Below are 115343 nucleotides of genomic sequence, written 5' to 3' on the forward strand. Positions count from 1 at the left end.
GCACCTGAGCAAGTTGGCTATAAGCTTGATGAAGTTATGCAAATGGCAAAAGAGATAGGTTATACACGATATGCTGTTTTTAGAAAGAAAGAAAGAGAGTTGGTAAATTTCACTATCTAATTTTTAGTTTACACAACAAATAATTTTTGATCTGTCTCTTCCATAATTCTTTTTTTCGCAAGTTCACAATACTCTTGACTAATATCCACACCAACTCCATTTCTATTTAACAGCGCACTTTCGATGAGAGTTGTTCCACTCCCCATAAAAGGATCAAATACAGTATCTCCAACATAACTAAAAAGTTTTATGCACCTTCTAGGAAGTTCTCTAGGAAAAGGGGCTGGATGGCCAACTCTTTTTTTACTTTCTCCACTAAAAGTCCATAATCCGTTTGTCCACTGCATAAACTCTTCTTTTGTGATATCACTTGTCCCTTTATAAACTTTTTTCCATTGTTCTTTGTAAAAAATAACAATAAGCTCAACCGGAGCTATAACATAGGGTGCTGAAGCGCTCATCCAACTACCCCATGCTGTTCTTCTTGAAATATTTCCTTCATTCCAAATAATTGTACTTTGATACTTCCATCCAGCCTTTTGGGCAATATTTGTAATATCTGCACCTACAGGTTTCAATCCACCTTTATTCTTATCAAGTGGTATATTTAGACAAAGTCTTGCACTCTTCTTGCTCCATTCATAACAATTTTTTAGCCATTTATGACTAAAATCAAGATATTCTCCATAACTCATAGCATCATGGTGTGAATCATAATTGATATCAACATTGTATGGCGGTGAAGTTACAATTAAATCAATAAATTCTTTGTCAAATAGATTTTTATCTAGAATATCGGCATTATAGATTTTTATATTATCTTTTTTCCAAAAAATCACAATAATTTCTCCAAATCATCAAAGAGATTCTCTATAGATTTTACTTTATCGCTTCCCTCAAAATCTTCCTTTGCAAGATATATACCATCGAGTTCATATTCCATTACAATTCTCGCTTTTCTTGGTCCTCTTTGTGATGTTTTAAAACTTATTTCATTATCTTTATCTGGAGTTATCATAAAAACTTTTATATCTTCAGTTATTTTATCTTGTAATAATTTTAGTTTCCAATAAGGTGTTTCCGTATAACGTTCTCTAAATGAATTTTTTATAGAAAGAATAGCTTTTACCCAAATAGGATCTGTTGTATAAATTACTATATCAGCATCTGGCAAAAGCATATATTCACCAAAATTTACAGAAATTTTTCTTTTAACCTCAGATAATTCTGGAGAAAGTTCCTTTCCTTTTAGTATTTTATCTTTTGTTATTTTGTAGCCCTTGTTTGTACAAAAATCCTTTATCATTTCTTCAAAAATCGTCTCTAAGTTATGGCCTACATAGCTTACCCATCCTTGTCGTATCTCATTTTCCGTTTTTCCATCTTTTTTACCTAATTCATAAAATCTTCTCTTTTCATTCTCAAGAAAATCTGAAATTTTTTTATAAGGATTTTCTGTATTGTTTTTAAAATGTTTAAATCTTTCTATCACAACAATATCTCCGAATTTATTGATTATAACAATTTAAAAGCGTGTATATTAATATTATTGGGGCAGAGCCCCAAAATTAGCAAGAGTAGGTAGTAATGAATTCGTATGGGTGCGGTCTTCCTTCCCAAGGCCAGATAGATGTTTCAAATTTGTAGTGCTGATATGTTTGGATAAACTCTTCAGTCATAACATCGCCAACTTTAAAGAGATCTCTGTTTGCAAGCATATTCTCGATCGCTTCTCTAAGCGTATGAGGCATCTGCTGGATACCTTTTTCACGAATCTCATCAAGAGTGAGTTCGAAAAGATCCATCTCCATAGGATCACCTGGATCGATTTTGTTTTTTATGCCATCGATACCAGCTAGAAGCAGTGCAGTGAATGCAAGATATGGGTTACCAGAGCTGTCTGGGAATCGGAACTCTGCTCTTACACTCTTCTCTCCCGCTCCCCAAGGAATACGACAACTTGCACTTCTGTTTTGTGCTGAGTATGCAAGAATTGAAGGCGCTTCAAATCCAGGAATAAGTCGTTTATAAGAGTTGGTAGAAGCGTTTGTAAAGGCTGCTACAGCTTTAGCGTGCTTCAAAACGCCACCGATGAAGTATTTACCAAATTGGCTGAGGTTTGCATATCCGTTTGGATCATAAAAGAGATTTTTGCCATCTTTCCAGATAGAGATGTGTGTATGCATACCGTTACCGTTATCGCCATAGAGTGGTTTTGGCATAAATGTAGCAGTTTTACCGTTGATGTGCGCAACGTTTTTGACTACATATTTGAGCTTTTGCACATTGTCAGCTGCTTCGATGAGAGTTCCAAACTTCACACCAATTTCACCTTGTCCCTGTGCAACTTCGTGGTGCAATACATAAGTCTCAAGACCGATCTCTTCCATAACCTGACTCATCTCAGCTCTTAAATCCATCATGGAGTCTACTGGAGGAACCGGGAAGTATCCACCTTTTGTACCAGGTCTGTGGCCGATGTTGTAAACATCATATTCGGGATTATCAACACCTCTATTCCACTCACCTTCACTTGTGTCTACTTCATAGTATTGACAGTTGATTTCATCTCGCACTTTTACATTGTCAAAAACGAAAAATTCATTTTCTGGACCAAAGTACGCAACATCACCAATACCACTCTCTTGAAGATATTTGAGTGCTTTTTTTGCGATACTTCTTGGACACTTCTCATATGGCTGATTTTTATAGATATCAAATACATCACAAATAACCACTAACGTTGGATCAGCAGTAAACGGATCAACAAACTCAGTACCTGCTTCTGGAACCAAAACCATGTCAGATTTGTTGATTGGCTGCCATGCTGGAAGAGAACTACCATCAAATGGAAGACCATTTTTGAAAGTATCTTCATTGACCGCTTTGACATTGTATGTCACATGGTGCCATGTCCCTTTGATATCAGTAAAACGGAAGTCTACAAACTGTATCTCCTCCTCTTTGATAGTATCGAAGAGTTTTTGTAGTTTAGCTTCATCGACTTGAAACATCTATGCTCCTTTGTTTTTTGTTTCCAGCATATTATATCTCAATCAAAATAAGAAAATTGTTTAAAAGTTAAGCAATATGCTCAATTGCATCTATTTTGTTTCTAAAAGAGCTTTTTGAACATTTCCATAGCTCTTTAAGAGTCTATTTGCAAGAGAAACTATTAAGCTACAGCAACAGTATCAGCAACTGCATGCAAAGCATAATAACAATAATTCTTCTTACGTAGTAAACCTATAAAATTCACCAACTTCCAATCACTTTAATAATTCCCATTCTAAGCACCATCGCTGTAAAGCTTTATAGCAATAAGAACTATCAATCTTCTAAAACAATCCTTATCTTCTGTCCTGGATAGATTTTGTTGGGATCTTTTATCACTTCTTTATTATCTTCAAATATCTTTTTGTATTTATTACCATCTCCGTAGAATTTCTGTGCTATAGCCCAAAGAGTATCCCCCTCTTTAATCTCATAGATTTCAACCTTCTTATTCGCAGTCTCTTTAACTTGTACTTCACTAGTATCTACTTTTTCCACTCCTTGAACATTTCCAGCCATGAGTGCTACTTTTTCTAGTGCTGCTTGATCTTTCGCTTCTCCTTTGATACTTACATTGCCCTCTTCATTGACAGTAACTTCGAGATTTTCGATACCTGGATTATCCTCTTCAATATGTTCTTTGATCTTTTCTGGAGCCTCTTCATGATGTGAAAAGAGCTTTTTGCCTATATTTTTGATAAATTCGAACATCGTATCTCCTTTAAAATAGTTTTTTTATCATATCCATAGCCCCTTGGAGACCACCTACTTGTGAGAGAAGTTGCTCAGCCAAAGAGGGGTCTTCGTTGGTAGCTTGATCTACAACTGCTGGCAAAGCATCAGCTAAAGCCTTTTTAGCACTTTCTTGGGAAATTCCTAACTGCTGCGCAAGCTGCTGGACTTTATCATTTGAAACAAGCTGCGTCACCGTATCAGGATCGATAGGAGCATTTTCCCCACTTCCTATCCAGCTACTCACAATCTCCATCAAACCACCACTTTGTGCTTTGGCTATAAGTGAAGTAATATCTATGCTTCCACCTTCTCCACCTAAAACTCCCTGCAAAGCCTGTGTTATATTTTCTACATCTATCCCCGTAGTGCTCTCATCATCATTGTTTTGTATATACTCTGCACCAATTTTGATAATTTGCATCCAATCCATAGCATCTCCTTGGAAGATTGTATAAATTAGTATACCATTAAAATGTTACATTATTGTTGCAAAAGGTTTAAAGTGGAACAGTTCTGGATATTACTTGCGGCTATCCTTTTAGCCACTGGACTCAATATATTCTTAAAAAAATTCGATCTACCTACGGCTATTGGCTACATTTTTACAGGTATCATCATCGCAAATATCCTCCATCTTAATGTCCATAACTCAGAAGTTTTGCAATATATTTCAGAACTAGGCATTGTGCTATTGATGTTCACTATCGGGCTAGAATTTAGCTTCCAAGAACTCAAAATTATGAAAAAAGAGGTGTTTTTTTACGGCGCTGCACAAGTATTGATAAGTGGGCTCTTTTTTGCTAGCTTAACATATTTGTTGGGATTTGAGCTCAAAACTGCGATTATTATAGGATTTGCACTCTCGCTTTCTTCTACTGCGATAGTTTTGAAGATTCTCAATGAAAATGGTGATATCCATGCAAGCTATGGACGTAAAGCTTTAGGAGTTTTACTTTTTCAAGATATTGCAGTTATTCCGCTTCTTTTAATGATTGAAATTTTTACAAAAGATGTCTCTTTGACAACTCTACTCCTACAGACTCTTATGAATATGATCTTCTTTTTTCTCTTGCTCTATCTTTTGGGACATTTTGTAATTGACAGGTTTTTACAGTATGCGGTGACTACGAAAACCCAGGAGATATTTTTATTAGCGATATTTTTCATAATTTTTCTCAGTGCTGAATTAGCCCATTTTTTTGGATTTTCTTACTCTCTTGGTGCTTTTTTTGCAGGTATGCTCCTTGCAGAATCAAAATATAAATACCAGGTAGAAGCAGACCTTGCTCCTTTTCGTGATCTTTTACTTGGTGTATTCTTTTTCTCAGTTGGAAACCGCATAAATTTCATAGATATTATGGATAATCTCTTCCTCATTATAGCAGCAACTTTTACTATCATGCTTCTCAAAGCACTGCTTATCTTCTTGATTCTTTTTAAATTTGAGCAAAAGCGCACAGCATTTAAAACAGCCCTAGCCCTCTCGCAAGTTGGTGAGTTTTCTCTGGCTCTTTTTCTCTTGGCCAACTATAATAATCTTTTAGATAACCACTGGATGCAGATACTCTCTTCTATTGTCATCATATCAATGATTTTGACTCCTTTTGTACTCAAAAAGATCAAAATACTTGCTGATAGATTTTTCAAAGAGCCTACAAGAGAGATCAAAATAGTATCCACTGGCCTCAAAAACCATGTAATTGTATGTGGATATGGGCCCCTTGGCAAGAGGATGTGTGAAGAGCTTAAAAGAAGAAATTTTGAATATGTGATAATTGAACACGATCTAGCCCTCTATGAAGAGGCACTGGCAAAAGGTGAGCCGATATTTTTTGGCAATGCAGCGCAGCGTACAGTATTAGAGAGTCTCGATCTCAAAAACGCTATAGCAGTGGTGATCACATTTCACAATCTTGAAAAAATAAGACTCGTAAGTCAATCAGTCTTGGATCTTGCGCCCCATGCGCATATTGTAGCACGTGTTAGAGATGAAAAAGAGGCAAAGACACTAGAAGATTTACACATCAAAAGCCTCGTTATTACCACGCAAACACTGGCCAAGGAGATGATCCAGCAGCTCTTTTACTGTACTCTTTAAAAGAGTAGATCTTCGCTCTCTTTCTCCTGTGGTGTGGTATCAAGAGGTTTTGGCTTTGATATGTCGGTAAAGTAGTAGCGTTTTCCATCAATAGTGAGACTATAGACTCCTGCTGGAACGGTGAAATTTTTACGCAGTTGCGGCCATAAGGCATAGATACGTTTAATTATGCGTCCAACGACCGGTGCTGCAGCTTTTCCACCAGACTCACTATGCTTCAAAGGAGTATTATCATCTTGACCATACCAGGTCACTACCTCAAGATCTGGCGTAAATCCACAAAACCATGCATCCATATAGTTATTTGTCGTTCCAGTTTTGCCAGCAACTTCTACTCCAGGTACTCTTGCTTTACGTCCTGTTCCTCTATTGACCACATCACGCAAGATATCTATCATTAAAAATGCCTGCTTTGGCTCTTCAAGTTTTTTGCTTTGCGTCTCTTGGGCAAAGATCTCATTGCCTTGAAAGTCCAAAACTCTTCTAATCAAAATCGGCTCTGTTTTTTTGCCATAATTGGAAAAAATAGTATAAAAACCCGCTAACTTCAAAGGTGAGAGGGAGACAGTTCCAAGAGCTAAGGAGAGGTTGTGAGGGAGATTTTCAAATCCATACTCTTGGAGCCTTTTTATTACATTTTGGAGTCCCAACTGCTCTACAAGATTGATTGTAGCAAGGTTGCGTGAATGCACTAGTGCTTCTTTGAGTGTCACAACCCCTTCAAAATTCTTCTCATAGTTTTTTGGCTTCCAGATCTTCTTTTGTCCATTGATATAGTATGTATATGTCTTCGCTATATCTGGAATTTTAGAGAGCTGCGAATAGCCCATATCAAGAGCGATCTGATAGATAAAAGGTTTGAATGCACTCCCGGGTTGGCGCTTTGCTTGTGTGACTCTATTGAATGCACTTTTTTGATAATCAACTCCTCCTACAAATGCAAGTATCTCGCCACTTTGCGGTCGCACAACTACACTCGCTCCATTGAGGCGAGCGTAGTTGTACCCAACTCCTCGTTTCATAATCTCTTCATAGCCCCTTTGAAGCTCCTCTTTGACAATATCTTGCAATTCTAAATCAACGGTAGTATAGATCTTATATCCAGCTGTTTTAATATGAGGCAAGAGGCTGCTGTAGCTACGCACTATTTCGTCAACTATATACGGAGCTCTGTTTTCATAAACTGTCTTTTTATACACTTTTGGCTGCTCTGCAATTGCTTGGACAAAAGTCTTCTCATCGATCCAGCCAAGCTCATACATGCGATTGATAACTCTATCTGCCCTCTTAAGAGCCTCTTGATAGTTTCTTGTTGGATCATAGTAACTAGGAGCCCTTGGAAGCCCCACAAGCATTGCTATCTCTTTGAGAGTGAGTTTTGAGAGAGGTTTATGGAAGTATCCCTTGGCTGCGCTCTTGATACCATAGTAGCGATGACCAAAATAGATCTGGTTGAAGTAGCGCTCAAGTATTTGCTCTTTTGTTAAAGCGCTCTCTACTTTCATCGCTATGAGGATCTCTTGGAATTTGCGGCTTAGCTTCTTTTTGCGTGTAAGTACCATATTTTTAACAAGTTGCTGCGTGATAGTGCTTGCTCCCTCTACAAATTTTCCAGCTTTTATATCCTTAATAGCAGCGCGAAAAATTGCATCAAAATTGATCCCTCTATGCTCGAAAAACTTTGTATCCTCAATCGCTAGTAGCGCTTCTATCATGCGGCCTGGAATCTCATCATATTTAACATAATCTCTATTTTCTTTATAAATCGTTGCTATGAGATTGCCATTGCGATCATAGATTTTTGTAGCAAGATTTGGATGATACTCTATGATCTTTTGCGCTTTTGGTGCAACTTTGGAGTAGAGCTCCCCTAGATAAAAAAAACCAAAAATAACAGTCGCTAAAGTAGCAAGAAGTATCACACTTGCAAAAAACTTCAAAACCTTTTTCATTGTCTAAACTCTCTATATGCAAAATTGGATGCGATGAGACTCTTTGTATACTCTTGTTGAGGATTGCGCAACAACTCCTGTGTCACACCAGATTCGATAATTTTACCATCTTTAATGACACTCATCTCTTTGCAAAGTTTTGCAGCGCTATCGATATCGTGTGTAACAAAGAGCATCAAAAAGCCAAGTTCGTGCTGCAATTTTTGCAAAAGATTGATAACGAGATCTTTGAGTTTGGGATCGAGTGCGGTTGTGGGCTCATCAAGCAGTAGAAGTTTTGGCTCATTGAGCAAAGCCATTGCAATCACAACACGCTGCAACTGTCCGCCACTTAGCTGTGGAGGATAGCGCTCAAAAAATGCAGTATCTAGATCAACAAGTTCGAAAAAGTATGCTGCTTTTTCTCGTTCAATAAAGAGCTGATTTTTGATTTTTGTAAGGGGACTAAGGGCTGTGAAAGGATTTTGAGGCACGAGAGAGACAGTTTTACCCCGTTTTAATTCATACTCCCAGCTATACTCTAGCTCTTTTGCCAGATTTTTAGGCAAGAGATCAAGAAGCGCTTTGAGTGTGATACTCTTGCCACTTCCACTCTCTCCCACTAGTGCCAAAGACTTGTTGATACGAAATGCAATATCCACAAGCTGTCTCTGTTTGACTAGATCAGTAATGACTAATCTTTTACACTCAAAGCTCACGTATTAGCTCCAGCAAAACTTCTAGATCCTCTTGGCTCTCTCCCACGCGTGCAATTATACGCACTATGGGATGAGGTACTGTCGGAGGCCTGATAGCTCCTACCAAAAATCCTCTTTTTATAAGCTCCTCTTGAACTCTTAGTACATCTTTTTTGGGAATGTCTATTATCAAAGATTGGCTCTCATAGCCAAATCTTCTAGCAATCTCTTGGCGTTTTTTTATCGCATCTTTGTAATATGCAAGATTTTTTTGCATCTCTTGCATTCCCTCATGCGCTAATGCTACATCCATCAAAGAGAGAGCTGTTGTATAGATGATGCTTTTTGCCCTGTTTTCAAGATACTCTATGATGTGAGCACTCGCTAAGATATAAGCACCATAGCTTCCAAGAGCTTTGCCAAGGGTTCCCATTTTGATGTAGTTTGGTTTGATCTCTTTGCCATCAAGAACTCCCAACAGTCTCTCACCAACCACACCTACGCTATGAGCTTCATCTACTATGAATAGACATTCATCTCCGACTACATCTACTATTTCGGGATGCAAAACATCTCCACTCATCGAGTAGACCCCCTCTACAGCTACTACAACTCTCCCTTTTGCCTCTTTGATCGTGCACATCAAATCATCAGGATCATTGTGACGAAATATTTTGACATTTTCTACAAGACGGCTTGCCAAAATACCGCTGGCATGAAACTCTTCATCCATAACAAGTGTATCACCTTTGCGCACAAGTGATTCAATGAGTGCGATATTGGCCAAAAAGCCGCTCCCTACTGTTATACAATCTTCAAATCCACTCAACTTGCTCATATAGTGCTCAAAATCATAATGGATTTGGGTATAGCCATTGATCAGTTGTGAAGCTTTGGCAGCATTGAGAGGAAAGTTATAGATCCTTTGGTACGCTAGATCCAAAAGCTCTTTTTTGTGTGCAAGTCCCAAGTAATCATTGGAAGCAAAATCTTTAATCTCTAAATCAAAAAGCTGGCGTTTGCGAAGTCTATTTGCTCGCTTGAGAGCGCGCAACTCTTTGTCATAGCGCATCGATAGCCTCGTATAGCAGTTCTAAAGCTTTGGTTTTATTCTGTTTATAGAGTTCGATGAGATCGAGAGAAACAACATCTCGCATATAAAATCCGATAAATTGCAAAACATTTCGTGGACTTTTACTCCACTGCGCTCTTTCAAAATCTATAACGCACAATCCCTTTTTGGTAGCTATGAAGTGGTAGTAGCGTCCTAACTCTCGATGATAGATGCCCGCTTTATCAAGCATGTAGCATATTTGTAGCGCATCTTTGAGTGCTACTTTGCGATTTCTTTGCAAAAGTGATTTGAAACTAAGCCCTTGCAGATACTCCATGATAATATAATCAGCTCCCACTTCATACACCATTGGAGCTATCCGCAAAGGCTCAAGATATTGCAAAATTTTTGCTTCTTTGATCAGTGTATTTGGCTTATCAATTTTACGCTTTTTTAAGATAGCCTCTTTTCCAAAATAGTCTACAAGATAGATCTCGCCACGATTACCTTCAAAGATCTTTTGCAATTTTGGCCAACCTTTCTACCTGCAATCCCATCGCAGTCGATTCTTTGCCTTTCACATCTTTAATATATTTTTTGCAAAAGCCCTCTACCATGCAAGCTCCTGCTTTGCCTCTCCACTCACCACTTGCAAGGTAGTTATCCAAATCTTTTGGATCAAAGGGTGCAAAATAGTAGCTTGTGGTATCGAGATCTTCGATAGTGCGCTCTTTATCTTTATAGATCATGCATGTGATGATATCTACGCGATTGCCGCTTTGCTTGAGCAGTATCCTCTTCGCATCCTCTGCGTCTTTGGCTTTACGCAGTATCTCATCTCCTACCGCAACTACTGTATCAGCAGCAACAATGGGAATATCAAGTCCATACTTTTTGATCGCTTCTTGGAGTTTGCCTCTTGCAGCAGCACAGACAAATTCGCGAGGATTTTTGTAAATTTGCAAGAGCTTTTCTTCATCAAAATTTACAGGACTTTGTATAAACTCTATACCTGCATCTTGCAAAAGTTTAGCACGCGTTGAACTCGTACTGGCTAATCGAATCATCCTATCTTTTTATCCTCGCAACTGCCTTTGATACAGCTTCCACCAGGTTTGTGGCGAAGATCGGGAATATTAAGAACTCCCCGTAAAATAGTCTCTACAGTAGCATTTTGCGTTTTGAATACCGCTTTGAGGTACTCATGGGCTTTCATAGGATCCACATGGTCTCCACATGTAAAAACATCAACTGCTGCAAAACCATACTCTGGCCATGTGTGAATGGTCAGATGCGATTCACTGATAACCACTACTCCACTCACTCCATAGGGCTCAAATCGATGAAAAGATTTTCCAATAACTGTAGCTCCTGCGATCTCGGCTGCAGTTACAAGAGCCTCTTCTACTTTCTTTACATCATTGATAGAGTTTTCATCGCAGCGATAGTACTCAGCCAGAAGATGTTTGCCTAACGATTTCATTACATTCCTTTAAAAACCTCGTAAAATAAGACCAAAATAGATAGCAGCTAATCCCAAAAAGATATTGACTGGCAACATATATTTTGCTATGGGAGCTAAATAATTTTTTGCCATCATAAAATTTCCAGCCAGATAGTAGCTTTGGGCTTTGAAGCGCAACCAAACCATGGCACTATAATTGAGAGCCATAATAAACCAGATAGCCTCCTTGAGATGAACAATTTTGCTCAAATCTGTATGTCCACGAAATCCAAAGATGTACGCCATATAAAGTCCAGTAGCGATCAAAAGTATGATAAATGGCAACACCAAAGCAAAGAGCCGTCCCGTAATCTCTAGCGTTCTTGCAAGGCGCACCTCATCATCGCTGATGTTTTGCAACGCTGGATGCACAGCAAACCGCACAGCTATCATTCCACCGATCCAAATAACCGCACCAAGAATATGAAAAAAGACCACATATATAAGAAGTGAAGCCATTACTCTCCTTCGAGCTGTTTTTTTACATACGCTAAGGCAGCCTCTTTGGCCTGGGCAATTTTTGAGGGATCTTTACCACCAGCTTGGGCAAAATCTGCTCTGCCGCCACCTCCTCCTCCAACAATTGGAGCTATCTCTTTAACCCACTCACCTGCCTTGATATTTGCACCTTTGACGCCAGCTGCGATAAGCACCTTCTCGCCTTTTTTCTGAAAAAGCATGACTGCAATTTTTTCATGGGCATTTTTGAGATCATCTATAATCTTTTTGATATCTCCCGCGTCAACCTCATCTATAACAACTTTTACACCATCAATATCGTAACTTGCAAGCTCTTTTTTATTTATGCTTGTAGCATTTTTGAGCTCATCTTTGAGCTGTTTTATTTCGTTTTTTAGTTTTTTGATGCCAACAAGCACATCTTTATTCTTAACCTCTTCTTTGGCAACTGCAAGTTCTTGACGCCAAGTTTTTGCAAGATTAAGAGCGCTCATCCCACATACTGCCTCAATGCGGCGCACTCCACTACTTACTCCAGACTCTTTTTTAATAAAAAAACTTCCAATCTCAGCACTATTTTTCACGTGGGTTCCACCGCAAAGTTCAACACTCACATCGCCAAACTCTACTACACGCACAACCTTGCCATACTTTTCACCAAAGAGTGCCATGGCACCCTTCTCTTTGGCTTTGTCAATTGGCATCTCCTCTACATGCGCTTCAATTCCTTGTGCTATTACTTCATTGACAAAGTCTTCTATGCGAGTAAGCTCATCACGTGTAAGAGGTTTTGGATGAGAAAAATCAAAACGGAGCCTAGAAGCCTCCACAAGACTTCCTTGCTGTGTCACATGTTCACCTAATATTTTGCGCAGTGCACTATGGAGAATGTGAGTCGCTGAGTGATGCTTGGCAATTTCTCGGCGAGATTTATCAACAATCGCTTCCACGGCCTCATCCACTTTTACCTCTTGTAATGCCTCTATTTGTGAAAGATTAAGCTCAAAGAACTTCTTTGTGTCTAAAACACGGGCAATAACATCACCCTCATAGAGACGAATCTCTCCTCTATCACCAACCTGCCCACCACTTTCGGCATAAAATGGAGTCTCTTCAAGAAGAACCCATCCCTTTTGTCCAGGTTGAAGAGTATCAACCTTTTTAAACTGCTCATCTAAAAGAGCAAGAATAATAGTATTGGATTTGAGACGTTCGTACCCCACAAACTCATTTTTGAGACCAACAAGCTCTTTAAAATCGCCCTGCAATGCAGCATCTCCACTCCCTTTCCAGGCTGCTTTGGCTCTTTGGCGCTGCTCTTGCATACGCTTCTCAAACCCTTCTTTATCAAGTTTTAGGCCCTTTTCTCTAAGCATATCTTCAGTCAAATCGAGAGGAAATCCATAAGTATCATAAAGCTTGAATGCTACATCCCCACTAAAAATAGTTTTTGTTTTTGCAAGTTCCTCTTCAAATAGACGCATACCAGCTTCAATAGTCTGATAAAATCGCTCCTCTTCAGCCTTGATCTGCTCTTGTATAACAGGAAGTTTCTCTGGAAGATAATCGTAGTGCTTGCCCATGAGATCTGCAACGTTTTGTGTCAATTTATACATAAAAGGCTCTTTGAGACCAAGAAGATAGCCATGACGTACACCACGACGTAAAATTCTGCGCAGCACATAGCCTCGTCCCTCATTGCTAAACATTACACCTTGCGCGAGCAAAAAACTCACAGCCCGGATATGATCAGCAATTACACGAAAACTTGCTCCCTCTTCATAGATATACTTTCTCTTTGCCATCTCACTTATTGCTTCAATGAGAGGCATAAAAAGCGAGCTATCATAGTTACTCAAAACTCCCTCTTTGATAGCAGTAATACGCTCGAGTCCCATACCTGTATCAATACTCGGTTTGGGTAGCGGTAGAAGTTCTCCAGCTTCATTGCGCTCATACTGCATAAAGACAAGATTCCAAATCTCTAAAAATCTATCACCATCGCCGCCAAGGTAGTCTTCTGGTCCCTTGAAATGCTCTTCACCTTGATCATAGAAAATTTCGCTACAAGGACCACATGGACCTGTATCACCCATCTGCCAGAAGTTGTCTTTGTCACCAAATCTTTTAATACGCTCTGGTTTTACATATTTTTGCCAAATCTTCTCGGCCTCTTCATCGCTCTCGTGCACTGTCACCCAGAGTCTCTCAATTGGTAGTTCTAAGACTTTCGTTACAAACTCCCATGCGTAAGCTATGGCTTCCTCTTTAAAATAGTCACCAAAACTAAAATTGCCAAGCATCTCAAAAAAAGTATGGTGACGGGCTGTATAGCCAACATTTTCTAAGTCGTTATGCTTTCCACCAGCACGGATACATGTCTGACAGCTTGTTGCGCGTGGAGTTGGTGCTGGCATCTCACCAGTAAAGATCTTCTTAAATGGCACCATCCCTGCATTGGTAAATAGGAGTGTGGGATCCTGTGGTACAAGGGGTGCACTGGGATAGACTCTATGATCTTTGCTTGCAAAATAGTCCAAAAAAGCCTTACGTATATCCATCAGTTCCTCATTGTGTTATAAAGTTTGATGATATTTTACCAAAATTACTCAGAAGCCTCAGGCTGGAGGTAACCTTCGTTGATTAGCTCGATAACAATATCACGAAATACAGGAACGGCAGTTTGGGAAGCAAAATGTTTTGTTTTTGGACGAATTACTGTCACACCGATTGTATAACGGTGTTTGGCATCATTGGCAAAACCGAAAAAGGAGCTATTGTAGTTATGCCCATACCCTCCTCTTGTAGCAATTTGGGCTGTACCAGTTTTCCCACCAATTATCAGTCCTTCTATCTTGGCAACAGTACCTGTACCTTTTTCAACTACTTTTTGGAGAATATTTTTCATTGTTGCCGCTGTTGCCACCGAAATTATTCGCCTTTTTTTAGGTGGATTCAAATACAGTTTCTTTCCTTCTGCAGTACTTAAAAAATCAGCAATACGTGGTTGTACTTCAATTCCTTCGTTGTTAAAAACATTATAGGCTTTAAGCAGCTGCATAAAAGTAGTCCTGATACCATATCCGTAAGCCACAGTGGCTTTATATATTTGACTACGAAATTTTACTACCGGTATGAGTGTACCTGGAAGATCTCGTGGCAAATCCACTCCGCTGGGCCTTCCAAATCCAAAATTTTTCAATCCTTTATAAAAATCAACTGGCGTCAAGCGCTGAGCAAGCTGTGCTATACCGATATTACTCGAATAGATAATGACATTCTCTGCACTAAGCCAGTCAAATTTATGCTCATCGGTAATGGTTTTGCGCCCAATTTTAAAGCGACCATTGTGACCATTAATAACCTCATAGGGGTTGACCATTTTTTTTTCTAAAAGGAGCGCAAAGGTTATCGGCTTCATAACTGAACCAGGCTCAAAAATATACTCTACAAATTTAGCGTTAAGCGAAGATATATCTCTTTGGCGGATATTTTTCGGATCATATCGGCTCGTTGAGGCGATAGCTATGATTTTGCCGGTTTTTGACTCCATTACCGCTGCGATAATTTCATCAGCATCTTGATCAAGTCTGTGAATATCAAGAATATGCTCTAGGCTCTTTTGCAAGAGCATATTCACATTGAGATGGACATTGTATCCATCGATACGCTTCTTGATAAAGGCCTCTTTGTTGAGAATAATATTGTTTCCAATATCTCGTCTACCTCTTATTATCCCATCTTGCTTTGGCGAGATGGAGCGCTCATAGAATTTTTCTATTCCCTTGGCACCCTTAATGCTCGTATATCTTCCATCAACCTTTTTCACATACCCAACCACAGGAGTAAGAGCATCTTTGTAGGGATAGACCCGCGTCTCTCCACTCTCTACAATCTCCATTCCTCTTTTGTAGACTCTATTGCCTACTTTGAAAGGGACAAAAAAGTCCATCTGATAAAATTTTCGTGCAAGGATTTTGAGCTGATAAGCGGTTTTTGTGTCGATATTGTATGAGATAACAGTATAGCCCTTCTTGCGCAACGCTTTGCGAATCTTTTTTGCCTCTATCCCGCTATAAATAGAAAAGAGCTTGATGAAGATCTCTTTTTTGGCTGGATCGATGCTGCGGGTATCTACAGCAACTTTGTAGAGTTTATTAGAAAATGCTACCTGATATCCGTCAGATGAGATAATTGAGCCTCGTATAGCTCGGTTTTTGTCTGTTACAAAGAGAGCTGGAAGGTGCCTGTCTTGGACTATTATTTTGAGGACCACAAACAAAAAGATGGAAAAAAAGAAGACAAAGAGGAGAAAAATTCCGATAATAGTAGCAGATTTTGTATTGCGATTCATATGAAATCTTAAATATTTTCTTTGTTTTTTGTGGGTACAATAATACTCTTAAACCTATAAAGATAGACTTAAAGATATTTTATGGATAGAAAACTCTTCTACATTGCTGCGGCAATTATGATTCTTAGCATTTTCAGTGCTTATTCACTTACAACTTATACTATTTTGTTTTTTAATTACTCCCAATACCATTTCTTCATACGCCAACTTGTTTTTGCTCTCTTTGCAATACTTCTCATGTGGGGCGTCGCCCAGCTTGATCCTGATAAGTGGGGCAATAAACTAGGAGTTGGACTCTTTTTGCTCTTTTTTACGCTCATGCTGCTCATGAGTGTACTGCCCCACTCGCTTGTCACAGCTGTAGGTGGAGCGAAGCGGTGGATTCATATAGGGCCAGTGAGCATTGCACCTGTGGAGTTTTTCAAAGTTGGTTTTATCTTCTTTCTTGCTTGGAGTTTTACTCGCAAATTTGACCGCACACAAAGAGTACGAAAACTCTGGAATGAGATCAAACTCATAGCACCCTATCTCTTTATTTTCATAGTTGCAGTTGTCTCTATCGCAATATTCCAAAACGATATTGGACAGGTAATGGTACTTGGAGCGACCCTTGCATTTATGTTCGTTCTAGGTGGACGCAGTCTCAAGCTCTTCTTTATCTTGGTTTTTATGGCTATTGGAATGTTTATCCTCTTCGTCTCAATCTCAGCACATAGGATCGCACGTATTAAGATGTGGTGGGCAAGTGCACAAAACTACCTCCTCTCCTATATGCCAAGCTGGATGGCGCAAGAGCTCAAACTCGACAACGCAAAAGAGTCCTATCAGATAGTCAATTCCCTCCATGCTATTCATCATGGTGGCATACTTGGCCAAGGACTTGGCAATGGTCAACTCAAACTTGGATTCTTGAGTGAGGTGCATACAGACTTCGTCCTTGCCGGACTCACTGAAGAGCTTGGATTTATCGGAGTAGCTGCTATTATGTTTTTATATCTTCTCCTCATACAAAGGCTCCTGCGCATCGCAAATAAGTCGCAAAATATGACAATTTCTCTCTTTAGTGCAGGAGTAGCAATGCTCATAGGCTTTTCCCTTCTCATCAACTCTTTTGGAATCAGTTCAATTGCTCCTATCAAAGGAATTGCTGTACCGATGCTCAGCTACGGAGGAAGTTCCATTGTAGCTAATGCCCTCGCGCTTGGAATGGTGTTGATGTTTAGTAAAAAGGTGAGAGTGTGAAGCTCCTTATCACTGGCGGTGGAACAGGCGGCCATCTTTCTATTGCAAAAGCTATCAAAACTGAGCTCAACTCCAGAGGTTTAGAGCCTGTGTTTGTAGGATCCACTGCTGGACAAGATAGGGAGTGGTTTGAAAACGATAGCGGCTGGGAGGTGTGCTACTTCTTGCCAAGTAGTGGAGTTGTGAATAAAAGGGGATTGCAAAAAGGTGCAGCCGCACTCAATATCCTTAAACTCTCATGGCAGTGTCGAGAAATTTTCAAAAAACACAAAATTGAAGCAGTGCTCAGTGTAGGTGGCTATTCAGCTGCTCCAGCATCTCTTGCTGCAATTACTCTGCGTACTCCACTCTTTATCCATGAACAAAATGCGATTCTTGGCCGCCTCAATAGGCTCTTGCAGCCACTGAGCAAAGAGCTCTTCAACTCCTTCATACCACCATTTTACCCCTATCCCACACACCCAGATTTTTTTGCAAAGAGGCGCATCCGTAAAAGTGTAGAAACAGTGCTCTTTTTGGGTGGAAGTCAAGGAGCAAAGCAGATCAACAATATTGCAATCTCTCTGGCTCCACTACTGCACAAAAGAGGTATAGCAATTATCCATCAAACTGGGAAGCAAGATTTTGAGAGAATAAAACAGTTTTATGAAGAGCAAAATATTGCAGCTGAAGTTTTTGCCTTTGATAAAAATATCGCATCAAAGATGAGCAGAGCTGATCTAGCAATTGCGCGTGCAGGAGCAAGTTCCTTGTGGGAACTGGCTGCAAATGCCTTGCCAGCAGTATTTGTACCCTACCCTTACGCAGCAGCAAATCATCAATATTACAATGCAAAATTTTTTGTTGATAAGGGCGCAGGATATCTGTATAACTCCAACGAAGATATTATTGCACTTCTAGATAGCTCTGTTGAAGATGTTAGTCAAAAACTTATACAGATTACAAAGCCAGAGGGTGCCAAGATTATAGTTGATCGCATTTTAGAAGCTATTTGATAACTACTCTGTTTTTCCCCTCTTTTTTAGCCTGGTAGAGCGCCTCATCTGCTCTTTTTATCACATCTTTTACACTATCACCTTCTTGACGCTGCGTTCCACCAAAACTCGCAGTAAAATGGATATATCCATTTTGCTCAACTTTATAGTCTCTATTCTCAATCACATCACGGAGTCTCTCACCCACAATTTTGGCTGCTTTGAAATCGCCATTTGGCAAGAGAATTACAAACTCCTCTCCTCCATAGCGATAGGCTTTTGTATTTTGACGCAAATAATTCTCAAGAATCTCTCCCATGACTTTTAGAATCTCATCTCCCACAAGATGTCCATAGGTATCATTAATCTTTTTAAAATTATCGATATCAAGAATGAGTATGCTATAAGAAGCATTGAGTTCGTGAAGTTTTTCTATATCTATATCAAATGCACGTCTATTCAAAAGACCTGTCAAAGCATCACGCTCAGCTTCTTGCTTCTGTTTGACAAATTTTTCTTCTATAAATTCCAACTTTTTGCGGTTTTGTTCAAGAAACTTTTTGAGTTTTTGATTCTCTGCCTCTAAATGCGCAATTTTATCTTTGAGCTGGGCCATTTTTGATTTATCTTGCTCATCAATCGCTTCGATACTCTCATCGATGTAGCTTGAGTGTGCGGTGATATTATCTTCAAACTTATCAAGAGCTTTTTCACTCCCTTGCGCCAAAGATTTCAAGCTCACTGAGAGCTCTTTGATCTCTTCAATATCTTCGATGAGAGGATCCTCTTTGAAATATTTATCATGGAGAATCTGGAGGTTTTTGTCACTGAGGTGATGATTTTCTGTAAGAGCCTTACAGATGACAAAAAACCACTCCTGGTAGTTGGTAGGCGTGATAGGAATCTTGTGTTTTGCCAGATATGAGAGAGTTTTTTTAGCTATCTGTGCAACAAATTCATTATGTCCCTCTCCCTCTATCTCTTTAGCAAGGAGGAGTTTTTTACAATCCATTATCTATATCCATATATTATCTATTAATCGTGTTGAGCCAACATAGCCGGCAACTAATATTATCGTATCACCTATCTTGATTTGGTCAATTTGATTAAATTCCCTATCTACTATTTCAACATAATCAAGCTTAATCGGCTCTAAAATATCGTACATCCGCTTCTTGATCTCTTCGGCATCTATTACACCGCTTTGTACCATTTTTGCAGCTTTTTTTAAAGATTTTGCAATGAGAAGCGCTTTTTGTCGCTCCTTTTGGGATAGATAGACATTGCGACTGCTAAGAGCCAATCCATCTTGGTCTCTAACAATATCGCAAGGCACAATTTGCGTATCGAGAAAGAACTCTCGCACCATTTTTTGTACCAAATAAAGCTGCTGGGCATCCTTTTTGCCAAAATAAGCGCGTGTGGGATTGGTGATATGGAGCAGCTTATTGACTACTTGCAAAACCCCATCAAAATGTCCTGGTCGAAAATGTCCCTCTAAGATATATCCTTTGATTTTTGGTGCATACATACCTACCTCATCCTTTTCATACATATCCTGTGGGGTTGGCATAAAGAGCAGATCTACCCCAGCTATTTCACAGATTTTTTTATCCGCTTCGTAGCGTCTTGGATACTTTTCAAAATCTTCACCTGGCAAAAACTGGGTAGGATTGACAAATATTGAGACGATAGTATGATCATTTTCAAGTTTTGATCGCTTAATCAAAGAAAGATGTCCCTCATGCAGAGCACCCATAGTAGGTACAAAACCTACACTTCCTTTGAGAGTTTTTCTTAAACTTTTAAGCTCTTGAGGAGAGTGCACCAGCTTCATTGCATGCCTTTTGATATAATTTCAATACAATTTTACCCAAAATTAGGAGAGACTTTTGGATAGCTACGAATATAGTGAACTTCTCAAAAAACTTGAAAACAAAATAGAAAATATCAAAAACATTATCAAACCCGATCAGATAGAAAAACGTATCGCAGAAATTGAAAAGCTTGAAAATGATCCCAACTTTTGGAACGATGCGAAGAAAGCGGGAGAGATACAAAAAGAAAAAAACCGACTTTCCCGCATTTTAGCAAAGTATAACGAAGCAAAAAATGCAGTCGAAGAGAGCAAAGAGCTTTTTGAGATGGCGAGTGAAGAGGAAGATAGTGAAACTCTTGCAATGCTTTTTGAAGAGGCTCCAGCTTTAGAAGAGAAGGTGAACAAAGTAGAGATTGAAACAATGCTCAGTGGTGAAAATGATGATAAAAATGCAATTATCTCTATACACCCAGGAGCTGGAGGAACTGAGTCACAGGATTGGGCGAGCATCCTCTATCGCATGTATCTGCGCTGGGCAGAACGCCATGGATTTAAGGTGGAAGTGCTTGATTATCAAGAGGGTGAAGAGGCAGGCATCAAGGATGTGAGTTTTATCATAAAGGGTGAAAATGCCTACGGATACCTCAAAACTGAAAACGGCATCCACCGCTTGGTGCGCATTAGCCCATTTGACTCAAATGCTAGACGCCATACATCTTTTGCCTCAGTTATGGTGAGCCCTGAAGTAGATGATGATATCGATATTGTAATAGAGGACAAAGATATTAGAGTAGATACATACCGTGCAAGTGGTGCAGGTGGACAGCATGTGAATAAAACAGATTCAGCTATTCGCATCACTCACATCCCTACAGGTATCGTGGTACAGTGTCAAAATGACCGTAGCCAGCACAAAAACCGTGCAACTGCAATGAAAATGCTCAAATCTCGCCTCTATGAATTAGAACTTGAGAAGAAAAAAGCTGAACAAGAGGGAATAGAAAAGAGTGAAATTGGATGGGGACATCAAATCCGCAGCTACGTCCTTGCTCCCTACCAACAGGTCAAAGACAACCGTAGTAACAAAGCCTACTCTAATGTAGAAGCTATTCTAGATGGTGATATCGATAAAATAATTGAAGATGTACTCATTGCCGAAGCACAAAAAGAGGAGAATCATTAACTTGTAGAGTTGTGAAATTTTTCACAACTCTCATCGTATCATCTAAATATTTTATATTCTTCATCAAATTATCTCATTAATAAACTCTCTCTTACTTTGTCCTCCTTTCAATAACCCTTTTTACTACCTTATTAAGGTGCTTTTAAAGGGATAGTAGTTACTATCTTTTTATCAGTAAAAAGAATGTTTCACTCTTTTTACTATATAAGCAATTCTAATATATAATATAAGGAGGAACTATGGCACCATCTGAAATTTTAGGAATCGTCTATGCAGCATTGATGGGCATATCGTCAGTTATGTGGCTAGGATTTAACGTAAAAAAATAATCCTCTATTACAATGGCTCCAGACGTTGCTCTTGGAGCCTAAAGATTCTATCACATCTCTTTGCCAGCTCCATATCGTGAGTCACCAAAAATAGTCCAGCTTCGTAGCTATTAACATAGTCAAAGACCCCATCCATCACTTCATAAGCTGTTTTTCTATCAAGATTTCCGGTAGGTTCATCTGCAAAGAGGAGCTTTGGTTTTTTTGTGAGAACCCTTGCGATACTCACACGCTGCTGTTCACCTCCACTAAGCTGTGTGACTCTTTTGTGAATAACTCGCTCAATCCCAAAGGCCTCTATGAGCTCATTGTCAATCTCTTGCTTGCTCAAAAGTGCGGCAACTTCTATGTTCTCTATAGCACTAAATCCTTTGAAGAGGTAGTGGGATTGAAAGACTATTCCGATTTTTTCTCGACGAATTTCGATAAGTTTTTTTTGATTCTTTTTTGCATATATATCGGTACCGAAGAGCTCAACTCTTCCTTTATTGGGAGCTAGAAGTGTTGCTAAAATATGCAAAAGCGTCGATTTGCCACTTCCGCTTACACCTACTATCGCTACACTCTCCTTGGCAGCTATAGTGAGATTAATATCATGAAAGAGTGGATAGTCGAATGCATGGGAGAGATTGGTTGCTTGTAGTAGCGTCATGATTTCCCTTTTCTTTGGGAAGCTAAAAAGAGGCAAAGGACAAGCAGTTGTCCTTCACAAAAGCTTTTGGCTCTTGGCCACAAACTTTGCTTCTTTATATTTTTGAACTTAATCGCAAAACTTCGTTCGCTTCACTCACTTGCTTTACTTCAAGGTAACCCAGCAGCTCCCATGCTCATCACAAAATTCCTTGAATTTCGGATTTGCATATAGTCGCTGCTTTCAGTGAGGCACGAAGAACAAGTAGTTGTTCTTCTAAGAAGCCTTCGGCTTCTTGCCTCACTTCATCTGTGCAGCAACTTCTGCAGCGAAATCCTCTTCTTTCTTTTCAATTCCTTCACCAAGTTCGTAGCGGATGAATCCTACAATTTTTGCACTGCCGCCAGCAGCTTTCGCAACTTCATTGAGAACTTGCTCTACGCTCTTCTTATCATCTTTGACAAATTTTTGTCCTAGAAGTGTGTTCTCTTCGATAAATTTTTTGATTTTTCCAGGAATAATCTTTTCGATAATATTTGCAGGCTTGCCCTCTTTTTCAAGCTGCGCTGCTGCGATCTCTTTCTCTTTTTCGATCACTTCAGCAGGAATTGAACTTGCATCGAGATATTTTGGATTCATAGCAGCGATATGCATTGCAACATCTTTGAGGAAATCTTTGATCGCATCACAAACCTCTTCTTTATCACATGTTGCAGCTACAATAACCCCAATTTTACCACCCATATGGAGGTATCCGTTGACAACGCCAGGACCTTCAACGCAGAGTCTATCAAATCGTCTTACAACAATGTTCTCACCGATTTTTGCAATCTCAGCTTTCATATACTCTTCAAAAGTTGCATTATCGATTGTAGTTTGATAGAGCTCTTCTACGCTCTCTACACTTGCAGTAGCTACATGTCCTTTTACTTTTTCAACCAAAGCTTTGAAGTTTTCGTTTTGCGCGACGAAATCTGTTTCAGAGTTTACTTCTACGATTGTTGCACATTTATAATCTGGACTTACTTCTACTGCTATTGTCCCCTCGCTTGCAACTCTGTTAGCCTTTTTCGCAGCTTTTGCAATCCCTTTTTTGCGAAGGATCTCAATAGCTTTGTCCATATCTCCATTTGCTTCTTGCAAAGCTTTTTTACAATCCATCATACCGGCGCCCGTGCGCTCGCGAAGCTCTTTTACTTGTGCTGCTGTGATTGCCATTACTCTTCCTCCTTGGCTGTTTCTTCGCCTGCTTCTTCTTGTGCTATCTCTTCACGTGCTTCTTCGATAACCTCTTGCTTCTCCTCTTCTGTTACAGGAGTGCTCTCTTCTTGCTCTTCACTCTCAAGCTCTTGCTCTCTGAGCTCTTTTCCTTCGATGATTGCGTCTGCAATTTCGCGGCAGAAAAGCTGGATACTTCTGATCGCATCATCATTTCCAGGAATTGGATAGTCGATCAAGTCTGGATCACAGTTTGTATCAAGAGGTGCAACGATAGGGATACCGAGCTTATTTCCCTCTTTGACAGCGATATGCTCTCTTACTGCATCGATGATGAAAAGCATATCAGGAATCTTTTTCATATCACGGATACCGCCGAGGAAATTCTCTAGTTTCTCTTTTTTTCTGCGAAGCATCAAAGCCTCTTTTTTTGTAAGAAGGTCGATCTGACCCGTCTTTTCCATCTCTTCGATTACTTCGAGTTTTCTAATAGATTTTCTAATTGTATTGAAGTTTGTAAGTGTTCCACCAAGCCAACGTGCATTGACATATGGCATACCACATCTTTTTGCATGTTCTTCGATAGCGTTTTTCGCCTGTTTTTTAGTCCCAACAAAAAGGATTGTCTTGCCCTCTTTTGCCGCATCTCTTACGATATTGTATGTATAGCGGAAATAGCGAAGAGTCTTTTGTAGGTCGATAATATGGATGTTTTTTCTTACACCAAAGATAAAAGGTTTCATCTTTGGATTCCATCGACGTGTCTGGTGACCAAAGTGCACACCGCACTCAAGCAAATCTTTCATTGTAACCATAGGTTCTCCTTGTTTGAATTAGGTTTATGCCTCCGCAGTCATCAACGGCTTATGCCGCAACCCGTCAAGGATTACTGCGTGTGAAATAAAAGGCAGCTTATAATACTCAAAAAGAGCTTAAGAGTTTATTAGCTCTTTGAGTTTTTCCAAAACCTTTTCTACATGCCCCTTGACACGCACTTTTGGCCACACAGCAGCCACTTTTCCTTCTGGATCGATAAGATATGTGGTACGAATCACCCCTTCATACTCTTTGCCGTACATCTTCTTCATACCCCATGCGCCATATTTTTTGAGCACCTCTTTGTCTGTATCGCACAAAAGTGTGACCGCAAGGTTTTTTTTCTCGATAAACTTTTGATGACTCTCGCAACTATCCGGACTCACGCCAAGCACTACTGCACCTAGTTTTTGAAACTCATCCAAATGAGCTGTAAAATCGAGGGCTTCAGTAGTACATCCTGGAGTATTATCTTTTGGATAGAAGTAAAGAACCACCCACTTTCCTCGCAAATCTTTGAGACAGATCTCTACTCCTTGCGCGTTCGGCAAACAAAAATCTGGTGCACCTTGTCCAACTCCGATCATTTCCTTCCCTCCCTTTCATAAAATTTAGTTTTTGGATAGAGCTTTTTGAGCTCTTTGGCAAAGATTCCTTCGCCTTTGTCTGTTACGAGGTTTTTATCTTTATCATACACCCTTGCGCTGCACAGAGCACAGCTGGGTGATTTTGATTTGAGATATATCGCATCGAAACTGCTAGCTTTTTTCTGTAGAGACCTTGCCTGCTCTTGCAGCTGCTTTGTATAGTCTTTGCCACTCTCGTTTCCGATGGCTCTACTTTCAATGATATCGATAGTCTCACGGGGAGTACCTAGGATATTCTCCTCAGGACAAAAGGCTATAATGTGAGCATCTTTGAGCTTTTCTATAAGATCAAAATCAAATTTGTTGCCACCATTATAGCGACAGTTTTGCCCAAGAAGACATGCACTCACGAGCACCTTTTTAGACAACTGTAACTCCTCTTACTTTCTTGGCCTCATAGAGCTTCTCATCTGCTTTTTGGATGATATCTTCTAAGCGATCGCCGCTATCGCAAATCCCGCACGAGAAGTTGTAGCGAATCTCAGACCCATCATAAGCAAGTATCTGCTCAGCAACTCTCTTTCTCACCCTTTCTTCAATGATCTGATAAGCATACTCTTTGTTACAATTACCCAAAAAGAGCAAAAACTCTTCGCCACCATAGCGAACCACAAAATCACTCCCCCGAATTGATTCTTGTAAAATCTTTGCAAAATCTTTGAGCACCATATCGCCGGCTACATGGCCATAGGTGTCGTTGATCTTTTTGAAGTGGTCAAGATCGCATATTGCAATACTCACACTCTTATCGGCACGCTTGAGCGTATAAAACAACTTCAAACCAGCATCAAAGAGGTAGCGCCTGTTGTAACATCCTGTGAGGTAGTCTTTGTTGGAGTAATTTTTGATCTCGTCAAACTGGATGAGGGATTTGACGATGTTGTCTATACGGCAGACAAATTCGAAATTGTTAAAACTTTTGTTGAGAAAATCGTTTGCACCACTTTTGAGAAAGCGCGCCATGATATTGTTGATATCCAAAGCGGTAAGAGCCACAATAGCCACATCATCAAAGAGGTAGTTTTGGCGAATCTCCTTGACAAGTTCAAGGCCGTTTGTGTTATTTGCCAAGACATAGTCGGTAACGACCAGGCGGATAAAGTCATCATTATTGACAAGGATCTCCATCGCTTCATTCTTATCACTTGCAACCATGATATTGGCATAAGGGTAATAGATCTTGAAAAAGTTGTAGAGGTATCTTCGATAACTACTCGAGTCTTCCACCACAAGCACGCCGTAATTTTCCATAAATTGGAGGATTTTGAGCTTCATTATGAGGTATTCCAGGCGCACCATATCGTTTTTGATCACATAGTCTATAATGCGCTTGCGATTGTAGCGTTCAAAGACCTCATTATCTTCTGAAGCTGTAATGATAATCACCGGCTTTTGTTTTTCTAGGAGCTCATCTACAAGCCCACAATCCATGCAGTCTTTTAAAAAAATATCCAAAAGTACATATTTATACTCATCAAGGCTTGGCAGAGCCTTATACTCCTCATAGCCGTGCACTACATCCACTTCGTAGCCAAGACGCTCTTGAATGAATATTTTGAGCTGTTTGGCGTAGAATTTATCATCTTCGATTACTAAGAGTTTCATACAATGACCACCGATTTTATTTCAGTAAACTCTTCTAGAGCAAATTTTGGCCCCTCTCTTCCAATTCCTGAGAGTTTCACGCCACCATAAGGCTGGATATCGAAGCGTAGAGTAGGGATGTCGTTGACAACTACTCCGCCAGCTTCAGCATCATCCACAAAACGCTTGATAAGTTCGATATCTTTGGTAAAGATTGAAAACTGCAGACCGTATGGTGAATCATTCATTTTGGCTATCGCTTCATCGTAGCTTCTCACTTTCACAAGGCTCACAATCGGTGCAAATACCTCTTCGCAAACGATTTGCATATCATCTGTCACATCAGCCAAAATCGCTGGATAGAAGTAGCGCCCTTCTCTTTTGCCTGGCAAAATAGCTCTTGCTCCTTGCTCTATTGCACTTTTGACCCAGCGCTCAGCTCGCATTGCAGCCTCTTCATTGATCAAAGGTCCCATAAAAGTATCTGGCTCATACGGATCACCCACTTTGAGCTTCTTCGTATCCTCTGCAAGTGCTGCTGCAAACTCCTCATACACATCCTCATGGACATAGATGCGCTGCAAACTGATACATACCTGCCCGCTATTGACAAAAGCACCAACCGCACAGCGACTAGCAGCATGAGCGATATCAGCATCTTTATCGATAAACGTAGCAGCATTACCACCAAGCTCAAGGCTTACCTTCTTGATCCCTGCATTTTTCATGATGATTTTGCCAACAGGCACACTGCCAGTAAAACTGATCTTGCGAGGAATATCGCTCGTAACTAGCGCTTCACCAACTTCTGCATCACCATAGACGACACTGAGCATATCTGGCAGAGCATGCTCACTCTCTATGAAGAGTTTTGCAAGTTTATATCCAGTAAGTGGAGCTTCAGGAGTTGGCTTATAGACAACGGCATTGCCAGCAACAAGGGCAGGTGCAAGTTTGTGTGCAGAGAGGTTAAGTGGGAAATTGAATGGAGTAATGGCGACAACTACTCCAACTGGCACCCTTTTATAAAAGGCCATAGATTTGCGACCACTTTGCGTTGCATCAGTATTGATAGTCTCGCCCACCAAAGAGGTAGCAAAATCTGCACTCAGCTCTATTGTCTCAATTGCTCGCTGTACCTCAACACGGCTAAATGTGATAGGCTTGCCAATTTCTTTGGTGATTGTGAGGGCAAACTCCTCTTTTTGCTCTTTGAGCTTCTTTGCCACATCTCGAAGCCACGCTATGCGCTGAGCAAGCATTGCATGGAGATTTCTTTGGAATGCATCTTTTGCTATTTCTAAAGCTTTTTTCGCATCTTCAGCATCGCAGATTGGATAGGTAGCGACCACTTTATCATTGAAAGGACTGCGAATTTCTCCCTTTTGCTCTTTTGTTGCCGGAGTCGAGCCCAAATATATTTTTGCCTCTTCCATAATCTCCCTTTCTTAAAGAGTTTGCATGCTAGCCTCTTCAAACATTGTAATTATTATATTTTAACCATTATTTTGATAGACTTAAACCTACTTTTGCAATAAGGAAAAGGACAGAATGGAAAAAGCAAAATATATTTGGATGAACGGCGAGTTTGTTAACTGGGATGATGCAAAGGTACATATTCTCACACACACACTCCACTATGGCAACGGGGTTTTTGAGGGCACCAGAGCATACAAAACCCAAAAGGGACTCGCTATTTTTCGTCTCAGAGACCATACAAAACGCCTTTTAAATTCGGCAAAAATTACAGCTATCAAGACTCCTTATACACTCGAAGAGCTTGAGAAAGCACAGATTGAGCTTTTGCGCAAAAATGATTTTGATGGCAATGTCTATATCCGTCCTCTTATCTATCTTGGCTATGGAGTTATGGGACTTTACCATATCAATGCTCCTGTTGAAGTTGCAATTGCAGCATGGAAATGGGGAACATATCTTGGCGAAGAGGGCTTAGAGAAGGGAATACGCGTTAAAATCAGCTCTTTTGCAAGAAACAGCGTCAAATCTACTATGGGTAAAGCCAAAGCAGTAGCCAATTACCTCAACTCGCAGCTTGCTAAATATGAAGCGATTGAGGCAGGCTATGAGGAGGCGCTCTTGCTTGATGAAGAGGGATTTGTAGCAGAAGGAAGTGGTGAATGTCTCTTTATCGTTCGCGATGGAGTCCTTATCACTCCACCAAACGATAACTCTCTCGAATCGATCACACAAGATACAGTCTTGCGCATAGCAAGAGATAAAAATATTCCAATTGAGCGCAGACGCATTACTCGCGACGAGGTCTACATCTGCGATGAAGCCTTCTTTACAGGAACTGCTGCAGAAGTTACACCTATTCGAGAGGTTGATGCAAGAGTAATCGGCAATGGAGCAAGAGGTCCCATAACAAAAGAGCTCCAAGAGGCCTACTTCGATGTGGTTTATGGACGCAACGAAGCATATGAGCATATGCTCACATATATTTAAGGAGGCACAATGCCAGCAGACATGAATGACTATTTTAAAAATAAATTAGAAAATAACAACGAACCACCGAAATTTTTGAAAGAGTTTAGTAAAAAAGCAACGATCCTCTACGTAATTTTGGCTGTTATCGTTTTGCTCATTATCGCTAAACCTTATGAGATTATCCAATCAGGTGAAGTGGGTATCAAGGTTACAGCAGGGAAGTTTGATCCAATTCCTTTGGGACCTGGTATACACTTCTTCATCCCAGGCATCCAAAAGATTATCAAAGTCGATACAAAGGTGCGCATCATCAACTACAAGAGTGAGAGAGATACCGCCTTTGGCGATGTGAATGAGGGTATTATTGAAAAGCCTTCTATCTCTGTGCTTGATGCGAGAGGTCTTCCAGTCAGTATCGACCTTACTGTCCAGTATCGCCTCAATCCGGCCAACGCGCCACAAACCATAGCAACGTGGGGGCTTACTTGGGAAGAGAAGCTCATCAATGCGGTTGTGCGTGAAGTTGTACGCAATGTTATAGGCCGCTACAAAGCTGAAGAGCTTCCAGTCAAAAGAAACGAGATTGCAAAAATGATCGAACAAGAGATTCGCCAAAAAATCGAGAGTTTCCAAAACAAGCCTGTTATCTTAGAGTCTGTACAGCTAAGAGAAATCAACCTGCCTCCAAAAATCAAAGAGCAGATTGAGCGAGTACAAATTGCCAAACAAGAGGCAGAGCGCGTGAAGTATGAGGTAGAAAAGGCAAAACAAGAGGCTGAGAAGAAAGCAGCTCTTGCTAAAGGTGAAGCAGAAGCCAAAAAGATCCGTGCACAAGGTGAAGCTGAGCGCATCATGATCGAAGCAAAAGCGCAAGCCCAAGCAAATGAAGTGATAGGCAAAAGCATCACACCTGAGCTTCTCAAACTCAAGCAGATCAATGTGCAGGGTAAATTCAACGAAGCTCTTCAAAACAATAAAGATGCCAAGATCTTCCTCACACCTGGTGGAGCAGTGCCAAATATCTGGCTCAACGCAGAAGATAACAAAAAGGCTACAAGCATAGGACGCTAAAGCGTCTTATGCCAAAGGAAGCAGATGCAGTTTTCAATAGATTGGCAAAAGCATCCTCTCATCCCAGCAATCGTGCAAGATAGCAAGAGTGGTGAAGTATTGATGCTTGCTTACATGAATGAAGAGGCTTTGCAAAAGAGCCTTGAGACTGGATATGCGCACTACTACTCTAGAAGCCGCCAAAAGCTATGGAAAAAGGGTGAGAGCAGCGGGAATGTCCAAAAAATTGTAGATATCAAGCTCGATTGCGATAACGATACAATTCTTTTGCAAGTAGAGCAAAAGGGGCCAGCTTGCCATACAGGACGCAAGAGCTGCTTTTTTAAGAATCTCTCAACAGGCACAATCACGAGTGAGCCGATACAAGATCCAAACAAGATGTATGATGACGTGATCGATCGCCTCTATCATATTATCCAGGAGCGCAAAGAGGCTGATCCCCAAAAGTCGTGGACTGCAAAGCTTTTTGCGAAGGGTGAGAATACAATTTTGAAAAAGGTAGTCGAAGAGGCTGGTGAGTTTTGCTTTGCTATAAAAGATAGAGACACAGAGCAGATTATCTATGAGTGTGCCGATCTCGTCTACCACTGCCTCGTAGCACTTGCAAGTAAAGATATCTCACCAGAACTTGTGCGACAAGAGCTTAAACGCCGCTTTGGAATGAGTGGCATTGAGGAGAAGGCTGCAAGAAAATGATGAAAAAACTACTCCTCTCTGTCCTCCTTGCACTCAGTGCACTAGCAAGTGAATATGTGCTCGCTATCAACTGGTATCCGAGTGTTTGCAAAGTGCACCACTATAAAACCTGCAAAAAGCCTCTACCCTTTTGGCAAAACCACCTCACTCTCCATGGGCTGTGGCCCAAAAAGCAGTATTGCAACGTGCCAATTCGCTGGAAGCTTCTTGATAAAAGAGGTTACTGGAATCATATCGATCTCAAACTCCCTCCCCAGCTCCAGGCACTCCTGCTCCAATACATGCCAGGAAGTGCAGTGGGACTGCACAACCATGAGTGGGTTAAACATGGAAGCTGCTATAGCCATGATCCACAAAAATATTTCCTCGATGCAATTTCACTTGTAAAAAAGATCAACGATTCACCAGTACTCTCTTTTATCCATGAACACAGAGGGCATCGCATCCAAACCTATAAGATTCGTAAAATTTTTGATGGAACCTATTTTAGTGGTGCTGGGAAGCGTGTGAAATTTATCTGCCGCAAAGGTTATCTTACAGAGATTCGCATCAACCTCAAAGGCCGAATAACTCCAAAAACTCCACTCTCTTCCCTTTTGCAAAGAGCACGCAAAACAGGTATGGGCTGCTCTAGAGGTTTCATAGCTCGCTAATTGTTACATTTTGTTACATCTGCAACATATGTTGCAGACAGAATCACCTCCTTAAGTGTATAATATCGTAACACTTTTAAAGGAGGTAACAATGAGTGAAAGACTCAAAGAGAACAAAGAAGTAACAAAAAAAGTGCAAGAGGCAAAAGATAATTACGTAGAGGAAAAAGATAACAAAATCGCTGATGAAGCAGTAGATGCTGTCAATCTTGTCGTTGATGTCATTGAGCACCTTAAAAATAAGAAAAAAGATGAAGCGCTCACAACAATAGAAAAGGCTCTTGGAAAGCTTGAGCTTCTTGTAGCTCGCGATCCAAACTTGCAGTTAGTTCCTGTCAATGTACAAGAGCAGATTATCGATTTTCCTGGAACTATCGATGATGTGGCTGCAGCAAAAAATGAGGTTGTATCCCTCATAGAAGCTGGAGAAGTACAAAAAGCTAGAGACATTATGCTCAATCTAGCTAGTGAGCTCGATATCATCATCACAGCTCTACCAATTGGCACATACCCAATAGCAATCAAAGCAATAGTGCCACTCATTGAAGAAGAGAAGTATGATGAGGCAATAGCACTGCTTGCAAAAGCGTTGGAGACACTTGTTTTAGAAAAGATTATTATTCCACTCCCAATTTTGCGCGCTGAGCAAGCGATCAATAGAGCAAGTGAACTTACAAAAAATAAAGAGGATGCAAAAAAAGAGGAGCTCAAAGAACTGACAGCGTATGCAAAAGAGCAGCTACTTCTTGCGCAAGCTTTGGGATATGGAAGAGTGGAGGAAGATTACAAAGATCTTCTCGCTGAAATTGAAAAGATCGAAAAAATTTTGGAGAGCGAAGAGAGCACAAAAGATATCTTTGAAACACTCAAAGCAAAACTCAACACCTTCATGGCAAGCTTCAACAAAGCCCACAAACCTCACGATATGCCAAAGGCTAGTAAATAAGGCCTTTGGCTAAGAGGGCTTTGCGAATAGCTAAGAGCTGACGGTTTTTATCAGCACACCATGCAGGTGCTAACAGTGAGCTATCGCCGATACCGGCGGTGAGCCGCTGCACTACTATATCTTTTGGTAGGATTTCAAGGGCTTTGAGGAGTGTATCGATATACTCTTCTTGCGTAATAGGAGTAAATTTACCTTTCATAAACTCAACTGCCAAAGCTGTATTTTTCACAACATAGAGCGGATGGATTTTAATTGAATCGATACCCCACTCTATTGCTTTACGAATAGTCTCAAGCATCATCTCCTGATTCTCTCCAGGCAAGCCAAAAATCACATGCCCGCAAACACGCAATCCCCTATCTTTTGTCTTTTTGATCCACTCTTCCACATTCGCACTATCATGCCCTCTGTTGATGCGCTCCAAAGTCTCATCAAAAACACTCTGGATCCCATACTCTACCCACACTTCATGCTCACTATCAATCTCTTGCAAAAGATCAAGTACCTCATCACTGACACAATCACTGCGCGTCCCGATACTCAAACCTATACAGTCTGGCTGCTTGAGTGCATGGGAGTAGAGAGTTTTGAGAGTATCGATTGGGGCATAGGTATTGGTAAAAGCTTGAAAATAGGCCAGAAACTTCTCATATCCTCGTCTTTTATAGTACTCTGCAGTTGCACTATATTGAAAATCGATCTCTTTGAGCTGCTTTTGTAAGAGTGGATTCTCTTTGCTCTCGGGACTGAGGAAGATTTTTTTGGTTTTAGCAAGATTGGGGGCAAATGATTCATTCTCACAAAATGTGCAACCACCTTTGGCAACACGTCCATCAATATTGGGGCAGGTAAAACCAGAGAGCCCCAATGGAATCTTTTTGACTCTTCTGCCTATACATTTTTTATAGTATCTCCCAAATGTCAGAACTTTTCGCAATCTTTTCCTTACTCTTTTGGCAATATCGGATAGTTTCCATCAAAACATGCCATACAGTAACTTAAGTCATTACCAACACTGCGAAGTAATCCATCGATTGAAAGATAGGCTAACGAATCTGCTCCTATATATTTTTTTATCTCTTCTACTGACATACGAGAGCTTATGAGTTCCTCTTTTGTAGGAGTATCGACACCATAGTAGCATGGTCCAGTAGTAGGAGGTGCAGAAATGCGCATATGCACCTCTTTGGCTCCAAACTCTTTGAGGATATTGACAATTTTTCTACTTGTCGTTCCTCGCACTATACTATCATCGATAACAATGAGGCGCTTACCTTTAATCACATTCTTGATAGGGTTGAGCTTCATTTTTACTTTGAGATCGCGGATCTCTTGCGTTGGCTCAATAAATGTGCGTCCCACATAGTGGTTACGTATGATTCCAAGTTCAAATGGAATCCCACTCTCTTCAGAGTACCCAATAGCAGAAGCCACACCACTATCTGGTACAGGCACAACCATATCTGCTTCTACCGGATACTCTTTTGCAAGTTCCCGTCCCATAGCTTTGCGTAGTTTATAGACATTTTTACCAAAAATATTGCTATCAGGTCTTGCAAAATAGATATACTCAAAGATACATTTGGTTGGTTTTGGCTCAAACACCTGAATGGAGCGTGGCTCTTTGCCCTCTTCAAAAACCACAAGCTCACCAGGTTTGATGTCTCTTACAAACTCTGCACCAATGAGATCAAAAGCACACGTCTCACTTGCCACGACCCAGCCATCGCCTAGTTTTCCCATAGATAGCGGACGGAATCCGTTGGGATCGCGCATAACAAACATCTTTTTGCGGCTAAGGAGAATGAGAGAGTAGGCGCCCTCTACTTTATGCAACGCTTCAATAATGCGATCGTAGAGCTGCTCTTTTTTGCTTCTGGCAATAAGGTGAATGAGGTTTTCAGTGTCCATATAGGTCTGAAAGATTGCCCCCTCTTTGATAAGCTCTCTTCTTACCTGCAAAGCGTTGGTGAGGTTGCCATTGTGCACAACAGCAATCTGTCCAAGATCGTAGCGGGCAAAAATCGGCTGTGCATCAAGCATTGAGTCTTCACCAGCAGTGGAGTAGCGTGTGTGTCCTACTGCACTATTGCCGATAAGCTTTTTGAGCTTTGCTTCATCAAAGACTTGAGTCACAAGTCCTCGCCCTTTTGCTATATGGATCTTCTCTCCATCACTGCTTGCAATCCCAGCAGCCTCTTGTCCGCGGTGCTGAAGCGAAAAGAGACCAAAATATGCATACTTTGCAGCTTCAGGAACGTTAAAAAGCCCTATAACTGAACACATTTTACAATCCTAAACAATCATCTATCGTATAGAGACCCGGCTCTTGGGAAACCACCCATTTGGCTGCCTTAATAGCACCCTTAGCAAAAGTATCGCGACTCGTAGCAGTATGGTTGAGTTCAAGATACTCTCCATCATTGTAAAATCCCACGGTGTGACGTCCAACAATATCTCCACCACGCAGCGCAAAGACACCTATCTCATCTTTTGTGCGCTCACCAATATTGCCATCACGGCCGCTCACGCGCACTTTGTCAAGTTCAAGACCTCTTGCTTTTGCTGCAAACTCTGCTAGAGTCAAAGCCGTTCCACTTGGAGCATCCTTTTTGTAGCGGTGGTGCATCTCAACGATCTCTATATCAAAATCGCGAAGCTTATCACTGGCTAATGCCACAAGGCGCTTGAGTATTGCAATACCAAGGCTCATATTTGTTGCATACAAGACTGGCGCTTTTGTTGCTAGCTCTTTGAGAAGATTTTGCTGATGGAGTGAGAGCCCTGTAGTTCCACTCACAAGAGGTTTTGGCTTTTGCAAGAGCTTTTCTACAAGCGCCTGCGTCCCTTCTGGAAGTGTAAAATCTATAATCACATCACAATTATCTATAAAAGTATCTAGATCATTTGTCACAACTGCACCAGGTACTTCACTCTCAAGCTTTTCGAGCGCATGCACAGCACTCACTTTTGCCACATCGTCATTTGCTAAATTTTTAATCAGAAGAGTCCCAACTCTTCCGCTTCCACCATATATTCCGATATTGAGCATACTACTCCCCCATCTTTTCGATATAGCTTATGACATCAATTGCTGCAGCTGCACCATCTCCAGCAGCACAAACTACCTGCTTTGCAGCATCTTCGCGTACATCTCCAGCAGCATAGAGACCAGGGACTGAAGTACGCATCTTCAGATCCACCTTCACCTCTCCCCACTCATTCACATCACACAAAAATGATCCATCCTCTTGCTTGAGGACTTCATTGTTCACATTCATACCTACAAAGACGAAAACTCCAGGAACCTTGAGATCGATCTCTTTACCCTCTTGATCGATTATGACTCCTTGCACACCGCTTTGGTCTCCATAGACCTTCTTTACTTTTGCATTGAGAATGAGCTCAATTTTTGGATTGTTCATCACTCTCTCAACAGTTGAGGGTGCTGCGCGAAATTTATCGCGTCTATGAATGAGATAGACCTTTTCGACAATATTTGCCAGATAGAGTGCCTCTTCAAGGGCAGTATCTCCACCTCCTACAACTGCTACTTCTTTGCCTTTGTAAAAGAAGCCATCACATGTTGCACAAGTACTCACACCCTTGCCAATGAACTCCTCTTCACCTTCAAAGCCGGCTCGCTTTGGAGTGCTTCCGGTTGCGACAATCACTGCTTTTGCCTGCTCTGTTTTGCCACTGGCAAGCTCAAGGGTAAAGGTGCCATCCTCATTGCGCTTTATACGTTCAACCTTCTCCATCTCATGCTTGAGCCCAAAACGCATAGCCTGCTTTGGCCAGCACTCCATAAGCTCCATTCCTGTAACAACTTCACACACACCCGGATAGTTCTCTACTTCGCTACTTTGCGTGATAGCTCCTCCGGGCATCCCCTGCTCATACATTACTACATTTTTCAAACCGCCCCGTGTTGCATAGAGGCCGGCTGTCAATCCTGCAGGACCTCCGCCAACAATTGCTAAGTCGAGCATAGATTTCCTTTTATTGAGAGTAAAGAATGAAGCAGCCTTGACTCTTTACTCCCAATATCTGGGGCAAAGCCCCAAATATTAGCTCAAAAGTGCATCAAGCTTTTGCTTGAAAACATCTTTGCTTGCTGCACCAACCATCTGATCAACAAGCTCACCATTTTTGAAAAACAAGATTGTAGGAATTGAGCGAATTCCGTAGCGAATTGCAATATCTTGCTCTTCGTCAGTATTGACTTTCGCCACAACTGCTTTTCCTTCATACTCCTCAGCAAGCTCATCGATAATTGGAGCGATCATTCTACATGGCCCACACCAAGGTGCCCAAAAATCCACCATTACAACTTCATTGTTTTTGATAGTATCATCAAAATTTGAAGCATTGAGTTCAACATATTTTCCCATTTTATTCTCCTTTTTCTAAATTATCTTTAAGGTTCATATTATACTAACTTTTCCTTAACATCATATTGAAATATTTTCTACTAGTTCGATTTGAGAGTTTTTCACAAGTATTGCATCTACTTGGTATGGAAGCGTTATATTGTTCTTCATCAAGTAGTATTCTATAGCTTTGTAAATCTTTTGCATCTTTGCTGGAGTTATAGCAAAAATCGGCTCATATCTACTCGAGGTTTTGACTTCAAAGAAGTGAATAGTGCCATCTTTTTTGGCAATGATATCAATCTCTCCAAACTTAGCATAGAAGTTGCGCTCAACTATCTCATAACCATGCTTGATAAGATATACTACTGCCCTCTCTTCGCCCTCATTTCCTGTAATTTTTGCCTCTTTTCCCATTAGACTATCTTGACCTTTACACTCTTAAAGCGCGCAGTTTTGACAAAACTGTCTGCTTCATCACCAAAGAGGTAATTGATATGGCTCTTTGCATGGTGGAATGTTACATAGAGGGTACCTCGCTTGATATTTTTTGAAAATTTTATTTTTAATGGATGGGATCTTCCATATTTGCTCTCAAGCACAACTCTATCACGTCCTTGGAAAAATTCGCGATCCTTTTCACTCACGAGCAAAATATCCTCTTCATAGCGTTTAGCTAGACTCGGACACGCTTTAGTCTGTGCAGCGTTGTTGTAGTGAGCGAGGATTCTGCCGGTTGTTAGATAAAAGTGAGGATCTCGCTTTTGCAAAAGCTCTCTCATCATACCTCTTAGCTCATACTGCTTATAGCGAAAATATCCATATCCATCTTTTGTGCGGAAGCTTTCAGTATGCAAAATAGGAGTACCCTTATTGTGAATTGGCCACTGCATACCTCGTAGACGATTTTTTTTGAGCTTTTCATAGCTAGCCCCACTGAAGCGATCACGCGCAACTTCTCTCACCTCATCCCAAATCTCTTGCGAAGCCTTGTAATCAAACTTCCCATCAAGATAGCACCCTATTCCTACCAGTACTTCCCAATCATCAGGAAGCTGTGAAGTTACAAGGGGCTGTGAAAGATGTAAACGGCGCTCAGCATTAATATAGACCCCCTCTTTTTCATATGCACTCTTTACACCGAATACAAAATCTGCATACTTGGTAATTTCGTTCATAAAAAGCTCATTGACTACCAAAAGATCGAGATTTTTGAGAGCTTTTTTGACTTTTGTCTGATTTGGATGAATATGGGCAATATCTTCCCCCATGTTAAAGATAGCTTTGATCTTACCGTCTATCGCAGCATTCATAATATCTGGCGTCATGAGTCCTTCAACGGCAGGTTTCTTATAATCTGGCAAGTAGTAAGGCAGCATTCCCATGTCACAGGTTCCTTGGACATTATTCTGCCCTCTTAGCGGCATGAGACCAGCACCCTCTTTGCCGATATTGCCAGTTAGAAGTGCAAGATGAGTAATGGCCATCACTGCATAACTGCCGTCAAGATGCTCAGTAACTCCTAATCCCCACAGAATGAGGCTCTTTTTGTGTGCAAGATCATATGCAATCTGTTCGATCTTTTGTGGAAGATCCTCATAGCCTCGAATATGTGCAAAGATATCTCTATCAGCCCACTCATCAGATAAAATTGCCTCTTTGTACTCTTCAAAATTTTTGCACCGCTTTTGGATAAACTCTTTATCTTCCCACCCATTTTCCAAAATAGTGCGAGCAATCATGTTAAGTACCATGAGATTTGTCTCAAAAGGAATGCTTAGATGGTTGTCTGCAAAACGACTGAGTGTGATACGGCGAACATCTATGACATGAAGGCTCACACCCTTTTTGATCACATCCATGATACGATTGGCGACGATGGGGTGAGCTTCGGTGGTGTTTGAGCCAATGACTACAAGATTTTCGGTTTTGTAGATATCATTGAAAGGATTTGTCGCTGCACCCTCACCAATCGTAGCTCGCATTCCTTTGAGGCTTGGTGAGTGGCAGACTCTTGCACAATTATCAACATGGGGAGTCTTTATGATTTCTCTTGCAAATTTTTGCAAGAGATATCCACTCTCACAGCTTGTACGTGCTCCACCAATAGCTGCTACTGCGTCTGCTCCGTGATTTTGCACAACCTCTTGGAGCTTGGCTGCTACAATTTTATAAGCCTTTTCATAAGGGATAATGTAAAAATCTTCATTAAATTTTTGTAAAGAAAGTGAGGAAAAAAAGTGAGGATTTTTCTCAACAAATCTGCACTGTACTAAAGCATTGCGCAGTCTCTTGGGATGTTCCAGGTACTCCCAGCCATATTTACCCTTGATACATAGCTTTCCTTGACTTACTTCGCCATCTTTGTGGGCAAAGAAGCGCTGGATTTTATTCTCTTCCACCTCAGCTACCACATCGCAGCCAACACCACAGTAGGTGCATACACTCTCAATTAGCATCGCCACTCCGCAAAGTTTTTTTAATAATAAACATTTATGCTTTAAGAGTCGCTCAAAAAAAGAGGTAGAAGAGAATCTTTAGCTACTCTTCCATTCTTATCATAACAGGTTCTTGGCGAAGAAACTCTTGCGTTTTAAGGCTTTCAAGAGCCCTATTGATATCTGCTTCATTGCATTTGTGGGTAGAGAGCAAAAGATGTGCAAGCGAACCTTCGGCTGGTTTTTGCAACATCGATTCTATTGAAATCGTATGCTCACCAAAAATTTTTGCAATCTTTGCCAGGATTCCAGGCCTATCTTCAACTAAAAGGCGCAGATAATATTTTGTCTCAATACTCTCCCTAGAAGCAAGGCGCATACCACTCTCTAATGGCTTTTTAAATCCCAGCATTGGAGAGCATTTACCGCCGCGGGCAATATCGATAATATTTGATATCACTGCACTTGCTGTGGCATCTCCACCAGCTCCAGGACCATAATACATAGTTTCACCTACCACATCCCCAATAACACTCACACCATTCATCACACCATCAACTTTTGCAATCATCTCCGAGCGCTTGATGAGTGTAGGATGGACACGTAGCTCCACTTCATGATCTCGCTTCTTAGCAATTGTCAAAAGTTTGATCGCATAGCCAAACTCTTTGGCAAACTCAAAATCGAGTGTCGTGATCTTGGTAATTCCCTCAATCAAAATATCTTCTGGTTTGGCATCGATCCCGTAAGCAATACTTGCTAATATGAGCAGTTTGTGTGCAGCATCAAAGCCTTCTACATCAAAGGTTGGATCGGCTTCTGCATAGCCTAGCTCTTGTGCCTCCTTGAGCACTGTAGCAAAGTCAGCTCCCTCTTTATCCATTTTGGTGAGGATATAGTTGCACGTTCCATTCATAATGCCGCGAATCGCTTCAATATGGTTGGCACTTAGCCCCTCCCGTAAAGCTTTGATGATAGGAATACCCCCAGCAACACTCGCCTCAAACTCAAATGGAATATCTTTGGCTAGCTCTTTGAGATCATAGCGGTGATAGGCAAGTAGAGCCTTATTTGCTGTTACTACAGCTTTTTTATTTTGCAATGCTTTCTTAACAATCTTGTAAGCATCTTCTACGCCACCCATAAGCTCCACAACGATATCGATACTTGGATCATCAGTCACTTCATAGGGATCTGTTGTCAGAGGTATGTTGATATCACGGTGTTTTTGCAAGTTGCGTACAACACCTTTGACTACTTTGATCTCTTTTCCAGCTCTTGCAGTAATAATATCACGGTTTTTTTCTAAAACTTTTACAACACTTGTGCCAACAGTTCCTACTCCAATGATTCCTACTCGTATCATCCTTCACCTCTGTATTCACGCAAAAACTGCTTGACATTTTTCGCTGCTTGTCTGATACGCTTTTCGTTTTCAATGAGAGCTATACGCACATACTCTTCTCCTCCCTCGCCAAAGCCTATGCCAGGACTTACTGCTACTTTAGCTTGGGTGAGAAGTTTTTTGGAAAACTCCAGGCTTCCCATATCGCGAAACTCTTCAGGAATTCTTGCCCAGACAAACATAGTGGCATGAGGTTTATTCATCTTCCATCCAGCTCTGCCAAAAGACTCGATGAGCACATCGCGTCTCTTTTCATACTTCTTACGAATCTCCTCTACACAATCTTGCGGACCATTGAGTGCTACAGTCGCCGCTACTTGGATTGGCGTAAACATACCATAATCTATCCAACTCTTAATCTTTTGCAAAGCTCCCACAAGTTTTTTGTTTCCTACAACAAATCCTACGCGCCATCCTGCCATATTATAGCTTTTAGAGAGGGTAAAACTCTCAACAGCTACATCTTTAGCACCATCTACCGCCAAAACCGAAGGGGTTTTATAGCCATCATATGTGAGATCTGCATACGCAATATCGCTAATAATATAAAAACGCTCTTTTTTTGCAATTTTCACGAGCTCTTTGTAAAACTCTGGTGTCACTATTGCAGTGGAGGGATTGTGTGGAAAGTTGACAACAAGATATTTTGGCTTTGGAAATGCATCATTGAGAGCTTTGTGGAGATCTTGGAAAAAGCGCTCTTCATCTACACGAAACTCCTCATCAAAAACAAGTTCCGTCTTATGCACGCTTCCGCCAGCAAGGATAAAAGCATATGAGTGAATTGGGTAGGTAGGATCTGGAACTATTGCTACATCTCCAGGATTGGTGATGGCCTGCACGAGGTGGACATAACCCTCTTTGCTACCCATGGTAGCAACAGCTTCAGTCTCAGGGTCAAGTGCTACACCATAGCGTCTTTCATACCAGTTGCAGATTGCTAAACGGAGTTTATAAATACCTTTGCTTGCACTATATCCATGATTTTTTGGTTTTTGCGCAGCTTCTATGAGTTTATCTATAATGTGCTGTGGAGCTGGGCCATCGGGATTTCCCATACTAAAATCGATTACATCTTCTCCTGCTCTTCTTGCTGCCATCTTAAGCTCATTCACAGCTGCAAAGACATATTTGGGAAGTCTTTCTATTTTATTAAATCGTATCTCATTAAACATTTTTACCCTTTATCGAGCCACAATTTGCAGTCCATTGCGTAAATTTTTTATAGTGAATTTGTCTGCAATTTTAATATAATAATCACCTTTTGGCAAAGGTATATCGAGAGTTTTTGTTGTCTCATTTTTTTTAATAACTTTTATGGGATGAAGAAATTTATCATAAACAAAAACTGCTGGAGACCAGTGGTTGCCATTGAGAGAATGTATGCTTATGCTCCCTTTTGCATGCACCCAGACCGGTTTTTGCATTGCTCCTGTCTGTATCTGTGAATCAACTTCCAAAGCATGAAGATGCACATTGATTGCATTTATATAGTATTTCCAAGACCTGTTATTATGCACGATATCGACTACAGACAATCCTGCATCTTGAAAAACTTTTACAATAGTTGATGGATCTGGCACGTAAGCTGCTTGAAATTGCACTTTTATAGCATAACCGTCACTATTTCTTACCAGTCTATCGATTGAATAATTTATAACAGCCGCAGCACTCAGGGCATCAAAAACTTTATAAAAAAATATTCCAGGATGTGAATATGCTATAAACTCCAGCGATTGCGTACGGACTTCAGGATAGCGCAGTTTTACCATACCGAGGCGTTTGAGAACATCAACAATTTTCTGTGTATCTATAGTTCCTTGGGGTGTGCGAAATTTATCAGTATGCATAAAAACTGCATTGAGTATAGCTCTATTTTTATTATATGTAGATGATCCTACAATATGGGCTACACGATCTTGTATAGATGCTGCAAAAGCAAACAGAGTAAGAGAAAGGACTAGGAGTATCTTTTTTACCATACTCTTCCTCTATTATACTCTTTGAACGTCTTCGTATCTAGTTTTTCAAGCTCTCCTGCACGGTAGATAAACTTGCCTTTACCAGTGAGATTGTAGTCTACTTTTTTACCATCGATATCAAAAAAGAAGGCTCCATGACCTGTGAGGATAAGTTGATCACGAGAAGTATTGAGTTCAATTGGCCTAGCAGTGCTATACATTTTTCGTCTATAGTTATCAAGATAGATAATGCCCAGCCATATTCTCTTTTTGGGAATGATAGTAATATGTGGCAAGGTTACTTCTTGACTTGCTCCACTACTGTTGGTTTCATTGTTTTCTAAATCTAGGGAAATCTCTTCACTGCTTTGTGATGCAGCTTGTACAGATGTTACATTCTCCTCACTCGATGTGCTACTTTCTTCTTCTATTTTTGTTCCACTCTCATTGGATACAGTTGCGTTTTGTTCCGATGAAGGCTCACTGATTTTCTCCACATGCTGTGTTATATTTTCATCTACCACAGGTTGGACAGCTGGTGGAGGATTATTATCTTTTTTGATAAAGTCATGGTATACAAAAAACCCACCAATGAGTATTATGACAAATATGAGTATTTTTAAAAGGCTTCCAAATGCAAAGCTTTGTGCAACTGATTTCTCTTTAATGATAAAAGCAGAGTTGTAATCTAAATTATCACTAAAATATTCCTCAATTTTCTCTCTTAACTCACGCAAATCAAGATGGAGTTCACGCTCAATTATCTTGACAAAACCTAAAGCTTTGGCCTTTGTTCCCAATTTTTTAAAATTCTCATTTTGAAGGTTTGCTATAACTCGAGGAGATATAAAGGTCTTTTTGTGCACTTCTTGAGGGTCGAGCTCTTTGAACTTTTCGTAATCACTCATCTCTCATCCTATCGATAAAAATTGCTGCAGCAGCCGCTACATTGAGAGAGTCAAAGGGTCTCTTCATTGCAATTTTGAGTGTTTTATCACACTTTTGCAGAGCCTTTTGTGGCACCCCTTCACTCTCGCTTCCCAATATTATAGCTCTTTTAGATGTAAACCTTTCACTCCTTACATCAACTCCTTGCATATCTGCCCCATATACTTTTGTGCCAAGATCTTGCAACTCTTTAATAAGATCAAAAATATTCTCTTTCAAAGCTATTGGCATGTCTAGAGCAGCACCACTACTTCTACGCACAACCCCACTCATCTTTAGCTGCTTAAGTCCACTGATCACTACACCATCAACACCCAAAGCATAAGCGCTACGTACAATCGATCCGATATTACCTACATCGGTAATCCCATAGAGAACCACCAAAAATGGAGACTCTTTAATCTCGTTAAATGGAGTGAAAATAAACTCTTTGATTTTGAGCAAAACTCCCTGATGATTGCCACCGCGGCTAAGGCTTTGCGCCTTTTTATTATCTATTTTGATAACTTTTACACCCATTTTTTGCAGTTTTGTAAACTGCTCTTTTTCTAATGGTCTTGCGACATACACCTCTTCGATAAGCTCTGGATGGCGAGCTAAAATATACAAAAAAATCTGTTTGCCATAAACTATCATACTAAAGATTGTAGCTATTTCTTACTTAAGATTTCGTAAGTATGCTATACCACTCTTTAACACTTTTTTCACTCACTTTGGCAAGGAGTTTAGCAAGCTCTTTTTTGGGTAGTGAAAGTGCTAGAAGATCCTCCACACCAAGGCATAATTGCTCCTGTTTTTGCTGACTTGCTCGCACTACAACAACCCACTCACCTTTGATATTTTCATTTTTTAGCTGCTCGAAAAGATCCTTGGCTTCTCCTTTATAAAATTTCTCGTGTATTTTAGTCAGCTCTTTTGCCAAGAAAAGATCTCTTGATGGGTCGATTTGTGTAATCTCTTCCAAAAGCTTCAAGAGACGGTGAGGTGCTTCATAGAGGATTACATTGTGAGAATTTTGGAGGATTTTTTGAAGGCTTTGCGACCGCTCTTGCCCTTTGTGTGGCAAAAAACCATAGAAACAAAACTCTTTCTGGCCAAAACCACTAGCCACATATGCTGTCACAAATGCACTAGGTCCTGGAAGAACGGTATATGGGATATTATGCTCTTGTGCATATGCTACAAGCTTTGCCCCTGGATCACTGATACCAGGCATACCTGCATCACTCATGTAGACTACATCTTGCGAAAAAAAAGATGGCTCAAGTTTTGCTAAGAATGCATTTTGGTTATGTTCATGCAAAGAGATGAAGCGTTTTTGACCAAACTCTAGAGAAAATTTTTGTGCTAGAAGTTGGAGGAGTCGTTTTGCTACTCGCGTATCTTCACATAAGACTACACTGCATTGCTCAAGAGCCCGCAGGGCTCTGAAAGTAATATCTTCAAGATTACCGATGGGGGTAGGAAGAAGTGTGAGCAATTACTTGAGATTGTATTTTTTCTTAAACTTATCTACACGTCCAGCAGTATCTACAATCTTTTCACTACCAGTAAAAAATGGGTGACATTTATTGCAAATATCAATTTTGAGCTGTGGTTTATTTGAAAGCACTACAAAATGGTTCCCACAAGCACATGTTACTTCACACTCAACATACTCTGGGTGAATTCCTTTTTTCATTGTCCACGCCTTTTTTGGATTTTGGAGCGAAATGATACCAAATTAAATATTTAATAATAATTAAATAAGAAAATTAAGAGCGCAGGGCTTGACCCTGCTGCTCCATAGGGGGAGGGGAATAAAAATTATATCACATTTTTAATCTATTGCAAAACCTAAAAATATTTTTATCTCACCCGATAATAGAAGATGGTACAATTGCGTGCCGGAATGACCGATGCTGCAAAAAAATATATAAAGGAGAAATAATGCGCAAGGGATTTACGCTCATAGAGCTCATATTCGTAATGGTAGTTATAGGTGTGTTGGCAGCAATCGCTCTGCCTAAGTTCAAACAGCTCAAGCAAAATGCTGAGCTTACAAACCTCATTTCAGCTTATACAACTGTAGTGCAAAACGCTCCTGCTTCGTTTTTTAATGAAACAGAGCTCAACAACATAAGACCACAAGATCTCAATATGACAGATTTACTCCAAGTACAAGCATATCAAACAAATACAGGTAAAGGCTGGTGGAAAAGCAGTGATAATGATACCGTAAGATATTATGTTGATCCATATGATTATATCCAGTTCTATTACAACGATAGTCAGTACTCTCCTCAAATAAGAATATTTACTTACATTCATGGTTCGAAAAAGGCTGATATGCAAAGTAAATTGGCAAATAAATTAGGTCTCGTGTTTGCTAACGATAGAAATACAACAACGTTAGATCTTGCTGATCAGTAATGCAACGATCTTTTACCTTAGTTGAACTCATATTTGTTATGGTGGTCATAGGTGTTTTGGCCGCCATAGCAATCCCTAAATTTCGAGGCCTAACCTCACACTCCAAAATAACTGCTGAGATTGCAACAGCTTCGACGATACAAACGGCAATAGATGATGTACATAGTGATTGGATTGTAAGTGAGAATGGCTTTAGCTGGGGCAATAATCGTAGCGATCAAGATCTGAATTCCAAAGGCTATCCCAAAAAGCTTGGTGATTGTCCACCTGCATTTAACTGGATACTTAAAAATTCAAACAGTACAGATGCTAAATGGAGCTGCGAAGAGAGAAGCGGAAAATTTTACTACCACGGACCAGCTTCAAATCCCCAAAGTGGTGTCAAAGAGAATGGAGCTAGCAAACCAGACCACAATGACTGCTGGATATATGACCCAAATACAGGCACTTTTAGCTTCAGTGAAAACTGTAGCGGTTAAATCTCTCCCATCTTCTTCATAATCCACAGACCAAATCCAAGCAGTATCATACTAATCACTGCTATCACGATGCTTCCAGTTTCAATATTCATCACACTACCCACTCACTTGTGTGAGGTTCCACATAGGTAAGAATATACCAAGCGCGAGTGTGAGGACAAATCCAGCAATTGCAGCAATAAGTAGAGGCTCAATGAGAACTGCAATATTGTCCACCATATAGTCGAAGCGGTCTTTATAGATTTTATTTATCTTTTGAAACATCCTCGACATCCCACCACCAATCTCACCACTTCGAATCATCTCTATCACCATATTTTCAAAAAGCTCTGTTTGGGCAAAACCCTGGTAGAGTGATTTACCCTCCTCAATCGATTCGACAATTTTGGAAAGCTTCGAGCGAAGGTAGCTGTTTTCTACAATCTCCAAAGCAATTTTAATCGAATCAATAAGTGGTACTCCCGCATCATTGAGCACCTGGAAAATATAGGTAAAACGGCTCATCATCGCATAATATATGGCATTTCCTATAATAAATATCTTTAATAAAATCTTATCTAACAAGAGACGCACTTTCTCATTGTTTTTATACAGATACCCCAACACTCCACTCATACCCAATGCACCTATCAAAATATATGGACCATAATCGATGAGGGCATGTTCAAACCAGAGCAAAAATTGTGTAGGTAGAGGAAGTTCCATATCTGACTCTTTGAAAAAGGCTTCAAACTGCGGGATGACTAAAATTGTAACAACAACAAACGCAATAATCATAGCAATGATGATAAATATAGGATAGCGCGTTGCCTTTTTGAATTTGCGGCGGTTATCGAGAATCTCTTGCATCACTTTTGCTAAATGCCCAATCTCTTCAGCAAGATTCCCCGTCTCTTCGCCCAAGCGAAAAAGAGAAAGAGAGAGCGTACCTAACTGTATTTTGTATCGCTTGGCAGCTTCATAGAGACTCTTGCCACTCTCTATATCATCTGCAATTTGAGAAAAAATAGCTTTGAGCATCGGATCTTTTTCATTTTTGATCACTTCAGAAAGAGCGAAATTCAAGGGTAATCCAGCATCAAGCATAACGCTAAGCTGCTCTAAAAGTGCAATATAGTGCTCAAGATTGACACTGCGGTTTTTGATAGGATTGGTGAGTCTTTTTTTGAGGCGCTCAAGTTTTATTGAGAGCGGTTCACTAATTTGTGTAATCTCTATCAATACCCCAATTCCAAGGGAGAGAAATTTATTGATCGCATCTGCTCTATTTTCGGCTTGGAGAATGTAATAGTCCTTCTTGCGACCGATTTTATAGAGAATGCGATAGTATTTCACTACTTTTCCTTCGTTACCCGCAAAACTTCTTCAATAGTTGTAATGCCCTTAAGAGCCTTCTTGATCCCATCATAGATCATAGGTTTAAAGCCTTTGTGACTCACTGCATACTCATAGATCTCAAATTTTGTAGCCCCTTCGCTAATGAGTTTGGCTATATCTTCATCAATTACTAAAATTTCAGAGATCATTGTTCTGCCAAAATACCCTGTAAAGTCGCACTTTGGACATCCAAGACCTCTGTAAACTGTATAATCATCTGGTAGATATTTTTGTACAATTTTGTAAATTGATGGCGGAAGGTGAGTCTCTTTTTTGCAATATGGACAAATTTTGCGCACCAACCGCTGCGCAACAACTCCTACCATCGCATCAGCTATCATATAAGGAGCTAATCCCATTTGTGCAAAACGTGAGATCGCACCAGGTGCATCATTGGTATGGAGGGTGGAAAATACCAGGTGACCAGTGAGTGAAGCTTGCGCAGCAGCATTGAGGGTTTCGCTATCGCGAATCTCACCTATGAGAATCACATCTGGATCTTGTCGCAAGAAGCTTCGCACCGCCACAGCAAAGGTAAGCCCAGCTTTCTCATTGACCTGCACCTGCTGCACCAGTGGCAAACGATACTCTACTGGATCTTCTATGGTCATCACTTTATTGTGAATATTTTTGATCTCATTGAGCGCAGCATAGAGTGTAGTCGTTTTACCACTTCCTGTTGGACCGGTGATAAGAACTATTCCGTATGGATAGTGGATAATGCGATTAAAATTTTCTAGATTTTCATCCTCAAAACCAAGCTCTTCGAGGCGTAAGAGTGCCTTTTCTCTATCAAGCACCCGCATAACCAGTGATTCGCCATAAATTGTTGGCGACGTCGAAAGCCTAAAATCGTAGAGCTTGTTTTCTATCGTCATAGAAAAGCGCCCATCCTGGGGCTTACGCTTCTCTGAAATATCGAGACCCCCCAGGAGTTTGATACGCGTATCAAGAGCATTGTAGATCTCTGTATCAAATACAAAGGTCTCTTGCAACACACCATCGATACGTGCACGTACAACTGCCTTTTTCTCATCTGGCTCTATATGTATATCACTTGCTCGACGAAGAATTGAATCTTTGATGATAAGATGAATGAGGCGCATAACCGCACTCTCTTCACCCTCTTTTTTCAATCCTTCGGTATGGAGCTCTTTTTTCACCTCTTCGATAATAAATTTGGTATCTTCCAATATAGAGAGGCGGTGGAAGATCGCCTCGACCTCATCATCGGGTGCGAGATAGATCTTGAGCGGTTTCATAAGTGTGCGTTCAAGTATATCAAGAGCCTCGTAGTTGAGGGGGTCTGATGTGGCTATATAGATATAGTCTTCATCTTCATCAAATGGAACGGCTTTGGCGTTTTTGAGTATCTGGAGGGGATAGCGCGCAAGCTTGTCAAAATCGATCTTCTGACCATAGAGATCTATAAACTCGTATCCCAATTGCTTACTTAAAACTTTGAGGAGATCTTTTTGGGTAACAAATCCCTCTTCTACAAGAATCTGCCCAAGTTTTTTGGAGTAATTACTCTCCTTTTGCAGTTTGAGCGCATGTTCGAGCTGCTCTTGGGTAAGAAGTTCCTCTTGGATGAGGAGGTCGCCTAGGCGAATCTTTTGTCGTATCATTGCCAACTCTCTAGCAGTTTTTTTGCTTGTTTGGAATCTTTAAAATCTAAAAATGCGCGAAGCACCTCTTTGGCTTTTGTTTTATAACCCTTTTTATAGAGACTCTTTGCATAGAGTATCCATGCTCCCTCTTGCTGTGGATCGAGTCTATTAGCCCTCTTTGCCCATTTTGCTGCTTGGGAGTAATTGCTCTTTGCGTAGTAACTCTTAGCTATCTTCATAGCTAAGTCGTAGCTCTTTCTTTGGCTATAGAGCTTTTTGAGAGCCTCTACATCTACGCTTTTGGTCTCTATCGATACCTTTTGCTCTTTGGGAGCAGATACTGTACTTATAATCGGCTCTTTGCGCTTTTCTTTTATACGTTTTTTGCGCTTTTTATACTCTACGTAGCGGCACTCATCATTGACGACTACATAGTCCCAATGGAGCCTTTTTACCTGGTTTATGAGAGGTTTGAGTGCACTCTTTTTTGGTGATGTTGCACAGATGAGATAGACCTCTTTTTTTCCATTTTCCAATGTTTTACCATATCGTATATGGCACGGAATCCCCATTTTCAATGCTTTTAACTTCATATTAAAAACATTATCCATCATAGTATCGTATGCATACATCACCTGAATGCCAAAACATTTGCGCTCTGGAGGTTTTGGCGATGGCTCTTTTTGTAAGCTTTTTGTTGCAGGTTTCGATGAAGGATTGGATCTAGGAGCAGGTGACTCTTTTTGTTTATTAGCTATCTCATTTTTGACATATGAACTCTTTTGCATATAGCTATATCCATACCATGCTACACTTGTTAAAATTACTATCAATAGCCCCAAAAGTGTAAATCTCTTGAGTTTACGCCTTTTGCAGCGGCGCTCCAACTCCTCAAATTTACTAATCAATCAAGCCTCCATCCATGGCAGCCATTGTTACAAGACACTTATTTGGCTTGTCGTACCCTTTTTTATCAAGTGAAAGTGCTGCATCCATAAGCAAAAACATACGATTGAGCAGTTTCTTTGTATCGCGAAAATTCCCTTTTGTCAGTTTATAGATATATTTCGCTAAATCATTAGAGATTTTTTGCTCTAATATATATTCTCCCTCTCTTAAAAGCTCTTTGTGAATGTATTCTTGCACCTCATTAGGTTGCATCAAACCCATCTCGAGAACTCTATGAGGACGAGATGAAAACTGCGGCTCTTGTAATATCTTGCTTGATTCGTGTTTGTGCATGGCAAGCAAAAACCAAAAAGCCTTGGAATCAGCAAGTATGCGAATAAGCTCTATCATATCCTTGGTTAGAAGCTGCGCTTCATCTATTGCGATGAGTGTTTGAGAGTTTTCATACTCTTTGATGAGCTGCTCTAAAAGCTCTTCGAGAGAATTTGCAGCAGCGTCTATGCTCTTCTTTTGTAAAAGGTTTCTTACAAAATCTACTGGCTCAAAAAAGGGGGTGTTGTATTTGATGACTTCATAGCGATTTTCAAGCAATGAGGAGAGATTTTCTAAAAAAACCGACTTTCCACATCCTGGCGCTCCTACCAAAAAGAGCATCTGACGCGTCTCATTTTCCAATATATCAAGAAGCTGATTTTTTGTCTGCAAGAAGGAGCGGGTTTGATAGAGCTCGATTCCCTCTACCCTATCTTCAAATATTTTGGCAATGGCTTTAAAATCAGCCATCATCATCCTTGAATATTGCTACATCATCAATAGTAGGGACATTGTGCTCTTTGATAATTTTTGGCACCAAGAGGATAAAGAGTTCACTCCTTTTTTGAACCCTTTTGGTACTGTGAAAGATTCTCCCAATAATTGGTACATCACCTAAAAGAGGTACTTTGGTATGGTCATTATTGTAGTTTTTACTCACAAGTCCACCGATGAGAATCTTTTGGCCATCTCTCACTTTGACTATGGATGTGAGCTGCTTAATCTTCACATCAGGTGGCAATACGCGCATCGATTGGTTATTTTCATCAGCATGGATAAGTTCACTAGATACCGGATTAACCTTCATAATGATCTGATTATTATCTGTGATCTCTGGAATGACATAGAGTGTCACACCTATGAATGATTGGCCAATCGCATACGTCTGCGTCCCAACAGTAGAACCACTTTGAATATTTGTCGTCCCACTTGTCTCATAGCGATAAGAAAGCTGGTCTCCTACATTGATGATTGCTGGCTGGTTGTTAAGCGTGAGAATCTTTGGATTGGAAAGGACCTTCACATCCCCATACTTTTTCAAAAAGTCGAAGAGTCCTTGCATAGAGAAATTGTATCCTATGAAGTAGTTTGGATGAGCAAGATTACTCACACTCACCCCATCTGCTCTTGTTTTATACCCTTCTCTACTTCCTGTGAGAGTAAGATTGAACTTGCTCCAGTCTATTCCTAGGGTCTGCTCATCCTTATACTTTACTTCAATGATTTTTGCTTCTATGAGCACCTGCTTGTGCATGCGATCTGCAAGCTTATCCAAAAACCTCTTCACAGCTTCAAGCTCTTTTTTTGTTCCTGTAACAGTCACAAGTGAGGCATCTTGGTTAATAAAAATTTTGAAATCTCTCCTACCACTTACACCTATCAAAAGGGTTTCGAGCTGCTTGTGCAAACTTTGCCAAAAAGTAAACTGCGATTTTGTTGTAATAGTGGTGTAGTCATTGGTATAAGCACTACTCTCTTCATTGCCGGTAGTGCCTGTTGTACCACCACTTCCATTTCCACTACCAATCCCTCCAGAACCGTATGTATCTGATCCTGAAGTGGTGCCAAGGATTACCATCTTTTTGCTCTCACTTGTCAAAGAGCTAAGATTGATATAGTCGATATTGAAGTTTTTTGTTTTATAATAGGCAACCTTCAATATATGTTTGCGTGGATTGTAATTATAAAAAAGGTTATTCTCTCCCAAAATAAAATCAAAAAGCTCTTCGAGAGTGTAGTCTTTGATATTGACATAATCGAGACTCTTGTGGACTTTAATACGCGCTTTTGGATCTTCAAAAATGATAGAGATATTGCATGTTGCTGCTATATCTTTGAGCACCGAGTTTATTGTAATACCTCGGCCATTATCGCTCATAGCCTTGAGACTAAAGAGCTTGGTATCACAATCTTGTGCCCACAAAACAATTGCTGTAAGAAAAATTATAGTAATCTTTTTTATCATTTCTCCACCACTTTCAGTACATGAGGACGATAGAGCACCAATACTCTTTTCTTCTTACCTCGCTGTAAAATCACATAACTATCTTTTATATCCACTATCTTAAATCCTCTTATTATATCACCCCTTTTATAAGATTTCCCATTAATGTAGGCTTTGTCATTAAAAATCGCTTGCAGTTGCAATGGTCGTACAAAGGGGGTAAAAAATATCGGCTTATGACTCTTTTTGATAATCTTTTTGGCACTGTTGAAGGGATCATAGTTAACTGGAAGATCCAAAGCCAAAAGCGACAAAGAGGCTAAAATAACTATAAAAAAAGCTCTCATTTTTCTACTCCATAGAGTTTGAGCCAAAAACTAAGGCGTGGCACTGTGCCGTTTGTCTCAAAATGGAGATTATCTACGCGCAAAAGCATTGGATGCTTTTCGATATCGCGCAAAAATCGTACACTTTGCAAAAAGGCTCCCTGCCCTTGAATCTTGAGACTCTTTTGCTCTTTGAGCCTTCCTAGAAACTTCTTGTCCATCTCATTTATCTGAATAAGTGAGAGGACAACGCCACGTTTTTTAGAATCAGCCAATATATCTTCAAGGAGTTTTGCAAAGTTTTGCTGATTGAGAAAGAGATACTTTTGCATCTGCAACTTTTGCAAGAGTGCATACTCTTTTTGCTTCAGCTCATCAAGTTTGGCTCGCAAGTTTGCAAGCTCTTGCTTTTTTTTCATAATTATACTTTCATAGTGCTTAGGAGAAGTTTTTGCTACTTTATTTTGGAGCTGCTGCAATCTAGCTTGCAGATCTTGAATATGGTCAAATTGAGGCCCTAAAACGTAGGTATAAAAGAGTAATCCAAGCAAGATGATAGATGCAAGATAGATAATATATCTTTTTGATCGCGGAATATTTTGGAGTCTATTTTCATAAAACTCTATCTGCTCATACAGTCTCATCGCACAACCTCAATATGACTCTCATAGAGTCCTCTATCCATAACAATCTCTTTAGTCTGAACGTTAGCATAGCCTTTTTGGATCATAAATTGCATAAATTTTGCTATCTTTTCTCTCTGGTTTGTTTGAGAAATCACATCTATACCCAGACGTTTCGTACCATTTTGTTCGATAGACTTAGTGCTTAACTTATATGTATAAAGACCTAAAATTGCATCATTTATCATCTTTTGTCTTTGGGTTTTTGCATTTTCGATGAATGGAATTGCATCTAATGTATCAGCTATCTCATCAATTTGTGTCTCTTTGCTATCGATTGCAGCGAGGAGCTTTTTTTGTTGCTCTTTGAGTTTGAGCAGAGCTCCTTCATACTTTTTGCTATTGTGACGGTTTTTCTCATACTGCTGCTGCATAAATGCAATCTGGCTCTCTAGATTATCGATTTTACTTTGTAACCATATCCATGCACCCGTACCTATGAGCAGTACTACAAATAGCGCCAATGCAAGCTGCACCACTTCAAACTGCACAAGCGGTTTTTTGCGTTCAAAAAGAGTGAAGTTGAGTTTTTGATCAAGCTGCTCATACTTTTGGATATATGCTGCAGCCACTGCCAATGAAGCACTCTGTGCCTCAACACTACAGCACGCAAAGGGCTTGACCTCCAAAGCACCCTCAATGCCAAAACTGACAAAATAGTCCCTTAGTCCATCAATCATCTGCCCATCAGCATCGAGAAAAATTCTATCGACTCGATCTATACCAAAGAAGCTTCGTTTAAAATTTATACTATATGCTACTTTTTCGATATTTTTATAAAAAATCTCTTGCAATTTATCATAGATATCACTCTCTTGCAAAGAGTAGTTTTCACTTCTAAGACCCTTGCTAAAGAGCAAGTTTTTGATACGCACGAGTTCTATACCACTCTTTTTGGCAATTTGTGAGAAAGAGTCGATATTGCGGTGTCCTATAAATTTGCCATTTTGATAAATTGCTACAAAAGCCTCTTCATCTGCTAGATAGAAAAAGATGTCATTGGTATTAGCTGGTGTGTCATAAAAAGCTTTATATGCTATGAATCTTGGGAAAACGATATCAATAAAACCAAGTTTTTTAAGTGGCTCTTGCAAATAGTTCTCAAGCTCCTCTTTTACGATCGCAAAAGCTTCCACGAGATAGCTATTTTCATGCTCGATTGGATAAGCGAGGTAATCGATGGCATACTCTTTGTTTGGATCAAGACCACCTTCGTTGTAAAGTTTGAGTTCAGTTTGTACTGCTAGTTGCTCTTGTGAGAGGTGCAGGGGGAGTTTGAATGAAAGAGCGAGGATTTTATGCGATGGGATGAGAGCTCCAACAGGAAAATCTTTGAGTTTTTTACCATTGCAGCTATCAAATTTTCCCTTTTCATATAAAAAACAGCTATCTTTATAAAAAACTACCGCACCCATGCAACCCTCATTAATTAGTATGACTTATTATAACATAGAGATATCCGCTCTTGGGATAGAGCATGAATGAGGCTTTTTGGTTTTTGTATGTGAGTTGCAAGATCTTTTGCGCTTGTGTAATAAGTGAAGACTCTTGGGTGAGATTGTCATCTTTGTGCGGACGACCGAAACTATCGAAGCAAAGAGTATCGATACTGTTTTGCAGAGCGCTTTTTATCTGGTAGTGCTCTTTTTGTGCCATTTTTTTAAGACTCTGCTCTCCTAAATCTATACATCCTATGCCATCAGGCTTCGTCAGACCACTCTTATCATAGGCAAGTCCTTGATATTTAGCTTCCATCATTTTAAGATAAATAAAATTTGCATCATTTTGAAGGTTATGGGTCTTAAAACTATTTATAGCAATAGTTGCTAGGATCCCTATCACTATCATGACAAAGATAAGTTCTATAACACTCAAAGCACGTCTCATGGTCTTTGCAAGCTCCTTTTGTGGATCCTCACAGGTGCTGTATTGCCATTAATACTATGCACCACAAGATCAATTACCACATATCCGTTGGATTCTGGAGTCTGAATAATTCTCACTCTGTTTTGGCATGTTGGGTCGCTTGGATCTATATCACTTGCATTTTTATCACTGATATAGTAGTAGAGTACTGACACATTTGCCTCATAGCGGTTTTTTGGATCTTTGAAACTAAAGGGTGCGACGCATTTGCCATCTCTTTTGACTCCATGTATATGCAAAATCGCAGCTTCCAGCGCACTTTGAGCGAAAAGCTTGGCCTGCTCTTTGACATAATTATCTGCATAATGGTGCGCTTTGATCTTCGCATACTGCAGCGTTACGACAGATAGGCCTGCAAGCAGTAGCAGTATAAATATTGCCATGAGGAGATTGAATCCACTTCTCAAAACACCACCTTCATCTTCCCAAAGTGCACACCTACATCTGTGCCTCTAAATTTTTTTGAAACATCAAGATAAATACGCATCGTTTGGTTGACATCGCTTACTTCAAATCCACTGATATCTCTTGCTAATACTGTGACTTTTCCTTGAGCGTTGCCATGTGGGTCTGCGCAAAATGTCTCAGATTTCCATGGCCTGTAGTCATAAAAAAGCAAGAGCGTATTATTGATATCGCTGATATTGAGATCTTGTATACACCCAGCATCTTGCTTGATATCGGCTCCTCTAGCAATCGCATATGCAGTTTTGACAAGATAGTACTTCTCATAGATCCATTGTGGCTTGATACTGTCTGTGATGGTAATCTTATCCTGACCAAAGGCTACATCATACACATCTTGGCTCTGTCTGCCATGCCATCCAAAAGCATCTGGATTACTAGTAGTTGCTCTATCAAAGCTTTTGGCAAAGACAAGTCCGTAATCTGCTCCACCACTCAAACTTATAGTAGTCTCAAGAGTATAGTCGCTATTGGCTAAAGAGGCTACCATATCTACAAAAGGAATATATTTTCCCATTTTGCGATTGAGCTCATCAAATGCGAGCCACTCAAGCACTGGATAGCGCTCAGTGGAGGGGATCTCGTCAATATATGCGAAATTACCACTAGCTGGATCATAGCCGATCACAGAAGCTGGAATGCGATCTTGCATATATGAAGATATGATATCAAGAGCGATTTGGGATTCAAGAGAGAGTCTTGTCATCTCTTTAGCCTTGAAGCTTCTCACGATAATAGCTTGCATGGCTTTGTATGAAGCGACACTCAAAATTGCAATAATGACTACGACAACTACAATCTCAATGAGTGTAAATGCGCGCCTTGTTACTTTTTCCATGGCATTCTCTTGATCTGCAGTTGTCCGATATTGGACGCGTAGTAGTAAAGCGTGGCAATGTTTTGCCCCAAAATCTCCTGCTTTTGCATAGGAGTTGCATTGATCTCAATCAGTTTCACATTAGACGATGTACTTTGATATGTTTTGCTAAGAGTTACTTGCTGCTGTGGAGCAAAATCTTTGACATAGTGTACCTGTATATGCATACGGTAGGTGCGAGTATTATTGAAATTTGAGCTTGTGATTGCGACACCATGAAAATCATCAATATCATCAGGCAAGCTATCACCTCCATCGCTACCAATTACAGAAGCGTTGATGTGGTGCTCACAGTTGCGTGATCCTACAAAACCACCTTGGCGGTAAATTTTGGCAAATACTCCACACTGATATGCATTTGCACCATTTTGCACATCCAAAATATCATCATAGTGCGTATTGTGCTCATCCCAAGCTAATGTGCGAATAAGTCCCACAAGAGCAATTTCGTTTGAGAGAGCCTCCTCTTTGAGAATATTTTTATTGACTTTAGCAGTTACTTGTAAAATTTTTGGAAAAAGAGTAAAAGCAATAGCAATGATTACCATTGAAAATATTAGCTCGACAAGAGTCAAACTCCGTCTCATCGAAACACCTTCACGCCACGTTCAGATTTTGCAACGCCTTGATCAAATTGTGTGCCATTTGTCTCACCACTCTTGACAGTTTTGGCAATTGGTGGTCGATAGTGGTATTCGATACATGGATGCTGTGCACAAGTACTCGTAGCATCAATCGAGTAGTTTTCATCACTATAAGAGAACCAGAGCCAGCTAGGGATATCAATATGGAGCATCGCATCTTTGATGCTATTGGTATTTTGTACTTTTATTGTATAAAGAGCTTGATGAAACGTTGTACTTGTATTGAGCACTAGATTCCCACTCTGCATAGAAAAATTAGCTTTTGGATAAATATGTTTGATTTTCCCATCTGTTACAATACTGTGATCGATGTTTTTACGCCATTTTGGCACAATCTGCTCAGCCGAGCTGTTGGTATCATCATAGTAGATAATATAGCTTGTAGTATTGTCTTCACTCTTATGTGTCAAAAGATCTTGGGTTATGATCCTTCCGTAGCGAAAATGTAGAGCACTCTCTACATCTTCTTGCAATCCATTTGCATCACCATCACCAACATGTATCTTTGTAATAGTCACTTCTTGTGGGTTGACGGGCTTTGAGTAGTTTTTGTCAAAGTTAAACCATAGAGCAAATCTAGTAGAGCCATTATTATCTTGTGTAAAATTGGATTTATCATAACTCAATTGCAGTGACGCATTGGCATCAATGCTTCCTCGTGATTGATTTTGCTCTTTTGCATCTTGCAAAATATAAATAAACTCCTTTACACCGGCCAAAGGTGTATGCTCAAAAGTGATACCTAAATCATGCGCATAACATAATGCATTGTAATTTTCAGTCGTTTCATTTTCTGCATTTTTAGCAGTGATGTTGCCCTCTAAGAGCGCTGACATATGTAAATCATTGGAATAGTAGGTAAATATACCATTGTGATCTTTGGAAGTAGCGTTGATTTCAAAATGGTGGGGGATAAATCGATGTGTGAGGAGAGCTTTTTGGATAGTGAGATTTTTATCACTATTCCATATGTTTGAAATATTTTTATCTTTACAATCTACATAAGCAAATTTTTGTGTACAGATATCTTTTTCACGAATAGTTATATTTATCTCACCCACTTCATTATATGTAGCATTGGTTTGTGCTAATCCATTGCTAAAATTAAAATCTTCAAGATCTAGATCACCAAAGATACAACCCGGTTTTGTTTCATTTGCTTCTACAATAAATGAACTGTTTTTCGTTTCATTATAATCTTTTACAGCACTTATTGCATTAAACTCTACTGCTTTGAAAGTTATCTGGAATTCCTCATCTGCCCTAATAGGAGCAGTCTCATTGAGCTCTATTGTAAACCTCTCTGGACGTATTGCAAAATTATCAGTTGAGAGAGTCTGGTTATCTTCACTATTTAATGGACAAGATTCATTTACACCCTTTTTCCATGCTATTTTCACTTTTGCTTCTTTAACTGCTCTAGCTACTATTATATTTTGCCATTGAGAACTATTTGCCTCTATAAATTTTATCTTCTGCCAAGATGTATAGTTTTGTTCCATATTGTTTGCATCGACAATTTGTGCGCATACTGTTCCATTAAATTCTTGTAAACTCTCTCCCTGTTCATTAAGAGAAGCAATTGTTAATGAAAATGGCTGATTGACTATTTTTGTAGAAATATTTCTATCATTGAAATCTCTAAATGTATCCCAAGCATCAAATTTATATGCTTTTATTTGATTTTGTTCTTCTCTAATAACAAAGTTCCTTGAAAAGACAAATATCCCACCTGTTTCTGGTATGTGATGCCTTTCTGTATCTTGATAACTTGATTTAAAATAATAGCTTTTTTTGGAATAGCCTGATCCATCTTCATCTATTCGAAAACCTACCTGTGAGCTATTGAGTACACATCTTCTCAACCACCCTCCATCTATTCCATTTTTAGAATTTTTATTTGCCGCGATGAGCGGAGTTGTATTATAGTGATTGACGAAGTTGACAACCTTACAGCTATCATCCCAACCTACAAAATAGTTCTCTATTCTCATAGTCTCAAAAAGTACAGTATTGTTATAATCATCTACTATACTATCTTGAATATTAGGGGGAGCGAGCATATAGCCGATGGTTTCTTCTTTTACTATTTCACCATCTTTTTTATAACTGCTCTCATGCGTTTCACTTCTCTCAAGTGAAAGATAGATACCACTACTATTAACATCAATAGCTGTAGTCAAAAATGGGATTGAACGTATTATGGTTCCTTGTCGATATCTATCCAATCCTATTTCATTGTTTAATGTCTGAATAGTTCCAACTACTACAGGTTTACAACCAGAAAAAATTGTATCTACTTTTTCCCACTCATCTACATCCAGATAATTTTTACCTGATGAATGCTGCTGATACTTTTTTGTAGTTATGGTTCCCACTTGTATATAGGTGTTACCAATTTTATGGATACCTTTGTTGACAGCGAGGTAGCTAACATTTTGCGCATAATGTGGTCCATCTTCTCCTTGCGGCTCTGCCATAATAATATCAAAACCTGCTTTTGTCACATTTTTTATCCTTGGAGCAGCTGGATGGCTTCCATTTTTTTCTGCAACAACAAAAACTACAGGAACACTACTGAAAGATTTATTGAAATCCACATGTGTCCAATGAGGATTTGTTGTAGTATCTTGAATGGTCATATGACCACCTTCAAACTCTAAAGGGGTAATAGTTACATTAGAAGATATTTGACATCCACATTTTATACAATTCCTCTCACTTCCGTCATAATTTTTACCCTCTTTTTCATTATCAAAAATATTTTTTATTTCATCATCATTTAAAGCACCTTTCCATATTTTAACTTCGTCAATCTCTCCTTTAAAAACTTTATATGTGTTGCCAGAATATAAATTACCAATATAGAGATTGGAATCAAAATGCTTCAAATAATCACTCGATTCTGCTGCTGTCTTGTCAAGTTCACCATTAATGTACACTTTAACTCTTTTTTCTTTTGGCTGAGTTCCGTCGAAAACTATTGCTACATGTGTCCAATGGTTTTTTAATATATATCTATTTGTTGCAAAACGATTATTACTCCCATCAATATCTATATAAAGTTTTGCCTCATCAGCTTCTCCATCTCCATCGTTATCTTTCATTCCTTGATCATTCCAAAAAAAGACTCCATATGCATTTTCACTATTATAATTTTTTCGTTTTGAAATCACACCTCTTGCATTGTTTTTATTATCTTGACGAAGTTGGGTAGGATAAATCCAAGCCATAATTGTAAGCTTTTTGGTATCATCATATTCATTTTTATTCTTTATTTCTACATAGTCATCCATACCATCGAGCTCCAATGCCCTGCAAACTTTTCCCTTAGATGTATTGGCTCCATTGAGAGGTGTGCCGTTATTTTGCAATGAAGAGTAGTCTTCTATTTCCCTTTCATTACCAGATAATTCGCACTCATCAAAATGCCAATCACCCACTGGTTTTGGAACTAAAGGGCAACTTTTTAAAGGATGATGGTCAACGCCATACTTATCAATCGTGTAACTTCCTTTTCCACTCCAATCATCCCAGTAGTTTCCCTCTTTTCCATCATCGAATTTAGCCTTGGTATCATAGTTTTTGAAATGTATAGCATTATTGTAAAAACAATTATGATCTATTTGAAAGCCCAAATCCTTTTCTTCATCTTGTTTTAAAAGTTGAATACCAACATTCCAAGCTTTGTGATTGACATTTTTGATGATATTTCTTTTAATCTCACCCTTTTTCTTCAATTTTTCAAAATATATTCCCCAATTTATCGCCTTGTCGATAATGTTATCAACGATCTTGACCTCACCTTCGATCTCTTTAATATAGACCGCTTCGTGTTTGCAGTTGCGTATCTGGCTGCCAAGCAGAGAGAAATCGCCTTTAATTTTTCCTTTGCTCCAAATCCCCACACCTCTATCGGCAGCATCGATACTAAGATTTTCGACATATAAACTTCCAATCTCTTTGTCTTTTTTCCAAGTAATAGCAGCACTGTTATCGCCATGAAGTTTCACAGCTACATTCTTTATTGTAAACTTGGCTTTATTGGCACTATCACCGGCCAAATATATCCCTGTATCGGCAACATCGAGATTGATATCAAAGATTTGGATATCTTCCTCGGGTTTTGCAAAAACTATGCCCTTATTGCTTTTTACGGTTATATCTGCTTGCTTTATCTGGATATCTATAGCTTTGTCATTGAATTTTATTGCCGGATCATCACTGAAAATTTTCATATTCTCAATCTTTATACCGCTGGTTTCCTTATTAAAAACTATGCCAAAACCTTCACTTTGAATGTCAAGATTTCGCAAAGCAATATTTTTACACTTATCTATAGCATGGATAGCGGCTACATCATCGCTATTGGAGTGCCTCAAAGTCAAATAGGCCACTGTGATATCGTGTCTATCTTTACCGATTTCAATCAATTTGAATTTATCACTCTTTATCCTTACATCATTAGGGTTTTTCGTAGAAGAGATTAGTGTTAAATTATTTTTATTGATTTTAATAATCCCTTTAGCAGAATTTATAATATATGTGCCAGGGCAGATTTTTATCGTATCGCCATCTTGAGCATGCTTAACTGCATCTTCAATCGTGCTATATTGTGCTCCATTGCAGGAGTTATCATCATCTACGACAAGAGTTGTTGCATCTAAGATAGATACGAATGAAATAAGTAAAAATATTAGTCTCATACCATCACTTTACTCGCCACTGCCACTGCAGCCGTTTCACTTCTTAAAATTGTTGGTGTATCTAAACCTACAATTCGTTGCATTTGCGCTCTCTCCTCCTTGCTAAATCCCCCTTCCGGACCTATAAAGACTCTCTCTATATTATCGGAACATTGTAACTTTTCTTCACTAAAGTCGATACATACTACATCCGGATATTGACGCATAGCCTCACTAAAATTTTCCATAATCTCCAACTCCATTAAGCGGCTTCTACCACACTGCTGGGATGAGTTGATGAGGATTTTTTGGAGTTTTTCAAGGCGGAGTTTGAAGTTTTTTTGACTGCGGTCACAATAGACAAAACTAATCTTGCTCACACCAATTTCGTTGAGAGATGGAAGCGTCTTTTCTATGCTTTTGGGATCAATCACACACCACAAAATATGTAAATAGCGCTTGGGAATAACCTCTTTATACTCTTTGTGAACAAGTGTTAACAAAGCATCGCGTCTGCTTACCTGGTCAATTTTGTAAAAGTAGATATATCCATCGTGCATATTGCGAAGAGCTAGCTCTTTGCCTTTACAATGGCGGCGCACTTTGAAAATATAGTTATATACCTCACCCTCAATATGCAAAAACTCTTGGCCAGCTTCTGGATGGTAAACAAACTGCATCAGACTAAAAAGGCTAGTAAAATGACAACTATCTCTGCTACTACTTCAGCACCATACACCTTAGCCACCCATTTTTTATATACTTGTTGTGCAACTACTTCATCACTTTTGATGGGTTTACGCTTTTTGTTGATCAGAATCTGATGGACTATAACACCGATCATGACAAAAATCATTGCGCCTATTGCAATATTCCATACCTCAAACTTCGTTACAGCCATCATCAAGAGTCCGGTAAAAAGAACAATCCCTATGATTATATTTTGCATAAGCAAGAGATTTCCAAGTTTTATAGAAAACTTGATGAAGTTTTGCTCTTTGGCAATTATAAAGTAAGCAAGTTGCGAGAGAATGAGCAAGATTGCGCTTGCCATATGGGTGTGCTCAGAGGCTACAAAAAGTGTTTGCAAAAGCGATCCTTTCAAAGTTATGCTACAATCTTTAGAAACTCAATTATACCAAAGGATAGAGAATGGCAATAGCTGTCACAGAAGCTTTGCAACTCATTGAAAATATTCATACTACTAGAGCAAGAGAGACGCTCTGCATAGAAGAAGCCCTCGGTCGCATTAGTGCCCAAGAGTATCGAGCAAATATTGATCTGCCAAGTTTTAACAATTCTGCAATGGATGGTTTTGCAGTGAGGCTTGAGGATGCAGGAAAAGGGGTTAAAGTAATTGGCACTATCTTGGCTGGCAGCAGTGCACAACTAAGCGTAACACCAGGAAACGCAGTCAAGATCATGACGGGTGCCAAGATCCCAGAAGGCTGTGAAGCAGTAGTACCAATAGAAGATGTGGAGTTTGTAGGTGAAAGTGTCAAACTCCCCTCCAAAATCACTCCTCAGGCTAATATGCGCTTGCGAGGTGAAGATATCAAAGCTGGGCAGACAATTATTGAAAGGGGAGAGTATCTCTCAAGTTACAAAATCGGCCTTCTTGCTAGCCAAGGATACTCCTATATCGAAGTCTATCGTCCGCTACGTGTAGCGATATTTGCCACAGGACATGAGCTTAAAATGCACTATGAATCTTTGCAAAATGCGCAGATTTTCAACTCCAATACTCCATCCCTTCTCGCACGCTGCAAAGAGCTTGGCTGTGAGGTGACTTTTATTGGAAAAATTGAAGATAATCCACAAACGATCAAAGAGGCTATCGCTAATGCAAAAGATGCAGATATTATTATCACAAGTGGTGGAGTAAGTGTAGGTGAAGCAGACTTTACCAAAGAGGCTTTCAAAGATATGGGAATGCAGGTCCTCTTTAGCAAAATTGATATAAAACCTGGCAAGCCTACGACACTTGGCAAAATTGGTGATACATATGTGCTCAATCTTCCAGGCAATCCTCTGGCTGCAATCTTGAACTTTGAGCTTTTTGGTCGCTTCTTGATCAATCGCCTCAGTGGACGCAAAGATCCTTATATCAAACCTATCAAAACAGTAATTGCTCACAAGCTCACACTCAAACCAGGTCGCAATACCATTATACCTGGAACTTTTGATGGAGCAACCTTCTACCCCTTAGAAAAAAGAGGACCCGGAATGGTAAGGCCAGCAAGCTTGATGGATGGGTTTATTATCACAAAAAAGGATGCGTCACAAATTAGCAAAGAGGTGCTCTTCATCCCGCTTGCGAATTTTACTGCAAGCAAGATGTATGAGCTCTTTAGCGGGTAATTACTTTAAAGTAGAGATATAAACTGCAAGAGCTTCAATATCTGCATCACTGAGGCCTGCTACCTGGCCTTTCATCAATGCTCCCATACCGTATTGGTTGAGAGTGCCAGCTTTGTAGCCTTTGAGCTTTTTGATGAGCTCATCTTTGCTCATACCAGCAATAATACCAGATTTGCCTAAAGCTTTGAGATTACCTTTTTGTCCGTGGCATGAAGCACATTTAGTATAGAGCTCTTTGCCTTTGTCTGCTGCTGGTGCAGCTGCAGCTTTTGGCTCGGCTTTTGTCGCAGCCTCTTTTGCAGCAGTTGCACCTGCAGCTGCCGCTGCTGCTTGAGCCGGTTTTGCACCTGGAAGTGCTTCAGTTGCAGATTTTACAACTTCTTTAGCACTTTCAGTCGCTTTTTCTTTGATCTGCTCTACGGTTTCTTTGGCTTTTTGCGCTACATTGTGTGTAGCTTCACTTGCTTGCTCTGCTGCTGAAGATGCACTTTGTGCAGCAGCCTCTGCTTTTGGCGCTTCTGCTTTTGGAGCTTGCTGCTTGGCTGCCGGAGCAGGTTTTGGCGCTTCAACTTTCTTCTCTACAGCACTTTGCTGGCTTTGGGCTTTGGCTTTATGCTCCTCTTTATTACCACATCCTACAAAGAGTAGTGTTGCTGCAACTACTGAAATCAATCCTAGTCTTTTCATGAAGACTCCTTCTTATATTTTTTTTGGATTTATGATCTTATCACCGTGCAAGAGCTTCTCCCACATATGCCTATCACTCCACTCCTCTTTGACACCATCGGAAAATTTAATCAGTTCTAGTGCTATCTTTCCCATCTTTTCATTAAAAGCATCTTCTCGTGAAGCTCTAGCATATCCGGTCTCTGTCTCATGCACAATGACCTCTTTTATTATAACATCTTTCTCTTCATTTACTGTGACAGTATTTTGGAGCACCAAATCAACCATCAAAAGTATTACACGTGCATACTGCTCTGCACTGGGACTCACCGGCAGCTCCACCCATCTTCTACTCCATCGCTTCATAGCAGCCAGATACTCTGGATCATCCCCACTCCACAAAGTTATCGCATGATCAAATGAATCGATAAGCTCTTTGATGGTAAGTTTTGTAAGACCAAAATCATACACCATCTGTCCGCGATCAAGATGGCCTGAAGCAAAAATAAGCTCTACTTTATATGAATGTCCGTGTATCGATTCGCTACATCTTCTAGTTGTACAATTTCGCACAATATGAGCATTTTCAAATTTGTAAAGTTTTCTAATCAGCATAGCTACCTCATCTTTTCTCTATTCCAAAGTCTCACTTGCAATCTATCACTATAGATAAATCCATACAGCAAGCAAAACTCAGCTACAGCTTTATCGTGTTTTCGCAGTATTTCTACCTTATCTCCCAAAGGCATGCAAAACACCTCTACTTCCGGATAGTTCCCCGCTATATCTACAATCTCTTCATATGCGCGCATCTCTATGAGATTGCGGCTGAGAGTAAACTTGAAAAAGCTATATGCGGTATGAGTGACAATTGTGGCAATTGCCTCTTTATTGACGCGTTTTTCATATCTCTCGCCACTATTTGAGAGCTTCACTGCCATTGCAAATATCACATCTTTATAGGCTGGAAAGTTATCAAAATCGATTAAAATAGTAGCATTTGTCTCTATCGTAACGATATATCCCTCATCTACCAAATATTCGATGAATGTATAAAATATTTCATCTTTCCAATAGAGAAGCGGCTCACCACCTGTGAGCACTACGTGTGGTTTGAAATCAAGATATTGTGTATGCTCTTGCAAAATATCTATAAGCTCTTGCACATTTCTAATTTGCTGCCAATCTTTGTGGAACAACTCTTTGTTGACAGCGTGAATACTATCGCACCCAAAGACCTTCTTGCCCTTGACAAAATACTCACCAAAACTAGGACACTTGAGATTGCATCCGCCAAAGCGAAAAAATATGCTGGGTGTACCTACAAATTTGCCTTCACCTTGAATAGAGTAAAAATGCTCCACAAGATAGATCACATCATCCTCCTGTTTCATAGAAGGCACGACTAGAGACTTCGCTGTTCTCTTCACTCCAGCGATTCTCTTTTGGTTTATTAGCAAGAACCTCTTTGAGGATCTCTACAGCTCTATCTATATCACCCTCTTGCACTGCATCTTTGATACTCATTGCTTCATCAAAATAAAGACATGGAATAAGATAGCCTTCTGCAGTGAGGCGGATGCGGTTGCAGCTTTCACAAAAATCGTGTTTGTGGGGATCTATAAGTCCAAAAGTATACTCTTCATCAGCGAGTCTGTACAAAAAGGCTGGGCTGCTTCCCTGGCGCCCAATCTTTTCGATTGCATATTTTTCTTTGATCTTTTCTAGTATCTCCTTGCCATGCATCCCTTTGAGCTGACTGTGGGCATGGACATTTTCCATATATTCAATGAAGCGTACCTGCATTCCACGCTCTTTACAGTACTCTAAAATATCGACTATTTCACTGTCATTGACACCCTTGAGAGGAACCATATTTATTTTGACCTTTAGACCAGCATCTAACGCTGCATCAATACCAGTTAATACATTTTCAAGCACATCTTTGCCGGCAATGAGGCGGGCAGTTTCTGGTTTGAGTGAATCGAGAGAGATATTGAGGCGCTTGAGTCCAGCTGCTTTGAGGTCTTTGGCTATATCTTTGAGCAGATAGCCATTTGTAGTCATCGCTAGATCAATATCTGGCTTATAGTCATAGATCATTTTGATAAATTTATCTAGATCTGCCCTGAGTGTTGGTTCACCCCCAGTAAGACGAATCTTTGTAATGCCCTGATCAATTGCTGCTTTTACAAATTTAAAAAGATCTTCAAAACTAAGAAGGTTTTCTTTAGGTACCCATGAAAAAGGCTTTTCTGGCATGCAGTATTGACAGCGAAAATTGCACCGCTCTGTCAATGATATGCGTAGATAATCAACTTTTCGGCCATGTCCATCTATGAGCATATGTACTCTTTTGGTAGTTTTTTGTAGATTGTAGCAGAAATAGTAAAAAGAAATATTAAAAATGAAGGGTTTTGGAAGGCTTAAGCCTTCCAAAAATTAGTGAACCTCTCTCCAGATTTTCTGTTTCCATAGATATGCGAGGATTGAGAAGATAACAAAGTAGAGCAATACCCATGGTCCTAGGCTATTGCGTTTCTCTTTTTTGCGATCCCCTACTTTTTCAAGATAGGTGATCACTTTTTCTGTAGCCTCTTTTGTCAAACCTACACGAGGCATTGCTGTACCATGGAGAATCTTTTGTGGATCTTCCACGAAATCACGGATATATTCATGCCCTCGACTTCTAATAAACATAGAGAGATCTGGAGGAGTCGTTCCGAGATACTTTTTGAGATTTGATTCATACTGAGCGAGTTTGAGCTCAAACTGCTTCTTCTCAACTTCTGTTTTGAATTTTGGCTCTTCACCAATTACAGTCCAGTGATCGTAGCGAAGATTGTGACAGCGTCCACACGCAGTTTCATAAGCCTCTTTTGGAGAGACCTCTTTTGGTGCAATTGAGACAAGATATGCCACAATATCAGCCAAGTCTTGATCGCTACCAAAGAAATTAGGCATTGGAAAAGGCTTTTTATCATTGAATTTATGAGAAAGTTTAAAAGCCTTCACAGGATCTTTGATAACATTAGCTAAAAATTTATGATCTACAACAGCTGCAATGTTGCTAAGATCTGGTGGATTGACACCATAACTTGCACTTGCAGTCACTGGATCCATAGGAGCAGGGATGTTTTGGCTTTTGATTGAGTGACAGCCTGTACAACCATTATTCATAATAGCTTGCTGCCCTTTGTTTGGATCACCATTGAGTGCTATCGCCTTGAGATCACTATATGCAAATGTAGCAGGTTCATGGTGAGGGTGCATTTTCGAGTGTGCATACGGCTCGATACCCCAATATGTAATACCTACTAATACCACAATGATTGCTAATATTTTCAACTCTCTCATTGCGCACCCCCTCTATTTTTCACAAACACTGGATTGAGGAAAAAGAGCAAATAGAAGATTGCAAAAAGTGCAATTATGACTATTCCGTTTCCAAGTGCTTTTGTATACTCAAGATATCCAGCTATATAGAGTGCTAAAGTCACAAGAATTACTAAACTTAAGAGGCCTTTCTTTCTAGCAGTTACTGCCGGCAATGCTGCAAAAAGTGCCAAGAAACCTACAGCTGCTACATAACCGATATATGCATTGAATCCTGTTGGAGGAAGTTTACCCCAGATTGTAAGAACAATCATATCTGCTACCAAGAGCCAGAACCAAATAAAGAATCCCCCACGTTTTGCAGCAGGTGCTACCTCATCATTTTTGTCAAACCAAGGCAAGAAGAAGAAGATGATGTTCGCAATACCAAAAGCGATAAGCCCCATGTCCATTGCACTCAGTGGTCCAACATTGAAAAAGAATCCACGAAGCACTTCATAACTCCACAAGAAATACCATTCAGGGTAGATATGTGGTGGTGTCTTCATAGGGTTTGCCGGATCAAAGTTTATCGGATCCATTGCAAAGTCATAGTGATAGAACACAAGATAGAAGTAAAAAATCATGAAAACACCAAGAACGAAGAGGTCTTTAGAGATAAATACCGGCCAAAAAGGAATAACTTTTGACTCTTTTTTGAGCCCAGCTTTATATTTTTCAGCCTCTGCATCAAAATCTATCTCTTCTCCCTCTTGGTTGTTAACGTGAGGAATTCGGAGACTATAGAAGTGAAAACCAATAAGCATCATAATAATAATTGGCATCAAGAATACATGAAGCATGAAAAATCTTGTAAGTGTTGGGTCTGAAACGTAGAAGTTACCACGAATCCAAATAACAAGATCATCTCCGATAAATGGAATACCACCAAAGAGGTTGGTAATAACTTGAGCTGCCCAATAACTCATCTGTCCCCATGGAAGCATATATCCACTAAATGCTTCAGCGCTAAATGTGACAAAAAGCAGCATACCTGATATCCAGATCATCTCACGACCACGTTTATATGAAGCGTAGTAGATACCTGTAAGCATGTGGATATAAATTACGAGGAATACAACCGAAGCCGCAACCGCGTGCATATGACGCCACAACCAACCATACCACACCTCTTGCATGATAGTATAGTTAACACTATCAAAAGCAAGTTTTGTATCTGGTTTGTAATACATCAAAAGAAAGATACCACTGATGACAAGAATAGTAAACATTGTCATCAAAACAACACCCATAGCCCACAAAAAGTTGATATTTTTGGGCACCCAATACTCTGCAGCCAATACCTTCCAAAGTTTAGTCAATGCAAGTCTTTGGTCGAGCCACTCATATACACTATTTGCTTTTGTAAAATGTGCCATACCCACTCCTTACGCTTTACCGACCAATTTTTTATACTCTGGACCCTCTTCACCAAGCACTAACTTTGTACCCTCAATTTTGAATGGAGGAATATCCATAGGTCTAGGAGGAGGTCCGAAGGTATTCACACCACAAGCATCATACTCACCACCATGACATGCACAGTGAAAAATTTTCTTTTCTGGTTCCCATGTTGGAATACATCCGAGGTGCGTACATAGACCAATCATTACGAGATATTCACTATCACCTATCTTTACAAGACGTTTTTTTGTCTCATCTGGAAGATGGTTACAATTCTCTTCAGGGGGCTTTTTGAGAATAAAGATAGGTTTACCACGCCAAGTAACCGTACGAAGCTCTCCCTCTTTCATAGGAGAGAGGTCAACTGTAGTAAAACCAGCCGCCATAACACTTGGTAATGGATCCCATGTTCGCTTCATTGCATAGAGTGCTGCAAGTCCGCCTGCAGCTGCAAATCCACCAAACACCATACCAAGGAAGTCACGTCTGCTTTGTGCCATTGACAATCCTTTGTGATAATTTGGTCATCAGATTTTAGTATATATTTAATTAAAAATATATAAAATTAAATTATATGTAAGTTAAGAATTGCTTTTGAGAATCTCCATAATTTTATATGCGGCTTGCTCTGCACTCAATTTCAGCAAGTAATCGCGGTGTGGTTGTGGGATATCAAGAAGTGCCTCTTGGAGTTTCGCAGCATCAAATATACCGATATTGCGCACTTTTACGTTTTCTAAAGCTTGCACATACTCTTCATCGTCTCCAAAGTAGATAACTCTTGCTCCAGTTGCAGCAGCCTCTAGTGCACTTTGGGCAGACCCACTCACAAAAATTTTACTCTCTTGAAGAATCTCGATATACTCATCATATGCATAAATATTTTTGAAATACCTTTTGAGCTTCTCTTCCATATCTACAAAGAAGTAAAACCCTTCCAAAAGATCAAAATCAAAATCTATCAGCTTTGGAGCAATTTGGAGCATCTCTTTGTGATAGTCGCTATCTCCATAGAAAAAGAGTCGTTTTTCTTTTGTAAACTCTCCAAAATAGCGGCTATCAACCAAAACGGCATTGATAACATTATGCCCCACAATATATGGATTTATAAGATACTCTCCCTCTTTTGGCGCATCTTTGGGATCATAACTTATACGAAAAAAAGCTCCAAAATAGTCAATCATCTCTTGGTGAATAATCTCATTGTGTTCATCACTGTCATAGATAATTACATCACCTCTTTCACATATATTGCCAATATTGCGAAAATCCTCTATCCCTACAGCTTTTTGTATACCCAAAATTCTTTTTGCATATGTTGCAGAGCGAAACTCTGTTGTCATGAGATAGGTCTCAATATCTTTAAATTCGTGCATGAGTGCTACAGTACGACGCAAGCGATCAAGTCCTAATCTATTGTCTGTCTTTGCATAGAAGTAGAGTCTCATTTTTTCCCTTTTTGTCGCATTTTGATATAAATATGCAAGATTTCGATCGCTGCTGGAGTAATACCGCTAATCTCGCTTGCAGCAAAGAGTGTAGGAGGTTTGAACTTCTTGAGTTTCTCCTTAACTTCGTTGGAAAGACCACTTATAGCATCGATATCAAGATCTTGCGGGATTTTGACATCCATGAGCTCATGCATGCGCTCAATCTGCTCTTTTTGCTTCTGAATATACTGGGCATATTTTGCCTCAATGAGAATCTGCTCTTTAGCTTCAGGGCTAAAATCTTTAACGATTGGCGCAAGCTTTTCTAACTTTTCCATAGTAAAGCCAGCACGCGCTGCAATATTTTTGAGACTTGTTTTGTCAGTAATCTTCTCTTCACCAATTGTAGCCAAAAAGACAAGATTCTCTTTGGTTGGTGTGATGTATGTATTCTCTAAGTATTCTAAACCCTTTTCGATCTCTTCACGTTTTTTTATCATCCTTGCATAGGTCTCTTCATCTATGAGACCGAGCTTGTGACCATACGGCATGAGGCGAAGATCTGCATTATCTTCACGAAGCAGCAAACGAAATTCAGCCCTGCTAGTAAACATTCTGTATGGCTCTTTTGTCCCCTTTGTAACTAAATCATCTATAAGCACACCTATATATGCTTCATCACGCCCTAAAATAAGCGGCTCTTCCTCTTTGATAGCCAAAGCTGCATTGATACCTGCCATAAGTCCCTGTGCAGCAGCCTCTTCATATCCAGTCGTTCCGTTGATTTGTCCAGCAAGGTAGAGATTTCTGATTTTTTTGGTCTCAAGAGTGTGTTTGAGTTCTGTAGGATCTACATAGTCATACTCTATTGCATAACCATAGCGTACAGGCTGGGCATTTTCTAAGCCCTTGATAGAGCGGATCATCTCTAGCTGCACATCTGGTGGCAAAGAGGTACTAAGACCATTGATATAGTACTCTGTAGCCTCTAGGGTCTGTGGCTCTACAAAAATATGGTGGCGCTCTTTGTCACGAAAACGATAGACTTTATCTTCGATACTTGGACAGTACCTTGGCCCAACCCCTTCTATCTGCCCCGTAAAGAGAGGGGCTCTGTGAAAATTGGATTCGATAATCTCATGGGTTCGTTCATTGGTATAGGTGATGTAGCATGGAAGCTGGGTAGGATTGAAACGTTTTCGATCGGTTCTGAAACTAAACGGAATAGGATTTTCATCGCCCGGTTGCACTTCCATTTTGCTAAAATCGATGGTTTTTGCATCGATTCTTGCACATGTTCCGGTTTTTAGCCTTCCAAGTTTAAGTCCAAGGCTTTTAAGCGAATCACTGAGTGCATTGGAAGCGAACTCCCCTGCTCGTCCCGCTTCTTGTTTGATTTCTCCTATGTGAATAAGGCCTCTTAAAAAAGTGCCTGTAGTTACAATCACCTTTTTTGCATGGTAAATATTTTTTAAATTGGTCTCTACACCAACAACCGCATCTCCTTTGACGAGGAGCCTGTCCACCATCTCTTGTCGCACTTCCAAATTTGGCGTATTGAGCACTATGGTTCGCATCATAATGCGGTACCTGTCCATATCGATTTGCGCTCTGCTTCCTCGCACAGCTGGACCTTTGGAGGCGTTGAGGATGCGGAACTGTATACCTGTTTTATCAGTCGTCAGTCCCATCTGCCCTCCAAGGGCATCGATCTCTTTGACAAGATGTCCTTTTGCCAGACCTCCGATCGCCGGGTTACAGCTAGCGGCACCGATTTGCTCAGCCAAAATGGTAATCATCAACGTTTTCATACCCATACGGGCACTGGCCAGTGCCGCCTCGATACCGGCGTGTCCTCCACCAATGACAATAATGTCAAATTTCATATATTGCTCCGTTTTATCTTTGTTATAATTATACAAAACTTAAGAAAGATTAAACTTGCGACAAGATAGTATCAAAAATCTTCAAGAATTCAAACCAAAAGAGATGCGATGTTCACAGGCCTCATTCGAGAAATAGCAACCGTCTCACATTTTGATGGCAAACATCTGAGACTCAAAGCAAAACATAGACCAAAAATCGGTGATTCCATTGCTGTTAACGGTGCATGTTTAAGTGTAACGAAACTCTATAACGATGGTTTTGAAGTAGAACTCAGCGATGAAACAAGAAACGTTATCGCTTTGGAAAACTACAAAGATCGCGTCCATATCGAACCAGCGATGCGACTTAGCGACAGGATAGAGGGACATATCGTCCAGGGACATATCGACACACTTGGTACAATCATCTCCATAAAACCGGGAATCAACTCCACCGATTTTTTGATCAAAATTCCAAAAGAGTACATCAAGTTTGTTATTCCAAAAGGAAGTATCGCGATCGATGGCGTCAGCCTCACAGTCAACGAAGTTTACGAGGATTCTTTCAGACTTACCATCATACCAATCACCCTCAAAGAGACACTTTTTGGCACCTATACTGTGGGACGCAGAGTAAATATCGAAACAGATATGTTTGCAAGGTATCTTTTCCATCTTTTTGATAGAGAAACTTCTTTAAATTGGGAATTGATCGATAAATTCCACGCATTGTTTTAATATAGAGAAAACTTCCTTCTATTTTTTATTTATTGCATAAATGCTATTTATTTTTGAATATTTATAGAAATATTTTCGTATTTTTTCAAACATACTTTTTAGCATTTGCTCTCCTTTGTAAGTATTTAAATATAGAACAAAAATCATCATTTTACATTTTCATTACCGTTTGTATTTTCTTGATCAACTCATTTTTATTGTATTTTGAATAGACAGTAAGGATATTTCTCTTTTTTGCCTCTTTTTTAAAACTTTCCATTTTACTATGAGCCAGATATTCTGTAATAAAAATCACCATATCAATATCAGATGGTATTTTTTTGTGAAAATTTTTCTTCCTACAATCAAAATGTACTACTTTTATTGCTCCAATTTCATAAAGAGTCGATTGTATATGCTTGATTTTATCGGCACCTATCAGTAAAACTCCCACAATATACTCCTTTATAGATAATGACTGTCGTTTTCAGTAATTAAAAAGTAATTTTCTTGTTTTTATCTTAAATTGATAACAATAATCAATTTAATAAACAATTAAGTTGGGCTGTACTATTATTTTAATAATGATTTTCATTTTCAATAAAAAGGGGCCATCATGACCACAGGAATCAAAAGCAAACAGGCAAAAAAAATTCTCACTGATGCTTGCATTATATTTTTAAAAGCTAAATACTCAAAAATAAAAATAAGGAGAAAATCATGACAGTACCAACAGCTTTTTTTGAAAAAGTTTTAAAGCCGGATATAAGTTCAATATTAGAGTTAGCTTCTATGAATGAAATGATATACCAATACAATTTCGATATAACCACACTTAACAATAGAGATTATAAACAGAGAAATGCTCTTTTTTATGCTATCTATTTTAACAACTTGGAAAACTGCAAATTTCTGCTTAAAAACAAAATCTCTCTTTGGGTAGAACCACAATATCACGCATTAGATTTTGCAAGATCATTAAGAAATAAAAAATGCTATGACTATATTTTGCTTTTTTTAAATAATAAATATATTTTTTCATAAGGAGGAGATGCTATGAACTATCCTAGTGAGTTTATTATTACAGAATTTACTGACGGGTATGTAGAAGAGGATTTTTTGTTTCATGAATTAGGGTTTGAGTATGCATTGGATATTTTGGAAATTCCTGATGAGTTTCTTGAAGATGTTGAATATATTGCAGATGAGGGATTAAAGATATTTCTTGATGAAAGAAAGATAGAAGAGTATATAGGTATGGATTGGTATTACAATCTTTTACCTTATGAAGCAAAATTAACTATATAAAGGATCCGATTATGACAAAAATTATCTATGCAACACAAACGGGAAATACAGAAAATATAGCAAACCAAATTGCCCAAAAAATTGGTGAAAATGTAGATGTTGTCGATATTGCAAACGCAACAAAAGATGATTTTGAAGAGGCTGATTTTTTGATCATGGGAACTTCTACTTGGGGCGAGGGAGAATTGCCTGATGAGCTTGAAGGAGCTATGCCACTTATTGAATCTTTGGACTTAAAAAATAATAATATCGCTCTTTTTGGCTTGGGAGATCAAGAGGAGTATGGGGAATATTTTGTCAATGCTTTGGGAATTTTGTATGAAAAACTTAAAAACAAAGGAGCCAATATCGTAGGTTTTACCTCAACCGATGGGTATGAGTATGATGAAAGTAAAGCTGAGATTGAGCCAGGAGTTTTTTGTGGATTAGTTTTGGATGAAGATAATCAAGATGATCTTACCGAACAAAGAGTCGATAGATGGCTTGAAGAAATTAAGCCCTATATAAAGTAGGAGTTGCAATGCGACTAGCTGGATTTATCATAAAAAATGGGAGAATTTATGAGATTCTCCCTAAGACCTGTTACTTTGAAAGTATAAGTGAAAGAAGAAGGCTCTTTTTTGAAATAATCAATTTTACAATGCCAAAAAGTTTTCGCTTTAATTTACAAGAGTATGATTTTACAAACCAAAACATAGCTCAAATTTTTATGCAAAAAATTGTCTCACTTCTACCCTTTTGGGAAACTGCATTGCTATTTTTAATGCAAACAAATTTTCAATTTTTAATAAATTTAGATAAAGTATTTTTATACATTGTCTATAAAAGAATTTTAAAGAAAAATCCTAAAAAATTTGTCTCAATACAGCCTCCATTTATCTATATTGATAATGGTAAAAGAAAAGTAAGAATCCATCCTCTATGGAAATCCAATTTTAATAAAACTACTATAGAAAAAGAGATGCAAATAATGGAGAAAAATGTAGAGCACTATATCGTTTTTCCAAAACAAAACTACTTTTACCGCTACAAATCTATCTACCACCAAAATTGTGAGATTTTACGCATTGTGCCATATTCATTCTCTTTTTTTCTTAGAAAGAAGAAAGAACTCAAAAAAATTTATGATTGAATTGGGAAATTCATAACGATTGTAGAGCTCGAGAAAACTCTCGAGCTTTAATGATGACTATTTTTTGCACCACATATATTAGAAGAGGAGCATCCTTTACAACTGGTGCAGGCATTTGCATGTCCATGAGTATCTTTTTTAGTATAATGTCTATAAATATACCATATACTGGCAATACCGATTAATCCTATTATTAAATTTTCCATTTTTTCTCCTAAAAACCGAGCAATAATCCGATTTGATAAATCAATGTTGAAACTATATAAGGTGTTATTGTCGTAAGAGCAATTGCACCTCCAACCATTTTCCATCCAAACTCCTGATAAATTGCTCCTAATGTAACGATACAAGGAATCCACAATAGACAAAATACCATATAAGAAAATGCTGAAAGTGGTGTAAAACTCTCTTTAATCTTCTTTTGTAAAGGAGTCTTTTCTGTTTCTATTTCAAACACTCCTGGGACTATACTTGTAAACATAGCTCTGATAGAATCTTTCACAGCAATAAAAAAACCTGTAATTTGTTCTTTTATATCTTCATTGAAGGTGGTAGCTTTATCTTCCCCTTCGGCTTCTTCTTGCACATCATATACTTGACCTAAAGCACCTATAACCGCTTCTTTTGCAATAGTTCCGGGAATTAATGCCGCCACAGGTCTCCAGTCATCAAATCCTGCCGGTTTAAAAACAGGTGCAATTGCTACAGCCGCTTTTCCAAGAATTGTATCTTGCGGTTTTGCTCCGTAAGGAATATTTATTACAACCCATAAAAGAACCATTGTGGCCGCAATAACTGTTCCCGCTTTTTTTACAAAAGCCCCGGTTCTTGATGCAATGGATTTCCAAAGCATTTTTCCTGTAGGAAATCTGTAAGGCGGCAGTTCCATAACGAAAGGCGGAACTTCTCCTTTAAATACAGTTTTTTTCAAAATTAGACCAACAACAATGGCCACTGCTATACCGATAAGATACATAAGTAAAACAATGCCTGCTTGATTCTCTTTAAAAAATACAGCTGTAAAAAGAGCATAGATAGGTAGCCTTGCTCCACACGACATGAATGGAACGAGCAATGCCGTCAATTTTCTGTCCCTCTCATTTTCGAGTGCCCTTGTGGCATAGATAGAAGGCACATTACAACCAAAACCTATAATCAAAGGAATGAACGATTTTCCATGCAAACCTATGCTTCTCATTGCCCTGTCCATAACAAAAGCGGCTCTTGCCATATATCCGCTCTCTTCAAGAAGTGCTAAAAAGAAATAGAGAAAAAACATAAGAGGCACGAAAGTTAACACAAGACCGACGCCTCCGATGATGCCATCTATCACTAAAGACTGCAGCCATTCAGGTGCTCCTGAGAGCATAGCGCTTGTCCATTTACCTATAAAACCGTTTATAAATCCGTCTGTCCAGTCAATAAAGGGTCCGCTTCCATCAAATGTAAATTTAAAAACTATATACATCATAAATATAAAAATCGGAATTCCGAGAAAACGGTTTAAAAATATTGAATCAAGAATATCAGTTAAATCCTTTTTTCTCTTTTCTGTGGATTTTAGTGTCTGTTTGATCAATGATGCAATATAGGTATATCTCTCTTCTGCTATGACGCCCTCGGCATCATCGTTAAAAACTTTTTCAAATTCCTCATGCAAATCCATACATCTATTAGGTTCTGGGAATTTGTCAATAATATCTTTTTCGCCCTCCAAGATTTTAATTGCTGTCCATCTTTTGGGATAAGGAAAGTCTGAGGGGATTAACTCCATGGCTCTTGTTATAAATTCTTCTGTAACGGTTGAATACTTAGGCATTTTTGGTTTTTCTTTTGTCTTACATAACTCCTGAATCATCATTAAAAGTTCTTCTTTTCCAACTCCTTTGGTTGCGATGGTCGGTATAGCTCGAACCCCTGTAAGCTCATAAAATTTTTCTATATCAAATCTATAACCTTTTTCTTTAAAATCATCCCAAATGTTTAAAGCCATAACTATAGGAATTTCCAATTCCATCAGTTGCACTGTAAGATAAAGATTACGCTGCAAATTGGTAGAATCGACTACATCAATTACAATATCCGGTTTTTCTTCAAGCAAATATTCTCTTGCAATTTTTTCTTCTATAGAATAAGGGCTTAAACTATATGTCCCGGGAAGGTCAATAAGTTTTAAAGTCATATCTTTAGTAACAAGGTCAGCCTCTTTTTTTTCAACTGTTACTCCCGGCCAATTTCCAACTTTCAGGTTCGCCCCGGCAATGGCATTAATTAATGTCGTTTTCCCAACATTTGGATTTCCTGCAAAAGCAACTCTACATTTCATTTATATTCCTTCTACTTCTATCATCTGAGCTTCATTTTTTCTAAGGGAGAGTTTATACCCTTTAATGGTTATTTCTATTGGGTCTCCAAGAGGTGCAATTTTTTCAACTTTAATTTTTTCACCCTTAATAATTCCCATATCCCTTAATTTTCTTTTTATTGTTTTATTTTCACCAACCACTGCTTTGACGACAGCTTCTTCTCCAACTTTTAATTCGGAAAGTTTCATTCTTCTTCCTCCACGATTATTTTATCTGCCAATCCAAATCCCAATGCAATCCTGGACTCCCCAAGTTTTACGAGCAATGGCCCTCCATCATTTTTTAAAAGTTTTATTTCAATCCCTGGAGAGATTCCCATGGCCAATAATCTATCTATTGCTTTTCTACCTCCCCTAATGTCAACAATTTTTAATTTTCTTCCTACACTTGCCATTGTTAAAGGCATTTTTCACCCCTATAATTATTTTTTGATGTTTGGGGATAAATCTTTCATAAGATCTATCACCAAACATCACTATGCGGCTGAAATTGCCGCATAGTGTATAATTATTCAACAAAAATCTTTTCGGCAAGACCTTCACCGATAATATGTTTTTTACCTGTCTCTTTGACCATAACCATCAATGGCATTCTTTTGGGATCTTTAATATAAAGTACTTTTATAATGGAACCTTCTTTAATCCATTTTTCATCATACATCTCTTCTTCTCCATGGGAAGCTGCAACAAGTGTTATAGTTCCCGTCTCACCTTTCTTCATGAAGCCGAGCTGCTTTTCGCCCTCTTCGGTTTTCACAAGGATCGGTTTGGTAGGAGAGACATGAACCACTTTTTCGTCTTCAATTTTGAGAATTTTATCTTCTCCTTCTGGTAAAAAAGATTCGATGGTAATTTCTTTACCTATATCAAGTCCAAGGGCTTGAAGTCTTTTATACTCCTCTTTTCCTCCCTCAATGGAAACAATCTTTGCGCTCTCTTTGGGAGCAAGTTGTGCAACTCTTTTTTCATCTTTATCAGTCACAATTACTCTAGCTTGTTTAAAGCCTAGTATCCTTTTATTTCCTTCGACCTCTACAACCACTTTTGATTGAAAATGGGTATCGATAATAAGAGTAGATCCCTCATCTATAGCATATTCAGCCAGTTTTGTATTGGCATACTCGCACAGATACTCATCAAATCCGACAACTTTTAACTCTACTCCTCTTTCACTGTTCCAAAGACTCTTTTTTTTCATTTTTTTCTCCTTTTTTATTTTTGTGTGATTGCCCCAAAAGGACACATTTCACATGCCCTTTGCAAGCATGCTACTTCCATATCATTTTGCGGATTTCGTACTATCTCATAATAGCCATCTCCACCTTTTTTGATCATACCTCTTCCTGCTCTCAATGCTCTGGCACATCTTTTACACTTCGTTCGATCTATTGTAAAAGTTGGCATACTCCTCCTTTCGCTCTACTTCTAATAATGATAACTAATATCATTATTTACCAAAATTGTATATCCAAGAGCATTAAACATTTCTTAAAATGATAGTCATTATCATTTTAATTCGATTTTTATCAAGATGAGCTATAATCGTATTTTTAATTAATTTAATTTAAGGATTATAGTTTGGAGTATCTTCTCTATTTTACAGTTACCCTGATACTTTCTACTCTATTTGCTATGGGTGGCACTGGCTCTGGAATTGCCCTAATACCTGTTTTACATCTCCTTGGTATCGGATTTAATCTGGCTAAAGCTGTAGGACTTTTTGTAGGTTTTGCAACCACTTTTACTTCCAGTATCATGAATTTTAAGCGGAAGGTCCTCGATGTGAAATTCGCTCTCCCGCTTGCTTTGACGCTGCTGGTTTTTGCTCCAATCGGTGCACAGCTTTCACGATTCGTGGATGAGAAAATCGTCAAAGTTTTATTTATTCTATTTCTTTTTTTCAGCGCTACAATGATGATGTTTTTTAAAAAGGAGCCAAAAGCACATTTCCAAAAACCATGGGTATTAGTGATACTGGGAATAGTAGTAGGTCTTCTTGCCGGACTGCTTGGTGTGGGAGGCGGAAATATGCTCCTTCCAGTTTTGATTCTTCTAGGTTTTGAGCCCAAAAAGGTAGCCGTTGCAGTAAGCTTTATGGTGCCTTTTTCCGCATTTACCTCATTTTTGAGTTATGCCAGTTTCGTACAAATGGATTGCATTCTTTTGGGAGTCTGTGCAATTGCCGCTATTATTGGAGGATTTATTGGAAATCATATTATGCACGTTAAACTCACCCAAAGCCAAACAAAGAGAGTTATTGCAGTCATTTTATATATTTTAGCAATACATATGGCTTTCACTCTTGTCGCCTAAAAATTAATATAAAATGCTCTATTAACATATTTTTATAAATTTTCTTTTAATGTGCCATATTTACTATAACTATAAAATCCCAATAAAAGTAAAGCAACTCCAATTTGAGCGATTGCTGTCTCAATTGTTGGAGAATATCCAAAATAATCCCTTAAAAACTGCCAATTTGGCAAAAAGATTGATGGAGTAGCACTTATAATATTTGCCGTTTGCAATCCTCTAATCCCTGCACCTACAAAAATAATTGAAAGGATAGATAACAACAATCCAGTTACTTTAAAAAAGAGATTAATCGGCAATTTTTTTATACCCTTTATTAGTAAAACAGCTACAACAACGATAACTGCCAAACCAATTAAAAATCCTATCCATACCGCCTGAGGATAAGAGTCTTGCGCTAAAGCCTCATAAAAAAGCACTGTTTCAAATCCTTCACGATACACTACCAAAAATCCTATAAAAAGTAGGGTAACAACACTTCCTGTTTTTATAGATTTTTCACTCAGCTCCTTTGCATAAGCAACCCACCCTTTTACATAGGTGTTGTGAAAAATCCAAGCTGTTACAAATATAAGCATAATTGCCGCAAGCAAAGCACTACCGCCTTCTATAAGCTCACGATTTGAGGTTGAAATACTGATAATCTCTTTTGCTATGTAATAGGTTGCAATTGAAGCAAAAACTCCTAAAGCTACACCGCCAAAAAGAAATATTTTATCTCTTTTACTATTAAAAAGTGTAAGCAAAACTGCCAAAACTAAAACGGCTTCGAGACCTTCTCGAATAATAATCATCATCGATTGAAGCATAGAATTAGCATAGGAAAGTTTTGATTCCAGCTCAATTTGAGCTTGTTGCAATTTTTCTTTCAATATTGCTGTAGTTTTTGGCAAATTCTTTATATCTTTATGCGCAAGCTCATATCCCAATCCTTTTATATCACCAAAGCCATCCCAAAAAAGCCCTTCAATTTCAGTAGATAGCGCTGGATCTCTTGGTTTTAATCGTATTTCAATATCTGGATCAAAAAAGCTATATGCTTCAAGTCTAAAAAAATCAGCCTGTTTAAAATTATTCTCTTTTGCCATTTTTAGCATTGCATTTAAACTACTGTTTATGTGAGAGACTATCTCTTTTGGAGTCTCTTTTATATCTTTAAGTCCTGTGGCAATGAGCACAATCTTTTTCGCTTCTTTTGTTAGCGTTTTAACCTCTTTTTTATTCTTCTTTTTTTCAATATTAGAAATAATTTTTTCATAAATTGCAAGCAGTTTTTGAAAATCTTCTGGATTTATATTAGAAGATAGAGTCAAAATTTTTTCTTTTGCTCTTGCACTAAAAATAACAGCTTCAGTATATTCTAAATTATTTTTTATATTGCCTTCATCATCTACGCCATTTGAGTAATCAAATGCTGTTAGTTTATTGTATCTGATAAATGACTTTACATTTGCTTGGAGTTCTTTAGGTGAGAGTTTTTTTGATTTAAGAAGCAAAATCTCTTTTTGCAAAGCAACAAGCCCCTTTTTAAAGGCCTCTTTGTCCTTTTCTTTTATCGCTTTTTCAAGCTTGCTAATATCGATATTTTTACCAAGTACAGTAAAATACTCTTTTATGAAAAAAAGCTTTTCAAGTGGTTTTTGATTTACTTTCAAATCCGATTTTTCAAGTGCGATAAAAAGCTTTTTGATCTTTTTAGCAAATAAAATCTCTTTCTTTACATCTTCATCAAAATCCAGCATATCAATTAGATCAAACATCTTTTTATCATAAGCTCTTGATTCAAGTTTTACAATGAGCTTTGCTTTTGCTTTTAAAAATGCTTCTAAACTTTTAGCACTCTTTATAGCTTCTAACTCTTTTAAAAGGTTTAGCTTTTGTGCCGTGTCTTTAAAAAAATCAAACTTTTCATCCAAAAAATTTTGATGCTGTAAAATTGCCATCTGTTTATGAAACAGCTCTTTATCTAAATAGTATCGTTGCTTCCAAAGCTCCATACCAAAAAGGATTTGAATACATAAAACAAGGAGAAAAACTCTTTTCATCTTATATCTCCTTGCTATCTTGCGCCATTAAAAATTTTGGTATAGGAATGTTTCTATGAAGCGATTTTATAATCAGCTCCTCATAGGCAATCTTATACCAAAGTTTTGCCTCAAGTTTTTTGACTTTTTTCCCATTTAATGGGACTTTATAAGTAACTATTTGAAATCCTCTTGGTGGAATAGGAGGTCTTGTTAAAATAATATCAGCTGTTTTAAAAGTTAGGTGATCCATTATAATATTGCCTTTTTTATCCAAAAATCTCTCTGCCCAAATGACAACATCTTTTTCTCTATCACTCTCACCACTATTAAAAATTGTGCTGTTATTTTCATCAAAAGCTTTTAACTGCAACCAGATATGTTTTTGATCTATTACTCCTGTTGGCAGGTTATGTCCAGCTCCTACATTACTTACCTTTACTTTGACTTCAAGCTCATTGCCAATTTGTTTTTGAGAGATAATCTCTACTTTTGCTGCTGCTTTTAAAAACTTTTCTGTTACTGGTCGTTGTTTATCCATAAGTTCAAAATATTTTTTTGCACTCACTCCAGGTAATACTCCACCTCTTATAAATAAAAGCTTCTCTTTTAAACTTGTATCTTGTAAAACATGATTACCACCCCAAAAATTATGTGAATATTTTTTTGGTTTTTTTATGATTCCTTTTTGTAAATTGGAAATAAACTCAACCGGTTTATAATTCATATGGCAATCTTGGCATGTAATATTATTTTTCGCATACCAGCTATTTTTCCATTCATCATAAGTGCTTTGTGCTTTTAGCACTTTTGTTGAAGGAGTTACTGGAGGATAGTATCTTTCATTATGGCATGCTCCACAAAACGCTGAACTTCTTAAAAGCTCATTTGTTTTTGCACTTCCAAAGGCTCTTGCATGGTCTCTTGGACTTGCCAAAATTGCAGAGCCACTTAAATTATCATACGCTTTATTTAGATCAAATGTAACTGCTCCATTACCAGTTTGTGGATCTGCTTTTGTAGCTGTATGACAAAAGACACATGCCAAACCTTCTGTTTGCACATCGCTTGGCTCTACACTTATAATTGGATTATTCCGTCCCATAGCAACTTCCATAGGATTATGACAGCTATCACAAAATCTTGAAAGTTCCCTTCCATGATGCCTTTTTTTAATTTGCACATTTGCCTCAATGGAGTTGTCATAAACTAAATCTCTACCACTGATACTATGCAAAGATGGCACCCATTCTTCAAACTCTTTTTTATGACATTTCACGCAGGCTGAAGAGCTTGGAATTGCTTTTGGATTTCCCATTTTTCCATCGGCTGTTGCCAAATGTCCCGGGAAAAATGGCTGATCTTTGCCCCAAGGAGTTGAGTAAAAAAGAATATCTTTAACATCTACTCCCTTATACTCTTTTTTAGGTGTAAGTATGTAGATTATGCTCACACCTAAAAGAGAAAAGATAAAAGAAAAAAGAATAATCTTTTTATATTTTTTCATCTATTGTCCTTGTGTTTAAAAGATAGATGCAAAACAAAAAGCAGAGTAAAAAAAACCGCTATAATCAAGTGAATATTGGATATAAAATCATAAGTTTCAAAACGATAATAGATTGGTTTGAAAAAATAGCTTAGATACGGAATAAAATGGGCTAAACCGCTTACAAAAAGAACTATTAAAAGTGCTAACATAAAATATGAAAGCTTTATAAAATTTGAACTGTTGGCCCGCAATTTTGAGGTTTTGATATGTTTTGGAAGAGTATAGAGCAGATAGAAAACAAAAAGCACACCCAGCCACAAATGAATATTTAAAATAGTCTCTGCGGCACCCCAATTTAGTGGTGCCGCAAAGTAATAAACAAATCCGCTTACAAGCATTACCACCGCAATGGCAATGGTATATAAAGCATAGTTCTTCATTACACATTTGGCTTAATATGTAGTTTCTTAGCCGCTTTTGCCATAAGTGCGCTTAATCTATCTGCCATATCTTGAGCCTGGGATGCATATGCATCAGCATCTTCTGGTTTAAAAATATGCCCAGACTGCTCTTTCATATAGATATCATCCACAAATGAAACTAAATCATAAAAAGCAAGTCTAATTTGACTATCTAGTTTTGGATCAACTTTTTTTAGTTTTGGATGAATCGCCGCTTCATATGCAACTTTAAGCCCGCCACTAATTCCTTTGATATCGAAAATTCTTGAAAGCGCCACAAAAGCTTCAGATTTACCAAGGATTCTACTATTTTTCCAATCCTCAAAATAATCGCCCATTGTTGGAATCATTGTAAGCTCAGCCGTAAATACATCGGTGAGATTCATCTTAAGATCTTTTACCTTATCTTTTAGCTCTTTTGTATACTTTGCAAAATTATCCGCTACGCATTTAAGCCATTTTGCGTTTGGAAGAGCTTCACCTTTTGTAATTTGACCATCACCATTTAAGTCAACTTTTTTTGCTACATATGCTTCATGCGTTCCCCAAAGGGTTGGCTCAAGCAGATAGTGAAAAAAGTTTCCGGGTCTTTTTGTGTTGAATTTGCATTTATACGGGCACTTCAAATCAAAAGGTGCTACATCTTCATTGCCTTCGCTTGCAGGAATTCCGGCATCCAAAATAAGGTCATATTTTGCAGTTTGTGGCATACCAGCAACAAGTCCTTCAATAATCTCATAGTTGCTTGATGCTTCAAGCCACGCCCTTTTCATCTGTTCTATATCTTTTGTAAGATCTTTTCTGTTTTTCTTCCAAGCTTTGTCATAATTAAAATGAAAAGCCTTTATGTCTTCATAATAGTCATCTGCAATCTCTTTGAGCTTTTTTGCTTCATTATAAAGCTTTGTAGCGTGCTCAAGCTCAAACTCTTTTACTTTGTTTATCCCGCTATCAGCTAAAAGAGTTCCTGAAAGAATAAAACCTGCAACCATTCCCATTACCATTTTTTTCATAATCTCTTCTCCTTTTTAGACTAAATTAATCTCTACTATTTGCAATATTTCCTATCTCTTTATCAATCATAAAAAGACCTCTACCTTCTGTCCCAATAATCTCAAACTTATCTAAAATTCCTTTAAAGAGAGCCTCTTCTTCATGTTGCTCTGCGGTATACCACTGCAAAAAGCTGAAGGTAGAATAATCTTTTAACTGTAAAGTAAAATCTACTAAATCAAAGATTTTTTGTGTGATAAACTGCTCATGCTTATATGTTTTTTCAAAAACTTCTTGCAATGAAGAAAACTCATTTTCAGGCGCTTTCATACCGGTTATAATGGCTTGCGCGCCTGTTTCATTGATATATTGAAAGAGTCTTTCCATATGTTCCATCTCTTCAGCTGCATGTTGATTTAAAAATCGAGCTGACCCTTCAAACCCTTTTGCCTTGCACCAAGCGCTCATCGCTTTGTAGATATTTGCCGATTCAAACTCCAGCATCATCTGCTCATTGAGTCTCTCATTAAGCTCTTTTTTTAACATGTCTATCCTTTTGATTGTTTTGGCAAAAATGCCTTAAGCAGCCCTCAAAAAAGGAGTAAGAATGAAACTGGCACTTGAGGGCTGCCTAAGGCATCTAAAAGATGCCTTAGAAAGAGTAATTGACAAAAAATCTTGTGTTGGTAAAATTATCTCCATTAATATCATCATCAACATCACTGTAAATGAGATCAAAACTTAAACTATCATTGAACGCATAGCTGATATAGCCATCAAATTCTGTTGAGTCCACATCGTTTTTATCTGTTAAATTCAAATACCCCACACCAAAAGTCAGTCCATCCACTCCAAAAGAGCCCAAATCAAGCTCGGCATTTACATACCAGGCATCTGCATCCACTCCACCCTCAGCCAATGTGAGCACTTCGGCTGAAGTAAAAAACGGACCTCCTCCAAAACCGTTATCTGCTGTATTGTCATTGCTTTTGTTGTAAGCAATACCTAAGCTAAATCCTTTATACCCTGCACTAGCACTTACACCATAAATTGAAGCAGCATCAGCACTTTTGTAGTTTTGATACGCATACTGCAATCCTATTGCATATGAAACCCCGTTTGCCTCGCCTTCATAATTTGCATCCGCATAGAAAATCTTGTCAATCGCAAAGTCATTTAGGTAGTAATACCACGCTGAAACTGCTAATCCTTCAATTCCTTCATACGTTATACTTGCAACTTGCACTCCATCATCACCATTTAAATCTTCAAAGCTTGAAGGATTGGGCGCATCAACACCAGCCCATCGTTGCACTTGTCCTAAAATAATTGTAGTATCAGGTAGATCTTTATTGATTACAAGTGCCGCTTCAAAGGTATTTGGAACCATTGCAATATCATCCGTATCGGCAAACGGCGTATCAATCTCTTGTCGACCGACTTTGATAGTCGTATTACCGAATTCTCCTAAAAGATAGGCTTCTCCTAAAATTGAGTAAGATTTGTTGTTTGCATTAAAAAAGCCAAATCCTTCAGCCCCGTCATTGATATGCCCAACAACATTTGTCGTATAAAAACTAGCTCCTGCACTTACTCCTTTAAAAGAGTTTGTTTCAACATGAAGTTTTCCACCTAAAGACATATCACTATTTGAGTCATCGTCATATTGATATCCAAGTCTGATATATCCGTTAACAGTTTTTATAAATTCATTTTTTAAAGAGCTCCCTTCATCTGCATATATCGTAACACCTAACATCATTATAGTGGTTGCACTAAGTACAATTTTTTTCATCTTCCTTCCTTTCAAAAATTTTATATCTGAAATTTTAATTCACATAATCTTGGTTAATTCTTAAAATGATAATTGATATCATTTTAAGATTTTACTAAATTTTTCTATTTTGCTTTTTAAATCATTTTTACTATGTTTACTATATACTGTAGGAATTTTTCTCTTTTGTGCCTCTTTTTTAAAAACTTCCATTTTGTTGTGCGAGAGATAATCTGTTATAAAAACAACCATATCAATATTACTTGGAATTTTTCTTTTATAAAAATTTTTCTTTCTACAGTCAAAATGAATCACTTTCGTTGCACCAAGTTCAAAAAGAGTAGATTTTATTTGTTGGACTTTATCTGCACCTATTACTAATACTCCCATAGCGTTCCTCTCCATGTTTTAATAATGAATTTCATTTTCATTAAAAGTTTAAGAAAAAACTGCTTAACCCAGACTTAATATGATAATGATTATCAATTTATGAATAGTTCTTTTATACTTAAAAACGATGGTATAGCATTTTATTTTGCTTCATTGACAAGAGCAATATTGTTAAGTTCATACTTTTTTAAAATATCTAATAATTTCACAATCCTCTCATAACGGACATCTTTATCAATTCTCACAAAAACCGGCTGTTTTTTATCTGCTACCCTTGCAAGAGACCCATCCAGCTCTTTAAAAGAGACTTTTTTACCTCCTAATGCAAGCTCAGTTGAAGATAGCTCAATTGTGATTTTCTCTTTTTCTATTGTTTTAGCTGATGATTTACTACTTGGCAAATTAAGCAGTAGTGCCAACTCATCTTTTTTAAAAACGGTGCTAACTAGAAAAAATACCAATAACAAAAAAACTACATCAATAAGCGGCGTCATATCGGGAGTTATCTGCTCTCTTCGCTTCATAGCAACTCTTTTTTATAAAGAGATGGCAAGATATCACTTGTAATAGCAACTTCCAATCCATCAAGCATGCTAACAAGATAGTTATATCCCACAACATGGGGAATGGCTACAATAAGTCCAGCTACTGTGGTTATAAGAGCCATAGATATACCACCGGCAAATGTTGATGGATCGCCCAATCCACTTTTAGATATTGCTTCAAAAGCAAGCAAAACCCCGATAACCGTTCCAAGCAGTCCAAGCAAAGGTGCAATAGAGGCAATTATTTTAATTGTTCCTAACCCTCTTTCAAGATAGTAAAGCCTTTTGGCAATCTCATCTTTGATAAGCTCCATCACGATATGCTCATCATGAAGCGGGATTTTTTTAGCTTGAATGTAATCAATAACTTCTTGCAAAATCACGGATTTTTTCCGTTTTGCTATAAGAATCTGGATAAACTTTAGAAACATAATTGTGTATCCTATGATATTGAGGACGATTAAAATATATACTATCACGCCACCTTTTTCTATATAATCCATCAAATGCATACTCTTCCTTTCATTTTATTACATATTTAATAGGAACAACGATATCTAAATGATCTACGCCGAGCTCTTTTGGTATAGGCTTAAACTTTCCAATTTTTTGCAATGTCTCGATTGCCCCATTATTGAGTCTTTTATATTTTGATGGTTTGAGGATATTTACATTGGTTATCCTCCCATCTGCTAATATTGTAAAACTTACAACCACTACGCCTTGCTGTTTTAACCTTTTTGCAATTTTAGGATAATATTTTTTTGCTTCAATTTTAGCTTTTACTAAACTCATATAGTTTGCTTTTACTCTATTTTTCAAAATGGTATTATCTCGTTTTGTTTCTGTTTTTGGCACTCTATTTTCATTCTTTTGAATGTTTTTTATCATTTTTTGATGTTCGCTAGATTTTTGCTTTTTAGATAGTTGAGGCTTAGAGTTTGATTGAGGTTTAGGCTTAATTTTTTGCTTTCGTATAAGCTTTTTTTGGGACTTAGGTTTTGGTGTATGTTTATATTTATGGCTTAGCTTTGGTCTTGGCTTAGATTTAGGTTTAGGTTTTAGCTTTGGTTTTGGTTTGATTTTTGGTTTGGGAGATAATTGAGTACTTTGTTTATATTGAATATTTCTTATAGATTTATACCTTGGCTTTTGGATAGTAATTTTATAAAGCTTTAGTTGTTGAATCTCTGTTTTTTGCTCTTTTATTGATATAGGTGTAGTTTTTGAAAATAGAAAAATCCCATGAATGAGTAATACTACAACAAAAATTATAAATTTTATATTCTTGGAAACTTCCAATATCTACCTAATTTTACGAAAATCGTTTTTTATATTCAGTAATAAAATAGATACTGTGAATTTTTGAATGCATATGTATCCATCTATTTAACTTTTTAAATATTTGCAATAGAAATTTCATTAATCACTCCTACTAATAAATTTTGTAAAATAAAGTCTAAAGAGATGAGCAAGGATGACTACATAGTTATTAGATCACTCCTTATTTTTCATATCAAAACTCGATAATGAAATTTATTTTCAAAAAAGTTTACACAAGGCATTCTTAGTTACATCTTAAAATGATAACGATTATCGTTTTAAGCTCTCTTTAACATCTCTTTATATACGATTTTGATAGTCATTATCATAAAGGGAAGCGATGGATATAGATACCTGTCTTAAAAAGAGAGGATTAAAAGGGAAAAAGATTAAAGAAGCAATTATTGAAATATTAAATAAATCTTCACAACCTTTAGCAGCAGAAGAGATTCTTGCACGTATTGAAGAGTTTCCTATAAGAAAACCTACACTCAATACTATCTACCGTTCCTTAAGAATTTTAATGGAGTGTCAAATTATAAAAAGTGTCACTATCGAAAATAGAAAAGTTTTTACAATGAAAACATATAAATATGAAGTTTGCCATATATGTGGAGAAATTATACATTTTGAAGAACTAAAAAACCAACCTGAGTGTTCATCTGAAAATAAACCGAATGGAATAGTGTTTTACGCAGTATGTAAATTTTGTAATAGACAAAATGCAATTATTTTACAAGGAGAAGAAAATGATACACAAGAAAGATGAAATGCAAACACATGGCAGCTATTTACCTGAAAAGATAATAAATTTGCTGCTATTACTATTTACAACAATAATAGTTTATAGCTATCTCGTATTTTCTCTTGAGGAGAAAAATATAATGAGGGCTTTAAATCAATGGTTTGCATACATATTTTAAAGATTGGGAGGAAGATATGAAAATGAAAATTAAGAACATCGGGCTCTCTATAGCCCTAGCAACAATGCTTTTACAGGCTGAAGATATAAATTTGGGTGAAGTGACTGTCACAACAGCAACCAAAACAGAAAAAAATATAGAAGGTGTAAGCGCTTCAGTTATTGTAATTGACGAAAAGACAATAGAAAAAATGGGTGCTTCTACGTTAGGTGATGTTATCTCAAAAACTCCTGGACTCATAAGGCAGTATGGAACGTTTCCTTCAGCTTCAAGCAAATCAAAATCCTCTATTTCAATTAGAGGAATGGGCGCAACTGGAACACTTTTTTTAATAGATGGCCAAAGAATAGCAGGAGAAGTTAAAAATCCTTACGATCTTGATCGAATTCCAGCATCAATTATTGAGCGTATAGAAATTGTAAAAGGGCCGATGAGCACTCTTTATGGTGCAGATGCAGTTGGTGGAGTTATCAATATTATCACAAAACAGCCAAAAGATAGATTTCAAGGCTCTATGGGTATTCAAAGCGGTTCAAATACAAAAGGAGAAGGAAGAAACAATAATGCCTATTTTAATATGAGAGGGAAAAAGAATAAATTAAAATATAGCTTTTACACAGATATCTCCCATTCAACTCCATATACCCAAAAAGAAAGAACATATGTAAAACTTGGTGGACAAAAACTGAGTCCTTCACAACTGCAAAAAGTTCCAATAGTACCATACTTAAAACCCAATAATCCACAAACACATGGAAATCCCTTTTATCTGCAACCGGACAAAACTTCTAAACCTATACCATTAGATCCAAATTTAGTTAATCTCGATAGAAAAACTGCTTTAGATGATTTTAACAGATTCAAAAATGATTTTAAAAAAGCAGGAGTAAAAGACTTTTATGATACTGATGTCACATATAGAGAAAGAGCAAATGTTTTTAATGTGGGAACAAAAGTTGAATATGAACTCAATGAGCAAACTTCATTGGGAATAGATTTTTCTTATATGAAAGAAGAAAGATGGGGAGTATATAATGCATATGCCCACCCTTTTGGAGTAAAGCCTCCTATAGGACATCCCAAAAATCCTATTGTAGGGCATAAACCAGATGGAACTCCTGTAAGTTTTGTTGATAAAATAGGACATCCTATGGGAATGTGTCCAGCATGGAATGTTCCAGTAAACTCTCATGACAAAAACGATAGACGAAATATTGGCGCTTTTATGAACTATTTAGTCAATGATGACTTATCGTTGAAACTGCATATATACAACTCCTACTATAGAAAAAGAAATATTACTACTATGAAATATTGGAAGGATTTTGGTTTTAAAAGCGAAAAAGAGTCTGCAGCAAATAGTATGAATGCTAATGTTGATATTACATCATACGAACTTTTAGCTAACTATGCCCTTAATGACGCACATCTTTTAACCTTTGGGACTGAATATAGAGACGAAGAAAGAGAGGCAACCGTTTTTGATTCTACTCCAAATATGGGAAAAAAAGAGGTTGATTATAAAGCCATCTATTTACAAGATGAGTGGGAAGTTAGCGATACTCTTAATGTAATTGGCGGAGCAAGATATGATGCTATAAGCAATGCAGACAATAAAGCTACTTTTAGATTGGGAGCCGTCAAAAACTTTTCAAAACTCTTTAATCTAAGAGTAAATTTCGCACAAGGCTACAGAACTCCTGATATCAGAGAACTCTATATCAACAAACAAACCCCAATGGGACTAATTCAAGGAGCAGAAGTTGTTGGATATGATCTAAAACCAGAATTTACCAACTCTTATGAGATTAGTGCAAGTGGGACAAAAGAGCACTTTAGTTATGAAGTGGCTTTTTTTCTTAATAAGATTGATGATCGCATACAAAAAGTTGCAGGGAGTAACCCCGGCTCATATACGTTTATAAATGTCAGCGATGCTGAGACAAAGGGAATGGAACTAACCCTTACTTACGATTTTGAAAATGGCTTTACTACTGAGCTTACCTGGAATGAGCTAAGAACTGAAGATAAAAAAACAAAAAAAGATTTGGAGTTTAATCCAGATAGAGTTGTAGCTCTCAAGTGTGATTACACTTTTTCTAAAAACTTTAACATAAACCTAATAGCAACCTATACAGGCAAAGAGCACTATACACAAATGACACCAAAAGGAAAAGTTGAATTGACAACAGATCCTTTTACATTGGTAGATCTTACAGCATCCTATAAATTTGCTCAAAATTATGAACTTTTTGGTGGAGTAAACAATCTTTTTGATGAAGATGTAGATGATGTTCTAGGCTCAACTGTTGGAACTTATATCTATGCAGGCTTAAGAGTAAATTTTTAGCAAAATATTTTCAGGTTATAATCAACTTAATTGTATATAATTTTGAAATCTATTATCATAATCATAATCTAAAGGATTGATATGAAAAAAATGTTATTGTTACTCTCTGTGTTTTTGACATTTTCAATAGCATCAGAGAAACTTGAAAAAATTGTTATAGCAGGACCTTCTGCAAATGTATCTCATCCGATTTTTCGTATGATTGAGAGCGGGGCTCTCAAAAAGTATGCAAAAAAAATTGAGTTCAAACTTTGGAAAAATCCAGATCAACTAAGAGCGATGATTATCAATAAGGAAGTAGATTTTGTAGCGGTTCCAACAAACGTGGCCTCAATTTTATATAACAAAAATCAGCCAATTAGACTCCTTAATGTCTCCATTTGGGGGATTTTGCATATTTTAGTAAGGGATAAAAATATAAATACCCTTGAGAAGCTAAAGGGAAAATCGCTTCTTGTTCCTTGGAGAGGCGATATGCCAGATATCGTTTTACAGGCCATTATGAAACAAAAGAAATTAAGCTCTAAAGATATTCATCTTATTTACGTCTCCAATCCAATGGATGCAGCTAGCCAGCTTATCATGAGACGACAAGACAATGCCCTCTTGCCAGAGCCTGCAACATCGATGGTGCTTAGAAAAACACACTCTTTTCCTATAAGTATCGTTGCTCCAGAGCTTTATAGAGGAATTGACTTGCAACAAGAGTGGGCAAAAGCTTTTCATACAAAACCTAAAATTCCACAAGCCGGTATGGCAGTTGTTGGGAAAATGAGAGAAAACAAAAAAATTGTTGAAGCTTTTGAAAAAGCGTACATTGAGGCTATGCAGTGGTATAAAAGCCATCCAAAAGAGGCAGGAAAACTTGTTGTAAAATATGTAAAAATGTTTACACCAGAGGCTGTGGCAGACTCCATTAGCCATGTAAAAATGGAAGTTGTTAAAGCAAAAGAAGCAAAAAAAGATATTGAATTTTTCTTTGAAAAACTAAAAGAGCAAAGTCCAAAAATCATAGGTGGAAAACTTCCTGATGAGGAGTTTTACTACTGATGGATGCTCTTAAAAAAATCATCAAAGACTTTCCAAAATTTTTATGGAGTGGTTGGGGCTCCATAGCTGCTATTTTTCTTTTTATTGCAGCTTGGGATGTGGGCAATCAAATTTATGGGGATATGATTTTGCCCTCCCCTTTGCAAAGCTTTCAAAGTGTTTTAGAGCTGTTTCAAGACAAAGAGTTTTTAGAGAATCTTTCTATTACAATTAATAGAGTGATTGTTGGATTTGGTCTCTCTCTTTCAATTGGAACGCTCCTTGGCTTAATAGCCGGTTTTTTTATTACAGCCTCCGTTGCAAGCCGTCCAATCATTACAATTTTAATGGGAATGCCACCGATTGCCTGGATCGTTTTGGCGATGATTTGGTTTGGTATGGGAGATATGACGGTTGAATTTACCGTATTTGTCGCATCTATGCCAATAGTATTTATTGGGGCTTTGCAGGGAACAAGAACGCTAGAGGATAAATTTGAAGAGATGGCAGATACTTTTAAAGTGCCAAAGTTGATGAAATTTACCGATATTTATCTGCCTCATATCTTCTCTTATATCTTTCCTGCTTGGGTCAGTGCTCTTGGAATGGCTTGGAAGATCGTTGTAATGGCGGAGCTTTTGGCTACAAGCGATGGTATTGGTGCGGCTTTGGCAATGGCTAGAAGTCAGCTTGATACCAAAACAGCTCTTGCACTTGTTGTTATCATGATTGCTCTTTTAATGATTGTAGAGTATATCTTTTTAGAACCTATTAAAAAAGAAGTGGAAAAATGGCGCGATTGAAGGTAGAGCATCTGACATTTTCTTTTGGATATAAAACAATCCTTGAGGATATCAGTTTTGAAATAGATGAAGGAGAAGTTGTCTCAGTTGTAGGACCAAGTGGTGGAGGAAAAACAACACTTCTTAGGCTATGTGCGGGTCTACTGGATAGACAGGAAGGAACGATTGAAAATAGCTTCAAAACACAAGCAATTGCCTTTCAAGATGCAAGACTGCTTCCATGGAAAAATGTGCTTGATAATATCGCTTTTGGTCTCAAAGCTCAAGGAGTTTCTAAAAAAGAACGCATCAAAAGAGCAAAAGAGATTGCTTTGAAATTTGATTTAGAAGAGGATGATTTTGAAAAGTTTCCAAAAGAGCTGAGTGGTGGGATGAGTCAAAGAGTCTCATTTGCTAGAGCCCTTGTCACAAAGCCAGAGCTTCTTTTTTTAGATGAGCCCTTTTCAGCTTTGGATATTGGTCTCAAAAGAGAGCTGCAAAACCATTTGATTGAGCTTATCGATAAAAAAGCAATTACTATTTTTTTTATAACACACGACTTAATGGAAGCAGTGAAACTGAGCGATAAGATTTTTGTGCTTGAGCCAGATCCGGGTAGAATCGTTAAAACTTTCACAATCGATATTCCACAAAGCAAAAGAGACGATAGCTATGTTTACAGCGAAACTGCAAAGCTGTTACAAGATCCTTATATTATAGAAACGTTTGAACTGGAGTAAATATGGCAGCTACAAAACATTATGAATCCTATCCCAAAGGAGCTTTTCCTACCTATCTTGCTTACGGTTTTCGCCCGGCCTTTTTGCTGATGCCTCCTTATATGATTCTTTCAATTCTTCTTTGGGTGCTTTACTACAATGGTTATATTGCTTTGCCATTTATTGGTGATGGCATGAGCTGGCATATCTACGAGATGCTTTTTGGAGTAGGATTTTTGGGAATGGCTGCCTTTATTTTAACAGGAGCACCTGAGCTTTTTCCTGGAACCGTTCCAATTGTTGGAAAAGAGTTAGCTGCTCTTTTTGGATTTTGGATAGTAGGTAGAATTGCCTTTTGGACGATGGGAGTTATTGGAGTCTATCCGGCAGCGATTATTAACATAATCCTCTTTGCCTGGCTTACCCTTTTGGTTATCAAGCCAATCTTGAAAGATCCAGCCAAACGCCATGTCAGTATCGCCTATACCTTTATAGCCGTGCAAGTTGCACAAATTTGGTTCTTTTTAAGCGCTGCAGGAGTTGTAAAAACAGATCCTTTAGATGTTTTAAAGCTCAGCCTTGGCGTATTTTTGATTCTTATTATTCTTGCAATTCGCAGAGTAAACACAGAAGCTGTCAATGAGATTTTAGAACATGAAGGGTATGAAGAGATCTTTTTTGCAAGACCTCCGGCATATAACTTGACAATTTTTATGATTGCTCTTTTTAGCGCACTTGAATTTTTCTTTCCGCAAAACAGAGCATTAGGCTGGGTGGCTTTAGGCACAGCAAGTGCAGCTTTGGCAATTTTGAATGATTTTATCAATTATGAAGAGACAAATATTTTATTTAAAAAGCTCATTTTCTCATTAGAGCTCGTTCCAATTCTTATAGCTATTGGTTATGGACTCATTGGCTATAACTATTTAACCGGAATGAAACTTTTTAACGGAGATCTTTTGCATATGCTTACAACCGGTGCATGGACACTTTCGTTTTATGTGGTTATGATTGTTGTTACGATTGTTCATACTGGAAGAGATATCGCCAAAGCAAGAGACAATTTTATCTGTTTGGGAACAGTCTCTATCATTATCGCAGCACTGCTTAGGACAGCTGTTGCCTTTTATCCTGAGTATGCACAACTGCTTTATTTTCTCTCTACTCTTTTTTGGATAAGTCCTTTTGTTATCTATATGATACGATATTATAAATGGTTATTGAGCCCAAGGGCTGATGGTCTTCCTGGATAAAGGAGTATGATGAGACTTTTTATAGGTAGTTTTGCTCACATTCCAAAATATCAAGAAATAAAAAATAGTTTCTCATTTCTAGAAGGAAAGTGGGTAGAAAAACGCAATCTTCATCTTACATATATTTTTCTTGGCGAGATAGAAACTCCAAAACTTATAACACAGAAATTAGAAAATTTTTCTCCAAATCTTTCGCCTTTAAAAATAGAAGGACTGGGCTTTTTCGGTAATCCTGCCAAAATATTATATGCAAAAGTCGATGACCAATCTTTGAGTGATGTGGTCAAAACACTCCAAGAGAGACTAACAATAAATATTGATAAACCCTTCATTCCCCACATAACACTATGTCGCATAAAAAAGGTCCATAATTTTAAGCGCTTTGTAACCACAGTAAAAAGTTATGAGAAAAAAGAGCTTGGCTTTATTGAGCCAAAAATCCAACTTATTCAAAGTATACTTACGCCAAAAGGGCCTCGCTATATTCCGTTACACTCTTTTATATGAATTGCTAACCAAAGAGAACCTGGTACTACTTCTACAAGAGTATGTGGCATATATGCAGGAATAAAGAGATTGTCACCAGGCTGAAGATGGTACAGTCGTCCTTCCATTTTTAGTTTTGCTTCACCTTTAAGCAATACAACCCATTCATCAGTTTCATCTTTAAAATGTTTTGGAGTTTCTACCCTGCCTGAAACAATACGTACAATTTCTACCTTTTCATTCATAAAAAGAGTTGTAAAATCTTCATCCTTTCCTGGAATAGTGTATTTATAGAGATTTAAAATCATCTTCACTAAATTTTTCTACCTGATATGTAAATATCTGCGGATGATACTCAAGGCAATTTGCCGGAAGGCCGGCTTTGAGACAAAGATGTGCAAAAAATTGATCAAAATCTGGCAATTCTTCCCAAACTTGTGGCAAAAATGTTGCCTGGCGGCCATCAAGCTTAAGAACTACTCCATCGACGCCGGGACGAATCTTTTGACGCAAATCTTCAATATCTTTATACTCAAGGGGCTTTGGCTCACTCAAAAGGGATATCTCTATTGTTATTTTGTCAAACTCCTCTGGGCTCAATGGTGGAAATCTTGGATCTCCAAATGCTGCTGCTTTTGCATTCTCTATCAAATCATCAATGAGAGGTCTATAGGCTACTAACGAACCGATACATCCCCGTAGTGAACTTCGCTCATTTATTGTCACAAACACTGCGCCAGGTTCAGCAAGTCTAGGGAACATTTGTATCAGGCGCTGTTTGACTTCATCATTGAGCTCTTTATGCCCCAAAAATTCCTCTTTTATTGCAATACGGGCAATATTGAGCATTGCCCTTTTGAGATTATCATCAATCATCTTCGTCTCCTTTATATACAAGTCTGTTTCTTCCTAATTTTTTTGCCTCATATAAAGCCTCATCAGCCCTTTTATAGAGGCTATGGACATCATCACCATCTCTATATTTTGCCACACCTATACTAATAGTTACTTGACCATATACTCCCTCAAATTTATGTGTCGCAATTTTCCTGCGCACATCTTCTAAAAGTTCGAGCACTTTTTGGACGTTTGTAGTTTCAAAGATTATGAGAAACTCCTCCCCACCTATGCGGAATATGAGATCACTTTTGCGAAATTCGTGCTGTAAGATGGCGGCAATTTCTCTAAGAACCACATCTCCTACATCGTGGCCATAAGTATCATTGATCTGTTTGAAATAATCAATATCAATCATTGCAAAGAGCAGATCTGTTTGGAGTGTTGCAGCTTTTTTGATTCCCTCATTGGCAACTTTTTCAAAGAAGTAGCGATTGTAAAGCTTAGTCAGAGGATCTATGATTGCAAGTTGTTGGAGTCTTTTTTGCTTTTGATACTTTTGTGTTATATCAATAAAGATTACTACAAAATCTTCTTCATTGAGTCTACTCGCTTTGACCTGGAAAATATACTCTTGCTCTTTATAGCGCACCTTTGCATAATACTCTTTATCAGGATGCGCTAGGATATACTCCGTCCACTTTTTACCTTCAATAATCGCATCGATAAATCCTTCTTCATGAACGAAGAAATCACATATACACTGATGCTCGCGCAAAAACTCCTCTAAATTTTTATAATCATTGAAGTATTGAAAGAAGGTGCTATTGGCATATTTCATTGTAAAGCCATCATTAATAATCACAATCTCTTGGATCTTATCAAGAATCGTCGCAAAATACTCATACTGCTTACGCAATTTTTCAACCATCTCTCTATTGAATATTTTCATAATGATTAAAATTGTAAAAATAAATAAAACAATCATAAAAATAACACGATATATGAGAGACTTACTAATAAAGTCTGTGAGTACTGCATTTTTCTCTTTACTAAATACTATCCATCCCAAAATTTCGCCTTCAAGATCCTTAAGAGGATAGCGATAAAAAATCTGCCCATTGATTGCTAGAGGTTCATTGCTGTACAAAACCTGTTCAATATCTATATTTTGTATCTGTTCAAGAAGCTGTGGTGATGTATTGGAGTTGACAACTTTATACTCTCGTACCATACGATGCAGCTCTTTTGCATAACTTTTATACTTTTTGTCAAGCAAAACAACTGCTTCAATTCCTATACGTTGCAAATCTTTCACAATGGAGTTAAACTGACTAAAAGTTTCAAGATATCCTTGGAGCTTACCCTCGATAAAAATTGGTACAAATGCTCCAAAATGGATACCACGACAATCTAAAACAATATCAGTTTTATAGCTGTTCTTTTTTTGTGAAAACTTTTTACATGTATTGTAATGTATAATTTTATATGTAGCATAGAGTATAGTGGCATTCGTGTCAACAATGGCAAAATGGATGTTTTTGTAATTGGTATATCTGCGTAAATTTTTACTAATTTTTTCCAGATATGGTACTTTATGCTTTAAAAAATACGGCTCAATATCTTTGTGCTCACTTGTTGCTATTGCCAAAGCAAGGGTTGAGTTTTTTTTCAAATTAATCTCATTATCAAGTACAAGTTTTGTTTGTTTTTTAAATTTTGCAATAAATGACTTTTGAATATCATAGAGATTCATCGATGCTAATGCCACAAAGAATCCTATCACGGTAAAAATAATACTATAGCGTTTCAATATCTTCATCCTTTATAGGCTTTGCGCATGAGCGCATCTTCTTCGTTTCCATATCTATGCGTCTAAGAGGAAGCTCTTTTTTGCTTGCAATCGTCATTGGCTTGAGGCTGCCAAGTTTTAGTTCATATACCTTTAAACCAACTTCATGAAGCGCGAGTCTCACAGGAGTTGCTTGCGAATAGGTTGTAAGGATTCCATCATCTGTAAGGAGTTTTGCTATATCTGTAAAATACTCAACTGTCCAAAGAATCGGATTTTTCTTGGGACTAAAAGCATCCTGATAAACAACATCAATAGCATGAAGGCTTTTGATATACGCTCTCGCATTACCTATAAAAAGCTCTATTGTAATATTGTCACTTTGAAATCTTTTTGTTCGTAAAAGTTCCAATAAAATCTCTTTGTAGGGTGCTAATTGTTCAGGATAAGTAAAATCTGGAAGCAGTTGTAAAAGATTCCTGTCAAGTTCGGGCGAAAATATCTCTATAGATTTCACACGATCTTGATGGAAAAAGTGATAGAGTGTTGCAAGTGTATTGATACCTAGCCCAAAACAGATATCAAGAATGCGCAAATGCGGTTTGGAGCAGAAAGTAAAAGCTGGGATGACATGTTTTTGTAAAGCTTCGGTGAGTGCCCCATCTTTGGTGGAATGGTAACACTCATCAAACTCATGCGAATAGAGAGTCAAACTCCCATCATTACTTTGACGAATCTCATACATCTTCTATTAGTTCTTTAAACTTTTCGGGAGGCCTTCCCAAAACAGCTTGATCTCCTTTGATAAGAATAGGACGCTCAATGAGCCTTGGATGCTCGCACATCGCTTTGAGAATCTCCTCTTCGCTTGCATCTTTGAGGCCGAGTTCTTTATAGAGTTTTTCCTTTTTGCGCACAAGTTCACTTGGTTTCATACCAAGTTTTTGCAAAACATCTTGCAACTCTTGGCATGTTGGTGGTTCATCAATATAGCGGCGCACCTCCACATCGAGACCTTCTAAAAGCTTGTATCCCTCTCTGCTCTTTGCACATCGCGGATTGTGCCATAGAATATACTCTGCCATATCTACTCCTACATGATCTCATCAAGCTCACGAAACATCAACGCTTCGACGATCTCATCTATACTCATACCAGCTCGCGCAAGGAGTGCTCGAGCGCCCAGCTCATACGCTTCATCAAGATTATCATTTTTATCTGGAGTTATTATATAGTCAAAAAAGTCTTGTGGAAGTGCATCGAAAAAATTGATTGCTACTATTTGCATCCCTTCACCAAGCTCTAAAAAAGCGTAGCTTGTTGCTTCTTTTGTAGGAGCAACAATACTCTCTTCTTTATTGACACTTTTTACTGGTATCACTATATGCACGCTACTCTCCAATAACTTCTACACTCTTTGGATCTACATCACACTTATGCTTGTCAATTGCACCCAGATCCAATTTCAACTCTTCATTGTTCATAATACCTATACCACTTTCCACCACATATTTAGCTATTCTTTGTGCTTTATTGAGTGAGTGCATATAGCAGCTTCCACACTGGTAGACATTGAGCTCTGGAATATCTTCAATGCTTTTGAGTGCTAGTATGTCACGCATACTCTTTTCCCAGGCTTGTGCAACACTGAGTTCATCGGGTCTACCAATCACACTCATATAAAATCCCGTGCGACATCCCATAGGTGAGATATCTATGATCTCAACATCATCACTATTGAGATGACTGCGCATATATCCTGCAAAGAGGTGCTCCAAGGTATGTGTACCTTTGACACTCATGATCTGTTTGTTTGGCTTGACAAAACGCAAGTCATAGACAGTAATTGGATCACCGGATGGTGTTTGCAACTCCTTGGCTTTTCGCACTGCAGGCGCATGCATTCTTGTATGATCTACTAAAAAACTCTCTAATAGAGGCATATTTTGTTCCTTTAAATTATTCTACAATAGTATTGAGTGAAGAGTTTTGCGCTTCTAAAACGTTTTGAATTGCTTTGGAGATAATATCATCAGCATCTATATTGTGCTTGCAAGCAACACCGATAGATATTTTACTGTTTGGATAGAGCTTTTCTAAGGCGTAGAGGATTTTATTTGCAACTTTTGCATGGGAATCTGGTCTATTGGCAAAAAAGAGAAGCGAGTAGTAGTGATCATCAATTTTGGCAAATCTATCTGCACAACGAGTATTTGAAACAATTATCTGCGATATATCTTCACTGCCATCAAAGGCAATAAGCATGAGGCAAAAAGGAAGTTCGTATCTTTTGGAGATACACTCAAACTTCCTAACTTCCTCCTTAATTTTTTCTTTGATTATCGGGTAGATATAACCCATTAGACTCCAGCCTCTTCTCTTCTTTGGAGATACTCCCATCTTGTATCGACAGCTTTTTGCCATAGATCAATAATGTGTCTATTCTCTGGTTTGAAGAGGTGTCTAAATCTTGGCTGTGCAGCAAGATACTCCTCTACCGGAATTTTATTCTTTGGTCTATAGGTAATATTGAGCTTCGTGCTATAGATAATTCCGTGCTCATCACGCTCATTGATAATCTCATAGAGTGGCCATACACAGCTCTCGACTCCAAGATCACTCACTTCTATAGTATCTTCTGGAGCGTGCTTCCACTCAGTTGTACAAGCACTTTGAGCATTGATATAGACAGGTCCATAAACTTCAAAACCTTTTTGCACCTTTTTGATTAAATCTTTCCATTTACTTGGACTTACCTGCGCAACATAGGGTGCACCATGATCTGCCATGATCTCTACCATGCTTTTTTTCATCATCTTCTCACCATAGCTCACACTACCAGCTGGACTGGTTGTCGTACTTGCTCCTATTGGTGTAGATGAACTCCTTTGCCCTCCAGTATTTGCATAGACCTCATTGTCAAGACAGACATACATGAAGTTGTGACCTCTCTCAAATGCTCCACTGAGTGACTGAAAACCGATATCATATGTTCCACCATCACCTGCAAATGCAACGATTTTTGGCTCTTTTCCCTCATCTACCATCTTTTGCGTTGCTGGTGGGAGCTTGCCCTTTTTCTTCATTACTTCATATGCCGCACTTACAGTTGCTGCTGCAACTGCTGCATTTTCAAATCCGATATGGATCCAACTTACATCCCAGCTTGTCTTTGGATATACCGCCGTACATACTTCCAAACATCCTGTCGCAGTAGCAACAATGACAGGATCATCTGTCGCATTGAGAACTTCTCGCACAATAATATTGTGCGAACATCCAGGACACATAAGGTTTGCGCCCTCAAATCTATCATTTGATAGTGACAACTCTTTTAGATTTTTGATCTTTTTTACCATCTCTTCCCCCTCTTAATAAAACGATAACTTCGGACCTCTAAGTCCCAAGAATTGCTGCAATGGCACAACAGCTTTGCCAGCTTTTGCACACTTATCAAGATCTTCATATACCTCTTTGAGCATATCGATCGTAGTATCGCGTCCACCAAGACCATAGATGTAGTTGAGCATTACTGGACTCTTGCCATGTGCTAGCATAGTAGCACTAACTTCATTGAAGAGTGCACCAAAAGTTCCGCCAGGAGCACTTCTATCCATTGCAGCCACTGCTTTGACATTTTCTAGAGCTTTTGCAACCTCTTTGAACGGGAACGGTCGAAGAACTCTCAGACTCACAACGCCAGCCTTAATGCCCTTCTCTCTCATCTGATCAGCTGCAATGCGCGCACTCTCTACAGTAGTTCCAAGAGCAAAAATTGCCACATCCGCATCATCCATTTTATATGTGTAGACAAGGTCATACTCTCGTCCGGTTCTTTCCTTAAACTCATTAAAGACTTTTTTGATAGTATCAAATGAGTTCATGAGGTCGTGGTGTTGACGCGCTTTATGCTCAAAGTGCCAATCCTCTTCAGTCTGCACGCCATGCGTTACAGGGTTTGCAACATCAAGCATAGTATTTACAGGTTTATATTCACCTACAAACTCTGCAGCCTCTTCATCTTGGAGAGGGCGAACATTTTGTGCAGTATGCGAACAAATAAATCCATCTTGATGCACCATAACTGGAAGGCGGACATTAGGATCTTCACCAATTTTAAAAGCCATAAGTGTAAGATCATACGCCTCTTGTGGATTGTATGAGCACAGATTTATCCACCCAGCATCTCGTCCAAGATACATATCTGAATGATCTCCGTTCACGTTGAGTGGAGCTGCCAAGGCACGGTTAACTACTGTGAGAACAATTGGGAGTCTCATACCACTTGCTTGGTAGAGCACCTCGACCATAAGTGCAAAACCTTGTGAACTTGTAGCAGTTGCAGCACGCACACCTGCAGCACTTGCAGCCACACATCCACTCATTGCTGAGTGTTCAGACTCAACCATAATAAATTCACCATCTACATACCCATCAGCTAAAAACTTAGAGTAGTTTTGCACGATTGGTGTTGAAGGTGTAATAGGATAAGCTGCTACAATATCTACCTGCGCTTGGCGCAGTGCATGGGCAGCAGCCATGTTTCCATCCCAAACCTCTACTTCATTTAATTCAAACTTTTTCGCCATTTGCTATCCTTTACTTCTTCTCTTCTTTTTTGGGCCACATACTAAGTGCTTCATTGTTATCCATATGCTCTGGAAACATCAAAAGTGATTTTGGATTAGTAGGACATACTTCCACGCATATACCACAACCTTTGCAGTGCTCATAAATAACGCCGATCATCTTTTTATCACGACTAAGTATTGAAATATCTGGACAAAATACCCAACAAAACTGACAATCGATACAGAGGTCTCTGTTATAGACAGGTTTTTCTACTCTCCAATCCCCTACTTGCCATTCATGGGAGTTTGTAGGAGCATATGGCCTCTCTTCCATAGGTACCTCGACTACATCCTCAACAGGCTCAGTAAAAGAGAAGAGCGCTGCACCAGGAATAAGCTCATTCCAGCCTAATTCATTAATCTCTTCTACCTTTTTTATCTCTTTCATATCTTTTGCCATAAACGATCCTTTATTTCACTTCATTGTAGGCACGCTCAATCGCCGCCATATTTGCATCGATGATTTTTTGTGGAAATTTTGCAAGAACTTTTTTCATCGCATCTTTAAAATAATCAAGCTCAAACATTCCCGAAACTTTCATCAATGCTCCAAGCATTGGAGTATTCGGAATGGCTCTTCCAATGGTATCGAGCGAAATTTGCATACAGTCCACTACATACACCTCTTTGCCTTCCAACTTTGGCTGTGATTTGATAAGCTCCTCTTTGGAAAGGTGTGTCGTGATGATATATTTTGTATTCTCTTTTTCATTTGCAGTAATATCAGCAGTATATGTAAGACCTGGGTCAATTACCAAGACATAGTCTGGTCTCATGAACTTTTCGTGATTGAGAATTGGCTGTTCATCAACTCTGTTGTATGCAGTCATCGCCGCACCACGTTTTGCAGATCCATAAAAGGCAAAAGCTTGTACATATTTTCCTGTATTAGCAACTACATCGGCTAAACCTTTAGCCCCTGTAACTGCCCCCTGTCCAGCACGACTATGCCATCGAATCTCTAACATTTTCTCTCCTATCGCTATTTGTTATTAAATTGTAATCAACTCCATCTTAAATACTCATTAGAACCTATTATGTCTAATTAAAGATGAATTTACTCTTAGTTATACCAATTGACAAACTCTTTTTATAAACGCTACTCCCTCAAGGGGTGTTGCAAAGAGGTGGCGGCTGCACTTTTGCATATGCTCTTTGGATCCATAACCGCATGATACACCAATACCAGTAATGTTTGCAGCATGTGCTGCCTCCATATCGAGGCATGTATCACCTACCATAAAACTATTTTGTAGGTCACTTTCAAGATGGTGCATCGCTTTGAGAATTGGCTCTGGATGGGGTTTGTGGTGCAAAACATCTTCAGATCCAACCAACACGCCAAAATAGCTCATCAATCCCATATATTCCAAAAGCTCCCTTGAATATTTCCCTGTTTTTGTAGTCACAACTCCAAGCTTTGCAAAAGTCGCAGCCTCTTTGAGAGCTTCGCGTGCAGTAGGAAGGAGCTTTGTCTTTTCTTTGAAGATTTTGCGATACTCTACTTTATATCTTGTAACATACTCTTCTACATTCTCTTTAATACCCAGATGGCGAAACATGAAATCGAGAGGATGACCAATAAGTGTCAAAATCTGTTTATCTTCGGGGGGCTCTTTGCCAAAGAAACGAAACGCTTTGTGAAAAGATTCTAATATCGCTTCGGTTGAGTCGATTAAAGTTCCATCAAGATCGAAAAGAATCGTACACTTCACGGCTTGATCCAATCGATCTCATTATGCATTATGCCAACAATTGATGGTTCAACATTTTTGATCTTTGCATTTACTGCTGTAATTGCATTTGGAATATATAAAAAGATATAGGGAGAATCTTGAACAATATGATCAAAAATTTTTTTGTAAATCGAAGCTAACTTCTCTTGATCTATTGTTCCTTCGGCTTGTTCAATGAGTATGTCTACTTGGTCATTTTTATAGCTTACAAGATTAAATCCTCCAAGCCTGGCACTTTTGCTATGCCAGATACTAAATGCATCTGGTGTGAGCCCTAGTGACCAGCCAAGCAAAACTGTATCAAATTTCCTTGGAGTAACTACTGTATTTAAAAAAGCCTGCCACTCCATTGCGCGAATTGTCACTTTCACACCAATTTTTGCTAGCTGATATTGAATAATCTGTGCTGCATACATACGCAAGGAGTTGTTTGAATTGGTAGCTATCTCAAAGACCAAAGGATGCTCTTTGGTATAGCCAGCCTCTTTGAGTAGCTCTATTGCTCTTTTTGGATCATATGGAGCTGGCTTGATGGTAGGATCATATGCAAAAGTGCCTGGCATAAAAGGACCAGTGCAGATGCGCGCATGGGAAAAAAACAATAGATCTATGAGAAGCTTTTTGTCGATTGCCATATCGATGGCTTTGCGCACACGAATATCTTGAAATTTTTTGCGCTTGAGATTGAAGCCAAGATATGTATAGCCATGGCTCATCTGCTCATAAATCTTGTAATGTGTTTTAAACTTACTACCAATCTGCCTCTCATACTGCAGTGGTGAGAGACCACCTACATCAAGCTTAAATGATTTGAGCATCAAAAATTCTGTGGCTGGGTCTGGGAGAAAGTGATAGACAATCTTTTCTATGTGGGGTTTATGCTCAAAATAGTGAGGATTTGCATAGAGCGTAATATCTTGTGAAACATTGAAGCTTTTGAGCATATAGGGCCCTGTGCCGATTGGATGCTGATTGAAGCTACTTGTCATAATATCTTTTTCGTTCTGCAAGATGTGTTTAGGTACAATCCCTAGCATCCATATCTGCAAGGCTTTGAAGTAGGGTTTTTTATACGTAATGAGTACTTTGTGGTCATCAAGAGCTTTGATAGACTTTACATAGCGAAAATCGCTTGCATAAGGTGTGAATATCTTTGGCGAAGTTATAAGCTTGTAGGTAAATATTACATCTTCAGCACTAAAGGGCTCTCCATCATGCCAAGTAACTCCTCTTCTAAGTGTTACAAGAAGATGCCTATTATCGAGAAATTTCCACGATTTTGCAAGATCTCCTACGATTTTACCATTTTTATTATATTTAAAGAGTCCATTGAAGATCCATCCAGCGATTTCAGCACTGGCACTATCTGTTGCAAGTAGTGGATTTATGCGAGATGGACTTGCACTAATTGAAAGATGCAGAGTTGAAGCAAAGAGTGATATTGAAAAAAGAGCTATACATATGAAACGTTTCATAAATCCTCCCAGCATTGCTGGGAAAATTGTACCATTTTATTGCACAGGCTCGAAGCTATTGCCTTCAGCTGCCCAAGCATAGATCCCACCAGCTAAGTGGGCTGCATTTGCATACCCAGCTTGATTTGCTAAGAAGTTGCCAACACTTGCGGTCCTGCTACCTGTACGACACACAAGCACAAAAGGTGTCTCTTTTGTAGGAACATACTTTTGAAACTCTTGCATAAAACTTTCTATATTATAGTTTCCGTACTCATCAAAAAATGTGAGAAGTTTTGATCCAGGAATCACTCCCGTTTGACGCCACTCACCAGGTGTTCGTATGTCAATAAGAACGACGCCTTTATTGGCCAACTCTTTTACCTCTTGAGGAGATAAATCCTTCAACATTTATAAATCCTTTGATAGCATAAAAATATTGGGAGTGGGCAAAAGCCCAAAAAGAAGAAAATTATCTTTTTGAAAATTGTGGAGATCTTCTTGCTTTGTGCTTTCCGTATTTCTTTCTCTCAACAACACGAGCATCACGAGTAAGAAGGCCGTGAGGTTTGAGAACTTGTCTGAGACTCTCATCTAGCTGGCACAATGCCTTAGAAATTCCATGCTTGAGGGCATCAGCTTGTGCACTATAACCACCGCCGAGAGTTGTGGCTACAATATCTACACTCTCTTCCATTTTTGTAAGAGTCAATGGAAGTCTTACACGAAGTTTTAAAGCTTCATGGCCACCAAGCCACTCATCAAGAGTCATACCGTTGACAATAATTTTCCCACTTCCTTTTGTAAGCCAAACTTTAGCAGCGGCTGTCTTTCTCTTTCCTGTTGCATAGTATCTGCTCATCTTAGTTTCCCTTCACTTGTGCTGTATGAGGATGTTCGCTTCCCGGATAGACTTTAAGTTTTTTAAGCATAGCGCGGCCAAGTTTTGTTTTTGGAAGCATACCGCGAGTAGCTAGTTTAAAAAGTTTTTCAGGATTCTTTTGGCGAAGCTCAGCAAGCTTTTCACTTTTGACTCCACCAAAATATCCAGTGTGTCTATGATACTCTTTGTTCTCTTTTGCACCACTCACTTTTACTTTTGATGCATTAATAACGACTACGTAATCACCGCAATCTACGTGTGGTGTATAGTTTGGTTTATGTTTACCACGAAGAAGTGTTGCAATTTCAGTCACCAAGCGACCAAAAGTTTTACCTTCTGCATCAATAACATGCCATTCTCTTTGCACTTCTTGAGGTTTTGTCATTTTTGTAAATTTCATCGCTTACAACCCTTTACCAGATTTGATGTGAAATATTACTTTTTGATAGCTTTAATTTCGCTTAATTTTAGTATTTTTTAAGCTTTTACGAGCATATCGCGGAGTGTAGACATCTTATATTTTTCAAATACTGTTAGTTTATCTACATTGAGCTTGACAATAATATTCCATCTGCCTTTGAGAGGGAGCTTTGCTTTTGCGATATACTCACCATCTTGGAACACGGCTTTTGTTTTGATGTCATATTTTGTAGTCTCTGGTCTTGTAAAGAGAACAATTGCTTGTGCATCTTTTAGCACATTACCATTTTTATCTACTATTTTAAATGCAAAAGCAGCATCTGGGAAACCCAGTTTTTTTGTAAGGGGAATGAATTTGTAGTTTTTATTGAACTCTTTTTGCATCTTTAAAATATCGTAGATGTCTTTATCTACATCTTGATATTTCATCATATAGCTATTATCAAGCTCTACAGGGTTATCTATAGCAGTCTTTACCGTCCAGACTCCCATAGCTATAGCAAAGAGCACAAGTCCGATAATGAAATGTGGCCAATAGTTTTTGCTTGTCATCGCTTTATAAATCTCCTATAGATAAAATTGCCTAAAATCAAGGCGATTATAGAATAAAAGAGTATACGCATCCAATAATATATATTTCTATTGGTATTTCCTATGGCTGATTTAAGTTTGATTTGCTTTTTATCTGCTATTTGCTCAGCAATTTCAGAATATCCATTGAGTATTGCAGCCTCAACTGCTGCGTGAGGATTTTTAAAATGTGCTGTGAGAATTGGAATTATTGTTCCTTTCCAAGGAAGTGGACTAAGAATTGTCTCTGCATCGACTAAATTTTTAGGATTTTGCACAATATCTACTTTTTTGTCTTGAAGACTAAGTGTTAATAGTACAAAAGGGGGTTGCAATTTTTTGGCAATTGCAGATTCATACTCTTTTATCTTTTTACCCTCCATGGATTTTATAACAACAACGAATACTTTCACACCTGTTTTACTCGCAAGCTCATTACCAATTTCATTAATTTTATCGACCGTTTTTTGGGGCAGTATATTGTCATTTTTTAAAATGAAGTTATTGGCAAAAAGAAGTGAGGAAGAGAGAATTAAAAGGGCAAAAGCCCTTTTAAAAAGAGTGTAAGACATTAACCTACGTAAGCATGAAAAGGAGTCGCTACTGCCCACAAAGAAAGCGCCGCCATTCCAAGCAGCATCCAACCAATGATTGCTTCAAACTTATCTACCATGATAGCCTCCTCTGGCTTATTTTTCGAATTTATACTTATGCAGTGTATCTCCACCTACTGGTGTACCATGCACAATGATATGTTTTTCATTTTCAAGATCTGGACCAAACATTTTGATACCAAATGGATCTACTACTTCATAGTGTTGCTGTGCAGTAGCATTTTGTGTCTTGATTGCAGCTGTAGTCAAAAATGCCAAAATACCCAAGAGCAATGCAACTGCTATGAAATATCCAGTAAGACCATGTAATGACCAAATGCTTCTATTTTCCATTTTAAGCTCCTTCACTTAGTGAGCGGATGTATGTAGCAACCGCTTTTTCTTGTACAGGAGTGAGTCTACCTTTGAATGAAGGCATGTGTCCAATAATACCTTTTTTACCATGTTCAAGAACTTTTGCGATTATGGTGTCATCATATTCTCTAAGGTTTGGTGCTTGACCGCTCATACCACGGCCATCTGGTCCGTGACATCCTGCACATACGTTTTGGAATACCTCAGCACCTTTATCGTTACCTTTGAAGCCATTAGCTACATATTCAGCAACTGCTTCAGCATCTGCGCCACTAGTAAGTCCTGGAGGCATCATCCCTAGAGGATAGCCAAACTGTCCATTTGGGTTTCCAAGAGCAGCTGAACCTCTTGCAATGACATCAAGAACCTCTTTTTTAAGAAGTCTTCTTGTCAAGTCTTGTGCTTTTCCCTCAATTCCTGTTCCATCAATTCCGTGACATGGAGAACACTGTACCAAGAAAACACCCTCACCCATACCAAGAAGATCCTCTTTTGTAGGGTTAGCCCATTTGCTTTGGAATTTTGCGTTATATGTTTTTACCTCTTTATTATATTCACCTATTTGCGAATAAGCATTGAGAGGATATCCTACAAGCCAGTACCAAGCTCCCCAGATGATTGTACCCATAAATGCCAAAGACCAACCAATTGGAGAGTTGTTTTTATATTCGCCGATTCCATCCCAATTCTCTTCTTTGAGGACACCCTCACTCTTACCCTCTTTGATCTGCTTGAAGTATTTAGCTGCCACACCAATTGTCAAGATCAAAATAGCAGCAGCACCAAGCAGAGCCAACTGGTTGACATTATCGCTTAACCAATTCATTTTGACTCCTTAGTGTTTTCTTCTTCTAAAGGCTCTACCGGGGGAGATGTGAGCTCATCATCGAGCGCCATCTTCCCATACTTTTCGTAATTTCGTTTACCTTTTTTCTCGCTTCGATACAAGTGGATAATGTATCCATAGAGCACTATTGTCAAGAAGATTACTAGCACGAAATACGCTATCCCTTGTATCAGCTTGATATCCATACCTATTTCAACCTGTTAAGATATGCGATAAGTGCAACAATTTCAGGGATTTTGCCCTGTTTTACCATATCTACAAGATCTTGACGTTTAGTCTCTTCAGCAACTTTAAGCGCATATGCAAGTGCGCGTTTTTTTGCTTCATCAAAGCTTCCCAATGGAACGTCTACTTTTCCATCACCGTCTATATCTTTATCATATGGAACGTTGAATACTTTTTTCACTGTCAATGCTTCTGCATACGCTGTCTCAAGGTCTGCCACATTTGTAAACATATGCTTATATGCTGGCATGATAGATCCAGGAACTACGCTTGTTGGATCCCACATATGGTTTGCATGCCAATCACTTGTACGATAGTTACCTACTCTGTGAAGATCTGGACCAGTTCTTTTAGATCCCCACAAAAATGGTCTATCATATGCATATTCCCCATTGAGGCTGTACATACCGTAGCGGTCTGTTTCACTCTTGAATGGACGAATAAGTTGTGAGTGACAAGCATTACAGCTATCTTTAATATATACTTGTCTTCCTGCAAGTTCAAGCAAAGAGTAAGGTTTAGCTCCTGCAACTGGGCGAGACTGCTGGGCGAAATCAGGAACGATTTCGATGAGCCCAGCAAACGCGATGACTACAAAAACTCCGACTGCGAAAAAGAACGGATTTCTTTCTAACCAACCAAACATTCAAGCCTCCTTATCCAGCCATCGGTGAAGCAAATGCAGGCTCTTTTTCGATTTGCTTAGCCGCTGTCATAGTTTTATAGAAGTTATATGCCCACATAAATAGACCAATGAAATAGAATAGGCCACCAATACCTCTAAGTGTATAGTAAGGATGCAGTACAGTTACAGTATCGATGAAAGAGTATGCAAGGTTACCATACTGGTCAACTGCTCTCCACATCATACCTTGAGTAATACCAGCAATCCACATGCTTGAGAAGTAAAGAACGATACCTGTTGTTTGGAGCCAGAATTGCATTTCAAGAAGTTTTTTGCTGTAAATTTCTCTTTTGTAAAATCTTGGAGCCATGTGCATAATAGCTGCAATGATCATGAACCCAACCCATCCAAGAGTACCATCATGTACGTGTCCTGGAATCCAATCAGTAAAGTGCGCAAGTGCGTTAACTGATTTGATTGATTGAATTGGACCTTCAAGAGTTGAGAGCATATAGAAAGTTGAAGCCAATACCATAAACTTAATAAGTGGGTTTTCTTTTAGTTGTCCCCATTCACCTTTCATAGTAAGAAGCATATTGAGCGCACTACCCCATGAAGGTAGAATGAGAATAACTGAGAAGATTGAACCCATAGTTTGCATCCAATCTGGGACAGTTGAATAGATAAGGTGGTGACCACCAGCCCAAAGATATACAAACATCAATCCCCAGAATGAGAGGAGTGAGAGTTTATATGAATAAACTGGCTGGCCAGACTCTTTTGGAAGATAGTAGTAGATCATTGCAATGATAGGTACAGTGAAAACAAATGCAACAGCATTATGACCAAACCACCATTGTACCATCGCATCGTTTGTACCTGCATACATACTAACTGAGTGGAGTGGATCACCCATTCCAGTTATAAGGTAAGTTGGTACTTCCATGTTGTTGAAAAGGTAGAGCATTGCAACACCAAGGAATGTAGCAATGTAATACCACATAGAGATATAGAGCGTTTTTTCTCTTCTAATACCGATAAGACCAAAGATAGAGATACCCCAAAGTACCCAAATAAGAACTACTGCAATATCAAGTGGCCACTCAAACTGCGCATACTCTTTTGAAGTAGTATAGCGAGCGAGCAATGACACTACTGCTGCAAGTGCTGTGAAGAAGTAGAGCCAAAAATGTAGCTTCGCAATACCTTGCAAAAATTTACTCTCTGCAAGACTTACCTTTAAAACTCTTTGTCCTACATAATACCATGTAGCCCAAATACCGCTGAGCGTAAAGCCATATGCTACTACATTAGTGTGAATTGGTCGAAGTCGACTAAAAAGACTATACTGACCAGCAACATAGTTAAGCTCAGGAAAAGCCAGCTCAAAGGCGATCCATACGCCTATACCCATCCCCAATATACCGAACAAGATAGCTAGATAGCTAAACCATCTTGCAACGGTATAATCATACTCGATTGCAGGATTTTGCATCTAAGACCTCCTATAGAATTTGTCATAACGATGACATACCATTACGGAGGTTATTATATGCAATCAAACTTGTAAAAAACCTTAAACAGCAAAGAAATAAGTATTAGTATAAATATTCAGATTATTTTCAGCTTTCGTTCAATTCCCCAATTTTTCGTAGCTGTTGTAAATACTATGTAGCAAAACTTTAAATTTTGTACTATTTTTATTACTTTTTATTCACTTTTTGATTAATGACAATTATTTATATTTTATGCATCTGCTGCATCATGTGATGCATATGCATCTTCATCATTCCTGGATGTGTCCAGATCATATAGCCTTTATAAATGAGATAGATCCCATAAAGAGCAATAATAATAGCTGCAATCTTGATCATCAAAAGCCTAAACGAAGAGCTTTTTAAAAATCCTGCAACAGTGCCTAAGCCAAACATTACCGGAATAGTCGAGAGACCAAATACAAGCATCACAACAGCACCCCAGAATGGACTTCCTGTAGCTGCTGCACTTGCAGCAAAGAAGTAGACAAGACCGCAAGGGATAAAGCCATTGAGCACTCCAAGCAAAAAGAAACTTCCAAGTGATTTAGACTTGATGAGTCTACTAAAGATGGTGCGAAAGAGTGGAAGATTTGTAAGATTTGCTTCTATGGAGGTGAGAAATTTGATATTACCTGAGAGGCTGAGCCCCATAAGAATCATAACTACACCTATCAGTACAAAAAGCAATGCATGGGTGGTAGGAGAAACCATAAAAATCGAACCCAAAGCGCCAAAAATAGCGCCAATGAGCATATACGCAATTACTCTGCCTATATTATAAACAAAGTGCGCCAGCGATTGAGATATTTTGGATGTTTGTGGATCAATCTTGGCTGTAGTATATGCTACTACAAATCCTCCACACATCCCTACACAATGCCCCAAACTACCTAAAAATGCAACTGTTGCGATACTTAAAAAATCTATTGTATTGATGGTTAGATCCTTTTAAAATCTTTTTACGATATTAGCATAAAAAAATCTTCCTGGCTCATTGATAAGCACTGGGTTTCGCCCACCAATAAGAGACCTTCCAACATATGTATTATTCATCGCATATGTTTTATCAAATATATTATCTACTCCGATTTGTAAATCCAGAGCATCGCCAATATACTTAGAGAGTTTCCAGTTTACTACTGTCCATCCATCGATCTTTTGCTCTCCATTTCCAGCATCATAGTTATTCCAAGAGCTACTCGCCAACCCTTCAACCATCCAATAAATATCGCCATTATCAAAGCTCAGTGCTACTCTTGCATGCAATGGTGGAATCTGTGCCATATCTTTATCGCCACCTGTATGGCCAAAGCTATCTTTTTCTCCTCTTTGATAACTAAGAGCTGCTTCGATCATATAAA

130 protein-coding genes (2 of these 130 only partly in view) are annotated in these 115343 nt (G+C 38.6%); 26 read left to right on the forward strand and 104 right to left on the reverse strand.

Features of this window, described 5'->3' with window-relative positions; all coding sequences use genetic code 11:
* On the forward strand, window positions 1-120 hold the end of the coding sequence (locus tag JG734_RS07665; protein WP_201332703.1) for a histidinol-phosphatase HisJ family protein. 705 nt of this gene lie to the left of the window's left edge; 120 of the gene's 825 nt are visible here — the last part of the coding sequence; the start codon falls outside the window, past its left edge; its stop codon occupies window positions 118-120.
* Between the two features lie 8 nt (window positions 121-128).
* Here the strand turns inward: JG734_RS07665 and JG734_RS07670 are convergent, their stop codons facing one another.
* The 5 genes from JG734_RS07670 to JG734_RS07690 form a co-directional block, all read right to left on the reverse strand.
* Window positions 129-899, reverse strand: coding sequence for a site-specific DNA-methyltransferase (locus JG734_RS07670; RefSeq protein ID WP_201332704.1), 771 nt, complete (start codon window positions 897-899; stop codon window positions 129-131).
* Entirely contained in the window at window positions 896-1558 is a 663-nt protein-coding gene (locus tag JG734_RS07675) for a BsaWI family type II restriction enzyme (protein WP_370583641.1), read from the reverse strand. Before JG734_RS07675 ends, JG734_RS07670 begins: the two co-directional genes overlap by 4 nt.
* A gap of 70 nt (window positions 1559-1628) precedes the next feature.
* The gene (gene glnA / locus JG734_RS07680; RefSeq protein ID WP_201332706.1) at window positions 1629-3074 is read right to left on the reverse strand and encodes a type I glutamate--ammonia ligase; all 1446 of its coding nucleotides are present in this window, start codon (window positions 3072-3074) and stop codon (window positions 1629-1631) included.
* Between the two features lie 316 nt (window positions 3075-3390).
* On the reverse strand, window positions 3391-3825 hold the full coding sequence (lysM, locus tag JG734_RS07685) for a peptidoglycan-binding protein LysM (protein ID WP_201332707.1): 435 nt from the start codon (window positions 3823-3825) through the stop codon (window positions 3391-3393).
* A gap of 10 nt (window positions 3826-3835) precedes the next feature.
* Entirely contained in the window at window positions 3836-4279 is a 444-nt protein-coding gene (locus JG734_RS07690) for a YidB family protein (RefSeq protein WP_201332708.1), read from the reverse strand.
* Window positions 4280-4351: 72 nt separating this feature from the next.
* Between JG734_RS07690 and JG734_RS07695 the strand changes: the two genes are divergently transcribed.
* Entirely contained in the window at window positions 4352-5947 is a 1596-nt protein-coding gene (locus tag JG734_RS07695) for a cation:proton antiporter (RefSeq protein ID WP_201332709.1), read from the forward strand.
* Here JG734_RS07695 and JG734_RS07700 read toward each other — a convergent pair.
* The 9 genes from JG734_RS07700 to JG734_RS07740 are packed head-to-tail and all read right to left on the reverse strand — an operon-like array spanning window position 5944 to window position 15947.
* The gene (locus tag JG734_RS07700; RefSeq protein WP_201332710.1) at window positions 5944-7899 is read right to left on the reverse strand and encodes a transglycosylase domain-containing protein; all 1956 of its coding nucleotides are present in this window, start codon (window positions 7897-7899) and stop codon (window positions 5944-5946) included. The two genes, JG734_RS07695 and JG734_RS07700, sit on opposite strands and share 4 nt — an antisense overlap.
* On the reverse strand, window positions 7896-8597 hold the full coding sequence (locus JG734_RS07705) for an ATP-binding cassette domain-containing protein (protein WP_201332711.1): 702 nt from the start codon (window positions 8595-8597) through the stop codon (window positions 7896-7898). Before JG734_RS07705 ends, JG734_RS07700 begins: the two co-directional genes overlap by 4 nt.
* Window positions 8587-9648 carry a pyridoxal phosphate-dependent aminotransferase family protein gene (locus JG734_RS07710; RefSeq protein WP_201332712.1) on the reverse strand — a complete coding sequence of 354 codons (1062 nt, stop codon included), beginning with the start codon at window positions 9646-9648 and terminating at the stop codon, window positions 8587-8589. The genes JG734_RS07705 and JG734_RS07710 overlap by 11 nt, the downstream gene beginning before the upstream one ends.
* On the reverse strand, window positions 9638-10156 hold the full coding sequence (locus tag JG734_RS07715) for a hypothetical protein (RefSeq protein WP_201332713.1): 519 nt from the start codon (window positions 10154-10156) through the stop codon (window positions 9638-9640). Before JG734_RS07715 ends, JG734_RS07710 begins: the two co-directional genes overlap by 11 nt.
* Entirely contained in the window at window positions 10140-10697 is a 558-nt protein-coding gene (gene maf, locus JG734_RS07720; protein ID WP_201332714.1) for a septum formation inhibitor Maf, read from the reverse strand. Before maf ends, JG734_RS07715 begins: the two co-directional genes overlap by 17 nt.
* Window positions 10694-11113, reverse strand: coding sequence for an adenosylmethionine decarboxylase (speD, locus tag JG734_RS07725; RefSeq protein ID WP_201332715.1), 420 nt, complete (start codon window positions 11111-11113; stop codon window positions 10694-10696). The genes maf and speD overlap by 4 nt, the downstream gene beginning before the upstream one ends.
* A gap of 9 nt (window positions 11114-11122) precedes the next feature.
* The gene (locus tag JG734_RS07730; RefSeq protein ID WP_201332716.1) at window positions 11123-11593 is read right to left on the reverse strand and encodes a hypothetical protein; all 471 of its coding nucleotides are present in this window, start codon (window positions 11591-11593) and stop codon (window positions 11123-11125) included.
* The gene (gene alaS / locus JG734_RS07735; protein WP_201332717.1) at window positions 11593-14154 is read right to left on the reverse strand and encodes an alanine--tRNA ligase; all 2562 of its coding nucleotides are present in this window, start codon (window positions 14152-14154) and stop codon (window positions 11593-11595) included. Before alaS ends, JG734_RS07730 begins: the two co-directional genes overlap by 1 nt.
* A gap of 44 nt (window positions 14155-14198) precedes the next feature.
* Window positions 14199-15947: a penicillin-binding protein 2 gene (locus tag JG734_RS07740; RefSeq protein ID WP_201332718.1), complete on the reverse strand. Its 1749-nt coding sequence runs from the start codon at window positions 15945-15947 to the stop codon at window positions 14199-14201.
* Between the two features lie 81 nt (window positions 15948-16028).
* Here JG734_RS07740 and JG734_RS07745 point away from each other — a divergent pair, with 81 nt between their 5' ends.
* Together JG734_RS07745 and JG734_RS07750 are read left to right on the forward strand one after the other, a co-directional pair.
* A complete protein-coding gene (locus JG734_RS07745) occupies window positions 16029-17189 on the forward strand; it encodes an FtsW/RodA/SpoVE family cell cycle protein (protein WP_201332719.1) in 1161 nt (386 codons plus the stop codon).
* Window positions 17186-18184, forward strand: coding sequence for a UDP-N-acetylglucosamine--N-acetylmuramyl-(pentapeptide) pyrophosphoryl-undecaprenol N-acetylglucosamine transferase (locus JG734_RS07750; protein WP_201332720.1), 999 nt, complete (start codon window positions 17186-17188; stop codon window positions 18182-18184). Before JG734_RS07745 ends, JG734_RS07750 begins: the two co-directional genes overlap by 4 nt.
* Here JG734_RS07750 and JG734_RS07755 read toward each other — a convergent pair.
* On the reverse strand, window positions 18177-19175 hold the full coding sequence (locus JG734_RS07755) for a GGDEF domain-containing protein (protein WP_201332721.1): 999 nt from the start codon (window positions 19173-19175) through the stop codon (window positions 18177-18179). The two genes, JG734_RS07750 and JG734_RS07755, sit on opposite strands and share 8 nt — an antisense overlap.
* A gap of 3 nt (window positions 19176-19178) precedes the next feature.
* A complete protein-coding gene (panC, locus tag JG734_RS07760) occupies window positions 19179-20000 on the reverse strand; it encodes a pantoate--beta-alanine ligase (protein ID WP_201332722.1) in 822 nt (273 codons plus the stop codon).
* A gap of 55 nt (window positions 20001-20055) precedes the next feature.
* Here panC and prfB point away from each other — a divergent pair, with 55 nt between their 5' ends.
* Window positions 20056-21165, forward strand: coding sequence for a peptide chain release factor 2 (gene prfB, locus JG734_RS07765; RefSeq protein WP_201332723.1), 1110 nt, complete (start codon window positions 20056-20058; stop codon window positions 21163-21165).
* A 336-nt stretch (window positions 21166-21501) separates the two neighbouring features.
* Here prfB and JG734_RS07770 read toward each other — a convergent pair whose 3' ends face one another.
* The 7 genes from JG734_RS07770 to JG734_RS07800 all read right to left on the reverse strand — a co-directional run bounded on the left by JG734_RS07770 (window position 21502) and on the right by JG734_RS07800 (window position 27826).
* On the reverse strand, window positions 21502-22146 hold the full coding sequence (locus JG734_RS07770; protein WP_201332724.1) for an ABC transporter ATP-binding protein: 645 nt from the start codon (window positions 22144-22146) through the stop codon (window positions 21502-21504).
* Window positions 22147-22425: 279 nt separating this feature from the next.
* Window positions 22426-23343: a translation elongation factor Ts gene (gene tsf / locus JG734_RS07775; protein WP_201332725.1), complete on the reverse strand. Its 918-nt coding sequence runs from the start codon at window positions 23341-23343 to the stop codon at window positions 22426-22428.
* A complete protein-coding gene (rpsB, locus tag JG734_RS07780) occupies window positions 23343-24158 on the reverse strand; it encodes a 30S ribosomal protein S2 (protein WP_201332726.1) in 816 nt (271 codons plus the stop codon). The genes tsf and rpsB overlap by 1 nt, the downstream gene beginning before the upstream one ends.
* Before the next feature lie 117 nt (window positions 24159-24275).
* Window positions 24276-24746 carry a thioredoxin-dependent thiol peroxidase gene (bcp, locus tag JG734_RS07785; RefSeq protein ID WP_201332727.1) on the reverse strand — a complete coding sequence of 157 codons (471 nt, stop codon included), beginning with the start codon at window positions 24744-24746 and terminating at the stop codon, window positions 24276-24278.
* Window positions 24743-25174, reverse strand: a complete 432-nt coding sequence (locus JG734_RS07790; protein ID WP_201332728.1) for a DUF523 domain-containing protein — start codon at window positions 25172-25174, stop codon at window positions 24743-24745. The genes bcp and JG734_RS07790 overlap by 4 nt, the downstream gene beginning before the upstream one ends.
* The gene (locus tag JG734_RS07795) at window positions 25167-26411 is read right to left on the reverse strand and encodes a diguanylate cyclase (protein WP_201332729.1); all 1245 of its coding nucleotides are present in this window, start codon (window positions 26409-26411) and stop codon (window positions 25167-25169) included. The genes JG734_RS07790 and JG734_RS07795 overlap by 8 nt, the downstream gene beginning before the upstream one ends.
* Window positions 26408-27826, reverse strand: a complete 1419-nt coding sequence (locus JG734_RS07800) for an aldehyde dehydrogenase family protein (protein WP_201332730.1) — start codon at window positions 27824-27826, stop codon at window positions 26408-26410. Before JG734_RS07800 ends, JG734_RS07795 begins: the two co-directional genes overlap by 4 nt.
* Window positions 27827-27941: 115 nt before the next feature.
* Here JG734_RS07800 and JG734_RS07805 point away from each other — a divergent pair, with 115 nt between their 5' ends.
* From JG734_RS07805 to JG734_RS07825, 5 genes are all read left to right on the forward strand, one after another.
* Window positions 27942-28856 (forward strand): branched-chain amino acid transaminase, encoded by a 915-nt coding sequence (locus tag JG734_RS07805; protein WP_201332731.1) that lies wholly within the window; start codon window positions 27942-27944, stop codon window positions 28854-28856.
* Window positions 28857-28865: 9 nt separating this feature from the next.
* Complete coding sequence (locus tag JG734_RS07810; protein ID WP_201332732.1) at window positions 28866-29909, forward strand: prohibitin family protein; 1044 nt, start codon at window positions 28866-28868, stop codon at window positions 29907-29909.
* A gap of 24 nt (window positions 29910-29933) precedes the next feature.
* Window positions 29934-30605, forward strand: a complete 672-nt coding sequence (gene hisIE / locus JG734_RS07815; protein WP_201332733.1) for a bifunctional phosphoribosyl-AMP cyclohydrolase/phosphoribosyl-ATP diphosphatase HisIE — start codon at window positions 29934-29936, stop codon at window positions 30603-30605.
* Complete coding sequence (locus JG734_RS07820) at window positions 30605-31258, forward strand: hypothetical protein (protein WP_201332734.1); 654 nt, start codon at window positions 30605-30607, stop codon at window positions 31256-31258. Before hisIE ends, JG734_RS07820 begins: the two co-directional genes overlap by 1 nt.
* A 91-nt stretch (window positions 31259-31349) precedes the next feature.
* On the forward strand, window positions 31350-32204 hold the full coding sequence (locus JG734_RS07825; protein WP_201332735.1) for a YfdX family protein: 855 nt from the start codon (window positions 31350-31352) through the stop codon (window positions 32202-32204).
* Here the strand turns inward: JG734_RS07825 and JG734_RS07830 are convergent.
* The 14 genes from JG734_RS07830 to rpmE form a co-directional block, all read right to left on the reverse strand.
* Window positions 32194-33141 carry a TIGR01212 family radical SAM protein gene (locus JG734_RS07830; protein WP_201332736.1) on the reverse strand — a complete coding sequence of 316 codons (948 nt, stop codon included), beginning with the start codon at window positions 33139-33141 and terminating at the stop codon, window positions 32194-32196. The two genes, JG734_RS07825 and JG734_RS07830, sit on opposite strands and share 11 nt — an antisense overlap.
* Window positions 33142-33149: 8 nt before the next feature.
* The gene (gene purF, locus JG734_RS07835; protein WP_201332737.1) at window positions 33150-34490 is read right to left on the reverse strand and encodes an amidophosphoribosyltransferase; all 1341 of its coding nucleotides are present in this window, start codon (window positions 34488-34490) and stop codon (window positions 33150-33152) included.
* 1 nt (window position 34491) lies between these two features.
* Complete coding sequence (gene dapB, locus JG734_RS07840; RefSeq protein ID WP_201332738.1) at window positions 34492-35256, reverse strand: 4-hydroxy-tetrahydrodipicolinate reductase; 765 nt, start codon at window positions 35254-35256, stop codon at window positions 34492-34494.
* A 1-nt stretch (window position 35257) separates the two neighbouring features.
* Window positions 35258-36196, reverse strand: a complete 939-nt coding sequence (gene trxB / locus JG734_RS07845) for a thioredoxin-disulfide reductase (RefSeq protein ID WP_201332739.1) — start codon at window positions 36194-36196, stop codon at window positions 35258-35260.
* A 78-nt stretch (window positions 36197-36274) separates the two neighbouring features.
* Window positions 36275-36598: a thioredoxin gene (gene trxA, locus JG734_RS07850; protein WP_201332740.1), complete on the reverse strand. Its 324-nt coding sequence runs from the start codon at window positions 36596-36598 to the stop codon at window positions 36275-36277.
* Window positions 36599-36658: 60 nt separating this feature from the next.
* Complete coding sequence (locus tag JG734_RS07855; protein ID WP_201332741.1) at window positions 36659-36994, reverse strand: YraN family protein; 336 nt, start codon at window positions 36992-36994, stop codon at window positions 36659-36661.
* Window positions 36994-39036 carry a molybdopterin oxidoreductase family protein gene (locus JG734_RS07860; RefSeq protein WP_201332742.1) on the reverse strand — a complete coding sequence of 681 codons (2043 nt, stop codon included), beginning with the start codon at window positions 39034-39036 and terminating at the stop codon, window positions 36994-36996. The genes JG734_RS07855 and JG734_RS07860 overlap by 1 nt, the downstream gene beginning before the upstream one ends.
* A gap of 82 nt (window positions 39037-39118) precedes the next feature.
* Window positions 39119-40381: a homoserine dehydrogenase gene (locus JG734_RS07865; RefSeq protein ID WP_201332743.1), complete on the reverse strand. Its 1263-nt coding sequence runs from the start codon at window positions 40379-40381 to the stop codon at window positions 39119-39121.
* Window positions 40378-41595 (reverse strand): LL-diaminopimelate aminotransferase, encoded by a 1218-nt coding sequence (locus JG734_RS07870; protein WP_201332744.1) that lies wholly within the window; start codon window positions 41593-41595, stop codon window positions 40378-40380. The genes JG734_RS07865 and JG734_RS07870 overlap by 4 nt, the downstream gene beginning before the upstream one ends.
* A 9-nt stretch (window positions 41596-41604) precedes the next feature.
* Window positions 41605-42402, reverse strand: coding sequence for a hypothetical protein (locus JG734_RS07875; RefSeq protein WP_201332745.1), 798 nt, complete (start codon window positions 42400-42402; stop codon window positions 41605-41607).
* A complete protein-coding gene (locus tag JG734_RS07880) occupies window positions 42396-43289 on the reverse strand; it encodes a hypothetical protein (RefSeq protein WP_201332746.1) in 894 nt (297 codons plus the stop codon). The genes JG734_RS07875 and JG734_RS07880 overlap by 7 nt, the downstream gene beginning before the upstream one ends.
* Entirely contained in the window at window positions 43282-43965 is a 684-nt protein-coding gene (rlmB, locus tag JG734_RS07885) for a 23S rRNA (guanosine(2251)-2'-O)-methyltransferase RlmB (RefSeq protein ID WP_201332747.1), read from the reverse strand. Before rlmB ends, JG734_RS07880 begins: the two co-directional genes overlap by 8 nt.
* Before the next feature lie 25 nt (window positions 43966-43990).
* On the reverse strand, window positions 43991-44809 hold the full coding sequence (rsmI, locus tag JG734_RS07890) for a 16S rRNA (cytidine(1402)-2'-O)-methyltransferase (RefSeq protein WP_201332748.1): 819 nt from the start codon (window positions 44807-44809) through the stop codon (window positions 43991-43993).
* Window positions 44810-45010, reverse strand: coding sequence for a 50S ribosomal protein L31 (rpmE, locus tag JG734_RS07895; protein WP_201332749.1), 201 nt, complete (start codon window positions 45008-45010; stop codon window positions 44810-44812).
* Between the two features lie 248 nt (window positions 45011-45258).
* On the opposite strand from rpmE, the gene JG734_RS07900 reads away from it, so the two are divergent.
* Together JG734_RS07900 and JG734_RS07905 are read left to right on the forward strand one after the other, a co-directional pair.
* Window positions 45259-45741, forward strand: a complete 483-nt coding sequence (locus JG734_RS07900) for a prepilin-type N-terminal cleavage/methylation domain-containing protein (protein WP_236586841.1) — start codon at window positions 45259-45261, stop codon at window positions 45739-45741.
* Complete coding sequence (locus JG734_RS07905; RefSeq protein ID WP_201332750.1) at window positions 45741-46220, forward strand: type II secretion system protein; 480 nt, start codon at window positions 45741-45743, stop codon at window positions 46218-46220. Before JG734_RS07900 ends, JG734_RS07905 begins: the two co-directional genes overlap by 1 nt.
* Window positions 46221-46316: 96 nt before the next feature.
* Here JG734_RS07905 and JG734_RS07910 read toward each other — a convergent pair whose 3' ends face one another.
* Genes JG734_RS07910 through JG734_RS07980 form a run of 15 tightly spaced genes read right to left on the reverse strand, consistent with a single transcriptional unit; the run spans window position 46317 to window position 63069 of the window.
* A complete protein-coding gene (locus tag JG734_RS07910) occupies window positions 46317-47555 on the reverse strand; it encodes a type II secretion system F family protein (RefSeq protein ID WP_201332751.1) in 1239 nt (412 codons plus the stop codon).
* A complete protein-coding gene (locus tag JG734_RS07915) occupies window positions 47555-49225 on the reverse strand; it encodes a GspE/PulE family protein (protein WP_201332752.1) in 1671 nt (556 codons plus the stop codon). Before JG734_RS07915 ends, JG734_RS07910 begins: the two co-directional genes overlap by 1 nt.
* Window positions 49222-50115 (reverse strand): tetratricopeptide repeat protein, encoded by an 894-nt coding sequence (locus tag JG734_RS07920; RefSeq protein ID WP_201332753.1) that lies wholly within the window; start codon window positions 50113-50115, stop codon window positions 49222-49224. The genes JG734_RS07915 and JG734_RS07920 overlap by 4 nt, the downstream gene beginning before the upstream one ends.
* A complete protein-coding gene (locus JG734_RS07925; protein WP_201332754.1) occupies window positions 50108-50899 on the reverse strand; it encodes an ATP-binding protein in 792 nt (263 codons plus the stop codon). The genes JG734_RS07920 and JG734_RS07925 overlap by 8 nt, the downstream gene beginning before the upstream one ends.
* Window positions 50892-52394 (reverse strand): type II secretion system protein GspD, encoded by a 1503-nt coding sequence (locus tag JG734_RS07930; protein ID WP_201332755.1) that lies wholly within the window; start codon window positions 52392-52394, stop codon window positions 50892-50894. The genes JG734_RS07925 and JG734_RS07930 overlap by 8 nt, the downstream gene beginning before the upstream one ends.
* Entirely contained in the window at window positions 52391-52720 is a 330-nt protein-coding gene (locus tag JG734_RS07935) for a hypothetical protein (RefSeq protein WP_201332756.1), read from the reverse strand. The genes JG734_RS07930 and JG734_RS07935 overlap by 4 nt, the downstream gene beginning before the upstream one ends.
* A complete protein-coding gene (locus JG734_RS07940; protein WP_201332757.1) occupies window positions 52717-53343 on the reverse strand; it encodes a hypothetical protein in 627 nt (208 codons plus the stop codon). The genes JG734_RS07935 and JG734_RS07940 overlap by 4 nt, the downstream gene beginning before the upstream one ends.
* Entirely contained in the window at window positions 53340-54797 is a 1458-nt protein-coding gene (locus JG734_RS07945) for a hypothetical protein (protein ID WP_201332758.1), read from the reverse strand. The genes JG734_RS07940 and JG734_RS07945 overlap by 4 nt, the downstream gene beginning before the upstream one ends.
* Before the next feature lie 10 nt (window positions 54798-54807).
* Entirely contained in the window at window positions 54808-55269 is a 462-nt protein-coding gene (locus tag JG734_RS07950) for a type II secretion system protein (protein WP_201332759.1), read from the reverse strand.
* Window positions 55266-55715 (reverse strand): hypothetical protein, encoded by a 450-nt coding sequence (locus tag JG734_RS07955; RefSeq protein ID WP_201332760.1) that lies wholly within the window; start codon window positions 55713-55715, stop codon window positions 55266-55268. The genes JG734_RS07950 and JG734_RS07955 overlap by 4 nt, the downstream gene beginning before the upstream one ends.
* On the reverse strand, window positions 55712-56611 hold the full coding sequence (locus JG734_RS07960; protein WP_201332761.1) for a prepilin-type N-terminal cleavage/methylation domain-containing protein: 900 nt from the start codon (window positions 56609-56611) through the stop codon (window positions 55712-55714). The genes JG734_RS07955 and JG734_RS07960 overlap by 4 nt, the downstream gene beginning before the upstream one ends.
* Window positions 56599-57237, reverse strand: coding sequence for a hypothetical protein (locus JG734_RS07965; RefSeq protein WP_201332762.1), 639 nt, complete (start codon window positions 57235-57237; stop codon window positions 56599-56601). Before JG734_RS07965 ends, JG734_RS07960 begins: the two co-directional genes overlap by 13 nt.
* Complete coding sequence (locus JG734_RS07970; protein ID WP_201332763.1) at window positions 57234-62000, reverse strand: LamG domain-containing protein; 4767 nt, start codon at window positions 61998-62000, stop codon at window positions 57234-57236. Before JG734_RS07970 ends, JG734_RS07965 begins: the two co-directional genes overlap by 4 nt.
* The gene (locus tag JG734_RS07975; RefSeq protein ID WP_201332764.1) at window positions 61997-62659 is read right to left on the reverse strand and encodes a 16S rRNA (uracil(1498)-N(3))-methyltransferase; all 663 of its coding nucleotides are present in this window, start codon (window positions 62657-62659) and stop codon (window positions 61997-61999) included. Before JG734_RS07975 ends, JG734_RS07970 begins: the two co-directional genes overlap by 4 nt.
* Window positions 62659-63069 carry a hypothetical protein gene (locus JG734_RS07980; protein ID WP_201332765.1) on the reverse strand — a complete coding sequence of 137 codons (411 nt, stop codon included), beginning with the start codon at window positions 63067-63069 and terminating at the stop codon, window positions 62659-62661. Before JG734_RS07980 ends, JG734_RS07975 begins: the two co-directional genes overlap by 1 nt.
* 62 nt (window positions 63070-63131) lie before the next feature.
* On the opposite strand from JG734_RS07980, the gene glp reads away from it, so the two are divergent.
* A complete protein-coding gene (gene glp / locus JG734_RS07985) occupies window positions 63132-64340 on the forward strand; it encodes a gephyrin-like molybdotransferase Glp (RefSeq protein WP_201332766.1) in 1209 nt (402 codons plus the stop codon).
* On the opposite strand, the gene JG734_RS07990 is transcribed toward glp, so the two are convergent.
* From JG734_RS07990 to mnmG, 9 genes are all read right to left on the reverse strand, one after another.
* Window positions 64341-65027 (reverse strand): c-type cytochrome, encoded by a 687-nt coding sequence (locus tag JG734_RS07990; protein ID WP_201332767.1) that lies wholly within the window; start codon window positions 65025-65027, stop codon window positions 64341-64343.
* A 12-nt stretch (window positions 65028-65039) separates the two neighbouring features.
* Window positions 65040-65621, reverse strand: a complete 582-nt coding sequence (locus JG734_RS07995) for a 6-carboxytetrahydropterin synthase (protein ID WP_201332768.1) — start codon at window positions 65619-65621, stop codon at window positions 65040-65042.
* A gap of 2 nt (window positions 65622-65623) precedes the next feature.
* Entirely contained in the window at window positions 65624-66436 is an 813-nt protein-coding gene (locus JG734_RS08000; protein ID WP_236586843.1) for a 7-carboxy-7-deazaguanine synthase QueE, read from the reverse strand.
* Window positions 66384-67352, reverse strand: coding sequence for a GTP 3',8-cyclase MoaA (moaA, locus tag JG734_RS08005; protein WP_201332769.1), 969 nt, complete (start codon window positions 67350-67352; stop codon window positions 66384-66386). The genes JG734_RS08000 and moaA overlap by 53 nt, the downstream gene beginning before the upstream one ends.
* Before the next feature lie 96 nt (window positions 67353-67448).
* Window positions 67449-68363: a c-type cytochrome gene (locus JG734_RS08010; protein ID WP_201332770.1), complete on the reverse strand. Its 915-nt coding sequence runs from the start codon at window positions 68361-68363 to the stop codon at window positions 67449-67451.
* Window positions 68360-69760, reverse strand: a complete 1401-nt coding sequence (locus JG734_RS08015; protein WP_201332771.1) for a cytochrome bc complex cytochrome b subunit — start codon at window positions 69758-69760, stop codon at window positions 68360-68362. Before JG734_RS08015 ends, JG734_RS08010 begins: the two co-directional genes overlap by 4 nt.
* A 9-nt stretch (window positions 69761-69769) precedes the next feature.
* Window positions 69770-70291, reverse strand: coding sequence for a ubiquinol-cytochrome c reductase iron-sulfur subunit (gene petA / locus JG734_RS08020; RefSeq protein WP_201332772.1), 522 nt, complete (start codon window positions 70289-70291; stop codon window positions 69770-69772).
* A gap of 75 nt (window positions 70292-70366) precedes the next feature.
* Entirely contained in the window at window positions 70367-71233 is an 867-nt protein-coding gene (locus JG734_RS08025) for a hypothetical protein (RefSeq protein WP_201332773.1), read from the reverse strand.
* Window positions 71230-73101 (reverse strand): tRNA uridine-5-carboxymethylaminomethyl(34) synthesis enzyme MnmG, encoded by a 1872-nt coding sequence (gene mnmG, locus JG734_RS08030; protein ID WP_201332774.1) that lies wholly within the window; start codon window positions 73099-73101, stop codon window positions 71230-71232. The genes JG734_RS08025 and mnmG overlap by 4 nt, the downstream gene beginning before the upstream one ends.
* 108 nt (window positions 73102-73209) lie before the next feature.
* Here mnmG and JG734_RS08035 point away from each other — a divergent pair, with 108 nt between their 5' ends.
* Window positions 73210-73818 (forward strand): riboflavin synthase, encoded by a 609-nt coding sequence (locus JG734_RS08035; RefSeq protein WP_201332775.1) that lies wholly within the window; start codon window positions 73210-73212, stop codon window positions 73816-73818.
* A gap of 151 nt (window positions 73819-73969) precedes the next feature.
* Here the strand turns inward: JG734_RS08035 and JG734_RS08040 are convergent, their stop codons facing one another.
* Complete coding sequence (locus JG734_RS08040) at window positions 73970-74251, reverse strand: DUF2325 domain-containing protein (protein ID WP_201332776.1); 282 nt, start codon at window positions 74249-74251, stop codon at window positions 73970-73972.
* Between the two features lie 266 nt (window positions 74252-74517).
* Here JG734_RS08040 and JG734_RS08045 point away from each other — a divergent pair, with 266 nt between their 5' ends.
* Genes JG734_RS08045 through JG734_RS08060 form a run of 4 tightly spaced genes read left to right on the forward strand, consistent with a single transcriptional unit; the run spans window position 74518 to window position 76237 of the window.
* Window positions 74518-74841: a hypothetical protein gene (locus JG734_RS08045; protein WP_201332777.1), complete on the forward strand. Its 324-nt coding sequence runs from the start codon at window positions 74518-74520 to the stop codon at window positions 74839-74841.
* Between the two features lie 12 nt (window positions 74842-74853).
* A complete protein-coding gene (locus JG734_RS08050; RefSeq protein WP_201332778.1) occupies window positions 74854-75105 on the forward strand; it encodes a hypothetical protein in 252 nt (83 codons plus the stop codon).
* Between the two features lie 11 nt (window positions 75106-75116).
* Window positions 75117-75617 carry a flavodoxin gene (locus JG734_RS08055; protein WP_201332779.1) on the forward strand — a complete coding sequence of 167 codons (501 nt, stop codon included), beginning with the start codon at window positions 75117-75119 and terminating at the stop codon, window positions 75615-75617.
* An 8-nt stretch (window positions 75618-75625) separates the two neighbouring features.
* A complete protein-coding gene (locus JG734_RS08060) occupies window positions 75626-76237 on the forward strand; it encodes a hypothetical protein (RefSeq protein WP_201332780.1) in 612 nt (203 codons plus the stop codon).
* A 47-nt stretch (window positions 76238-76284) separates the two neighbouring features.
* On the opposite strand, the gene JG734_RS08065 is transcribed toward JG734_RS08060, so the two are convergent.
* From JG734_RS08065 to JG734_RS08090, 6 genes are all read right to left on the reverse strand, one after another.
* Window positions 76285-76443 (reverse strand): FeoB-associated Cys-rich membrane protein, encoded by a 159-nt coding sequence (locus JG734_RS08065; protein ID WP_201332781.1) that lies wholly within the window; start codon window positions 76441-76443, stop codon window positions 76285-76287.
* Between the two features lie 8 nt (window positions 76444-76451).
* Window positions 76452-78563 carry a ferrous iron transport protein B gene (gene feoB / locus JG734_RS08070; RefSeq protein WP_201332782.1) on the reverse strand — a complete coding sequence of 704 codons (2112 nt, stop codon included), beginning with the start codon at window positions 78561-78563 and terminating at the stop codon, window positions 76452-76454.
* A complete protein-coding gene (locus JG734_RS08075) occupies window positions 78564-78791 on the reverse strand; it encodes a FeoA family protein (protein WP_201332783.1) in 228 nt (75 codons plus the stop codon).
* A complete protein-coding gene (locus JG734_RS08080; protein ID WP_201332784.1) occupies window positions 78788-79009 on the reverse strand; it encodes a FeoA domain-containing protein in 222 nt (73 codons plus the stop codon). Before JG734_RS08080 ends, JG734_RS08075 begins: the two co-directional genes overlap by 4 nt.
* A gap of 101 nt (window positions 79010-79110) precedes the next feature.
* On the reverse strand, window positions 79111-79800 hold the full coding sequence (locus JG734_RS08085; RefSeq protein ID WP_201332785.1) for a FeoA family protein: 690 nt from the start codon (window positions 79798-79800) through the stop codon (window positions 79111-79113).
* A 14-nt stretch (window positions 79801-79814) separates the two neighbouring features.
* On the reverse strand, window positions 79815-80006 hold the full coding sequence (locus tag JG734_RS08090) for a ferredoxin (RefSeq protein ID WP_201332786.1): 192 nt from the start codon (window positions 80004-80006) through the stop codon (window positions 79815-79817).
* 174 nt (window positions 80007-80180) lie between these two features.
* On the opposite strand from JG734_RS08090, the gene JG734_RS08095 reads away from it, so the two are divergent.
* Window positions 80181-80915, forward strand: coding sequence for a sulfite exporter TauE/SafE family protein (locus JG734_RS08095; protein WP_236586854.1), 735 nt, complete (start codon window positions 80181-80183; stop codon window positions 80913-80915).
* A 32-nt stretch (window positions 80916-80947) separates the two neighbouring features.
* Here the strand turns inward: JG734_RS08095 and JG734_RS08100 are convergent, their stop codons facing one another.
* The 10 genes from JG734_RS08100 to JG734_RS08145 form a co-directional block, all read right to left on the reverse strand.
* Window positions 80948-82960, reverse strand: coding sequence for an FTR1 family protein (locus JG734_RS08100; RefSeq protein ID WP_201332787.1), 2013 nt, complete (start codon window positions 82958-82960; stop codon window positions 80948-80950).
* 1 nt (window position 82961) lies between these two features.
* A complete protein-coding gene (locus JG734_RS08105; RefSeq protein ID WP_201332788.1) occupies window positions 82962-84446 on the reverse strand; it encodes a multiheme c-type cytochrome in 1485 nt (494 codons plus the stop codon).
* Window positions 84443-84868, reverse strand: coding sequence for a hypothetical protein (locus tag JG734_RS08110; protein WP_201332789.1), 426 nt, complete (start codon window positions 84866-84868; stop codon window positions 84443-84445). The genes JG734_RS08105 and JG734_RS08110 overlap by 4 nt, the downstream gene beginning before the upstream one ends.
* Window positions 84868-85902, reverse strand: coding sequence for an imelysin family protein (locus JG734_RS08115; protein ID WP_201332790.1), 1035 nt, complete (start codon window positions 85900-85902; stop codon window positions 84868-84870). Before JG734_RS08115 ends, JG734_RS08110 begins: the two co-directional genes overlap by 1 nt.
* Window positions 85903-85927: 25 nt before the next feature.
* Window positions 85928-86428 (reverse strand): non-heme ferritin, encoded by a 501-nt coding sequence (gene ftnA / locus JG734_RS08120; protein WP_201332791.1) that lies wholly within the window; start codon window positions 86426-86428, stop codon window positions 85928-85930.
* 106 nt (window positions 86429-86534) lie between these two features.
* Entirely contained in the window at window positions 86535-87677 is a 1143-nt protein-coding gene (locus JG734_RS08125; RefSeq protein ID WP_201332792.1) for an OprD family outer membrane porin, read from the reverse strand.
* 78 nt (window positions 87678-87755) lie between these two features.
* Window positions 87756-88046, reverse strand: a complete 291-nt coding sequence (locus JG734_RS08130; protein ID WP_201332793.1) for a DUF2325 domain-containing protein — start codon at window positions 88044-88046, stop codon at window positions 87756-87758.
* Between the two features lie 140 nt (window positions 88047-88186).
* A complete protein-coding gene (locus tag JG734_RS08135; RefSeq protein WP_201332794.1) occupies window positions 88187-88570 on the reverse strand; it encodes a biopolymer transporter ExbD in 384 nt (127 codons plus the stop codon).
* The gene (locus tag JG734_RS08140; protein ID WP_201332795.1) at window positions 88567-89103 is read right to left on the reverse strand and encodes a MotA/TolQ/ExbB proton channel family protein; all 537 of its coding nucleotides are present in this window, start codon (window positions 89101-89103) and stop codon (window positions 88567-88569) included. Before JG734_RS08140 ends, JG734_RS08135 begins: the two co-directional genes overlap by 4 nt.
* A gap of 10 nt (window positions 89104-89113) precedes the next feature.
* Window positions 89114-89893 (reverse strand): energy transducer TonB, encoded by a 780-nt coding sequence (locus tag JG734_RS08145; protein WP_201332796.1) that lies wholly within the window; start codon window positions 89891-89893, stop codon window positions 89114-89116.
* A gap of 361 nt (window positions 89894-90254) precedes the next feature.
* On the opposite strand from JG734_RS08145, the gene JG734_RS08150 reads away from it, so the two are divergent.
* The 7 genes from JG734_RS08150 (at window position 90255) to thpR (ending at window position 97477) form a co-directional block, all read left to right on the forward strand.
* Window positions 90255-90683 carry a transcriptional repressor gene (locus JG734_RS08150; RefSeq protein WP_201332797.1) on the forward strand — a complete coding sequence of 143 codons (429 nt, stop codon included), beginning with the start codon at window positions 90255-90257 and terminating at the stop codon, window positions 90681-90683.
* Window positions 90684-90859: 176 nt separating this feature from the next.
* Window positions 90860-93187: a TonB-dependent siderophore receptor gene (locus JG734_RS08155; protein WP_201332798.1), complete on the forward strand. Its 2328-nt coding sequence runs from the start codon at window positions 90860-90862 to the stop codon at window positions 93185-93187.
* An 81-nt stretch (window positions 93188-93268) separates the two neighbouring features.
* Window positions 93269-94237 (forward strand): ABC transporter substrate-binding protein, encoded by a 969-nt coding sequence (locus tag JG734_RS08160; RefSeq protein WP_201332799.1) that lies wholly within the window; start codon window positions 93269-93271, stop codon window positions 94235-94237.
* Entirely contained in the window at window positions 94237-95019 is a 783-nt protein-coding gene (locus tag JG734_RS08165; protein WP_201332800.1) for an ABC transporter permease, read from the forward strand. The genes JG734_RS08160 and JG734_RS08165 overlap by 1 nt, the downstream gene beginning before the upstream one ends.
* Window positions 95007-95738, forward strand: a complete 732-nt coding sequence (locus JG734_RS08170) for an ABC transporter ATP-binding protein (protein ID WP_201332801.1) — start codon at window positions 95007-95009, stop codon at window positions 95736-95738. Before JG734_RS08165 ends, JG734_RS08170 begins: the two co-directional genes overlap by 13 nt.
* 2 nt (window positions 95739-95740) lie before the next feature.
* Window positions 95741-96970 carry an NnrS family protein gene (locus JG734_RS08175; protein ID WP_201332802.1) on the forward strand — a complete coding sequence of 410 codons (1230 nt, stop codon included), beginning with the start codon at window positions 95741-95743 and terminating at the stop codon, window positions 96968-96970.
* Window positions 96971-96979: 9 nt separating this feature from the next.
* Window positions 96980-97477 (forward strand): RNA 2',3'-cyclic phosphodiesterase, encoded by a 498-nt coding sequence (thpR, locus tag JG734_RS08180; RefSeq protein WP_201332803.1) that lies wholly within the window; start codon window positions 96980-96982, stop codon window positions 97475-97477.
* Here thpR and JG734_RS08185 read toward each other — a convergent pair.
* The 26 genes from JG734_RS08185 to JG734_RS08310 form a co-directional block, all read right to left on the reverse strand.
* On the reverse strand, window positions 97450-97764 hold the full coding sequence (locus JG734_RS08185) for a cupin domain-containing protein (RefSeq protein WP_236587035.1): 315 nt from the start codon (window positions 97762-97764) through the stop codon (window positions 97450-97452). The two genes, thpR and JG734_RS08185, sit on opposite strands and share 28 nt — an antisense overlap.
* Entirely contained in the window at window positions 97745-98332 is a 588-nt protein-coding gene (gene amrA, locus JG734_RS08190) for an AmmeMemoRadiSam system protein A (RefSeq protein WP_201332805.1), read from the reverse strand. Before amrA ends, JG734_RS08185 begins: the two co-directional genes overlap by 20 nt.
* Complete coding sequence (locus JG734_RS08195; protein WP_201332806.1) at window positions 98325-100106, reverse strand: diguanylate cyclase; 1782 nt, start codon at window positions 100104-100106, stop codon at window positions 98325-98327. The genes amrA and JG734_RS08195 overlap by 8 nt, the downstream gene beginning before the upstream one ends.
* Window positions 100093-100830, reverse strand: coding sequence for a tRNA (5-methylaminomethyl-2-thiouridine)(34)-methyltransferase MnmD (locus JG734_RS08200; RefSeq protein ID WP_201332807.1), 738 nt, complete (start codon window positions 100828-100830; stop codon window positions 100093-100095). The genes JG734_RS08195 and JG734_RS08200 overlap by 14 nt, the downstream gene beginning before the upstream one ends.
* Entirely contained in the window at window positions 100823-101170 is a 348-nt protein-coding gene (arsC, locus tag JG734_RS08205) for an arsenate reductase (glutaredoxin) (protein ID WP_201332808.1), read from the reverse strand. Before arsC ends, JG734_RS08200 begins: the two co-directional genes overlap by 8 nt.
* A gap of 8 nt (window positions 101171-101178) precedes the next feature.
* The gene (locus tag JG734_RS08210; protein ID WP_201332809.1) at window positions 101179-101475 is read right to left on the reverse strand and encodes a hypothetical protein; all 297 of its coding nucleotides are present in this window, start codon (window positions 101473-101475) and stop codon (window positions 101179-101181) included.
* Window position 101476: 1 nt separating this feature from the next.
* Entirely contained in the window at window positions 101477-102028 is a 552-nt protein-coding gene (luxS, locus tag JG734_RS08215) for an S-ribosylhomocysteine lyase (protein WP_201332810.1), read from the reverse strand.
* A gap of 16 nt (window positions 102029-102044) precedes the next feature.
* Window positions 102045-102446, reverse strand: a complete 402-nt coding sequence (locus JG734_RS08220; RefSeq protein ID WP_201332811.1) for a hypothetical protein — start codon at window positions 102444-102446, stop codon at window positions 102045-102047.
* Entirely contained in the window at window positions 102446-103444 is a 999-nt protein-coding gene (locus JG734_RS08225; protein WP_201332812.1) for a thiamine pyrophosphate-dependent enzyme, read from the reverse strand. The genes JG734_RS08220 and JG734_RS08225 overlap by 1 nt, the downstream gene beginning before the upstream one ends.
* A 12-nt stretch (window positions 103445-103456) precedes the next feature.
* Window positions 103457-104674 (reverse strand): 2-oxoacid:ferredoxin oxidoreductase subunit alpha, encoded by a 1218-nt coding sequence (locus tag JG734_RS08230; protein WP_201332813.1) that lies wholly within the window; start codon window positions 104672-104674, stop codon window positions 103457-103459.
* A gap of 10 nt (window positions 104675-104684) precedes the next feature.
* Window positions 104685-105116, reverse strand: a complete 432-nt coding sequence (locus tag JG734_RS08235) for a 4Fe-4S dicluster-binding protein (protein WP_201332814.1) — start codon at window positions 105114-105116, stop codon at window positions 104685-104687.
* Between the two features lie 10 nt (window positions 105117-105126).
* Entirely contained in the window at window positions 105127-105684 is a 558-nt protein-coding gene (locus tag JG734_RS08240) for a pyruvate flavodoxin oxidoreductase subunit gamma (protein WP_201332815.1), read from the reverse strand.
* A 99-nt stretch (window positions 105685-105783) separates the two neighbouring features.
* Window positions 105784-106443, reverse strand: coding sequence for an HAD family hydrolase (locus JG734_RS08245; RefSeq protein WP_236586856.1), 660 nt, complete (start codon window positions 106441-106443; stop codon window positions 105784-105786).
* Complete coding sequence (locus JG734_RS08250; protein ID WP_201332816.1) at window positions 106428-107927, reverse strand: peptide-binding protein; 1500 nt, start codon at window positions 107925-107927, stop codon at window positions 106428-106430. Before JG734_RS08250 ends, JG734_RS08245 begins: the two co-directional genes overlap by 16 nt.
* A 36-nt stretch (window positions 107928-107963) precedes the next feature.
* Window positions 107964-108317 carry a rhodanese-like domain-containing protein gene (locus JG734_RS08255; protein ID WP_201332817.1) on the reverse strand — a complete coding sequence of 118 codons (354 nt, stop codon included), beginning with the start codon at window positions 108315-108317 and terminating at the stop codon, window positions 107964-107966.
* A gap of 61 nt (window positions 108318-108378) precedes the next feature.
* Window positions 108379-108768 (reverse strand): 30S ribosomal protein S9, encoded by a 390-nt coding sequence (gene rpsI / locus JG734_RS08260; protein WP_201332818.1) that lies wholly within the window; start codon window positions 108766-108768, stop codon window positions 108379-108381.
* Between the two features lies 1 nt (window position 108769).
* The gene (rplM, locus tag JG734_RS08265; protein WP_201332819.1) at window positions 108770-109189 is read right to left on the reverse strand and encodes a 50S ribosomal protein L13; all 420 of its coding nucleotides are present in this window, start codon (window positions 109187-109189) and stop codon (window positions 108770-108772) included.
* 77 nt (window positions 109190-109266) lie between these two features.
* On the reverse strand, window positions 109267-109761 hold the full coding sequence (locus tag JG734_RS08270) for a FixH family protein (protein ID WP_201332820.1): 495 nt from the start codon (window positions 109759-109761) through the stop codon (window positions 109267-109269).
* Window positions 109758-110351 (reverse strand): TPM domain-containing protein, encoded by a 594-nt coding sequence (locus tag JG734_RS08275; RefSeq protein WP_201332821.1) that lies wholly within the window; start codon window positions 110349-110351, stop codon window positions 109758-109760. The genes JG734_RS08270 and JG734_RS08275 overlap by 4 nt, the downstream gene beginning before the upstream one ends.
* 117 nt (window positions 110352-110468) lie before the next feature.
* Window positions 110469-110726 carry a DUF4006 family protein gene (locus JG734_RS08280; protein WP_201332822.1) on the reverse strand — a complete coding sequence of 86 codons (258 nt, stop codon included), beginning with the start codon at window positions 110724-110726 and terminating at the stop codon, window positions 110469-110471.
* 1 nt (window position 110727) lies between these two features.
* Window positions 110728-111573, reverse strand: a complete 846-nt coding sequence (locus tag JG734_RS08285; protein WP_201332823.1) for a c-type cytochrome — start codon at window positions 111571-111573, stop codon at window positions 110728-110730.
* Window positions 111570-111779: a cytochrome c oxidase, cbb3-type, CcoQ subunit gene (locus JG734_RS08290; protein ID WP_201332824.1), complete on the reverse strand. Its 210-nt coding sequence runs from the start codon at window positions 111777-111779 to the stop codon at window positions 111570-111572. The genes JG734_RS08285 and JG734_RS08290 overlap by 4 nt, the downstream gene beginning before the upstream one ends.
* Window positions 111780-111781: 2 nt before the next feature.
* Window positions 111782-112465: a cytochrome-c oxidase, cbb3-type subunit II gene (ccoO, locus tag JG734_RS08295; RefSeq protein WP_201332825.1), complete on the reverse strand. Its 684-nt coding sequence runs from the start codon at window positions 112463-112465 to the stop codon at window positions 111782-111784.
* 10 nt (window positions 112466-112475) lie between these two features.
* Window positions 112476-113939 carry a cytochrome-c oxidase, cbb3-type subunit I gene (ccoN, locus tag JG734_RS08300; RefSeq protein WP_201332826.1) on the reverse strand — a complete coding sequence of 488 codons (1464 nt, stop codon included), beginning with the start codon at window positions 113937-113939 and terminating at the stop codon, window positions 112476-112478.
* A gap of 244 nt (window positions 113940-114183) precedes the next feature.
* Window positions 114184-114918 (reverse strand): sulfite exporter TauE/SafE family protein, encoded by a 735-nt coding sequence (locus JG734_RS08305; protein WP_201333951.1) that lies wholly within the window; start codon window positions 114916-114918, stop codon window positions 114184-114186.
* Between the two features lie 12 nt (window positions 114919-114930).
* On the reverse strand, window positions 114931-115343 hold the final stretch of the coding sequence (locus tag JG734_RS08310; RefSeq protein WP_201332827.1) for a TonB-dependent receptor. It continues 1648 nt past the right edge of the window; the window shows 413 of its 2061 coding nt (coding positions 1649-2061); its start codon lies off the right edge, out of view; the stop codon is at window positions 114931-114933.

The sequence above is a fragment of the Nitratiruptor sp. YY09-18 genome (genome assembly GCF_016593235.1).
In the GTDB taxonomy this organism is placed as follows: Bacteria; Campylobacterota; Campylobacteria; order Campylobacterales; family Nitratiruptoraceae; genus Nitratiruptor.

What these genes read in the sequence shown, in the direction of transcription:
- JG734_RS08050 (WP_201332778.1), top strand. Translation starts at nt 74,854, where the DNA reads ATGAACTATCCTAGTGAGTTTATTATTACAGAATTTACTGACGGGTAT.
- purF (WP_201332737.1), bottom strand. Translation starts at nt 34,490, where the DNA reads ATGTGTTCAGTTATAGGGCTTTTTAACGTTCCTGAAGCTGCAAAGTAT.
- JG734_RS08240 (WP_201332815.1), bottom strand. Translation starts at nt 105,684, where the DNA reads ATGTTAGAGATTCGATGGCATAGTCGTGCTGGACAGGGGGCAGTTACA.
- JG734_RS08130 (WP_201332793.1), bottom strand. Translation starts at nt 88,046, where the DNA reads ATGGGAGTATTAGTAATAGGTGCAGATAAAGTCCAACAAATAAAATCT.
- JG734_RS07995 (WP_201332768.1), bottom strand. Translation starts at nt 65,621, where the DNA reads ATGCTGATTAGAAAACTTTACAAATTTGAAAATGCTCATATTGTGCGA.
- JG734_RS07710 (WP_201332712.1), bottom strand. Translation starts at nt 9,648, where the DNA reads ATGCGCTATGACAAAGAGTTGCGCGCTCTCAAGCGAGCAAATAGACTT.
- JG734_RS07965 (WP_201332762.1), bottom strand. Translation starts at nt 57,237, where the DNA reads ATGAGACGGAGTTTGACTCTTGTCGAGCTAATATTTTCAATGGTAATC.
- JG734_RS07975 (WP_201332764.1), bottom strand. Translation starts at nt 62,659, where the DNA reads ATGCAGTTTGTTTACCATCCAGAAGCTGGCCAAGAGTTTTTGCATATT.
- JG734_RS08090 (WP_201332786.1), bottom strand. Translation starts at nt 80,006, where the DNA reads ATGCCAACTTTTACAATAGATCGAACGAAGTGTAAAAGATGTGCCAGA.
- JG734_RS08185 (WP_236587035.1), bottom strand. Translation starts at nt 97,764, where the DNA reads ATGATTTTAAATCTCTATAAATACACTATTCCAGGAAAGGATGAAGAT.
- JG734_RS07900 (WP_236586841.1), top strand. Translation starts at nt 45,259, where the DNA reads ATGCGCAAGGGATTTACGCTCATAGAGCTCATATTCGTAATGGTAGTT.
- JG734_RS08055 (WP_201332779.1), top strand. Translation starts at nt 75,117, where the DNA reads ATGACAAAAATTATCTATGCAACACAAACGGGAAATACAGAAAATATA.
- JG734_RS07745 (WP_201332719.1), top strand. Translation starts at nt 16,029, where the DNA reads ATGGATAGAAAACTCTTCTACATTGCTGCGGCAATTATGATTCTTAGC.
- moaA (WP_201332769.1), bottom strand. Translation starts at nt 67,352, where the DNA reads ATGCTCATAGATGGACATGGCCGAAAAGTTGATTATCTACGCATATCA.
- JG734_RS08225 (WP_201332812.1), bottom strand. Translation starts at nt 103,444, where the DNA reads ATGGTAAAAAAGATCAAAAATCTAAAAGAGTTGTCACTATCAAATGAT.
- bcp (WP_201332727.1), bottom strand. Translation starts at nt 24,746, where the DNA reads ATGATCGGAGTTGGACAAGGTGCACCAGATTTTTGTTTGCCGAACGCG.
- JG734_RS08110 (WP_201332789.1), bottom strand. Translation starts at nt 84,868, where the DNA reads ATGAAGAACTATGCTTTATATACCATTGCCATTGCGGTGGTAATGCTT.
- JG734_RS08075 (WP_201332783.1), bottom strand. Translation starts at nt 78,791, where the DNA reads ATGAAACTTTCCGAATTAAAAGTTGGAGAAGAAGCTGTCGTCAAAGCA.
- dapB (WP_201332738.1), bottom strand. Translation starts at nt 35,256, where the DNA reads ATGCTCAATATCGGAATATATGGTGGAAGCGGAAGAGTTGGGACTCTT.
- trxB (WP_201332739.1), bottom strand. Translation starts at nt 36,196, where the DNA reads ATGCTCGACTTAGCAATTGTTGGCGGAGGTCCTGCAGGATTGACAGCC.
- luxS (WP_201332810.1), bottom strand. Translation starts at nt 102,028, where the DNA reads ATGCCTCTATTAGAGAGTTTTTTAGTAGATCATACAAGAATGCATGCG.
- JG734_RS08135 (WP_201332794.1), bottom strand. Translation starts at nt 88,570, where the DNA reads ATGAAGCGAAGAGAGCAGATAACTCCCGATATGACGCCGCTTATTGAT.
- JG734_RS08275 (WP_201332821.1), bottom strand. Translation starts at nt 110,351, where the DNA reads ATGTCTTACACTCTTTTTAAAAGGGCTTTTGCCCTTTTAATTCTCTCT.
- JG734_RS08165 (WP_201332800.1), top strand. Translation starts at nt 94,237, where the DNA reads ATGGATGCTCTTAAAAAAATCATCAAAGACTTTCCAAAATTTTTATGG.
- hisIE (WP_201332733.1), top strand. Translation starts at nt 29,934, where the DNA reads ATGCAGTTTTCAATAGATTGGCAAAAGCATCCTCTCATCCCAGCAATC.
- JG734_RS08025 (WP_201332773.1), bottom strand. Translation starts at nt 71,233, where the DNA reads ATGAGACTCTACTTCTATGCAAAGACAGACAATAGATTAGGACTTGAT.
- maf (WP_201332714.1), bottom strand. Translation starts at nt 10,697, where the DNA reads ATGATTCGATTAGCCAGTACGAGTTCAACGCGTGCTAAACTTTTGCAA.
- JG734_RS07800 (WP_201332730.1), bottom strand. Translation starts at nt 27,826, where the DNA reads ATGGAAGAGGCAAAAATATATTTGGGCTCGACTCCGGCAACAAAAGAG.
- ccoO (WP_201332825.1), bottom strand. Translation starts at nt 112,465, where the DNA reads ATGTTTGGTTGGTTAGAAAGAAATCCGTTCTTTTTCGCAGTCGGAGTT.
- feoB (WP_201332782.1), bottom strand. Translation starts at nt 78,563, where the DNA reads ATGAAATGTAGAGTTGCTTTTGCAGGAAATCCAAATGTTGGGAAAACG.
- JG734_RS07700 (WP_201332710.1), bottom strand. Translation starts at nt 7,899, where the DNA reads ATGAAAAAGGTTTTGAAGTTTTTTGCAAGTGTGATACTTCTTGCTACT.
- glp (WP_201332766.1), top strand. Translation starts at nt 63,132, where the DNA reads ATGGCAATAGCTGTCACAGAAGCTTTGCAACTCATTGAAAATATTCAT.
- arsC (WP_201332808.1), bottom strand. Translation starts at nt 101,170, where the DNA reads ATGGCAGAGTATATTCTATGGCACAATCCGCGATGTGCAAAGAGCAGA.
- JG734_RS08035 (WP_201332775.1), top strand. Translation starts at nt 73,210, where the DNA reads ATGTTCACAGGCCTCATTCGAGAAATAGCAACCGTCTCACATTTTGAT.
- JG734_RS08230 (WP_201332813.1), bottom strand. Translation starts at nt 104,674, where the DNA reads ATGGCGAAAAAGTTTGAATTAAATGAAGTAGAGGTTTGGGATGGAAAC.
- speD (WP_201332715.1), bottom strand. Translation starts at nt 11,113, where the DNA reads ATGAAATCGTTAGGCAAACATCTTCTGGCTGAGTACTATCGCTGCGAT.
- rpsB (WP_201332726.1), bottom strand. Translation starts at nt 24,158, where the DNA reads ATGGTTACAATGAAAGATTTGCTTGAGTGCGGTGTGCACTTTGGTCAC.
- JG734_RS08200 (WP_201332807.1), bottom strand. Translation starts at nt 100,830, where the DNA reads ATGTATGAGATTCGTCAAAGTAATGATGGGAGTTTGACTCTCTATTCG.
- JG734_RS08085 (WP_201332785.1), bottom strand. Translation starts at nt 79,800, where the DNA reads ATGAAAAAAAAGAGTCTTTGGAACAGTGAAAGAGGAGTAGAGTTAAAA.
- JG734_RS07740 (WP_201332718.1), bottom strand. Translation starts at nt 15,947, where the DNA reads ATGAATCGCAATACAAAATCTGCTACTATTATCGGAATTTTTCTCCTC.
- JG734_RS08065 (WP_201332781.1), bottom strand. Translation starts at nt 76,443, where the DNA reads ATGGAAAATTTAATAATAGGATTAATCGGTATTGCCAGTATATGGTAT.
- JG734_RS08160 (WP_201332799.1), top strand. Translation starts at nt 93,269, where the DNA reads ATGAAAAAAATGTTATTGTTACTCTCTGTGTTTTTGACATTTTCAATA.
- JG734_RS08060 (WP_201332780.1), top strand. Translation starts at nt 75,626, where the DNA reads ATGCGACTAGCTGGATTTATCATAAAAAATGGGAGAATTTATGAGATT.
- rpsI (WP_201332818.1), bottom strand. Translation starts at nt 108,768, where the DNA reads ATGAGCAGATACTATGCAACAGGAAAGAGAAAGACAGCCGCTGCTAAA.
- JG734_RS08235 (WP_201332814.1), bottom strand. Translation starts at nt 105,116, where the DNA reads ATGGCAAAAGATATGAAAGAGATAAAAAAGGTAGAAGAGATTAATGAA.
- JG734_RS08015 (WP_201332771.1), bottom strand. Translation starts at nt 69,760, where the DNA reads ATGGCACATTTTACAAAAGCAAATAGTGTATATGAGTGGCTCGACCAA.
- JG734_RS08290 (WP_201332824.1), bottom strand. Translation starts at nt 111,779, where the DNA reads ATGGATATCAAGCTGATACAAGGGATAGCGTATTTCGTGCTAGTAATC.
- JG734_RS08280 (WP_201332822.1), bottom strand. Translation starts at nt 110,726, where the DNA reads ATGGAAAATAGAAGCATTTGGTCATTACATGGTCTTACTGGATATTTC.
- JG734_RS07755 (WP_201332721.1), bottom strand. Translation starts at nt 19,175, where the DNA reads ATGGATTGTAAAAAACTCCTCCTTGCTAAAGAGATAGAGGGAGAGGGA.
- JG734_RS07805 (WP_201332731.1), top strand. Translation starts at nt 27,942, where the DNA reads ATGGAAAAAGCAAAATATATTTGGATGAACGGCGAGTTTGTTAACTGG.
- JG734_RS07960 (WP_201332761.1), bottom strand. Translation starts at nt 56,611, where the DNA reads ATGGAAAAAGTAACAAGGCGCGCATTTACACTCATTGAGATTGTAGTT.
- JG734_RS08115 (WP_201332790.1), bottom strand. Translation starts at nt 85,902, where the DNA reads ATGAAAAAAATGGTAATGGGAATGGTTGCAGGTTTTATTCTTTCAGGA.
- JG734_RS07945 (WP_201332758.1), bottom strand. Translation starts at nt 54,797, where the DNA reads ATGGGTGCGGTAGTTTTTTATAAAGATAGCTGTTTTTTATATGAAAAG.
- JG734_RS07855 (WP_201332741.1), bottom strand. Translation starts at nt 36,994, where the DNA reads ATGGGAAAAGAGGCAAAAATTACAGGAAATGAGGGCGAAGAGAGGGCA.
- JG734_RS07940 (WP_201332757.1), bottom strand. Translation starts at nt 53,343, where the DNA reads ATGAGACTGTATGAGCAGATAGAGTTTTATGAAAATAGACTCCAAAAT.
- JG734_RS08010 (WP_201332770.1), bottom strand. Translation starts at nt 68,363, where the DNA reads ATGAGAGAGTTGAAAATATTAGCAATCATTGTGGTATTAGTAGGTATT.
- JG734_RS08140 (WP_201332795.1), bottom strand. Translation starts at nt 89,103, where the DNA reads ATGCATTTGATGGATTATATAGAAAAAGGTGGCGTGATAGTATATATT.
- amrA (WP_201332805.1), bottom strand. Translation starts at nt 98,332, where the DNA reads ATGATTGATGATAATCTCAAAAGGGCAATGCTCAATATTGCCCGTATT.
- ftnA (WP_201332791.1), bottom strand. Translation starts at nt 86,428, where the DNA reads ATGTTAAAAAAAGAGCTTAATGAGAGACTCAATGAGCAGATGATGCTG.
- JG734_RS07905 (WP_201332750.1), top strand. Translation starts at nt 45,741, where the DNA reads ATGCAACGATCTTTTACCTTAGTTGAACTCATATTTGTTATGGTGGTC.
- thpR (WP_201332803.1), top strand. Translation starts at nt 96,980, where the DNA reads ATGAGACTTTTTATAGGTAGTTTTGCTCACATTCCAAAATATCAAGAA.
- JG734_RS07880 (WP_201332746.1), bottom strand. Translation starts at nt 43,289, where the DNA reads ATGAGTGATTACGAAAAGTTCAAAGAGCTCGACCCTCAAGAAGTGCAC.
- JG734_RS08125 (WP_201332792.1), bottom strand. Translation starts at nt 87,677, where the DNA reads ATGAAAAAAATTGTACTTAGTGCAACCACTATAATGATGTTAGGTGTT.
- JG734_RS08155 (WP_201332798.1), top strand. Translation starts at nt 90,860, where the DNA reads ATGAAAATTAAGAACATCGGGCTCTCTATAGCCCTAGCAACAATGCTT.
- JG734_RS07935 (WP_201332756.1), bottom strand. Translation starts at nt 52,720, where the DNA reads ATGAGAGCTTTTTTTATAGTTATTTTAGCCTCTTTGTCGCTTTTGGCT.
- JG734_RS07730 (WP_201332716.1), bottom strand. Translation starts at nt 11,593, where the DNA reads ATGGCTTCACTTCTTATATATGTGGTCTTTTTTCATATTCTTGGTGCG.
- JG734_RS07825 (WP_201332735.1), top strand. Translation starts at nt 31,350, where the DNA reads ATGAGTGAAAGACTCAAAGAGAACAAAGAAGTAACAAAAAAAGTGCAA.
- JG734_RS08170 (WP_201332801.1), top strand. Translation starts at nt 95,007, where the DNA reads ATGGCGCGATTGAAGGTAGAGCATCTGACATTTTCTTTTGGATATAAA.
- JG734_RS07970 (WP_201332763.1), bottom strand. Translation starts at nt 62,000, where the DNA reads ATGAGACTAATATTTTTACTTATTTCATTCGTATCTATCTTAGATGCA.
- JG734_RS08255 (WP_201332817.1), bottom strand. Translation starts at nt 108,317, where the DNA reads ATGTTGAAGGATTTATCTCCTCAAGAGGTAAAAGAGTTGGCCAATAAA.
- JG734_RS07865 (WP_201332743.1), bottom strand. Translation starts at nt 40,381, where the DNA reads ATGATACGAGTAGGAATCATTGGAGTAGGAACTGTTGGCACAAGTGTT.
- JG734_RS08250 (WP_201332816.1), bottom strand. Translation starts at nt 107,927, where the DNA reads ATGAAACGTTTCATATGTATAGCTCTTTTTTCAATATCACTCTTTGCT.
- JG734_RS07875 (WP_201332745.1), bottom strand. Translation starts at nt 42,402, where the DNA reads ATGGTAAAAAAGATACTCCTAGTCCTTTCTCTTACTCTGTTTGCTTTT.
- tsf (WP_201332725.1), bottom strand. Translation starts at nt 23,343, where the DNA reads ATGGCAATCACAGCAGCACAAGTAAAAGAGCTTCGCGAGCGCACGGGC.
- JG734_RS07930 (WP_201332755.1), bottom strand. Translation starts at nt 52,394, where the DNA reads ATGATAAAAAAGATTACTATAATTTTTCTTACAGCAATTGTTTTGTGG.
- JG734_RS07925 (WP_201332754.1), bottom strand. Translation starts at nt 50,899, where the DNA reads ATGGCTGATTTTAAAGCCATTGCCAAAATATTTGAAGATAGGGTAGAG.
- JG734_RS07860 (WP_201332742.1), bottom strand. Translation starts at nt 39,036, where the DNA reads ATGCTAATTGAGAGTGTATGCACCTACTGTGGTGTTGGCTGCGATGTG.
- JG734_RS07950 (WP_201332759.1), bottom strand. Translation starts at nt 55,269, where the DNA reads ATGAGACGTGCTTTGAGTGTTATAGAACTTATCTTTGTCATGATAGTG.
- glnA (WP_201332706.1), bottom strand. Translation starts at nt 3,074, where the DNA reads ATGTTTCAAGTCGATGAAGCTAAACTACAAAAACTCTTCGATACTATC.
- rplM (WP_201332819.1), bottom strand. Translation starts at nt 109,189, where the DNA reads ATGAAATTTACAAAAATGACAAAACCTCAAGAAGTGCAAAGAGAATGG.
- JG734_RS07795 (WP_201332729.1), bottom strand. Translation starts at nt 26,411, where the DNA reads ATGAAACTCTTAGTAATCGAAGATGATAAATTCTACGCCAAACAGCTC.
- JG734_RS07690 (WP_201332708.1), bottom strand. Translation starts at nt 4,279, where the DNA reads ATGGATTGGATGCAAATTATCAAAATTGGTGCAGAGTATATACAAAAC.
- mnmG (WP_201332774.1), bottom strand. Translation starts at nt 73,101, where the DNA reads ATGAAATTTGACATTATTGTCATTGGTGGAGGACACGCCGGTATCGAG.
- JG734_RS08045 (WP_201332777.1), top strand. Translation starts at nt 74,518, where the DNA reads ATGACAGTACCAACAGCTTTTTTTGAAAAAGTTTTAAAGCCGGATATA.
- JG734_RS08270 (WP_201332820.1), bottom strand. Translation starts at nt 109,761, where the DNA reads ATGACAAGCAAAAACTATTGGCCACATTTCATTATCGGACTTGTGCTC.
- JG734_RS08100 (WP_201332787.1), bottom strand. Translation starts at nt 82,960, where the DNA reads ATGAAAAGAGTTTTTCTCCTTGTTTTATGTATTCAAATCCTTTTTGGT.
- JG734_RS07990 (WP_201332767.1), bottom strand. Translation starts at nt 65,027, where the DNA reads ATGAAAAGACTAGGATTGATTTCAGTAGTTGCAGCAACACTACTCTTT.
- JG734_RS08150 (WP_201332797.1), top strand. Translation starts at nt 90,255, where the DNA reads ATGGATATAGATACCTGTCTTAAAAAGAGAGGATTAAAAGGGAAAAAG.
- JG734_RS07770 (WP_201332724.1), bottom strand. Translation starts at nt 22,146, where the DNA reads ATGACGCTACTACAAGCAACCAATCTCTCCCATGCATTCGACTATCCA.
- JG734_RS08220 (WP_201332811.1), bottom strand. Translation starts at nt 102,446, where the DNA reads ATGGGTTATATCTACCCGATAATCAAAGAAAAAATTAAGGAGGAAGTT.
- ccoN (WP_201332826.1), bottom strand. Translation starts at nt 113,939, where the DNA reads ATGCAAAATCCTGCAATCGAGTATGATTATACCGTTGCAAGATGGTTT.
- JG734_RS08080 (WP_201332784.1), bottom strand. Translation starts at nt 79,009, where the DNA reads ATGCCTTTAACAATGGCAAGTGTAGGAAGAAAATTAAAAATTGTTGAC.
- alaS (WP_201332717.1), bottom strand. Translation starts at nt 14,154, where the DNA reads ATGGATATACGTAAGGCTTTTTTGGACTATTTTGCAAGCAAAGATCAT.
- lysM (WP_201332707.1), bottom strand. Translation starts at nt 3,825, where the DNA reads ATGTTCGAATTTATCAAAAATATAGGCAAAAAGCTCTTTTCACATCAT.
- JG734_RS07915 (WP_201332752.1), bottom strand. Translation starts at nt 49,225, where the DNA reads ATGATACGACAAAAGATTCGCCTAGGCGACCTCCTCATCCAAGAGGAA.
- rlmB (WP_201332747.1), bottom strand. Translation starts at nt 43,965, where the DNA reads ATGATAGTTTATGGCAAACAGATTTTTTTGTATATTTTAGCTCGCCAT.
- trxA (WP_201332740.1), bottom strand. Translation starts at nt 36,598, where the DNA reads ATGGGAAAATATGTTGAACTCAATGCTTCAAATTTTGATGATACTATC.
- JG734_RS08285 (WP_201332823.1), bottom strand. Translation starts at nt 111,573, where the DNA reads ATGAATTGGTTAAGCGATAATGTCAACCAGTTGGCTCTGCTTGGTGCT.
- JG734_RS07820 (WP_201332734.1), top strand. Translation starts at nt 30,605, where the DNA reads ATGAAAAAACTACTCCTCTCTGTCCTCCTTGCACTCAGTGCACTAGCA.
- JG734_RS08105 (WP_201332788.1), bottom strand. Translation starts at nt 84,446, where the DNA reads ATGAAAAAATATAAAAAGATTATTCTTTTTTCTTTTATCTTTTCTCTT.
- rpmE (WP_201332749.1), bottom strand. Translation starts at nt 45,010, where the DNA reads ATGAAAAAAGGAATTCACCCAGAGTATGTTGAGTGTGAAGTAACATGT.
- panC (WP_201332722.1), bottom strand. Translation starts at nt 20,000, where the DNA reads ATGAAGCTGGTGCACTCTCCTCAAGAGCTTAAAAGTTTAAGAAAAACT.
- JG734_RS07810 (WP_201332732.1), top strand. Translation starts at nt 28,866, where the DNA reads ATGCCAGCAGACATGAATGACTATTTTAAAAATAAATTAGAAAATAAC.
- JG734_RS08175 (WP_201332802.1), top strand. Translation starts at nt 95,741, where the DNA reads ATGGCAGCTACAAAACATTATGAATCCTATCCCAAAGGAGCTTTTCCT.
- JG734_RS07870 (WP_201332744.1), bottom strand. Translation starts at nt 41,595, where the DNA reads ATGTTTAATGAGATACGATTTAATAAAATAGAAAGACTTCCCAAATAT.